Origin of the sequence: Cellulosimicrobium composti (genome assembly GCF_010287905.1) — a bacterium.
Lineage (GTDB): Bacteria > Actinomycetota > Actinomycetes > Actinomycetales > Cellulomonadaceae > Cellulosimicrobium > Cellulosimicrobium composti.
Window position 1 is genome coordinate 1 of the sequence record NZ_JAAFAN010000004.1, and the last position, 113471, is coordinate 113471.

The window sequence follows — 113471 nt, forward strand, 5'->3', positions numbered from 1 at the left end:
CCCCCGCGGCGCGGCCGGGCGGCCCGCCCTTGCCGGGGGGGGCGGGGGGGGGGCTCTCCAGCGCGGGGGCGGCGGCCGCGGCGACCACGGGCGCGACCGTGCCCGCCGCGCCGAGCGCCGCGGGGACGCCGAGCACGAGCGGCAGCAGGACGGCGCGCAGTCGCGAGGCGACGTCGTCGACCTCCTCGGCGAGGATCGAGCACGCGAGGCACCCGGTGAGGTGGTCCTCGACGCGGTCGCGCGCCGCGCGGGGCAGCGCGCCGCGCGCGTGGTCGCCGAGCCGCTCCGCCGTCCAACGACACTCGGGCGCGACCGACTCCGTCGTGACGTGCGCCTGGAGCCACTCGCGCCGCAGCCCCTCGCGCGCCCGGTACGCGAGCGCGGCGGTCGCCGACGCGGACAGGCCGAGCAGCGGCGCCGCCTCGCGCGGCTCCATCCCCTCGACCTCGGTGTACCAGAGGACGGTCTGCCAGCGCTCGGGCAGGCGCCGGAACGCGCGCGCCGTGACCGAGCGCTCGAGCACGAGCGCGGTCGCGTCGCGCTCGTCGACGACCTCCGGCACCTCGTCCACGGGGTACGGGTCGGGCGTGCGCGACCACGTCGCGGCGACCGCCCGCAGGGTCGTGTAGAGGTACGGGCGGAACGGGCCCGTCGGCCCGGCGCCGGACTGGAGCGCGTGCAGGACGCGCACGAACGCCTCCTGGAGGAGGTCGTCCGGGTCGTAGGTGGACGTGATCCGGCGCGCCGCCGCACGGCCCGCCCCGGCGTGCCGGTCCCACAGGGTGGCGAACGCCTGGACGTCCCCGCCGCGCACGGCGTCCGCGAGCTCCGCGTCGGACGGACCCGCGTCGGCCGGTGCGCCCTCGGAAATCACCACGCCGTCGGCGGTCGCCGGGTCGTCGGCGGTCGCCGGGTCGTCCGGCCGCGAGTCCGGGGACGGCTCGGTGCCCCCGGTCGGGTGCCCGGTCAGGTGGTGCGCGTGCATGCTCGCCTCTCGTCCGGGGGCGCGGGATCGCCGGCCCCTCGCAGGATGAGACGCGCACGGGACGCGGTCATGACGCGGCGGCGACCCCGGGTGACCGACATCACCCGGGCCGCGGTCCCCCAGCACGACGACGTCGCCCGCCGCACCCGCGAGGGCGCGACGGGCGACGTCGGGAACGTCAGGCCGTGCCCGCGTACGCGAGCGCGATCTCCTCGGTCACGGTCTCGCCGTCGCGCTCGGCGCTCGCCGTGACCGTCACCTCGCCACCGGGGACCTCGACGAGCCGGGTCGCGAACGCCGGGTAGGCGTTCGCGGCGGGCGCGACGCCCGCGAACGACTTCGAGCCGTACGGCGTCGTCACGGTGATGTCGACGGGCGTCTCGTCCTCGTTGAGCACGCGCACCGCGAGGTACTGCTTGCCGCCCATCGTCCGCAGCTCGGCCTCGGCCGCGAGGTCGAGCGACGGGCCGTCGTCGACGAGCCCGGTCTGCCAGTCGACGAGGTCGTCGATCTTCGTCGCGAGCAGCGCGCGGTCGCCCGCCGCCGCCGACAGGTGGTCGACGAGCGCGCGGGCAGCGCCCAGCACCTGGACGGCCGTGGCCGGGTCGCCGTCGTCGGCCGCGGAGCGCGCGCTGCCGAGCAGCGACGCGATCGCGCCGGCGATCACGCTGTCCCCGACCGCCGAGGTGTCGAGCCCGGCGACCATGCCCTCGACCTCGGGGAACGTGACGCAGTTGCCGCCGCCCTCGACCTTGCCCGCGGTCCACTCGATGCCCTTGAGCACGTGCTCGAGGAACAGCGGGTCGGTCCAGGACTCGTCGGTGTGGCCGGCGCCCTCGTACCACGAGCGACCGCCCTCGAAGTTGTGGCACCACGAGATCGGGTGGTCCTCACCCATCGCGCCGTTGCCCGGGGAGTAGGTCGACTCGTCCAGCGTGAGGAGCACGTGGACGTCGTCGCGCGGGTTGGTCGAGTAGTTGTACCACTCGTCGAACCGCTCCCAGACGGCCGGCAGGTGCGCGGTCGACGGGTGCGCGGGGCTCTCGACCCGCATCGTCGCCGTCTGCTGCGCCGGGTGGCTGATGAACCGCGCGCCGCCACCCGTGAGCTCGCTGTACCAGGGCACGGTGTGCATCGTGTCCGTCGCGGCGTGCAGACCGACGTACCCGCCCCCGCCACGGATGTAGCCCTGGAACGCGGCCAGCTCCGCGTCGTCGAGCAGGCGCGGCGTCGCCGGGTTGAGCGAGTTCGTGTTGTCGACCGGCGAGGCGAACACGATGGTCGCGTACTGCGACAGGTTCTCCGCGCTCGTGAACGGCGACGAGTCCATCGTCAGGTCGGGCTGACCGGGCGAGCCGGGTCCCCACCAGCCCGACGAGCTGTTCGGCGGGTCCCACACGTCGACGGTGAACCCGTTCTCCTCACCGAGGTCGATGAGGGCGAGCGTCGTGTCGTCGATGTGCGAGTGCCGGAAGCCGAGCGTCTCGCCGACGACGAGGATCTTGTACTCCTCGTCGTCCGCCGCCGCGGGGACGGCCGCCACGAGCGTCGCTCCCCCGGCGACCGGCAGCGCGACCGCCGCCGCCACCGCCCGTCTGATCGTCGTGCCGCTGAACAAATTCATGCGTGCTTCTCCCTCGTCGTCGAGAGCGCGAGCCGGGCATCCGCTCGCCATCACCGTGGGCAGCCCGGCGGCGCGCGCACTCCTGCGTGCGTGGACGTCGGCTGCTGCCGATGCAGCGAGTTTTGACGGCGGTCGATCAGAAGTCAAGGATTCAACGACACGTGGCGCGCTTCTCACCCGGTCGCCACCACCCGGCCGAGCATGCGGTTCGGGAGCGTCCGTGCACCCGGACACTCCCGAACCGCATGTTCGGTGCGACGAGAAGCGCTCAGCCCTTGACGCAGAGGAGCGTCGTGAGCCGCGCGACGACCTCGACGAGGTCGGACTGCGCGCTGATGACCTCGTCGAGGTCCTTGTACGCGCCCGGGATCTCGTCGAGCACCCCGGCGTCCTTGCGGCACTCGACGCCCGCGGTCTGGGCCGCGAGGTCGTCGAGCGTGAACGTCTTCTTCGCCTTGGTGCGGGACATCCGACGCCCCGCGCCGTGCGACGCCGACCAGTACGACTCCGGGTTCCCGAGCCCGCGCACGACGAACGAGCCGGTGCCCATGGACCCGGGGATCAGGCCGAGGTCGCCCTTTCCCGCCCGGATCGCGCCCTTGCGCGTCACGACGAGCTCCTGGTCGCCCACGCGCTCGACCGCGACGTAGTTGTGGTGGACGTTCACGGCCTCCTCGAACGCGATCTCGCGCCCGGGGAAGGACGCGCGCACCGCGTCCACGACGAGCGTCATCATGACCGCACGGGAGCGTGCCGCGTACTCCTGCGCCCACCACAGGTCGGCGAGGTAGGCGTCCATCTCCGGCGTGCCGCCGAGGAACACGGCGAGCTCACGGTCCACGAGCCCCTGGTTGTGCTCGAGGCGCTTCGCGACCGCCACGTGCTGCTCGGCGAGCGTCTTGCCGATGTTGCGCGACCCCGAGTGGAGCTGGAGCCAGACCTGCCCGTCGGTGTCGGTGCAGAGCTCGGCAAAGTGGTTGCCTCCGCCCAGCGTTCCCAGCTGTCGGCGCGCGCGGCCCTCGATGTCCGACACGCGTGCGTGGAGCCCGGAGAACCGCGACCAGAACGCGTCCGCGCCGCGTGCGACCTCCGCCGGCCCGCGCCCGGAGATCGAGCGCAGGCGGCGCGGGTCCACGGGCTCGTCGTGCGCGTGGAAGCCGACGGGGATCGCCGCCTCGATGCGTGCTCGCACCGGCCCGAGGTCGTCGGGCAGGTCCTCCGCCGTGAGCGACGTGCGGACGCCGATCATGCCGCACCCGATGTCGACGCCGACGGCGTTGGGCGACACCGCGTCACGCATCGCGATGACCGAGCCGACGGTCGCGCCCTTGCCGAGGTGGACGTCCGGCATGACGCGCACCCCCTCGACCCACGGCAGCGCGGCGATGTTGCGCAGCTGCTGCAGCGCGGCGGGCTCGACGGCGTGCTCGTGCGCCCACATGAGGGTGGGCGCCTTCGCCCCCGACAGCGGGACGGGGAACGCGTGGGCCTCGGTGCTCACGGTGCTGACCTCCTCGGGTCGTCCTGACGATCATGACGCCGCCCCGGCGGGGCGACGAGGGTGCGCGCGGGAGGAGTCGAACCTCCGGCGTCCGGCTGCAAGAACCGGTGCTCCGGCCGTGGAGCGACGCGCGCTGGTGCTCCTTAACGTCGAGCAGACGGGACGCGAGGCGTCCAGGTGCCTCCGGAGGGAGTCGAACCCCCGTCTCCGCTTCCGCAGAGCGGCGTCGTGTCCGTCGGACCACGAAGGCAGTGCTTTTCTCCGTAGGCGCACGACAAATGCGCACCGACGGCGAAGAGAACAGAAAGGCAGCACGAGAAATGCACCCCGACCGGGTGCATTCCCGCACAAGAAAAAGGCCGCCCCGGCGATGTCCGGGACGGCCTGTCGTACGACGCTGTGGTCAGACGACAGGACCGCCGGAGTCGCCGGCGAGGAACGAGGACACGCCGAGATACGCCACGGGCAGCACGACGTGCCGCTGCTCGCGGGGCAGCACGGGACGTCGCCGGTCCTGCTGGACGGGTTCGCGCACGGCACTGCTCCTCTCGGTCATGTCGGGGTGGCCCACGCACCGGAATGTCGTCGACCGAGGAAGACCGTACGCGCCTTCGCGCGTCCGCACAACCCCATTTCCAGAATTCATCGGAATTCCCCGGCAACCAGGCCGGTCGCGCTCCGAGGAACGTCGCACGCCTTTCCTCCACGCGTCGAGCAGCCATCTCCGGCGAGGCGCCACCTCGCCCCCGGTCGAGCCACGACGCGACCACCCCCTGCCCCTGCTCGCCAGCGCAGGTGCCGCCGGCCGGGCGCCTCAGCACTGCTTGGCACACTTTTCTCCACGGAGCACGTCGTCGGCGCCCCGGTCGACCCGTCGGCGCTGTCGGCGCTCTCGGCGCTGTCGGCGGCGACCGGTAGGGTTCCGGACGTTCCGGACACACCTCCCGACGCCGACGAACCGCGCGTCACCGACGACAGGAGAACGCCGCCATGATGGGCGCCCACCACGCCGCGACCGGCGCCGCCGCCTGGGTCGCGGTGACGTCCACCGCCCCGTTCGCCCTCGGGTGGCACCCCGTGTCGTCGGTCGGGGTCATGACGGGCGCGGTCGTGTGCGCCGGGGCCGCGCTGCTCCCGGACGCGGACCACCACAACGGGACCTTCGCCCACTCCCTGCCGCCCGTGAGCGAGTGGGTCTCCGACGCGGTCGAGACGGTCTCGGGCGGGCACCGGCAGGGCACGCACTCGTTCCTGGGCATCGCGGTCTTCACCGCGCTCGCCTGGCTCGCCGGGCTCGTCACGGTGGAGACGGAGAGCTTCGGCACGGTCTACGTGGGCGGTGGCCTGCTCGCGGTGCTCCTCGTCGCGCTCGCCCTCAAGGCGCTCAAGCTCACGCGGCGCGGCAAGCTCGTGCCGTGGGCCACGTCGCTGACGATCGCCGTGCTCGTCGCCCTCTTCTCCCCCGAGGAGTGGAACTGGCTGCCCGTCGCCGTCGGGATCGGCGTGACCGTGCACGTCCTCGGCGACGTCCTCACGACGAACGGCGCTCCCCTCCTGTGGCCCGTGAAGATCCGCTCGCCCCGCTGGGTGCGCAGGTCCCTCGTCGTCGACGACGTCTGGCGCCCGAGCGGGAGCTTCGCCGTGCCGCTGCTCGGCTCCACGGGGTCGGTGCGCGAGTGGGTCCTCGCGACGGCCGTCGGGCTCTACGCGACCGTCGGGTTCGTCTGGGCCGCGCTCGACCAGATGGGCTTCGACACCTACGGGACGTACGAGCGCGTGGCGTCCGCGATCCAGGCGCTCGCGACGGGCTCCTGACGCCGCGGGCGCGCCCGCCGTTATTCGCTTGCCGGGCCGCGCGCCCGGGTGGGACGGTCTCAGGACGTCGCCCGCGCCGTCGGGCACCGGAGGAAGGGAGGAACGCCATGAGCTGGACGAGCCACGCTCGCGTGTCCACCACCCCCGGGAGCCCCGACCGCCGCTAGCGGTCCGGACCGTCCGCGACGGTCCGCGCCCCGCCCGCCCGCGAGGCGGCGCGGCGGCGCCGTGCGCTCCCCGCCCGAAGGAGCCCACCCGTGCCCGAGCACGACCCGCCGTACCCCGACCCGTACCTCCCGCCGACGTTCGCGGGAGACCCCCGCACTCCCCCTCCGCGCCGCCTGCGGCGCCACGACGACACGGACGACGCCGGCCCGGTGACCGGTGTGCTCGACGCCGCGCTCGCCGAGGACCAGCGGTGGTCCACGTGGTCCGCCGTCGAGAAGGGCCAGCGCGGGCCCGAGCCGCGACCCGAGTGGGTCGTCACGGCCGACGCGGCCGTCGACACCGAGCTCGGCGTCCTCAAGACCGGCAAGGAGGCGGACGTCTTCCTCGTCGAGCGCGCCGTCCCCGGCGACGACGCGCGGCGCTCGCTGCTCGCCGCGAAGCGCTACCGCGACCTCGACCACCGCGCGTTCCGGCGCGACACCGTCTACACCGAGGACCGGCGCGTGCGCCGCACGCGCGACCGCCGCGCCCTCGACCGCAAGTCCCGCTACGGCCGCCAGGTCGCGGCCGGGCAGTGGGCGGCGGCCGAGTTCGCCGCGCTCGGCGAGCTGTGGTCGGCCGGGGTGCCCGTGCCGTACCCGGTCCAGATCGACGGGAACGAGATCCTCATGGAGTTCGTCGGCACCTCGGACGGCACCGTGCACGAGGCCGCGCCGCGCCTCGCGCGCACGCGTCCCGACGCCGACCTGCTCGCCTCGTGGTGGGACCAGGTCCGCGACGCGATGGCGGTGCTCGCGCGCCTCGGCTACACGCACGGCGACCTGTCGCCGTACAACGTGCTCGCGGACGGGGACCGGCTCGTCGTCATCGACCTGCCGCAGGTCGTCGACCTCGTGGCGAACCCGTTCGGGACCGAGCTGCTCCTGCGCGACTGCCGCACGATGGCCGCCTGGTTCGCCTCGCGCGGTCTCGACGCCGACGCCGACGAGCTCTTCGCGGCGCTGCTCGCGCAGGCGTGGTGAGGGTGCGCGTGCCCCGCGCGCGCCGACGGCGGGCGCGGTAGAACGGGACCATGGAGCCCTCCACCGAGTCCTTCGACGCCGACGACGTCCAGACGTTCCTCACGACCTACGGGGTCGCGCTCTCCACGGGAGACCTCGACACGATCGGCGAGAGCTACGCGTTCCCGGCGCTCGTCGTCGGCACGACGGACTCGGTGCTCCTCACCGACCCCGAGGCGGTCCGGGAGTCGACGGCCGAGCTCGCGCGCGGGTTCCGCGAGCGCGGGCTCGTGGGCGTCGTCGCGCACCTCGTGGGCGTCGAGGAGGTGGGCGACGCGCTCGTGTGGGTGCACGCGCGGTGGAGCTTCCGCGACGAGTACGCGAACGAGCAGGAGGCCCAGGAGGTGCGCTACCTGCTGCGCCGCGCGCGCGACACGTTCGAGGTGTGCGTCGTCGCGCCGGTCGCGTCGTAGGTGCGCGGCTCAGGAGAGCCGGTTGTCCCGGTCCTCCCACGGGGAGCGTGCGGCGGACCGCCGGGTCGCGTCGTCGTCGGGCTGGAGCGCCCGCACCACGAACGACCCTCCGGCGAGCACGATCCCGCCCGTGAACCCGATCTGGAGCACGGTGAGGAGCAGGCCGACGAACCAGGTCCCCGAGAAGGCGTAGGTGAGGTGCGCGAGTCCGACGTTCTGGACGAGCGCCGTCCCCACGGCGAGCCCGATGCCGCTCCAGAACATCGTGCGGGCGTCGAGGCGCGGTGGCATGTCGGTCCTCTCGTCGGTGAGCGGCGTGCGGCGTCCCGACCCGCTGCCGCGCGGGTGCGGGCCCGTCCGGATCGTTCTACCACGCCGGCGCGCCGCGTCAGTGGAAGTCGCGCGACGTCGTCGCGACCTGGAGCGAGAGCGGGGCGAGGTGCTCCGCGACGAGGTTCGTGGCGCCGTCGGCCCGCTCGAGCCGCCCGCGCACGACGAGCGCCGCGGACCCGCGCGCGACCTTCCGGAACCGCTGCCACAGCCCGGGCGAGCACACGACGTTGAGGATGCCCGTCTCGTCCTCGAGCGACAGGAACGTCACGCCCCCGGCGGTCCCGGGGCGCTGGCGGTGCGTGACGACGCCGCCCACGGCGACGCGCGACGACGGGTGGGGTCGCGTGCCGGGCGTCTCGCCCGCGGCGCGCTCCGCCTCGTCGACCTGCTCGATCTCGCGCGACACCGCCACGGCGCCGACGACGGTGAGCACCCCGGCCGCGGTGAGGCCGTCGCGGACGTACTGCGTCGGGTAGGAGTCGGTGGACACGCCCGTGGCCCACACGTCGGCGACGGCGGTCTCGACCTCGGTCATGCCGGGCAGCGCCGGGGCCTCGACGCCGACGCTCACGCCCGGCAGCGTGCCCGGGCCCTCCTGCGCGAGCGCGCCGCCCGCCCACAGCGCCTCGCGCCGCGTCACGCCGAGGCCGTCCGTCGCGCCGGCGGTCGCGAGCCCCTCGAGCTGGGCGGTCGTGAGGTCGACGCGTCGCACGAGGTCGCGCAGGTCGCTGAACGGCCGCCCCTCCCCCGGCGTCCCGCGCGCCGCGACGACGCGCTCGGCCGCGTCCTTGCCGAGCCCGCGCACGCTCGCGAGCCCGAGCCGCACCGCGAGCGTGAGGTCCGGCTCGGGCCCGAACGCGGTGTCGATCCGCACCTCCCCGCCGAACATGCGGTTGTCGCCCGTCCGGCCGCCGGGACGATCGCTGTCCGCATGGTCGGAGGGCGCAGCCGCATGGTCGGCGGGCAGCCGCTCGACCGTCGCCTCGACGTCGGACGCGTTGACGTCGGGGCGCAGCACGGTGACGCCGTGGCGGCGCGCGTCGGCGACGAGCGACTGCGGCGAGTAGAACCCCATGGGCTGCGCCGCGAGCAGCCCCGCGTAGAACGCGGCGGGGTGGTGCACCTTGAGCCACGAGCTCGCGTAGACGAGGAACGCGAACGAGTACGCGTGCGACTCGGGGAACCCGAAGTCGGCGAACGCCTTGAGCTTGTCGTAGATCTGCTCGCGCACGGCCGGGTCGCTCACGCCCCGCTCGCGCATCCCGTCCATGAGGCGCCCGCGCAGCTCCTCCATGCGCTCGACCGACCGCTTGGACCCCATCGCGCGCCGGAGCTGGTCGGACTCCTTCGGGGAGAAGCCCGCGACGTCGATCGCCATCTGCATGAGCTGCTCCTGGAACAGCGGCACGCCGAGCGTCTTGCCGAGCGACTTCTCCAGCAGCGGGTGCAGGAACGTCACCTCCTCCCGGCCCCGCGCCCGGTTGATGTACGGGTGCACGGACCCGCCCTGGATGGGACCCGGGCGGATGAGCGCGACCTCGATGACGATGTCGTAGAACGTCCGGGGTCGCAGGCGCGGGAGCGTCGCCATCTGCGCGCGCGACTCGACCTGGAACACGCCGACGGTGTCGGCCGCGCACAGCAGGTCGTACACCGCCGGGTCGTCCTCGGGCAGCGTGTGCAGCGCGAGGCGCGGCCCGCCCTCGTGCCGCTCCACGAGGTCGAACCCGATGCGCAGCGCCGTGAGCATCCCGAGGCCGAGGAGGTCGAACTTCACGAGCCCCGCGTCCGCGCAGTCCTCCTTGTCCCACTGCAGGACGGTACGGCCCTCCATGCGCGCCCACTCGACGGGGCACACCTCGATGACGGGGCGGTCGCACATGACCATGCCGCCCGAGTGGATGCCCAGGTGCCGCGGGAGGCGCAGCATGCGGTCGGCGAGGTCGAGCACCTCGTCGGGGATCTCGCCCTCCTGCGCGGCCGACGGCGGCCGGTGCGCGGGCACGACGTCGTGCGTGTCGTCCGCGCGCAGGACGTCGCCCTCGTCCACGGCGAGCGGGTCGACGACGCGCGCGCCTCGGCCGGTGAGGTCGGGCGACCAGTCCCGGCTCCCCCACAGCCGCGCCGTCGCGGCGTCCTTGCGGGCGGTGCGCGTCGTGGTCCACGGCACGGCCGGGTCCGGCGACCCGGACGACTTCGCCGCGAGCGCGCGCTCCTTCGCCGCTCGGTCCGCCGCGGGCGACGACGGGTCCGGGCCGCGCAGCGACCCCCAGCGCTCGATGGACTTGCTCCACGCGTCGGCCTGCCCGACGTCGTACCCGAGCGCCCGGGCCGCGTCGCGCACGGCGGACTTGGGCCGGTAGGAGATGACGTTCGCGACCTGCGCGGCGTGCGTGCGCCCGAACGTCCGGTAGACGTGCTGGATGACCTCCTCGCGCCGCGCGGACTCGATGTCGATGTCGATGTCCGGCGGGCCGTCGCGCTCGGGCGCGAGGAAGCGCTCGAACAGCAGGCCGTGCCGCACCGCGTCGACGGCGGTGATGCCGAGCGCGTAGCAGACCGCGGAGTTCGCGGCCGAGCCGCGGCCCTGCGCGAGGATCCCGTTCACCCGGCAGAACTCCACGAGGTCGTAGACGACGAGGAAGTACCCGGGGAAGTGCAGGTCCTCGATGACGCGCAGCTCGTGGTCGATCTGCGCCCACGCGCCCGGAACCGTCTCCCGGTCGCGCGGGCCGTAGCGGTCCTCGGCGCCGCGCCGCACGAGCTCGCGCAGCCACGTGGCCTCCGTGTGCCCGTCCGGCACGGGGTACGGCGGGAGGTCGGGCGCGACGAGCTGCAGGTCGAACGCGCACTCGTCGCCGAGCGCGGCGGCCGTCGCGACGGCCTGCGGGTGCCGGTGGTGGCGCGCGAGCATCTCCGCCGCGGAGCGCAGGTGGGTCGTCGGGGCGCCGGGCAGCCAGCCGTCGAGGTCGTCGAGCGACGAGCGCGCGCGCACGGCCGCGAGCGCCCCGGCGAGGTCGGCGTCGCGCGGGTGGGCGTAGTGCGCGGCGGTCGTCGCGACGAGCGGCAGCCGGGCGTCGGCGGCGAGGTCGGCGAGCGCGGCGTGCAGGTCGGCGTCGCGCGGCTCGTCGGTCGCGGTGATCTCGACGGCCACGTTGTCCGCGCCGAAGAGCGCGACGAGCCGGTCGAGCTCGCGGCGCGCGGCGGCGCGGCCGGACGTGACGAGCGCGCGTCGCACCGCGCCCTTGCGGCACCCGGTGAGCACGAGCCACTGCCCGGCGGCCTCCTCCGCGAGCTGCTCGAGGCGGTAGTCGGCGGCGCCCTTGGTCCCGGTCGCGAGGTGCGCGGTCGCGATCGCGCGCGAGAGGTTGCGGTACCCCTGGGGGCCGCGCGCGAGCGCGAGCAGGTGGGTCGAGCGCGGGTCGGGGACGCCGGTGGGCGGGTCGAGCACGGGGGCGCCGGTCGCGGTGGGCGCGGGCAGGTGGAGCTCGGACCCGAAGATCGTGGGCAGGTGGACCTTGCGCGCGGCCTCCGCGAAGCGCACGACGCCGTACAGGCCGTCGTGGTCGGTGACCGCGAGCGCGGAGAGCCCGAGCCGCGCGCCCTCGGCGGCGAGCTCCTCGGGGTGGGACGCGCCGTCGAGGAAGCTGAACGCGGAGTGCGCGTGGAGCTCGGCGTACCGGGGTTCAGTCATAGAGCCCCTCCACGCTCCAGCGCCCGCGGGCGCTCGCGAGGAGCAGGCCGCGGCCGTCGTCGAGCAGGACCTGGACGTGCACGCGGCGCCGGGGCGCGGGCGTCCACCAGCGCTCGGCGAGCGGCCACGGCCCGGCCCAGTCCACGACGGCGCGCGTGCTGCCCGGTCCCGGCGCCACCGTCCCGTGCGGGGCCGCCGCCGCGCGAGCCCGGGGCGCGTCCTCCTCGGGCGGGGCCGGCCACCGCACGGTCGCGGGCTCACCGCTCATCGCGAGGCGCGCGTCGACGACGACGGGCCGCCCCGCGGCGTCGAGCACGACGACGTCCTGCGGCTCGACGGGCACGAGCGCGGGAGCAGGGCTCGGCAGCGCGCCGGGCCACGGCAGGGCCGGGTCGCGCGGGCGCGCGACGTCCTCCCCGAACGGCACGAGGTGCACGCGGTCGGTCACGTCGCGGCCGCCCTGGACCTGCACGCGCAGGACGGCGTCGCCGCCGAGGATGCCCTGCACGCGCCCGAGCGCGCGGTGGGCGCGCGCGTCCTCGCCGCTCGACGCGCCCCACAGGCGCGGCTGCTCGGCCCCGGCGGGCACGACCTCCTCCGCCGTGAGGGACAGGCTGGCCAGCGGCGCGACGCCCGGGACGACGTCGGCCCCGCCGGGCGAGCCGTGCTCGCCGCCCCGGCGTGCGGCCCGGGCGGCGCGCCCGGCGCGGACGGACGTGGTGGTGAGCCAGCCCTCGAGCTGCCACCGCACCTTGTCCGTGAGGCGCGCCGGGCTCATCGCGCCCGGTCCGTCGAGCCGCCACGTGCGCTCGAGGTCGTCGCCCTCGACGGTCCGCGCCGTGATGCGCAGGCGCCCGGCGACGAGCGAGCGCGCGACGAGCTGGTCGTGCAGGTCCTCGGAGAGCCGGCGCGCGGCGAAGGTCGCGACGTCGACGCGCTCGGCGGGCGGGTCGAGCTCGGCGCTCACCGCGACGTCGGGCTCGACGCGGCGGCGCGCGGGCGGGCGCAGGTCCTCGCCGCGCGCGAGCCGGTGCGCCCACGCGCCGAGGTCGCCGAAGCGTCCCTCGACCGTCGCGGGCGGCAGGGCCGCGAGCGCGCCGAGGGTGCGCACGCCGAGCCGGCCGAGGAGGTCCACGAGCTCGTCGACCGCGACGGCGGCGTCCGGCCGGGCGGTGACGTGCACGAGGTCGCGCGCCGGCCGCGGCGCGAGGAACGCGGCGGAGCGGCCGGGCGGGACGACGGCGGCCTCCCGCGCGGCGAGCACGGCCGCGAGGATGCCGTCGGCGACGCCCACCTGGCTCTCGTGACCGGTGCGCTCGGCGACGCGCGCGACGAGCGCCTCCGCGAGCGCGGCGTCGGACCCGTGGTACCGGCTCGCCCCGGCGGCGGGCAGGAGCAGCAGGCCGGGCCGGGTGATCTCCAGCCCCGCGACGACGGTCTCGGCCGCGAGCGCGACGGGCTCGAACTCGCGGGCGTCACGCGCGTCGTCGACGTCGAGCAGCTCGAGCTCGGGGCAGCACTCACGGGCCCGACGGCGGCGCATGCCGCGGCGCACGCCCTGGGCCCGGGCGGTCGCGGAGACGGCGACGACGCGGCGGCCGTCGTGCGTCGCGGCGGGGACGTGCGCGGGGACGTCGCGCACCGCCATCGCCGCGAGCACCGGCCAGTCCGGCACCCACAGGGCCGCCGTGCGGGTCGGGTGCGGGCTCATCCGACGAGCCGGAGCCGGGAGGGCCGGTCGGGGTCGTCGGCCCGGGCGGGCACGGGACCGCCGGGCACGGCGCGGGGCGCGTCGTCGGCCGCGGGGGGTGCGGCGTCCCGGGCGTCCTGCGCGAGGAACGCGGGCCAGTCGTCGTGGACGAGCGGGAGCTCGACCTCGACCCGCACCGGGCGCGCGGCTCCCCCGCGGCCCGCGCGCTCGACGACGAGGGTGCGGCGCCGCAGCCAGCCCGCCCCGTGGTCCGCGCCGGACCAGGCGCCGCCCGTGACCGTGAGCGCGACGTGCGCGCCCGGCCACGCCGTGGCGGCGACGAGCAGCGCCCCGCGCTCGCGCGCCCGGGCGGCGAGCCGACGACGGTCGGTGTCGGTGAGGGCGGCGTCGGGCCCGACGACCACGACGTCCAGGCCGTCGACGAGCGCCGCGATCGCGAGCGCCGCGTCGGGGCCGGGGCGCGGGACGAGCACGACGCGGTCGAGGTCCGCGCCGGCGTCGGCGGCCGCGAGCAGGCCGACCGCCGGGAAGCCGACCGCGGCGGTCCACGCCCCGGCCCGCGACGGGCGCGCGACGAGCGCGAGCAGGAGGCTCGTCGAGCCGCGCACGGCGAGCACGGTGCCGCGCTGCAGGCCGCCGAGGGGCAGGAGCGGGGCGAGCGCGTCGTGCACCGGCCACACCCGCTCGTCCGGGATCGCGTCCGGGACCGCGCCGTGGCGGCCGCGCGCCCGCGCCGGACGCCCGGCCGGCGCGACAGGGGCGGGCCGGGCTGGCGCCGGCGAGGAGACCTCGGCGAGCGGCACGGCCTCCGCGCGCGGGACGGCGTCGACGAACGGGACGGCGTCGTGGACGGACTCGGCGCACGGGGCGGCGGCCGGCGGGGTGGCGGCCTGCGGGGTGGCGGGCGCGACCGGGCGGTGTCGGCGCACCCCGGTACGTTCTTCGGCGCGGCGCAGGACGGCGCGAGCGCGTGCGGCCTTGTCGGCGGCCGCGACCGTGGTGGCGCCGGTCGCGCCCGCCCGTTCCGCGGGGTCGGCGAGAAGGGTCATCTCGCCTCCCGGTGCTGCTCGGACGGGACGCGCTGCCGCGCGTCGACTGCTGGGGGCGACGCTCTGCACCCACCGCTGTTCGAACAGATGTTCGAACACTTCCAGTGAACGTCCGCCGTCGCGGGGTGTCAACTCCGCAGGTGAGGGCCGTCGGCTTCGTCCGAGATGCCCGGCACAACCCTCGACCACCGCTCGAAGGTTGCCCCCCAACCCTCGACCTCTACCTGAACCTCTCCCCCGCCGAACATGCGGATACCGCCCGTCCGGCGGTCCGTACGGGCCACGACCGCATGTTCGACAGGGAGCAGACGCATGTTCGGCGCACAGGGCCGCGACGGGATGGCAGGCTGTCGCCATGGACGACCGCACGACCCTCCCCACGCTCGGCTCGCTCGTCTGGGAGCCGGCGCTCGACCACCTCGACCTCGTCGCCCCCGTCACCGCCGACGCGCTGCGCCGGTGGGCCGACGCCGACCCGGACGTCGCCGCGCTCGTGGCCGTGACGGAGATCGACCCCGACCTCGCGGACACCGCGACGCTCAACGCCGCGTTCGACCTGCCCGTCGAGGCGTCGGCGAACTGCGTCGTCGTGGGCGGCGCGCGGGCGGGCGACGAGCGCGTCGCCGCCGCCGTGGTCCGCGCGCACACGCGCGCCGACGTCAACACGCGCATCCGCAAGCTGCTCGACGTGCGCAAGGCGTCCTTCCTGCCGACCGACCGCGCGACGGCGGAGTCCGGCATGGAATACGGCGGCATCACGCCCGTGGGGCTGCCCGCGGGGTGGCGCGTGCTCGTCGACGCGCGCGTCGTGACCGACGGTGCCCTCGCGCTCGTCGGCAGCGGCGTGCGACGCTCCAAGCTCCTGCTCCCCGGCGACCTGCTCGGGCGTCTGCCGGGCGTCGAGGTCGTCGAGGACCTCGCGGTCCCCGTCGCCTGACCGGGTCCCGGCACCGACAGGCCCGGGGGCCGCGGTGCCGCGCGACCCCCGGGCCGGTCGTCAGCCCGTGATGCGGGTCGTCAGCCGTCGAGGACGACGAGCTGCTGCGTCGCGCGCGTCATCGCGACGTAGCGGTCCACGGCGCCCTCGACGCCGTCGCCGAACCGTTGCGGCTCCACGAGCACGACGAGGTCGAACTCGAGGCCCTTGGCCGTCTCGGGCGTGAGCACCCGTACGCGCGACGACCCGGACGCGTCCGCGCCGAGCGTCGCGGAGACCGTCTCGGCCGCGGCGGACTCCGCGACCCCGATCACGCACGCCGTGCCGTCCGCGTGCTCGGCGAGCCACGCGTCGAGCACCGCGCCGAGGTCCGCGACCGCCCCGTGCGCGACGGGCACGCCCGTGCTGCGCACGGACGTCGGCACGTTGGCGTCCGGGACCGCGGCCCGGATGACGGGCTCGGCGGCCGCCATGATCTCGCACGGCGTGCGGTAGCTGACGCTCAGCGAGGACTCCGCGACCCGCTCGAACCCGACGCGCTCCAGCCGCTCGCGCCACCCTTCCGCGAACCCGTGGCGCGCCTGCGCGCGGTCCCCGACGACGGTGACGCTGCGCGACGGGCAGCGACCGAGCACCATCTGCCACTCGGCGTCGGTGAGCTCCTGCGCCTCGTCGACGACGACGTGCGCGAACGGCCCCGCGAGGCGGTCCGGCGTCGCGACGACGAGCGCGCCGTCGTCCACCAGCGCGTCGCGCAGGTCCTGGCCGCGCAGCATCTGCATGATCCCGAGCTCGCTGTCGTCGGTCGCGACGAGGTGGTCCACGACGTCGTCCATGCGCGCGCGCTCCGCCGCCGCCGCGGCCTCGTTGCGGCGCCGCCGCCGTGACGCCTCCGGGTCGCCGAGGCGACGGCGCGCGGCGTCGAGCAGCGGCAGGTCCGCCGTCGTCCACGCAGTCGCGTCCTCGCGCTGGAGCGCGCGCACCTGCTCGGGCGTGAGCGACGGCGCGCACAGGCGCAGGTAGGCGGGCACGGACCACAGGTCGGCCACGAGGTCGGTCGGCTCGACGACCGGCCACGCGCGGTCGAACGCGGCGCCGAGCCCGCGGTGGCTCCGCAGGGCGCGGCGGACGTCGTCCGGCGCCACGTCCACACCGTCCTCCGTGGCTCCCCCGCAGGCCTTGTCCACGAGGATCTCCACGAGCGCGCCCCACACGTCGTCGCGCGCCTCGTTGTGCGGGGTGCCCGGGTCGACCGACCCGAAGGCCTCCGCCCAGTCGGCCGTCGAGAGCCAGACGTCGGCCCACGGCGTCTCGACCTCCATCCCCTCCGTCGGCGGGCGCTCCGAGAAGCGCACCGCGGGCTCGATCGCGGCCACGAGGTCTGCCGACGCCTTGAGCCGGGCCACCTCGGAGTCGGTCTCCTCGCGCGCCGTCGCGCCCTCGGGGACGAGGTCGCGCAGCGTGCACGTCCGCACGCCCTCCTCGCCGAGGCCCGGCAGCACGTCGGCCACGTACGCGAGGTACGGGCGGCTCGGACCCACGACGAGCACGCCCCCGTGCCCGCCGCCCACGTGCGGGTCGGCGTACAGCAGGTAGGCGGCACGGTGCAGCGCCACGACCGTCTTGCCCGTGCCGGGGCCGCCGTCGACGACGAGGGCGCCGCGGGAGCCCGCGCGCACGATCGCGTCCTGGTCGGCCTGGATCGTGCCGAGCACGTCGCGCATCCGCGGCGACCGGCTCGCGCCGAGGCTCGCGACGAACGCCGACTGGTCGTCGAGCGCCGCGCTCGACCCGGCACCGCCCGGCACGAGCTCCTCGTCCCAGTAGTCGGTCACGCGCCCGCGCGTCCAGCGGTAGCGACGCCGCGCCACGAGCCCGAGCGGCTGCGCGGGCGTCGCGGCGAAGTACGGCTCGGCGGCGGGCGAGCGCCAGTCCACGAGCAGCCGCTCGCCGTCCGGGTCGGTGAGGCCCACGCGGCCCACGTAGACGACCGAGCCGTCGGCGAACGTCATGCGGCCCAGGCACAGGTCCACGCCGTAGCGCTGCAGGAGGCGCAGCCGCCCGCTGAGCCGGTGGACCTCCTGGTCGCGCTCGAGCGCCTCCGTCCCGCTGCCGCCCGGTGCGCGGCGCGTCGCGGCGAGGCGCTGCTCGAGGTCGGCGACGGAGTGCTCGAGGCTCGCGGCGATCGCCGCGAAGTGGCGCTCGTCGACGGCGACGAGCGCAGGGTCGGCCTTCGCGGCGAGGCGGGCCGGGAGGTCGAACACCGGGGAGCCGGTGGTCGTGGTGGCGGCGGTGGTGCGGTCGGCGGTCACGGGGGCGTCGGGCAACGTCATCAGCTCCGGTCCGGTCCTGCGGGGACGCGCAGGCCGGGACGGCCCGCGCTGGAGCGGTGATTCTGCGCCCCGGAGGGGGCCTTGCCGCAAGACCCCCCGTGCGCTATACGTTGAAGAGGGAGGTCGGGAGACCTCCCTCTCTCGTGCGCCGGGACCGCGGCCGGTGCCGCGTCGGCGTCCCGGGGCGCGTCAGCTCTCGGCGCGGCCCTCGCGCCAGTAGCCCATGAACGCGACGGCCCGGCGGTCGACGCCGAGGTCGGCGACGAGGTGGCGTCGCAGGGTCTTGATGACGCTCGCCTCGCCCGCGAGCCACGCGTACAGGACGGTCTCCTCGTCGAGCAGGCCCGGGACCTCCCAGAGGACCGCCGCGTCGACGTCGACGTCCTCGAGGTCCTCCGCGGTGCGGCACTGGGTGGGCGGGTCGGTGCCGAGGACGCCGGCGCCGAGGATGCGCTCGGCGGCTTCCTTGACGGCCGGGACGAGGCGCGAGCCGTGCGCGGCCCGGGGGCCGCCGGGGACGTCGTCGCGCGCGAGGAACGTCACGCGGACGCCGGGGGGCGCCACGAGGTCGCGTGCGTCGCCGACGTGCGGCACCTCGACGTAGACCTCGCCCCACGCGTCGGCGGGCAGGTCCTCGCAGATCGCGGCGATCGCGGGCAGCGCGGTCTCGTCGCCCGCGAGCAGGAGCGCGTGCGGGCGCGTGGGCGGGCGGAACTCGATGCCGCCGACGGGGCCGTCGAACGACGCGTCGGGGCCGAGCAGGACGAGCGGCGTGCCGACCTCGGCGGCGAGCGCCCAGCGCGACGCGGGGCCGGCGTCGCCGTGCAGCACGACGTCCACGTCGACCTCGCGCGCCTCGGGGCGCACTGCGACGGTCGTGTAGGTGCGCAGCGGGTTGCGCCGCTCCTCCGGCTGGTCGCGCCACGCGGCGTACCAGGCGTCGGCGTCGCGCACGAGGTGCTCGTAGCCGCCGTCGGGCGCGGGGAGCACGAACTTGATCCGCACGTCGAGACCCGGGTCGCCGAAGAGGTCGAGCTCCGGTCCGGTGAAGGTGAACCGGCGGACGCTGGGCGAGATCTGCTCGACCCGCGCGACCTCGACGTCGAAGAAGCGCCAGGGCGCGGTCGCCCGGGCGGGACGACGGGCGCGGGTGCGGGGTGCGACGACGGTCAGGCTCACACAGGTGAGGCTAACCTACGCGACCCGAGGCGGGTCAACCCGTCCCGGCCCCTGGACGGCCACCGGTCCGGTGATCCGCGTCACGCTCCGCGGCCGCGGCTGCGCCACAGCAGGTACACGAAGTACGGCGCGCCGAGCAGGGCGGTCCCGAGGCCCGCGGGGATCTGCCCCGGCGCGATGACGACCCGCCCGAGCGTGTCCGCCACGGAGACGAGGAGCGCGCCGAGCAGCATCGCGACGGGCACGACGCGCGCGTGCCGGGCGCCCACGAGGGCGCGCGCGGCGTGCGGCGCGACGAGCCCCACGAACGCGAGCGCACCGATCGCGCACACCGCAGCGGCGGTGAGGAGCGCCGCGACGCCGAGCAGGAGGAGTCGCGTGCGGTCGAGCGCGATGCCGAGGACGCGTGGCGTGTCGTCGTCGAGCGCCAGGACGTCGAGGTCGCGGCGGAGCACGGCCGTGAGCGGCGTGAGCACGACGAGCGCCGCGGCGACGGGGACGAGCTGCTCGAGCGTGCGCCCGTACGTGGAGCCCGAGAGCCACGTGAGCGCGAGGTTGACGTCCCAGGGCGCGACGACCACCACGAGGAGCGTGATGAGCGCCATGACCCCGGCCTGGGCGCCGATGCCGATGAGGACGAGCCGGTCCGAGCTCAGCCCGCCGCGGTACGACAGCCCGTAGACGAGCCCGAACACGGCGAACGCGCCGACCACCGCGGCGGCCGACATGGGCCAGATGCCGACCCCGGGGACGAGGAGGATCATCGTCACGGCGCCGAGCCCGGCACCCGAGGTCACGCCGAGCAGGCTGGGCTCCGCGAGCGGGTTGCGGCACACGGCCTGCACGATCGTGCCCGCGAGCGCGAGCGCGGCCCCGGCGAGCAGCGCGGCGAGGACGCGCGGGAAGCGCTGGTCGAGGACGAACGTCAGGTGGCGGCCCGCCGCACCCGTCCACCAGTTCGCGACGTCGCCGAGCAGCACGACCCGGTCGCCGAGCAGGAGCCCCGCGACGGCGGCGGCCGCGACCGCGGCGGACAGCACGACGACGACCACGAGCACGGCACGCCGCGAGCGCGGACGGCTCAGCGCGCCGTGGCCACCACGCGAGGACGCGGGACCGGAGTCGCGCAGGCGGCGGGCGAGCCAGATGAGGAGGGTCGCACCGAGGACGGTCGTCACGATGCCGGTCGGGACGGCGATCGAGAGCGTGCCCGGGAGCAGGAGCCGCAGCAGCACGTCGGCCCCGAGGACGACGACCACGCCGGTCACGGCGGCGAACGGCAGGAGCAGCACGTGCCGCCCGAGCCCGGGCACGCGCCGCGCGACGAGGCGCGCGACGACGGGCGCCGCGAGCCCGACGAACCCGACCGGTCCGGCCACGGTCACGGCGATGGCCGCGAGCAGCACGGCGACGAGCACCGCCACCACGCGCGTGCGGCGCACGTCGACGCCGAGCACGGTCGCGGCGTCGTCGCCGAGCCCGAGCAGGTCGAGACGGCGCGCGAGGACGAGGGCGGCGAGCACGCCGACCACGACGACCGGCGTCGCGAGCGTCACCGTGCGCGTGCCGGACTGGACGATCGAGCCGCTCCCCCACGCGAACAGGCCGATGGTCTCCTGCTCGAACAGCACGAGCAGGACCGTCGTCAGGGAGTGCAGGGCGAGCATGATGGCCGAGCCCGCGAGCACGAGCCGCGTGGGCCCGTCCGCGCCGCCGCGCGCGAGGACGAGCACGAGGCCGGCGGCGACGAGCCCGCCGGCGAACGCGATCCCGCCCTGGAGGTAGAACGGGACGGAGACGCCGAACGCCGCGACGACGACGACCGAGAGGTACGCGCCCGCGTTGACCGCGAGCGTGTCCGGCGACGCGAGCGGGTTGCGCGCCACGGACTGGAGCACGGCGCCCGCGACGCCGAGCGCGACGCCCAGCAGGAGCCCCGCGAGGAGCCGCGGCACGCGCGAGGCGACGAGGACGGCGACCGTCTGGTCGACGCCCTCGCCGCCCGTGACGAGGCGCAGCAGGTCGAGCGCGCCGACGTCCGCGGTGCCCTGCGTGAGGTGCACCGCGGCGAGCACGGCCGCGACGACGACGGCCACGACGAACGCCCCCACGATCCCGAGGCGCGACGAACGCCGCGGCGGGGACGTCGTCGGGCCCTCCGGGGTGCCCGCGGCCGCGCCGCCCGTGGGGACGACGGCCGGGGCCGGGTCCTCCAGGAGGAGGGTGTCCGGCTCCGCCGTCGTGCGCTCTCGCCTCGTCACCGTGCTCGTCAGCCTTCTCGTCGTCGTGCCCCGGGCGGGTGCGTCAGGCCGCGGAGAGCGCGTCGGCGACCGCGTCGGCGTACGCGGCGGCGGACAGCGGGCCGCCGAACATCCAGATGCCGTCGGGCAGGCGGTGCACGTCACCGGCCGCGACGAACGGCAGCTGCTCCCACACGGCGTTGCCCGCGAGGCCGTCGGCGAACGGGTCCGCCTCGGAGTCGCTCGCGGCGTAGAGGAACTGCACGTCGCCGAGCCGGGTCAGGCCCTCGACGTCGGTCTGGGCGAGCCCGTAGTCCGGGTCGCCGCCCTCGGTCCAGGCGTTGACGAGCCCGAGCTCCTCGCCGATCGCGCCGAAGAACGAGCCCGGCGTGTACATGCGGATCGAGACGGCGCCGTTCGCGATCCAGCCGTCCGCCATGGTGAACTCCGCGCCGGCGAGACCGGCCTCGTCGAGCGCCGCGGCGGCCTCGGCGATCTTCGTGTCGTACGTCTCGAGCGCCGCGGCGGCCTCGTCCTCGCGACCGGTGACCGTGCCGAGCGTCTCGACCGTGGAGCGCATGTAGCCGATCGGGTCCTCGGCGTCGGAGCCGCGGAGCGCGAGCACGGGCGCGACCTCCTCGATCTGCGCGATGACGTTCTCCGGCACGTCCGTCGTCGTGACGACGAGGTCCGGCTCGAGCGCGGAGATCGCGTCGAGGCTCGGCTCGCCGCGCATGCCGACGTCGGGAGTGCTCTCGTCGATCGGCGCGACCGTGTTCCACGTGTTGTAGCCCGCGACGTCGGCCTGGCCTGCGGGCTCGACGCCCAGCGCGACGAGGTTCTCCGTGAGGCCCCACTCGAGCGAGACGACGTCGGTCGCCGGGGCGTCGAGGGTGTGCTCGCCGCGCTCGTCGGTGTAGGTGACGGGCCCCGACGCCGCGTCGGACGTCGCACCGTCCGCCGTGTCGTCGGCGGCCGGGTCCTCCGTCGTGCCGCACGCGGTGAGCGCGAGCGCCGTGGCGAGCGCGAGGGCGCCGGCGGCGAGGGAGCGGGTGGTCGAGCGCATGGGTGTCCTTCGGTTCGGTCGGTGCCCGGGCGCGTCGGGGCGGCCGTGGGCCGCGCGTCCGCGCCGGGCGGTGGGTGGTGCGAGAGGTGCGTCGGTGGTCGTGCGGCGTCAGACGAGGACGGCGGCGTCGAGGCGCGCCGCGTGCCGCCCGAGCGGCTCGCAGCACGTGCGACCCGTGAGCGGGTGCGTGTAGACGTCCACGTGGATGCCGTACACCTCGGTGAGGAGCTCGGACGTGAGGACCTCGTCCGCGGGCCCGGTGGCGCGTACGACGCCGCGGTGCAGCAGGACGACGTGGTCGGCGACGGCGGCCGCCTGGTTGAGGTCGTGCAGGACGACGCCCACGGCCACGCCGTGCTGCGTCGCGAGGTCGCGCACGAGGTCGAGCAGCTCGACCTGGTAGCGCAGGTCGAGGTACGTCGTGGGCTCGTCGAGCAGGAGGACCCGGGTGTCCTGCGCGAGGCACGTCGCGAGCCACACGCGCTGCAGCTCGCCGCCCGAGAGCTCGTCGACACCGCGGTCGGCCATCGCCGTGATGCCCGTGACGTCCATGGCGTGCGCGATCGCGCGGGGGCCGTCGGGGTCGTTCGAGCGGAAGCGCCCGCGGTACGGGTGGCGACCGTAGGCGACGACGTCGCGCACGCTCACGCCCGACGGCGTGGGGCGGCTCTGCGACAGGAGCGTCACGCGCCGCGCGAAGTCCTTGGCGTGCAGCGCGAGCGCGTCCGGCGCGTCGTCGAGGGCGACGGTCCCGGCGTCGGGCCGGTGCAGGCGGGCGAGCGAGCGTAGGAGCGTCGACTTGCCCGAGCCGTTGGGCCCGATGAGCGCGGTGACGGCCCCGGGCGCGAGGTCCAGCGCCGCGCCGTGCACCACGGTGCGCGCGTCGTAGGACAGCCGCAGGTCGTGCCCGGCGAGCGCCGGGGCGACGGGCGCCCCTGCCGTCCGCGGGGCAACTGAGGTTCGACTCACATAGGTGAGGCTAATCTATGCCGCGGGGTCGGAACCAGCCCCTCCCGCACACCTGTGACGCGGTTCACGCGGGCTCGGCGGCCTCAGCCCTCGGTCGCGCGCGACGCCCGACGGCGCGGCTCGGCCGTCCCGGCCGTGGCGGGCGGGCGGTCCTCGTCGGCCGCGTGCGCGCGGGTCGGGGACGCGTGGTGCTCGCCGCCGAGCGCGACCGGGACGACGAGCGCGCGGTGGTCCGACAGGCCCGTGTCGACCGCGACGGCGGGCGCGGTCGCGCGCACGGGTCCGTGGGCGAGCACGTGGTCGAGCTGGCGCGACGGCTCCCCCACCGGGAACGTCGGCGCGGACGCGAGCGGGCGCCAGCCGCTCGTGCGGGCCGCCTGCGGGGACTCGACGTTGAGGTCCCCCAGGAGCACCACGGGCTCGCCCTCGGGCACCTCCTCGACGAGCGAGCGCGTGAGCCGCACGAGCTGCGTGAGGTTGCGCCCCGGCACGAACGTCAGGTGCGTGCACGCGAGCGTCAGCCGCCCGCCGGGCGCGTCGACCTGGGCGACGAGCGCCGCGCGCGGCTCGTCGCGCACGAGCGTCGGCAGCCGTCGTCCCGGGAAGCGGACCGGCACGCGCGTGCGCGGCGCCGGGAGCAGCACGGTGCGCCACGCGGTCACCGGGAACCGGCTCACGACGGCGATCCCGTACGCCGCGCGGCCCGGCTGGTGCTCGCCCGTGGGCGCGGTCCACACGCCCGGCTCGCCCACGAGCGTCGCGACGAACCGGTGGTCCACCGCGCCCGCCGCCTCCGCCGCCACGGCCGTGAGGTCGGCGCGGTGCGAGCGCGGCTGGTCGCGGTCGACCTCCTGGAGCGCGAGCACGTCGGCGTCGAGGTCGCGCACGGCGCGGGCGAACCGGTCGACGTCGACGCGGTCGTCGGCGAGCGACCGTCCGTGGAGGATGTTGAACGTCGCGAGGCGCACCCTCACGATTCTGGGCACGCCGGCTCGCCGTCGCACGCCGCGGCGTGCCAGCGCACCGCGGCTGGTGTAGACCCGGTGCATGGTGGACGACCGGGACGCCCTGCACGACGGGCTGCGCATGACCGCCGCGGCGCTCGCCGAGGCCGAGATCCCGCACGCGCTCGTCGGCGGGTACGCCGCGTGGGCGCGCGGTGCGCCGGAGCCGAGCCACGACGCCGACTTCGCGATCCGCGAGGTCGACGTGGACCGCGCGCGCGAGGTCCTGCGCGCCGCCGGGCTCGAGATCACGGAGCCGACGGAGAACTGGCTGTTCAAGGCGTACCACGGGGGCGAGCTCATCGACGTCCTGTACCGGATGGTCGGCGAGCCGATCGACGACGAGCTCCTGGCCCGCACCGACGAGATCGAGGTGCTCGCGGTGCGCATGCCCGTGCTGTCCGCGACGGAGATCATGACGTCGAAGCTCCGGGTCGTGGGCGAGCACTACTGCGACTTCTCGCGCCTGCTGCCCGTCGCGCGTGCGATGCGCGAGCAGATCGACTGGGTCGAGGTGCGCGAGCGGGTGGACGACAACCCGTACGCGCGCGCCTTCCTCTTCCTCCTCGACGAGCTGGGGGTCGTCGGGGCGGAGGCGATGCAGGACGACTCGCTCGGGTCCGGGGGCAGGGCCGCGGGTCCGGCGTCCGGGGACCCGTCGAGCCCGCTCGAGTGACCGCAACCCGGATCGGCGAGGCGACCGATCCGCGCGGCGCGACCGTTCGGCGCGCGAGCGAGCGCGACCCCGCCCAGGGTGGACGGGTACCGCCCGCAACCACAGGAGGTCGCACCGTGAGCACCGTCACCCAGTCGATCGACGTCGACGTCCCCGTCCGCACCGCCTACGACCAGTGGACGCAGTTCGAGGAGTTCCCCCGCTTCATGGAGGGCGTGGAGGAGATCCGCCAGCTCGACCCGACGCACACGCACTGGAGGACGAAGATCGGGGGCGTCGAGCGCGAGTTCGACGCGGAGATCACCGAGCAGCACCCCGACGAGCGCGTCGCGTGGAACAGCACGTCCGGCCCGGACCACGCGGGCGTCGTGACGTTCCACCGCCTGAACGACGCCCAGACCCGCGTGACCGTCCAGCTCGACTGGTCGCCCGAGGGCGTCGTGGAGAAGGTGGGCGACGCCCTCCAGCTCGACGACCGCCGCGTGAAGGGCGACCTCGCCCGGTTCAAGGAGTTCATCGAGTCCCGCGGCGCCGAGACCGGCGCGTGGCGCGGGGACGTGAGCTGACTCCCCTCGACCAGCCGCGCCGGACGCGACGTCCGGCGCCGTCACGGAGCGGGCCCGGGTCTCCCGGGACCGCTCCGTCGTCCCCGGGCGGCGTCCGCGCGCACGACGGCGCCCGGGCGCGCCATCCTGGTGCGATGACCGCGCGCTCGTCGACCCCGGGGACGACCGGGACCGTGGGCGTGCGCTGCGCGGTCGGCGACCTGGTGGCCGTCGGTCACGTGTCCGGTGCCGCCGCGCCGCGGCTCGCCGTCGTGCTCGTGCACGGGGTCGGCTCGTCGGCGCGCGCGTTCGACCCGGTGCGCCGCGCGCTGCTGCGCCCCGGCCCGACGCCGACCGCCGTGCACGCGGTCGACCTGCCCGGGTTCGGCGCGGCGCCCCGGGCCCCGCGCGACGTGACGATCGCCGAGCACGCGGACGTCGTCGCGGCGTACGTGCGCCGGCACGTCCTGGATGCGCCGGGCCCGGCCCCGGTCGTCGTGCTCGTCGGCCACTCGATGGGCGCCCAGGTCGTGGTCCAGGCGATGGCGGACCACCCGCGCGAGGCGCCCGCGGGCGTGCTCGTCGGCCCGACCGCGGACCGACGGGCGCGCTCCGCGCCGCGCCAGGCCCTGCGGCTCGCGCGCGACGCGGTCGGCGAGCGGCCGCGCGCGCTCGCGACGCTCGCCGTCGACTACGTGCTGCGCTGCTCGCTGCCGCACTACGCGCGCCAGGTCCGGCAGATGCTCCGGCACCGGGTCGAGGACGTCCTGCCGCGCGTGCCGGGCCGCGTCGTCGTGCTGCGGGGCGCGCACGACCCGATCGCACCGCGCGCGTGGGTCCGCGAGCTCGCGGCCGCGGCACCGCGCGGCACGTGGCGCGAGACGCGCGGGCGCCACCACGCGATGGACGCCGACCCGGACGGGATCGTCGCGGCCGTGCTCGACGCCGGGGGCGTGGTGTGAGGGCGCCGCGGACCCGCGGCGCGCTGCGGCTCCGGGAGCGCGCGGCCGACTACGCGTACGTCGCGGCGCGCCAGGTCGTGGGCGTGCTCGCGGCGCGCCGCCCCGTGCCGACCGGCCCGGGCGGCGGCGCTCCCGTCGTCCTGCTGCCCGGCGTCTACGAGACGTGGCGCCTGCTCGGCCCGGTGGCCACGGGGCTCGCGCGGGCCGGCCACCCGGTGCACGCGGTGCCCGGCCTCGGGTACAACCGGCGTCCCGTCGCCGACGCCGCGGACCGCACGGCGGCCTTCCTCGACGCGGCCGACCTCCAGGGCGTCGTGCTCGTCGCCCACAGCAAGGGCGGGCTCGTGGGCAAGCGCGTCATGCTGTCCCCCGCCGGCTCGCGCGTGGTCGGGATGGTGGCGGTCGCGACGCCGTTCCGCGGGTCCCGGTACGCGCGCTACCTGCTCGGTCGCACGCTGCGCGCGTTCTCGCCGCGCGACGCCGCGCTGCTCGCCCTCGCCGCGGAGCGCAGCGTGGACGCGCGCATCACCGCGGTCTTCCCGCGGTTCGACCCCCACATCCCCGAGACGGGCCGCCTCGAGGGCGGACGGAACGTCGAGCTGCCGCTCGCGGGTCACTTCCTGCCGCTCGGGGACCCGACCCTCGTCGACGTCGTCGTGCGGGAGGTCGACCGGATCGCCCGGCCGACCCCCCATGGCTGACGACCGCCTCAGCCCGCGGCGGGCGCCGCGTCCACAACCACGCGCACGAGCTCCTGCGTGCACCGCGTCATCGCGACGTACAGCCCGTTCCAGCCGCGCGGCTCGGCCGCGATCCCGTCGGGGTCCACGACGACCACCGCGTCCCACTCGAGACCCTTCGCCTCCGTCGCGCCGAGGACCGGCACGTCCCCGGCGACGGCGCGCAGGGCCGCGAGCCGCCGGGCCGGGGCGACGACCCCGACGGTGCCGCCCTCGTACCGCGCCGCGAGCCGCGCGACCTCGGCGGCGACCGCCGTGCCGAGACGCCCGGCCAGGTCCGGCGCGGACCCCGGCACGACGACGTCCCGCGGCTCGACCCCCGCGTCCCGTGCCGCGCGCGGCGGCTCGTTCCGGCTGCCCGCCGCGCGCAGCACGGGCCCGACGAGCGCCATGACCTCGCGCGGCGTGCGGTAGCAGATCGTCAGGTCCGCGCGGTGCCAGCGCTCGCCGAGGACCGGCCCGACGGCGTCGGCCCAGTCGGTGTGGCGGTGCGGCGCCTCGGTCTGGTCGACGTCCCCCACGGCCGTCACCGACCGCGTCGGGCAGCGGCGCAGCACCATGTGCCACTGCATGGGCGAGAGCTCCTGCGCCTCGTCGACCACGACGTGCCCGTACACCCAGTCGCGGCGCGAGGCCGCACGGTCCGCGAGGAACTCGCCCTGCTCCGCCGGCGCGTCGGGTGTGCCGAGCGCGTCCGCGAGCGCGTCGAGCAGCGGGACGTCGCTCGGCGCGAGCGCGGCCGGCTCGGCCACGACCCGGCGGGCCTCGGCGGGCGACAGGCCGGGCGCGTGGCGCGCGAGCAGCGCCGCGTCGCGCAGGAGGTCGGCGAGCGCGGTCCGGGCGTCGACGACGGGCCACCACGCGTCGAGCACGGCCGCGACCGCCGGGTCGTGCGCGAGGTCGTCGCGCATCCGGTCGAGGTCGTCGTCGGTGAGCTCGCCGTCGACGTCGCCGCCCCGCGCGCCCGTGGTCGGCGCCCGGTCGTCCGCGGCGGCGAGCCGGGCGTCGACCGTCCCGAGCACGTCCTCGAAACCCTCCTCGACGCGGTCGAGCATCTCCGCGTGCCGCGCGGCGGCCTCGTCGACGAGCGCGTCGAGCACGAGGTCCACGGCCCGGCGCCGCGCGGCGAGCACGCTGCGCCCGCCCGCGCGCGCCGCGCGCAGCACCTGGGCCACCCGGGCCGCGCGGAGCGTCAGGGGCTCGCCGTCGAGCCGGACGGTGAGCGCCCGCGCGTCCGGCACGAGGGAGTCCGCGTACCGGGTGACCGCGTCCTGCCACAGCGCGCGGCCCTTGATCTCGGCGACGTCCCGCGCCTCGCCCCGCTCGGGCGCGACGCCGGGCACGAGCGTGTCGCACGTCGCGGAGACGACCGCGGTCTCCCCGAGCGCGGACAGCACCTGGGCGACGTACTCGAGGAAGCGCGGCGACGGCCCGAGCAGGAGCACGCCCCGTTCCGCGAGGTGCGGGTGCGTGAACAGCAGGTACGCGACGCGGTGCAGGGCGACGACCGTCTTGCCCGTGCCCGGGCCGCCCTGCACGACGAGCGTCCGGTCCGCCGGGGCGCGCACGATCGCGTCCTGCTCCGCCTGGAGCGTCGCGACCGCCGTGCCCATGCGGCCCGTGCGCCGCTCGGACAGGGCCGCGAGCAACGCGCCCTCGCCGACGAGCCCGTCCTCGCCCTGCGCCCGGGCCGCGGCGTCGTCGAGCGGCTCGTCGTCGACGCCGGTCACCCGGTCGCCGGCAATCCGCACGTGCCGGCGCCGCGCGAGCCCCTGCGGCTCGCGCGCGGTGGCGGTGTAGAAGGCGCGCGCGCCCTCGGCGCGCCAGTCGAGCACGAGCGGGTCGGCGTCGTCGTCGGCCGCGGGGATCCCCACGCGTCCGACGTGGCGCGTCTCGCCGCCCACGGTGTCGAGCCGCCCGAAGACGAGCCCGCTCGCCGCGCGATCGAGGTCGGTGCGCCGAGGCGAGCAGCTCGGCGCGGCGCGCGAGGGCGGCGTCGAGGTGGTGCTGCTCCTCGGCGACGGCGTGCGCCGCGGCGCCTGCGGGAGACGGGGAGGGAGTCAGGGACGGGGAGACCTGGACCGGCACGCGACCTCTTCTCGTACGAAGTACCGACACAAGGCCGGCGTTCCGACTCACCCAATTGTTGCCGCTGCCCGTTTAGGGAAACCCGTGCGATACCTATGGGAACGACCGCAGTGTCAGGAAATGCGCGTCTAGCGTGGTCTCCCCGACGTCCACGCCGCAAACTCCTCCAACCATTTGACTAGAGCGTCATCAGTAAAGTCCAACTGCATCACTGAACGGCCTGAGACCGGCAGCTCGAGAACGTATGAGTGACCCTGCTCGACGAGGTGTCGTCGTTCCTGGAGAAACTCGAACGCTTCCCTTGGGGCCCTGCCCTTACGTAGCACTGAGTCCATCGCATCAACGGGGTAGTTCAAGCCACCAGGACCACGCGATTGCCTAGCGAACCAGCTCAGAAGTCGCCGCATCGTCAAACCGGCATGAATAACGCGACCCTCACCTGGCAGATTCGCGAACGAAACGGCGAACTGCTGCCACGGAAAGGGCGCTGGCGAAACGGCAACGGAAAGCACATCCTTCGAAGGAGGAACGATCCGCTGTAGAATCCCTTGCACGCGACCCGTTTCTATGATGACGGGGACTCCCTGCCTAGAACGCACCCGCAACTCCGCCACCTGGACGTCCAATACGGACGACGCGATCCGGACGTCGGGCCCAACGACAAAGTCCTGGAAACCGAGGCCGAAGACAATCGTCGAACTTGGCAGATCCAGAGTTGCATTGGACAACCCGCGACCGATCTCCAGGCGCGCCTCCGCCTCCGCGCGAAGCAAGCCACCTATCCTGGAACCAGAATCAAACAACTCTATTTCAAATCCGGTGAAGTCGCTAGCTTCCCTAATCTCTAGAAAAGCCAATGGTGCGATTTCCGACCCGCTAGCGTGAGACTCTAGGAGGGCAGACAGGCAGATTGAGGGAATATGTCGCGCGTCTGCACCCGCCGTTACAGCGGCGAACCGGCTAAACATCACTGATGGCGTAACCTCCGGTGCCGCCCAATAGTTCATCGCCGAACCAAGCGACTCATCCTCAATTTGGAGCGCAAACGCCAGAGCGAAATCGCGGAACGCCACGTTAGAATACCCAGACAGTGGATTGCGATACTCGTCAGCAGCACCAGGGCGCAGGAAGGGGTGCTCCCTGAACTGATCAAGAAGCTGGCCTTCGAGACTATCCAGCCACTCGGCCTTCGCATCCACTGGGAATTCGAATGGTACGTTCCCCGGCGAATCGCTCAGCAAGAACTGCACCTGAAGCGTTGAACTGTATACAACCTTTCCAAACTCGGCCTTCGCAGGATCGTCGGCGCCGAATGAACGCGAAAATTTGAGCGACTCGCGATCACAGATTTGCTCAATCACGTCATACAAGAAGCGCCAAACACGTTCTACCCTGTCCTGGCCCTCAAAAGAACGCAAGGCACGGAGCGGGTTATCTTCGCTGGCGTAGAACAACGCCAACGCGTCCAACACGGGAGCATAGCCCGTAAAGGACCTCGACTCATCCTCATCGTGACCCAAAGCAGCACGAACTTGCTCGAAGAAGCTGCCGAGAAACTCGTCAAGTTCCGGAAGTGGCTTCTTGCCATACGCGAGCGCTTTTTGCTTGACGAACTCCTTCGCGTGGTCTTCATCGAAGAAATCTACGCGCCATCTGCTAACTGCCGCGCCGAGATCGACGAGGGTCGCCCTAGTCTCCTGAATCGTGTCTTCACGGCCGAGGATCACGACCGCGGGGCGATCCCGCTCATGCTTCCCGATCACTCGCACTAGGTTGCTAAGGGCATCCCTATAGCCGCTGGCGCCGCTACGGACAAGCGCCTCGTCCGCCGCATCGAGAACGAGGCAAATCTCGCCCATGCTCAGCGCGTGAGATACTGAGGCGTAATTCTCAGCGCCAAAGACTTCAGTAATCTGACCTACGAAGAAACTTGAGCCGAGGGTAAACTGCCCCAAGTCCCATCTCGGGTTACGAGTTTTCCTGTTAAGCTCCTTTGAGAGCATGGTCTTTCCGACCGCAGCGGCCGCGGAGACCAGAAGGATCGCAGGCTTCTCTGACCCGCCCTCATCGACCACGCGATGCAGTAGTGGAGGCACGAATACGCTGGAGGCCTGAACTACTGGTTCGGGTAAGAGCCCAACGCTCTGTTGGAGCTCCGCATTCGGAAGGGGCAGCAGGGCCACGAACTCCTCAAAGGCAACGGCGCCATTTAGCATCATTGGCTCCTCTCAGGTCGGTCGAGTAGCGCCACGAGCCCGTATCCCGCAGCGGCCAGTACAAATAGCATGACCAAGGCCGCCACCGCTGGATGCAGACCTAGCAGTTTGTAGGAGTTCAGCCAGGCGGGCAGGATGTTCATGCCTAGGAAGCCCACGAAGAGGGCGGGAAACGCCAGCGCCGCGACAAGACGTGCTAGCCTCCGGTCGCGCTTGGCCTCTTGTGACGCGTCGCTTGCGATCTGCTTATTCTGCGCTTCTATTGCTCGCTGCAGCGCAAGCAAACTTTCACCCTGGTTCGCAAGTTGGCGCTGCAGGCGGACGACATTGTCATTGGCGATACCTTGGGCTACGGTTTCGATATCTGCGAGAGCGCTCGCCATCGAAGATTCTGAATCCGCGTCGAGTTCATACGAGTGAGCCAATACCACTATGTGCGACAAGTACTCGCGTGTGCTTTGAACCGAGGCCGAAAGACCGACGAGTTCTCCAGAATTCGAACTCCCTCGCCTAAGCTCTGCGTACAAAAGGCGACGTTGCTCCGATATAGCGCGTCGGGTTAGTTGTGAGATTTCGTCACCGATGGCGCGTGACCAACGGTTCTGCGAATCTTGTTGGTCGTGCGCTCGTATGGTCTTAATTGCCAAGTTGCGCAGCGACTCGTGATCATAGCGAGGCAGGGTTTCTGGCCACGCGAGGTCGATTGGATGCGTGGTCACGCGCACAATCAAGAGCCGCGGAGCCTCGGCTATTTGCACAATCGCCGCGTCGTGCGGATCCTCAACGATCAGACCGAGCGCAATGTGGGTGCCCACCGTGGGAGCCGCCCTGGGTAGCCCGGAGATGTTCTGGATGTTCTCAGTCGTCGCCTCGAGCGTGTATGGAGGTGTTGGATGCACCGTTGAAGCTGTGCTCGTCTGAACCACGAGTAGGGCGTTGCGCTGCGCTACATCAGAGGGCCGCTCAAACTCTCTCAGGTTCTCCAGTCGACGGACCATACTTGAAGAGACGGCGAAGGCGACCTCGTCATGGCTCATGGCTGCCCATTAAAGCACTTGCGCGTCGCCCAGAACGCGACGGCCGACGCCGCGGCGACGTTGAGCGAGTCCACTCCCCCGGCCATCGGGATCGTCACGACCTCGTCCGCGGCCTCGATCGCGCCGCGCGACAGCCCGTCGCCCTCCGTGCCGAGGACGAGCGCGAGCCGCCGCGGCGGGTCCGCGACGACGTCGTCGAGGCTCACCGCGTCGTCGGCGAGCGCGAGCGCCGCGACCGTGAAGCCCTCCTCGCGCAGCACGTCGAGACCGCCGGGCCACGTCTCGAACCGCGTCCACGGCACCTGGAACACGGTGCCCATGCTCACCCGCACCGAGCGCCGGTACAGCGGGTCGGCGCAGCGCGGCGAGACGAGCACCGCGTCGACGCCCAGCGCCGCGGCCGAGCGGAAGATCGCCCCGACGTTCGTGTGGTCGACGATGTCCTCCAGCACGGCGACGCGGCGCGCGCCCGTGCCGCCGCGGGCCGCGGCGAGCAGGTCGTGCACGGGCGCGAGCGGCGGGCGGTGCATCGCCGCGAGCGCCCCGCGGTGCAGGTGGAACCCGGTGATCGCCTGGAGCACGTCGGGTGCGCCGACGTACACGGGGACGGGCTCGCCCGTGCCGCCGGGCGCGTCGTCGACGGGGAGCGCGGCGATCTCGTCGGCGAGGTCGTCGAGCCAGCGCTCGGCCATGAGGAATGACCGGGGCCGGTGCCCCGCGGCGAGCGCGCGGCGGATGACGGTCGAGCTCTCCGCGATGTAGAGCCCCTTGGCCGGCTCGTGCTTGGCGCGCAGCGCGACGTCGGTCAGACGGGTGTAGTCCGCGAGGCGCTCGTCGGCGGGGTCGGTGACGTGGACGACGCGCAGGCTCTCGGGGATCACGGCGCCCATTGTCCCCGATCAGCCGACGGGGACGGCCCCCTGCGGCGGAGAGGGGGGTGGCGCGGAGGTCGGGGCGGGCGCGACGTGGGGAACCGGGACGCCCAGCCGGTCGAGGACGGTGTCGAGCGCCTCGTGGTAGGCCCACGCGCGGACGTACGCGCTGTGGGTCGCGACGGTGAACAGGTAGGCGCCGCGGTCGACCTCGTCGGCGCCGCGGTCGACGGGGTTCGCGGTGTACGACACGACGGGGAACCCGAGGTAGTCGGTCCGGCGCCAGAGGTTGACCCAGGACGGCTCCGTGCCGGGGGCGCGCAGGAGGCGGACGAGCGTGGGCGATGCCGGGTCGACGGCCGCGCTGCCCGGGCCGCGCACCGCGTCGACCCACGCGGCGTCGGCCGCCCGGCGCCACCGCGTCGCGGTCCGCGGGGCGATGCCGCGCTCGACCTGGTAGGTGGCCTCGGCGGAGCAGGCCGCCTCGTGGCCGGGCGGGGGCGGTCGTGGGCTCGCCGATCGCGCTCTCGAACCCGGCGAGGACCCGGCGCTCGTCGTCCAGCGCCTCGCGCGCGGCGGCGGTCTCGTCACGCCGCACCGCGAGGTGCGCGTCGTCGCCGGTCACGGCCTCCTCGGCCGCCACGGCGACCCGCCACGCGGCGCGCGCGTCGCGGACCCGTGCCCGCTGCGCCTCGTGCGCGGCGACCTCGCGCTCGGCGGCGCTCCCCCGGCGCTCCGCGGGCGCCACGTCGAGCAGCGCGGCCCGCAGGAGCGAGCGCGCGTTCGTCGTCTGCCGCACCCACGGGTCCCCGCGCCACCGGGGGGCGTCGCACGGCGGCGTGCCGAGCACGTGCGGCCCGAGCAGCGAGGGGAAGAACCGCCCGAAGTACGCGCGCAGCTGGACGCCGTAGGTGACGAGACCGAGGTGCCCGTCGCCGTCGGCCCGGGGCGCGGGCTCGCGCGTGCCGTCGGGCAGGACAGGGTTGCCGGAGCGCCCGAGCACGACGGCCGTCGCGATGACGGCACCGAGCGAGTGCGCCGAGAGCACGACGCGGCGGTCCTTCGCGGCCGCGGCGCGCTCGGGAGCCGGGAGGTCGGCGGCGCAGAGCCACGACTCGACGCGCGCCGCGACCTCGGGGACGGTCCGCTCGGCGTAGCAGGGCGGGCCGAAGGGGTGCGCGCTGCGCGGGAGGAAGCACATGAGGTCCCACAGCAGGCCCCAGGGCCGGGCGAAGCCGTCGGACCCGGCCGCGACGAAGCTCGCGACGACCGCCGCTGCGAGCGCCCCGACGAGCGGGACGGACAGGTCGGTGAGCCACGTCCCGCTCAGCACCCACACGCCGGCGACCGACTCCCCCGGGCGCCCCAGCAGCACCGTCACGACGAGCGTCGCCCAGGACGCGAGCGCGAGCACGCCCACGGCGATCTCGGCGCGGTGCGTCACGGCCGCGAGCTGGCGGGTCCGCACGGCGCGGCGCGCGGCTAGCGGCATGTCCGCGACGGCCTGCTCGGTCCCGGCGGTCCGCGAGCGCTCCTCCTCCGCGAGCACCGCCGCGGCCCACGCGGTGGCGCCCTGGGTGTCCGACGTCGTGCCGACCGCGCGCGGCAGCCACTGCGTCGAGGACCGCACGAGGTCGTGCAGCGCGGGGGCCGCGAGGACGGCGAGCCCGACGAGGGCCGTCAGGCCGAGCACGACGGCACCGACGCCGAACTCCGTGTACGCCGAGGGGACGGGCAGGTCCTCGTACCCGGGGACGGTCCGGACGATGTCCACGAGGAGGGCGCCCTCGGCGTCGGGCCGCGTGTCGCGACCGCCGGTGAGGTACACCTGGACGCCGAGCACGAGCAGGCTCGTCAGCACGGCCGCGGCCGCGGTCGCCACGAGCAGCAGGACGCCCGGCCCCGTGCCGTGCCACCCGACCCAGCGGTCCGCGCCCTGCGAGCGCACCGGTCGGCCTGCCCGCGCGAGCGCGCCGACCAGGGGCGCCGCGAGCACCGCGACGGACACGAGGACCAGGGTCCGGGTCGTCGCCTCCCCGTAGCTGGCGACGGCGCCGTCGGGCGTCGCGCGGCGCGCGACGGCCACGACGCCGAGGCACCCCGTGACGACCACGGGCACGGCCGACCACAGGACGACGCGCAGCCGTGCGCGGCGCGGGCCCACGGGGGTGCGCGGGCGCCACAGGAGGCCCGCCGCGGCGATCCCGGTGAGGAGCGCGCCGAGGACGGTCGGCGCCACGTCGACGCCCACGTACGCCCCGGGGTCCGTGCCGTCGCGCCGCGTGCCGGCCCACGCCGCGATCCCCCAGACGACGGCGGCGAGGGCGAGCGTCGCGACGGCGAGCGCACCCTTCCAGCGCGGCGGCGTCACCTGGATGCCGTCGTCGTCGTTGCGCGTCGCGACGACGACGCCGGCGAGCCCGAGCACGACGAGCCCGGCCGCGACGACAGCCGTCCCGACGGCGCTGCGGTCGCTCGTCCAGGCGAGGAGGACGGCGACGAGCGCGACCGCGCCCGCGAGGTGGGCGAGGAGCGCCGACGGCCCGGCGACCCGCCGGCTCCAGAACCCCGCGCGGTACAGCAGCGGCCCGGTGGCGGACCCTCCGCTGCGCTGGCCCGCGCGGGCGACGGACACGCGCTCGTCGAACCGGACCTGCCCGGCGCGTGCGAGGAGGACGAGACCGACGACGACGGCGACCGGGACGAGCGAGAGCACGACGGCGCGGGCCCCCGGGGCCGTGCGCGCGAGCCCGTCGAGCGCGGACGGCACGCGTGCGCAGACCTGGACGGTCTCCGTCCCCTCGGCGCCGGGGCGCATGCACCGCGCGCCGACCATGACGACGGCCACCGTCGTGACGGCCGCGGTGAGCAGGAGGGTGAGCGCGAGACCGAAGACCCGCACCGCGGCGGCCGTGGGCTCCGGGCGGGCGTGCGGCACGCTCTCCCCCGTCGTTCGGACGGGTGCCGCGTGCACGGCGCCGTCCTCGGCGCCGGGGACGCGGCGCGACCAGTACGCGACGTTCGCGAGCCCGAACGGGACGTTGAGCGCCCACAGCGCGCGCGTCAGCCCGCGCAGGACGGCGCCGACGACGCCCGCGAGCGGGAGAGCGCCGTAGCGCGCCATCGCGCCCCACGAGTACGCCTCGCGCCGCACGTCGGCGCGGACCGCGTGGAGGTCGCCGGGCGCGACCGGCGCCCCGGGCGTGCCCGGGACTCGGTCCCGCGCGTCGGCGTCCGCCGTCGCCACCCAGAAGCTGCCCAGCCCGTCGCCGTCGCACTGCTCGACCTCGCCGGGCGGGAGGTCGAGCATGCCGTACGGCGGCGTGTTCGCCACGCCGTGGATCCGCAGCTCGAGAACGGTCCGGCCCGCCGCGCCCGCGTGAGTCATCGCTCCACCTCCGACGTCGGCGTCGCACGGCACGCCGCGCGGCGCTGCTACCGATAGGGAGGCGTGCGGCGGCGGTCACGGACGCGACGGACGTTCGGCCCTCGCGCGATCGGGGGAACGGGAGTCGAATGGTGCCATGGAACCCGCGCCGACCTCCGACCCGGCCGTCGTCGACGCCGCGGTCGGGGCTCCCTGGTCCGTTCCGCCCGACGACGTCCTGGCCGCGCTCGGCTCGGAAGCGGGCGGGCTCTCGGGCGCCGACGCCGCGACGCGGCTCGCGGAGGTGGGACCCAACCGGCTGCCGCCGCCGCAGCGCGACCCCCTGTGGAAGCGGGTCCTCGTCCACTTCGACGACGTCCTCATCTACATCCTGCTCGTCTCGGCGGTGCTCAAGGCGATCCTCGGCGACTGGGTCGACTTCACCGTCATCCTCGCGGTCGCCGTGATCAACGCGGCGATCGGGTTCGTCCAGGAGGGGCGCGCGGAGAGCGCGCTGGAGGGCATCCGGAACATGCTCTCGGTCCACGCGGAGGTGCGGCGCGACGGCGCGTGGGCGCGCGTGGACGCGGACGACGTCGTGCCGGGCGACGTGGTGCGGGTGCGGTCGGGCGACCGCGTCCCCGCGGACGTGCGGCTGCTCCAGGCGACGAACCTGCGCGTCGAGGAGTCGGCGCTCACGGGCGAGTCCGTCGCGGCCGCGAAGTCGGTCGACGCGGTGGGGGCCGACGCGGGCGTGGGCGACCGGTCGAGCATGCTCTTCTCGAGCACGCTCGTCGCCGCGGGGCAGGGCGTCGGCGTCGTCACCGCGACGGGGACCGCGACCGAGATCGGGCGCATCCAGACGATGATCTCCGAGGTCCGCAGCCTCGCGACGCCGCTCACGCGTCAGCTCGACCGGTTCGGCAAGCTGCTCGCGGTGCTCATCCTCGCGATGGCCGTCGTCATGGTCGTCATCGGGCGCGTCGTCCACGACTTCTCCGTGCCGGACCTCGTGTCGGCGTCGATCGGGTTCGCGGTCGCGGCCGTCCCGGAGGGCCTGCCCGCGCTCGTCACCATCACGCTCGCACTCGGCGTGCAGCAGATGGCGCGCCGTCGCGCGATCACGCGCAAGCTGCCCGCGGTCGAGACGCTCGGGTCGGTCACGACGATCTGCTCGGACAAGACCGGCACGCTCACCAAGAACGAGATGACGGCGCGCACGGTCCGCACGGCCGCGCGCGCGTTCGCCGTCGCCGGCGCGGGGTACGCGCCCGTCGGCGACGTCACGCTCGCCGACGGCGGGCGGCACGCCGACCTCCCCGACCACCGCGACCTCGCGGCCCTCGCCACGGTCATGATGCTGTGCAACGACGCGCGCATCGTCCCCGACGCGTCGGACGCCGACGGCTGGCGGCTCGTCGGCGAGCCGACCGAGGGCGCGCTGCGCACGCTCGGCATGAAGGCCAGCGTCGACCCCACGGGGTGGCGCCGCGTCGCCGTCGTGCCGTTCGAGTCGGAGAACAAGTTCATGGCGACGCTCGACGCGGACCCCGACGGCGGCCTGCACGTGCACGTCAAGGGCGCGCCCGACCGCGTGCTCGACCGCTGCACGACCCAGCTCGGCCCGGACGGCGGCAGCGAGCCGCTCGACCGCGGGTCCTGGGACGCGCAGATCGACGCGCTCGGCGGGCAGGGCCTGCGCGTGCTCGCCGCCGCGCGACGCCCGGCCGCGGACGGCACGACGAGCCTCGACGTCGCCGACGTCGCGGACGGCCTGGAGCTGTGCGGGCTCGTGGGCATCGTGGACCCGCCACGGCCCGAGGCGGTCGAGGCCATCGCCGAGTGCCGCGACGCGGGCATCCGCGTGAAGATGATCACCGGCGACCACGCGGGCACCGCGCTCGCGATCGGCCGCGAGATGGGCATCGTCGACGCCCCCGACGGCTCGTCCGCGCCGGCCGTGCTCACCGGACCCGAGCTCGAGGAGATGAGCACCGAGCGGCTGCGCCAGGTCGTGCGCGACGTCGACGTGTACGCGCGCACGAGCCCCGAGCACAAGATCCGGATCGTCTCCGCGCTGCAGTCGCACGGCGAGGTCGTCGCGATGACGGGCGACGGCGTCAACGACGCCCCCGCGCTCACCCAGGCGGACGTCGGCGTCGCGATGGGCATCAAGGGCACCGAGGCGACCAAGGAGGCCGCCGAGGTCGTGCTCGCGGACGACAACTTCGCGACCATCGAGCGGGCCGTGAAGGAGGGGCGGCGGATCTACGACAACATCCGCAAGTCCGTCCTCTTCCTGCTCCCGACCAACGGCGCGCAGTCGCTCGTCATCCTCGTCGCGGTCCTGTTCGGCCTCACCCTGCCGCTCCAGCCGGTCCAGGTCCTGTGGATCAACATGATCACGGCGGTCACGCTGTCGCTCGCGCTCGCGTACGAGAAGGCGGAGCCCGACGTCATGCGCCGGGCCCCGCGCGACCCGAAGGCGTCGATCCTCGACGGCGCGTACGTGCGGCGCATCCTGCTCGTCTCGCTCCTCATCGGCGGCGCGACGATCCTGCTGTTCTACGTCGAGCGCGCCCAGGGCGTCCCGCTCGCCGAGGCGCAGACCACGGCGGTGACGATGCTCGCGCTCGGCCAGCTCGCGTACCTCTTCAACTGCCGGTTCCTCGACCGGCCGAGCCTCACGCTCGACGTGCTGCGCGGCAACCGGGTGGTCTGGGTCTCGGCGGCGACGCTGCTCGCGCTGCAGGCCGTCTTCGTCTACGCACCGTTCATGCACTCGTGGTTCGACTCGGCGCCCATCGCGCTCGCGGAGTGGGGCAAGACGCTCGGGCTCGCGCTCGTCGTCTTCCTGCTCGTCGAGGTGATCAAGTGGGTCGGCCGGCGCTGGACGGCGCGCGACCACGTGCCCGCCCTCGTCGAGCGGCACGACGGTCAGCACTGAGAGGCGCGAACACCACGCGCCGCTGCGCCTCGTAGCTCGTCGCGACGAGCACGACGTCGGTGCCGACCTTGGCCGCCAGGAGCGGCAGGCCGATCCCGGTCAGCAGCGCGAGCAGCCCGTAGCCCGCCGCGAGCAGCACGGCCGCGAGCGCCACGTACCGGGCCGCCGCGACGCGCAGCGGGAGATCGCGCCCGCCCGGGAAGACCAGGCGGCGGTTCACGGCGAAGTTCACGCCCGCGCTGAGCAGACGCGCGCCCACCACGGCCGCGAGGAGCGACCCGGTGAGCGCGTGCAGCGCGAGCAGCGCGACGACGTCGACCGCGGCCGAACCGAGCGACGACGCCGCGAACCGCAGCAGCGGCGCCCACACGCGCAACGAGTCGGCGACGGGCCGGAAGTGCGAGGACGCGTTGTCGTCGAGGTACACCGTCGCGACGTCCACCTCGACGATCCGGCGGCCCGCGCGGGTCGCCTCGAGGAGCGCGCGCAGCTCGTACTCGTACCGGTCCCCGCGCACGGCGAGGAGATCGCCGAGCAGGCCCGGCCCGTAGGCGCGCAGCCCGGTCTGGGTGTCCCGGACACGCGTGCCGGTCGTCGCCGCGAACGCCCAGCGGGTCGCGGCGTTGCCCACGCGGCTGCGCACCGGCACGTCGCCCGCGAAGCGCCGCGCGCCGAGCACGACGGCCTCGGGCTCGGCCTGCGAGCGCGCGGCGACCCGCAGCACGTCGACCACGGTGTGCTGCCCGTCCGCGTCGGCGCACACCACGCCGTGGCCGGGCAGCCGGTCGTGCACCCACCGGATCCCGGTCCGCAGCGCGTGGCCCTTCCCACGGTTCACCGGAACGGTGAGCACCACGGCGCCCAGCGCCCGCACCGCGCGGAACACTCCCCCGCACCGCCGGTCGCTGCCGTCGTCGACCACCACGACCGGGGACTCGGGGACGGCCGCCCGCAGCGCGTCGACGAGCGCGACGAGCCGCGCGTCGGGCTGGTACGCGGGCACCACGACGGCGGTCCGCGCGACGCTCGTCGCCGGGTCCGCGGGCTGCTCGCGCGTGGTCGCGCCGGTCATCAGGCACCGTCCGCGACGTAGAGGACGTCGGACGTGCCACGCTCACGGCCCTGTGACGGGCTGTTGACGACCTCGCCGTCGAACCAGAGGGTCGAGGACCCGCCGCCGTCGATGTTGTAGGCGGTCGTCGCGCCGAGGTCCTGCAGGATCTCGGCGAGCTCGGTCGTCGTCGCGCCGCGCGAGTAGCCCTCCTGACGGCCGTCCACGACGACGAGGAGGAGGTGGTTCTCGTCGACGACCCCGATCGCCGTGCGCGGCTGCTCGCCCTGGATCGAGTGGTTCCCGACGTTCGTGTCGACCTCGACGTCGTCGATCCCGGCCACGATCTCGCCGTCCTCGACGAGCGCGGGCCCGAACGACAGCGTGCTCCACACCCCGGCGTCGACGAGGCTCTGCGCGTCCGTCCTCGTCTCGTCGTAGACCTCGACGTGGCCGTCGCGGTAGAGCGCGAGGCCCTCGCGCGCACCCTCGTCCCGGTACACGACGCCGTTGCGGATGCCGATGCCGGTGTCACGGAACCCGTAGTAGTCGCCGTTGACCGCGAGGACGGCGCCGTTGTCGGCGGCGATGTCCGACGTCGTCTCCGTGATGTTCGTGCCGAACGCGTCCTACGCGAACGCGGAGCGCAGGTCCGTCATGTCGGAGAGCACGACGTCCGCCACGTAGTACGTCAGGGTGTCGCCCCCCCGACCCGGTGGTCACCCGGGAGACCGTGATGCTCGTGGCGTCGGACGTGTACGTGTCGCCGTCGACCGTCCCGGTGCCCGCGGAGGTGGCCGCCGAGGTGCCGGTCGAGGCGCCCGCGCCGTCGTCCGCGGTCGCCCCCTGGCCCGATGCCCCGCCCGCGTCGAGGCCCTGCGAGGCTTCGTACGCCGACACGTCGTCGCTCTCGACGTGCTCGACGACGAACCGGTCCAGCGCCCACGCCGTGGCGCCACCCAGCGGGAGCAGCACCGCGAGGGCGGTGACGAGCGCGGCACGCCACCGTCGTCGGCGTCGGGACGCGGGCGGCGCGGACGAGGCTGACGAGGCGAGGTGCGAGGTGGGGGTGCTCATGGGCCGTGTCTACGGAGCAGGCGTGTGCTGTGGGGATGCCACGGCTGTCCGTCGGCTGTGAGCGGCGCGCGCCACTGCCCGGCGCGTCCGGTGACCGACCTCTCAGCCCGTCCATTTGCCGTGAGGGATACCCCCCGGGGTATCGTCGGAGCATGATCCCCTCGACCCCCGGCTCGACGACCCACCCGTCCGACCCCGACGGCGCCCGCCGCATCGTCGTCGTCGGCGGCGTCGCGGGCGGCATGAGCGCCGCCGCGCGCGCCCGCCGCCTCGACGAGCGCGCGTCGATCATCGTGCTCGAGCAGTCCGACCACGTCTCGTTCGCGGGCTGCGGCCTGCCGTACCAGGTGGCGGGCGAGATCGCGGAGCGCGACGCCCTGCTGCTGCACACGCCCGCCTCGCTCCGCGCGAGCCTCGACCTCGACGTGCGGACGCGTCACCGCGTCACCGCGATCGACCGCGCGGCGCGCACGGTCACCGTCGCCGCCGAGGACGGCGCGTACGAGCTCGGCTACGACGCGCTCCTCCTCGCGCCCGGCGCGACCACCGTCCTCCCGCCCGTCGCGGGCCTCGACCACCCGGCCGTGCACACGCTGCGGACCATGTCGGACCTCGACGCCCTGTCGGCCCGGCTCGCGCAGCTCGAGGCGGAGGTCGCCGCGGGTCGCACGGCCCCGCTGCGGGCCGTCGTCGTCGGCGCAGGCTTCATCGGGCTCGAGGCCGTGGAGGCGCTCGTCGGCCGTGGACTCACGGTCGACGTCGTCGAGCGCGCCGACCAGGTGCTGCCGCCGCTGGAGCCCGACCTCGCGCCGCTGCTCGCGGACGAGCTCCGCGACCACGGCGTCGGGCTCCACCTCGGGACCTCCGCGAGCGCCGTCGTGCCGCAGCCCGAGGGCGCGGACCACGCCGTCGCGCTCGAGCTCACGGACGGCACCGCCCTCGACGCCGACGTGGTGCTCGTGAGCGTCGGGGTGCGGCCCGCGAGCGACCTCGCGGCGGCGGCCGGGCTCGCGCTCGGCGAGCGGGGCGCGATCCGCGTCGACGCCGACCAGCGCACGTCCGACCCGCACGTGTGGGCCGTCGGCGACGCCGTCGAGGTCGTGCACGCGGTCACCGGCGCGACGGGCCCCGTCCCGCTCGCCGGCCCGGCCAACCGCCAGGGCCGGCGCGCCGCGGACTCGATGCTGGGCCACCGGAGGACACCGCAGGCGCCCGTGCTCGGGACGGCGATCGTGCGCGTGTTCGGCCTCACCGCCGCCGTGACCGGGCCGAGCCACGCGACCCTGGCGGCGGCCGACGTCGTGCACGAGCAGGTGCGCGTCCACGCGGCCCACCACGCCGGCTGGTTCCCCGGCGCCGAGCCGGTCCACGTGACGGCGAGCTTCGGGCCCGACGGCCGCCTGCTCGGCGCGCAGGCCGTGGGCCGTGCGGGGGTGGACAAGCGCATCGACGTGCTCGCGACCGCGCTGCGCGCCGGGCTCACGGCCGACGACCTCGCGGAGCTCGAGCTCGCGTACGCCCCGCCCTACGGTGCCCCCAAGGACGTCGTCAACATGCTGGGGTTCGTCGCGCAGAACGTGCTCGACGGCACCATGCCGCAGTGGCACGCGGCCGACCTCGACGAGGTCGTCGCGACGTCGCTCGTGCTCGACGTCCGGTCGCGCGCCGAGCACGCCGGCGGCTACCTCGACGGCGCCCTCAACGTGCCGCACACCGAGCTGCGCGAGCGGCTCGACGAGGTGCGCGCCGCCGCGGCGGGGCGCCCCGTCGCCGTGCACTGCGCGAGCGGCGTGCGGTCCTACCTCGCCACCCGTGTCCTGCTCACCGCCGGCCTCGACGCGCGCAATCTCTCCGGCGGCTGGCTCACCCTGACCACCACGCCGCGCGCCGCGCGCACCCTCGAAGGAGTTCCCGCATGATCGACCGTCTCCGCCGTCTGTTCTCCCGCGCGTCCGACGACGGCGGCGTGCGCCCGACCGTCGACGCCGCCACCGCCGTGCAGCTCGTCCGCGACGGCGCGACGCTCCTCGACGTGCGCGAGCGCGACGAGTGGCGCGCCGGGCACGCGCCCCAGGCCGTGCACGTGCCGCTCGCCGACGTCCCGTCGACCGCGCCGCGGCGCCTGCAGGACGGCGCGACCGTCGTCGTCGTGTGCGCGTCGGGGATGCGCTCGCGCACCGCGGCGCGCCAGCTCCGCTCGCTCGGCTACGCCGCGACGAGCCTGTCCGGCGGGCTCGGCGCGTGGCAGGCCGCGGGCGGAGCCGTGCGACGCTGATCCTGCGCCACCACGCACGGGCCGCCCCCGGCCCCGCCGAACCCCGACCCTCGCACCCCCGATCGACCCCCACACCCGAGGAGACCCACCATGTGCAGTCCCGCCCTGTGCCGCACCTGCGGCAAGACCACCTGGACCGGCTGCGGCATGCACGCCGACGAGGTCATGGCCGAGGTGCCGCCCGAGCAGCGCTGCACCTGCGCCTGACCAGGCGCGCCGCGACGAGCACCGACAAGAACACCGACGAACGCAGGAGGACGACCGTGGAGCTCGACCCCACCGACATGAGCAAGGTCGCCAACCGGCTCAAGCGCGCCCAGGGCCAGCTCGCGGCCGTCGTGCGCATGCTCGACGAAGGGCGGGACTGCGAGGACGTCGTCACGCAGCTCTCCGCCGTCTCGCGCGCCCTGGACCGGGCCGGGTTCGCGATCATCGCGTCCGGCATGCGCCAGTGCCTCACCGAGCCGACCGAGGACGGCGAGGACCCGACGCTCGACGTGGCCAAGCTCGAGAAGCTCTTCCTCTCGCTCGCCTGAAGCGCGACGGCCGGAACGCACGCGGCCCGCACCTCGCCGCACCCCTCGGGGTGGGCGCGGTGCGGGCCGCGGCGTGTCAGCGTCCCGCGGGACCGCCCGCGGGAGCGCCCACGCCCTCCGGGTCCTCCGCCTCGGCGTCGAGCGGCGCCGCGAACTGGCTCTCGTACAGTCGGGCGTACGCGCCGCCGGCCGCGAGCAGCTCGTCGTGCGACCCCTGCTCGACGATCGAGCCGTGCTCCATGACGAGGATCGTGTCCGCGTCGCGGATCGTCGACAGGCGGTGCGCGATGACGAACGACGTCCGGCCCTCGCGCAGCGCGTTCATCGCCTGCTGCACGAGCACCTCGGTGCGGGTGTCCACCGAGCTCGTCGCCTCGTCGAGCACGAGGATCGCCGGGTCCGCGAGGAACGCGCGCGCGATCGTCAGGAGCTGCTTCTCCCCCGCGCTCACGCTCGACCCCTCGTCGTCGATCACGGTCGCGTACCCGTCCGGCAGGGTGCGCACGAACGGGTCGACGTACGTCGCGCGCGTCGCGGCGAGGAAGTCCTCCTCGCCCACCTCGCGCCCGTCGCGGACCCCGTAGCGCAGGTTCTCCTCGATCGTGCCCTTGAAGAGCCACGTGTCCTGGAGCACCATCCCGATGTCGGAGCGCAGGTCGTCACGCGTCATGTCGCGCGTGTCCACGCCGTCGAGCGTGATGCGGCCCGAGTCCACGTCGTAGAACCGCATGAGCAGGTTGACGAGCGTCGTCTTGCCCGCCCCCGTCGGCCCGACGATCGCGATCGTCTGCCCGGGCTCCACGACGAGGTCGAGGTGCTCGATGAGCGGCGTGTCCGGGCTGTAGGAGAACGAGACGTCCTCGAACGCGACCCGGCCGCGCACCGGGTCCACCGTCGCGCCGGGCGACGGGTCCGGCGTCTGCTCCTGCGCGTCGAGCAGGTCGTAGACCCGCTCGGCCGACGCGACACCCGACTGGAGGAGGTTCATCATCGACGCGATCTGCGTGATGGGCTGCGTGAACTGGCGCGAGTACTGGATGAACGCCTGCACGTCGCCGAGCGTCATGGTGCCCGAGGCGACCCGCAGACCGCCCACCACCGCGACGATCACGTAGTTGAGGTTCGCGATGAACCCCATCGCCGGCTGGATGGTGCCGGAGATGAACTGCGCCCGGAAGCTCGCGTCGTACAGCGCCGCGTTCTCCTGCTCGAACTCGTCGATCGCGGTCTGCTGGTGGCCGTACACCTTGACCAGGGTGTGGCCGGTGTACATCTCCTCGATGTGGGCGTTGAGGCGGCCCGTCGCGGCCCACTGCTTGATGAACTGCGGCTGGGACCGCTTCGCGATCTGCGCCGTGACGAGCACCGAGAGCGGCACCGTGACGAGCGCCACCACCGCGAGAAGCGGCGAGATCCAGAACATCACCCCGAGCACGCCGACGACGGTGAGCACCGACGTCACGAGCTGCGAGAGCGTCTGCGTGAGGGTCTGGGAGATGTTGTCGATGTCGTTCGTCACGCGCGAGAGGATCTCGCCGCGCGGGTTGCGGTCGAAGTACGACAACGGGAGGCGCCCGAGCTTCGCCTGCACCTCGCCGCGCAGCCGGTAGACGGTGCGCTGCACGACGATCGCCGTGATGCGCCCCTGGAGCCAGCCGAACAGGAACGACCCGACGTACACCGCGAGCACCCAGGCGAGCACCGTCGCGAGCGCGGAGAAGTCGATGCCCTCGCCCGGCACGAGCCCGGGAACCCCGGAGACGAGGTCCGCGATCTGGTCCTGGCCCTGCGCGCGCAGCGCGTCGACGGCCTGGGCCTGCGTCACCCCCGCAGGGAGCTGGGACCCGACGACGCCCGCGAAGATGATGTTCGTCGCGTTGCCGAGGAGCTTGGGACCCGCGACGGCGAGCGCGACGGACAGCACCCCGAGGACCACGACGGCGACGATCGGCACGCGCTCCGGGCGCAGCGACGCCGCGAACCGGCGCAGCGAGCCCTTGAAGTCGAGCGCCTTCTCCCCCGGCACGCCCATGCCGCCCATCGGACCGTGGCCCCCGCCCCCGCGGGGTCGGCCCGCGAGGCGCGTCGACGCGACGTCCCGACCCCCGCCCGACGCACCCGCAGGCGCGCCCGCGGCGGGTGCCCCGGCGTCGGGCGTCGTGCCGTCCGGCGTCGTGCCGTCCGGGCCCGACGGCGCGGGCGTGCGCGAGGCGTCCTGCTCGCCGGTCATGCTGCCTCCTCGATCGAGAGCTGCGAGTAGACGATCTCCTGGTACGTCTCGTCGGACTCGAGGAGCTCGGTGTGCGTCCCGCGGCCGACGATGCGGCCGTGGTCGAGCACGAGGATCTGGTCGGCGCCGCGGATCGTCGCGACGCGCTGCGCGACGACGATCACGGTCGAGTGCCGCGTGCGGGGTGCGAGCGCCGCGCGCAGCCGCGCGTCCGTCGCGTAGTCGAGCGCGGAGAACGAGTCGTCGAACAGGTAGACCGCGGGGTCGCGGACGATCGCGCGGGCGATCGCGAGCCGCTGGCGCTGCCCGCCCGAGAAGTTGGTCCCGCCCTGCGCGACCGGGGCGTCGAGCCCGCCGTCGAGCGCCTCGACGAAGTCGCGCGCCTGGGCGACCTCCAGCGCGTCCCACATCTGCTCCTCCGTGGCGTCGGGCCGGCCGTAGCGCAGGTTGTCGGCGATCGTCCCGCTGAACAGGTACGCCTTCTGCGGCACGAGGCCCAGCAGCGAGCCGAGGTCCGCGCCCGTGAGGTCGCGCACGTCCGTCCCGTCGACGCGCACCGACCCGGCGGTGACGTCGAACAGGCGCGGCACGAGGTTGAGCAGCGTCGTCTTGCCGGAGCCCGTCGAGCCGATGATCGCGGTCGTCTGCCCGAGCTCCGCGACGAACGACACGTCGTGCAGCACCGGCTCCTCGGCGCCGGGGTAGCGGAACTCGACCCCGTCGAGCTCGACGCGCCCCGTGCGGGTCGTGAGCGCCACGGGGCGCTCGGGCTCCACGACGGTGGCCTGCGTGCGCAGGACGTCCGTGATGCGCTCCGCGGAGACCGCCGCGCGCGGCACCATCATGAACATCATCGTCGACATCATCACGGCCATGAGGATGTACATGAGGTAGGACAGGAACGCGGTGAGCGCGCCGACCTCCATCGCGCCCGCGTCGATCTGGCGGCCGCCGAACCACAGCACCGCGACGCTCGACGCGTTCATGACGAGCATGACGGTCGGGAACATGAGCGCCATGAGCTTGCCCGCGCGGAGCGAGACGTCGAACAGCGCGTCGTTCGCGCCGTCGAACCGCTCGGCCTCGCGCCGCTCGCGCACGAACGCCCGGATCACGCGGATGCCGGTGATCTGCTCGCGCAGCACGGCGTTGATGCCGTCGATCTTCTTCTGCATCTGCCGGAAGTACGGGACCATCCGCGAGATGATGAGCCCGACGCTCACGCCGAGCACGGGCACGATGACGAGCAGCAGCCCGGAGAGCTCGACGTTCTCCTGGAGCGCCATGACCACGCCGCCCACGAGCATGATCGGCGCCATGACCATGATCGTCAGGGACAGCAGCACGAGCATCTGCACCTGCTGCACGTCGTTCGTGGTGCGCGTGATGAGGGACGGGGCGCCGAACTGGCCCATCTCCTGCGCGGAGAAGCGCTGCACGTTCGTGAACAGGCCGGCGCGCACGTCGCGGCCGAACGACATCGCGACGCGCGCGCCGAAGTAGACGGCCGCGACCGCGCACACGACCTGGCCCAGGCTGACGAGGAGCATGAGGCCGCCCGTGCGCATGATGTAGGCCGTGTCGCCCTGCGTGACGCCCTGGTCGATGATGTCGGCGTTGAGGCTCGGCAGGTACAGCGACGCGAGGGTCGCGAGCAGCTGGAGCACGAGGAGGAGGACGATCGGCGTCCGGTAGGGACGCAGTCGCGTCCGCAAGAGGCTGACGAGCATGGGGTTCCTGTCCGGGAGGGGCTGCGGGACGGGCGGGGACGAGCCCCGGGAGCGCCGAGGCGCGCGGTGGTGCGGCGAGCGGGGCACCGGGCGAGGGCGCCGCGCACGGGCGGTGCGGCGGGTCAGGGCGACGGGTCGGTCGCGACGTCCGCGCCGATGCCGCCGAGCACGAGGTCCGCGACCTGCGCGGCGTCGAGCCTGTCACCGCCCGCGACGTGCGGCAAGGCGTTTCCGAACACGAGCGCGAAGACCGCGCGCGCCGCGACTTCCGGGTCCACGCGCAGCGCGGACCGGTGCGCCGCGAGCTTGTCCTCGATCGCCCCGACGATCGCGCGCGCGGAGCGCTCGCGGGCGTCCACGCCGAGCCGGTGCGCGTCGGCACGGTGGTCGAGCCGCGCGCCGCGGTGCGGGTCGAGCACCTGGTGGGCGGCGGCGAAGACCCGCATGCCGATGCGCTGCGCCTCGAGGAGGTGCTCGACGAGTCGCAGCACGAGCGGCCCCAGCCCGTCGTCGTCCGGCAGCGCGGCGATCGCCGCGACCGCGGGCGCCGGGTCGAGCGAGCGCACGACGGCGGCGCGCAGGAGCTCGTCCTTGTCCGCGAAGGCGCGGAACAGCGTGCCCTCGGCGACGCCCGCGGCGTCGGCGATCTGCCGGGTCGTCACGGCGGCGCCGTGCTCGACGAGCAGCGGGACCGTCGCCGCCGCGATCGCGTCCCGGCGCTCGGTGCGCGAGAGCGGCCGCGCGCGCGTGCGCTCGCGGGACGTCGCGTCCGCCTCGGGCGCGACCGGAAGGGGTGTCGTCACCCGCTCGACGCTAACTGAGTGAGCACTCACTCTCAAGTGCGTCTGCTCACGGCAGAACCGGCCCGCGCGCGCCGGACGCGGCGGAGCCCCGCACCCGGGTCGGGTGCGGGGCTCCGTGGCTGCTCAACACCGGCCTCGGTGCCGACGTCAGTGCCGCGGCGGGAACGACGGCGGCGTGCCCGCGGGCGGCTCGTCCGTCGGGGGCTCCTCCGTGACCGGCGCGTCCTCGACGGGCGGCGGGGGCGGGGCGTACTGCGACGGGCCGCCCAGCGGGCGCGGCGTCGCGGCGCCCGGCTCCGGAGGCACGGCACGGTGCTCGCCCACCCCGCCCGGGTGCTGACCGGTCTCGGTCTGCGGGTCGAACGGCAGGCCCGAGCGCGTACCGGCGCTCGTCGCGTCCGCGGTCGCCGCCTCGGCCTGCCGCCGCGCCTCGGCCAGGGCCTCGGACGGGTCGGTCAGCGACGGGACGCCGAACTTCACGCGGTCGCGCTCGCGCTCGCGGCGCGCCTCGGCGCTCGCCTCGGCCGCCTCCGCGTCCTGCGCGGGCGTGACGCCGGGCACTCCCCCGCCGTCGATGCCCGGCACGCCGCCGAACCCCTTGGCGATCGACCCGAGCGCCGCGGTGAACTCCGTCGGCACGACCCACAGCTTGCTGGCGTTGCCGTTCGCGATCTGCGGGAGCATCTGCAGGTACTGGTAGGCGAGCAGCTTCGGGTCCGCGTCGCCCTCGTGGATGGCGTCGAACACCTGGAGGATCGCGCGCGCCTCGCCCTCGGCCTGGAGGATCTTCGACTGCGCGTCACCCTCGGCCCGGAGGATCGCGGCCTGCTTCTCACCCTCGGCCGTGAGGATCTGCGACTGCTTGACGCCCTCCGCGGTGAGGATCGCGGCGCGGCGGTCACGCTCGGCCCGCATCTGCTGCTCCATCGAGCCCTGCACGCTGGGCGGCGGGTCGATCGACTTGAGCTCGACGCGGTTGACGCGGATGCCCCAGCGCCCGGTGGCCTCGTCGAGGACGCCACGGAGCTGGCCGTTGATCTGGTCGCGGCTCGTGAGCGTCTGCTCGAGGTCCATGGACCCGATGACGTTGCGCAGCGTCGTGACGGTGAGCTGCTCGATCGCGGTGATGTAGTTCGCGATCTCGTAGACCGCCGACTTGGGCTCGGTGACCTGGAAGTAGATCACCGTGTCGATGCTCACCACGAGGTTGTCCGACGTGATGACGGGCTGCGGCGGGAACGACACGACCTGCTCGCGCAGGTCCACCGACGCGCGGACGCGGTCGATGAACGGCACCAGCAGGTGCAGCCCCGGTTCGAGCGTGCGCGAGTACCGACCCAGGCGCTCGACGATGATCGCGACCGCCTGCGGCACGATGCGCACCGCCTTGACGAGCGCGACGATGACGAAGATCAGGATCAGCGCGAGGACGACGTACGCGAGGATCGTTCCGGGACTGGGGTCGTTCATCGACTGCCTCCTGGTCGTCGTGCGCTGGACCGGTCACCCGGCGGCGCGGTGTGGTGCTGGTCGTGCCGGGCCGTCACGACCCGGTCGGGTGCTGCGCGGGCAGCGGCGCGACGACGGCGGTCGCGCCGTCGATCCGGACGACGCGCACCTCCGCCCCGGCGGGGATCTGCGGGGCGTCCGGCTCGGTCCGCGCGGTCCAGACCTCCCCGACGAGCTTCACGCGCCCGCCGAACTCGCTCACGCGGTCCACGGCGAGGGCCGTCCGCCCGACGTGCGCGGCGACGTTCGTCTCGGTGAGCGGCACGCGCGAGCGCAGGTGGCGCAGGAGCCACGGGCGCAGCGTGACGAGCAGGATGACGCTGACGACCGCGAACGCGACGATCTGGAGCCAGAGCGGCCCGCCGGCCGCGTTCACGCCGGCCGCGGCGAGCGATCCCCCGGCGAGCATGATGAGCACGAGGTCGAGCGAGATGATCTCCACGAGACCGAGGAGCAGCGCTGCTCCGACCCACCACAGCCAGTCCATCTCGACCCCCGTTCCCACGTGCGCGCTTTACGTGTACTTTACCGAATTTCCGCTCGTGGTGCACGCGGTCGGCGTGCTCGGCGACCCTGTCAGGGACGGGCGGCGCGCGCCATCCAGCGCCCGCCGCCGTGCGCGACGAGCAACGGCAGCCCGAACGCGTCGCTGAGGTTGTCCGACGTGAGGACCTCGCGGATCGGCCCGGCGCTGTGCACCGCGCCGTCCTTGAGGAGCAGGAGGTGGGTGAACCCCGGCGGGATCTCCTCCACGTGGTGCGTGACGAGCACGAGCACGGGCGACGCCGGGTCGCCCGCGAGCTCCGCGAGGGCGCCGACGAGCTCCTCGCGACCGCCGAGGTCGAGCCCCGCGGCCGGCTCGTCGAGGAGCAGGAGCTCCGGGTCCGTCATGAGCGCGCGTGCGATCTGCGTGCGCTTGCGCTCGCCCTCGGAGAGCGTGCCGAAGGTGCGGTCCGCGAGGTGATCGACGCCGAACGCGGCGAGCAGGTCGCCCGCACGCTCGGTGTCGAAGTCCTCGTACGCCTCGCGCCACCGGCCCGTCACGCCGTAGGCCGCGGTGAGCACGACGTCGCGCACCGTCTCGTCCGCGGGGATGCGGTCCGCGAGCGCCGCGGACGCGAGCCCGACGCGCGGGCGAAGCTCGAAGACGTCGACCCGCCCCAGGCGCTCGCCGAGGACGTCGGCCGTGCCGGCCGTGGGGTGCATGCGCCCGGACGCGATCTGCAGGAGCGTCGTCTTCCCGGCGCCGTTGCGCCCGAGCACGACCCACCGCTCGCCCTCGTTCACCTGCCAGTCCACCGCGTCGAGGATGGTCTTGGGGTGACGTCGGACGGTGACGCCCTTCAGGTCGAGAACCGCGCTCATGGTCCCCGACCCTATAGGTTGGCCGACGTGGTCTCACACTCGTCCGAGGGTCCGCACGGCGCGTCCGGGCCCGGCTCCGCGTCGAGCGCCGGAGCCCTCCCCCGCAGCGCTCTCCTCGCCCTCTGGCTGCGCGCCTCGCGCCTCGGCGACGACGAGGGCCTGGCCCGCCTGCTGCGCGCCGTGCAGCGCGACGACGAGCCGCACGTCGTCTCCGGCGCGCTCGGCGACGTGCGCCTCGAGGACCTCGCGGGCGCGTGGGCCGGCGACGCGCGCGAGGTCGTCGCGCTCGCCCCGGTCCCGGGCGACGTGTCCGGCGTCCCGCCCGAGGCGGCGGCGCGCGCGACCGACGCGGGCGAGTGCGCGGTCGTCACGACGTCGGCCGGCGCGTGGGCCCTCGTGCCCGAGGTCACGGAGTTCGGCAGCGACCTCGAGCCGGGCCACCTGGTGACGTGGCACGTGACGCCGGTCGGGCCGTGGAGCATGCGCGTGCACGGCGCGGTCGGCACGCTCGGCGAGGCCGAGCGCGACCTGCGGACCGCGCTGCTGCTCGCGACGCGCGCGCTCGACGACCTCGACGTCGCGCGCTGGCGCGACGACGCGGCGGGAGCGATCGCGGACCTGCGCGCGGGCGGCGCCCCGACGTGGCAGCTCCCGGCGTCGGTGCCGCCCCGCGCCGTCCAGGTCCTCACGCAGGCCGTGCGGCTGCGCGCGATCGTCGACCTCGCGACCGCGGACGACGGCGGCGCGGTGAACCTCTGGCAGGCGGACCAGCGCTCCACGGCCCTGCGCGAGGTCGACCGCGCCTCGCGCCACGCCGTCGGCGCCGCGACGTTCTGGGCCGCCTCCTGACCGTCGAGCGACGGCGCCCGGTGAGGACGGCGCGGGGTCAGGACCCCGCGAGCACGCTGCGGTAGACCTCGAGCGTGCGCTCCCCGATCGCGTCCCACGCGAAGTGGTCCTCGACGCGCCGCCGCGCGGCGCGGCCCATCTCCGCGGCCCGCTCGGGGTCGCCGACGACCTGCGTGAGCGCGGCGGCGAGGTCGGCGACGAAGCGGTCGGGGTCGAGCGGCGTGCCCGTGCCGTCGTCGGCCTGCTCGATCGGCACGAGCAGGCCGGTCACGCCGTCGTCGACGACCTCGGGGATCCCGCCGGTCGCGGTGCCGACGACGGGCAGGCCGACCGCCATGGCCTCGAGGTTGACGATGCCGAGCGGCTCGTAGACGGAGGGGCACACGAACACGGTCGACGCGGCGAGCACCGCGACGAGCTCGGCGCGCGGGAGCATCTGCTCGATCCACACGACGCCGCCGCGCTCGGCCTGGAGCTCGGCGACGGCGCCGCTCACCTCGGCGGCGATCTCCGGGGTGTCGGGCGCGCCCGCGCACAGCACGAGCTGGACGTCGGCGGGCAGGGAGCGCGCGGCGCGCAGCAGGTAGGGCAGGCCCTTCTGCCGCGTGATGCGTCCGACGAACACGACGGCCGGGCGCTCGGGGTCGATCCCGAGGCCGCGCACGACCCGGTCCGCGACGTCGGACTGGGTGCCCGGCTCGGGGCGACGCCAGCCGTCGAGGTCGATCCCGTTGTGCACGACGTGCACCTTCTCCGGGTCGACCTGGGGATAGACGCGCAGGATGTCGTCACGCATGCCGGAGGACACGGCGATGATCCCGGCGGCGCCCTCGTACGCGGTGCGCTCGGCCCACGACGACAGCGCGTACCCGCCGCCGAGCTGCTCGGCCTTCCACGGCCGCAGCGGCTCGAGCGAGTGCGCCGAGAGCACGTGGGGCACGCCGTGCAGGAGCCCGGCGAGGTGGCCGCCGAGGTTCGCGTACCACGTGTGGGAGTGCACGAGGTCGGCGCCCGCGACGTCGTCCGCCATCTGCAGGTCGACGCCGAACGTGCCGAGCGCGGCGTTCGCGCCGGACAGGACGCCGGGCACGGAGTACCCGGTGACGCCCTCCTCGCCGCGGGGGCCGTCGAAGCAGCGCACGCGCACGTCGACGTGGCGCCGCAGCACCGCGGACAGCTCGGCCACGTGCACGCCGGCGCCGCCGTAGACGTGCGGCGGGTACTCACGGGTCAGGAGGTCGACTCTCACGCGCCACACGCTAGCCGAGCCGCCCGCGCGCCGTCGGCCGGGACGCCCCGGCGGACGCCGGGACGGGCGCCGAACGACGCGCCGGGACCAGGATGCGGGTCCCTGCTGCGTGGTCCCGCCGCGAGGGGCTACGGTCTGGGCATGGCCGCCGCACCCCGAGTCCTCGCCATCGTCCTCGCCGGGGGCGAGGGCAAGCGCCTCATGCCGCTCACCGCCTCGCGAGCCAAGCCCGCGGTGCCGTTCGGGGGCATCTACCGACTGGTGGACTTCGCGCTCTCCAACCTCGTGAACTCGCACTACCTGCACATCATCGTGCTCACGCAGTACAAGTCGCACAGCCTCGACCGGCACATCACGAAGACGTGGCGCATGTCGTCGCTCCTGGGCAACTACGTGGCGCCCGTGCCCGCGCAGCAGCGCGTCGGCAAGCACTGGTACCTCGGCAGCGCGGACGCGATCTACCAGTGCCTCAACATCATCGACGACGAGCGCCCGGACATCGTGGTCGTCGTGGGCGCGGACCACGTCTACCGCATGGACTTCTCCCAGATGGTCGACGCGCACGTCGAGTCGGGCGCGCAGCTCACCGTCGCGGGCATCCGCCAGCCGATCTCGATGGCGGACCAGTTCGGCGTCATCGAGACGGACCCCAAGGAACCGACGAAGATCGCGGCGTTCCGCGAGAAGCCGAAGGACCCCGTGGGCCTCGCGGACTCGCCCGACGAGGTGCTCGCGTCGATGGGCAACTACGTCATCGACACCGACGCCCTGGTGGAGGCCGTGACGTCGGACGCCGCGAACGCGGACTCGCGCCACGACATGGGCGGCGACATCGTGCCCGCGTTCGTGGAGAAGGGCACCGCGGCGGTCTACGACTTCATCCGCAACGACGTCCCCGGCTCGACCGACCGCGACCGCGACTACTGGCGCGACGTCGGCACGATCGACTCGTACTACGACGCGAACAAGGACCTCATCGCCGTCACGCCGGTGTTCAACCTCTACAACGAGGAGTGGCCGCTGCACACGGGCTACACCGGGCTGCCGCCCGCGAAGTTCGTGCACGCGGGGCGCGGGCGCCTCGGGCACGCCGCGGACTCGATCGTCTCCCCCGGCGTCATCATCTCCGGCGCGACGGCCGTCGGCTCCGTGCTCTCGCCCGGGACGTACCTGCACTCGTGGTCGTCGGTCTCGGACTCGGTGCTCATGGACGGCGTCCAGGTGCACCGCCACGCGCAGATCCACCGCGCGATCATCGACAAGAACGTCGTCGTGGGCGAGCAGGCGCGCATCGGGCTCGACCCGGAGCAGGACCGCGCGCGCGGGTTCACCGTGACCGAGTCCGGCATCACCGTCGTCCCCAAGGGCACGGTCGTCGCGTGAGCCCTTCCGCGACCGGCGTCGTGCGCGACGCCGCGGCGAGCCCTGCCCTGCCCGAGACCACCGCCACCCCGAGGAGCACCCCGGTGACCCCCGCCCCCACGAGCAGCCCCGACCGCCCGGTCCGGCTCCTCGTCATGGACGTCGACTCGACCCTCATCGAGCAGGAGGTCATCGAGCTCCTCGCCGACCACGCGGGCACGCGCGCCCAGGTCACCGAGGTCACCGAGCGGGCGATGCGCGGCGAGATCGACTTCGCCGAGTCGCTGCGCGAGCGCGTCGCGACCCTCGCGGGCGTCCCGGTCGAGGCGTTCGCGGACGTCCGCGCTCGGGCGACGTTCACGCCGGGCGTGCGCGAGCTCGTCGCGCAGGCGCACGACCGCGGCTGGGAGGTCGCGCTCGTCTCCGGCGGGTTCGCCGAGATCGTGGCCGGCCTCGCGGCGGAGCTGGGGATCACGCGGTTCCGCGCGAACCGGCTCGAGGTCTCCGGCGGCCGCCTCACGGGCCGCACGACGGGCCCCGTCGTCGACCGGGCCGCGAAGGAGGCCGCGCTGCGCGAGTTCGCGGCAGAGCTCGGCCTGCCGATGAGCGCGACGATCGCCGTGGGCGACGGCGCGAACGACCTCGACATGATCGGCGCCGCCGGGATCGGGGTCGCGTTCGCGGCCAAGCCGGTCGTGCGCGCGCAGGCGCCCTACAGCGTCGACGGACCCCGCATCGACGAGGTGCTCGACGTGGTCGACCGGGTCGACGCCGCCCGCTGACGCCCCCGCGCGAGAGAGCCCTGGTGCCGTCCGGCACCAGGGCTCTCGTCGTCGGGCGGCCGTCGGGTCAGGACGGGCGACCCACGTAGGTCAGCAGCGCGCCCTGCGGCGCCCACGCGTCCCAGGCCGCCGGGCACTCGAGCACGGAGTACGTCGCCGTCGGGACGCCGACGCGCACCTGGGCGAGCGCGCCGCCGTCGGACGCCGGGTCCGCGAGGTACGACGCGGTGGCCGCCATCGTCGGCTCGTGCCCGACCACGAGGAGCGTGCGCACGCGCGAGTCCGTCGTGCGCACGAGGTCGAGCACGTCGGACACGTCCGCGGCGTACAGGGCGTCGCTCACGGTGACGTCGGGCTCGACGTCACCGAGGTGCGCCGACAACAGCTCCCACGTCTGGCGCGTGCGCAGCGCCGACGAGCACAGCACGCGCTCGGGGACGAGCCCCGTCTCGCGCAGCGCGCCGCCGACGCGCACCGCCTGGCGTCGCCCGTTGAGGGCGAGCGGACGCAGCACGTCGTCGACGCTCCCGCCGCCGGGCTCCGCCTTCGCGTGGCGCAGGAGGACCAGCCGGCGCGTCGTGCCGCCGTCGCTCGTCTCCGCGCTCATGCTCTCCTCCTGGGTCACTGCCCCATGGCGTGCACGCCACCGTCGACGTGCACGATCTCACCCGTCGTCGCGGGGAACCAGTCGGACAGCAGCGCGACGACCGCGCGCGCGGCCGGCTCGGCCGTCGTCTGGTCCCAGCCGAGGGGCGCGCGCTTCGGCCAGCCGTCCTCCATCTGCTCGAAGCCGGGGATCGACTTGGCCGCGGTGGTGCGGATCGGGCCCGCCGAGACGAGGTTGGCGCGGATGCCGTCGGGGCCGAGGTCGCGCGCGAGGTAGCGGTTCGCGGACTCCAGGCCCGCCTTCGCGACGCCCATCCAGTCGTAGACGGGCCACGCGAACTGCGCGTCGAACGTCAGGCCGACGAGCGCGCCGCCCCCGGTCATGAGCGGCTTCGCGGCCACGGCGAGGGACTTGTAGGAGAAGGTCGAGACCTGGAGCGCGGTCGCCACGTCCTCCCACGTCGCGGAGAGGAAGTTCCCGCCCATGACGCTCTGCGGCGCGAAGCCGATGGAGTGCACGACGCCGTCGAGGCGGTCGGTGTGCTCGCGCACCGCGTCGGCCAGGCCGGCGAGGTCCTCGTCGTTCGTCACGTCGAGCTGCACCACGGGCGCCTCGACCGGCAGGCGCTTCGAGAACGCCTGCGTGAGCTTCATCTGGCGGCCGAACGACGAGAGCACGACCTCGGCACCCTCCTCCTGCGCGAGCCGCGCCGCGTGGAACGCGATCGAGGAGTCGGTGAGCACTCCCGTGACCAGGAGCTTCTTGCCGTCGAGCAGACCCATCGGTTTCCTTCCGTCGTGCACCCGTCGTGCGGGCGCGCTGAGGCGAGCGTACTGAAGTAGAGGGGCCGCGGGCGCTCGGGTGACCGGCGACCGCGACCGGGTCGGGGACGACCGGGGGTCAGTGCCCCATGCCGAGCCCGCCGTCCACGGGGATCACGGCCCCGGAGACGTACGCGGCGTCGTCGGACGCGAGGAACTGCACGACGCCCGCGACCTCGTCCGCGTGCGCGAACCGTCCGGCGGGGATCGCGGCCTTGTACGTCTTCTGCCGCTCCTCGGGCAGCTCGGCCGTCATCGCGGTGTCGATGAACCCCGGGGCGACGACGTTCGCCGTGATGTTGCGCGACCCGAGCTCGCGCGTGATCGAGCGCGCCATGCCGACGAGAGCCGCCTTGGAGGACGCGTAGTTGACCTGGCCCGCGCCGCCGTAGAGACCGATGACGGACGACACGAGCACGATGCGTCCGCGGCGCAGGCGGATCATGCCCTTGCTCACGCGGCGCACGCAGCGGAACGTGCCGGTGAGGTTGACGTCGATCACGGACTCGAAGTCCTCGTCGGTCATGCGCAGCAGGAGCTGGTCGTGCGTCACGCCCGCGTTCGCGACGAGCACCTCGACCGGGCCGAGCTCGTTCTCGATCTCGGTGAACGCGGCGTCGACGGCGGCGGTGTCGGTGATGTCCGCCACGGCACCGAAGACGCCCTCGGGCAGGTCGCCGCCGCGGTAGACGGTCGCGACGCGGTCGCCGTTCGCCACGAAGCGCTCGGCGATGGCGCGGCCGATCCCGCGGTTCGCGCCGGTGACGACGACGGTGCGCGGGGCGGGTGCGGTGGCTTCGGACACGGTGCGGCTCCTCGGGACGGTCGGGTCGGGTCGGCGGCCGGGGACTGGTCCCGCACGGCTGTGCCGGGTGGGCCTGAGGCGGGCTCGTGACCGGTCCGCGCACACGCGCCGCACCGACCGTACCGTGCGCGGCGCCCGCCGTGCGCGGTGCGCGCAAGTCACACCGCTCCCCCTCGCTTTGTGGGGTCCCGACAAACGTAGACTGGCCGGGTGAGCACACGACGCGCGGCCCGACGCTCGGCCGAGGCGGTCCCGAGCATCACGTCGGCCCCGGAGCCTCTCGCCGCGGACCAGTCGCGCCGGGAGCGCAAGTACCTCATCCAGATGGGCATCCGCATCGTGTGCATCTTCGGCGCGATCCTGGCCCAGGGCAGCTGGCTGACCTGGGTGCTGGCCGTCGGGGCGATCGTCCTGCCGTACAGCGCGGTGCTCATCGCCAACGCGGGCCGCGACCAGGCCACTTACGACACGTCGCCGATGGAGCACCGCGCGCTGCCGTCGGCGGGCGTGCCCGGGTCGCACGGGATCGCGGGCGGCCGACCGGACGCCCCGCACGACCACGAGGAGGACCACCGGTGACCGACGTCCTGGGCGTCGCCGACCCCGTCGGCGAGGAGGAGCTCGTGTGCAGCGCCAAGGGCTGCCGCGAGCCGGCCGTGTGGGGCCTGCTGTGGAACAACCCCAGGATCCACACGCCGGAGCGCCGCAAGGTGTGGCTCGCGTGCGACGCGCACCGCGAGCACCTCGAGACGTTCCTGGGCGCCCGCTCGTTCTGGCGCTCGACCGTGCCCGTCGACGAGCTCGAGCGCCGGGCGGCCCCGTGACGCAGCGGTCCCCGCACCCGGACGCGCCGTCGGCCGGGCCGGTCCCCGCGCGCCCGGAGCCGACGCCGGAGCGCGCCACCGCGGACGCCCACCAGCCCCGCACCCCCCGGCAGTGGGCGACGCTCGCCGTCGGGGTCGTCGTGCTCGTGGCCCTGTGCCTGCTCGCGGGGTGGTGGCAGTGGAACCGGTACGTCGCGCGCGAGGCGCAGATCGACCGGATCGAGGCCAACTACACGACCGAGCCGGTCCCGGTCGGCGACGTGCTCGCCGCCCCCGGCGCCGTGCTCGACGAGGACGACGTGTGGCGCCCCGTGACCCTGGAGGGCCGTTACGCACCCGAGGCGACCGTCCTCCTGCGCAACCGGCCCGTGGGCGGGAGCCCCGGCTTCCACGTCCTCGTGCCGTTCGTGACCGACCCGACGCCCGGCGCGCCCGACGGCCTCGTCGTCGTGGTCGACCGCGGCTTCGTGCCGCTCGGCACGGACGCCGTCACGCCCGGCGACGTGCCCGCCCCGCCCGACGGTGACGTCGAGGCGACCGTCACGCTCCGGGCCGACGAGCCGGCGTCGGGCAGGGACGCGCCCGCCGGCCAGGTGCAGGCGATCTCGACCGAGCAGGTGCTCGCCGCCGGTCCCGACGGCGCCGCGTGGGCCGACGGCCGGACGGTGGGGGCCTACGGGCAGCTCCGCAGCGAGGAGCCCGCGGCCGCGGAGCGCCTCGAGGCGCTGCCGAAGCCCGACACCGACCCCGGGTCGCACCTGTCCTACGCGCTGCAGTGGTGCGTGTTCGCGATCGGCGCGGTCGCGGGGTTCTGGGTCCTCGTCCGCCGCGAGCGCCGCGACGCGCGCGGCGAGGGGGCCGTGCTCACCGCGGGCGACCTGCTCGCGGCGCAGGACCCGGGCGCGGTGCGCGCCCGCCGCGAGCCGCGCGCGCGGCGCCCGAGCGCCGAGGACGAGGAGGACGCCCTCATCGACGCCCAGCTCGAGGAGAGGCGCGGGCGCCCGACGCCGCGGTAGAGGCGCCCTCGCCGGTCAGGCGAGCGACACGAGCTCCGCGTAGTCGTCGCTCCAGAGGTCCTCGTCGCCGTCGGGCAGGAGCAGGACGCGCTCCGGCTCGAGCGCCTCGACCGCGCCGTCGTCGTGCGTGACCATGACGACCGCGCCCTCGTACGTCTTGAGCGCCCCGAGGATCTCGGCGCGCGACGCGGGGTCGAGGTTGTTCGTCGGCTCGTCGAGCAGCAGCACGTTCGCGGACGACACGACGAGCGTCGCGAGCGCGAGGCGCGTCTTCTCCCCGCCGGACAGCACGTGCGTCGGCTTGTCCGCGTCGTCGCCGGAGAACAGGAACGACCCGAGCACGGAGCGCACCTGGGTGTCCGTGAGGTCGGGCGCGGCGTGGCGCAGGTTCTCGACGACCGTCGCGTCCATGTCGAGCGTGTCGTGCTCCTGGGCGTAGTAGCCGATCTTCAGGCCGTGCCCCGCGTGGACCTCCCCCGTGTCCGGCTTCTCGACGCCGCCGAGGATCCGCAGGAGCGTCGTCTTGCCGGCGCCGTTGAGGCCGAGCACGACGACGCGGCTGCCGCGGTCGATCGCGAGGTCGACGCCCGCGAACACCTCCTGCGACCCGTACGCCTTGGACAGCCCGCTCGCCGTGAGCGGCGTGCGCCCGCACGGCGCGGGCTTGGGGAACCGGAGCCTGGCGACCTTGTCGGTCTGCCGCTCGCCCTCGATCCCGGCGAGCATCTTCTCGGCGCGGCGCATCATGTTCTGCGCGGCGACGGCCTTGGTCGCCTTGGCGCGCATCTTCTCGCCCTGGGCGAGCAGCGCGCTCGCCTTCTTCTCCGCGTTCTGCCGCTCGCGGCGACGGCGGCGCTCGTCCGACTCGCGCTGCGCCAGGTACGCGTCCCAGCCGAGGTTGTACTGGTCGAGCTCGCCGCGGTTCGCGTCGAGGTGGAACACCTTGTTCACGGTCGCGCGCAGCAGCTCGACGTCGTGCGAGATCACGACGAACCCGCCGCTGTAGGACTTGAGGTAGTCGCGCAGCCAGATGATCGAGTCGGCGTCGAGGTGGTTCGTCGGCTCGTCAAGGAGGAGCGTCTCCACGCCGGAGAAGAGGATGCGCGCGAGCTCGATGCGGCGGCGCTGCCCGCCGGACAGCGTGCTGAGGGGCTGGCCGAGCACGCGGTCGTCGAGGCCGAGGTTGCTCGTGATGCGGTGGGCCTCGCTCTCGGCCGCGTACCCGCCCGCGGCGAGGAACCGCGCCTCGAGCCTGGGGTAACGCTCCATCGCGGCCTCGTGCGTCTCCGGGTCGGCGCTCGCCATGGCGCCCTCGGTCTCGCGCATCTGCCGCACGATCTTGTCGAGGCTGCGGGCGGACAGCACGCGGTCCATCGCGATGACGTCGAGGTCGCCCGTGCGCGGGTCCTGCGGCAGGTAGCCGATCTCGTTGCCACGCGTGATCCTCCCCGCCGTGGGCTGGGTCTCCCCCGCGAGCGTCTTGGTCAGGGTCGTCTTGCCGGCGCCGTTGCGCCCGACGAGACCGATCCGGTCGCCCGAGGCGATCTGGAAGGTCGCCTCGTGCAGCAGGACGCGGGCGCCGACGCGCAGCTCGACGCCGTGAGCGGTGATCACGGGAGGGTCCTCTCGGGTGGTGCGGGTGCCCGACGACGTCGCTCGCCCGGCCGGTCGGCCGGCGCTCGTCGTGGGGCCGGGGTCGTACGCCCCGGCGTCCGGGCCTCGTCGATTCTACGGGCGCGGCGGCGCGCGCCCCACCCCATTGCGCGGGCGACGCGCGCGTGACGAGCCGCCCAGGACGCCCGGGGGTCGACCCGGCGGTAGCGTTTGACCTGTGACGTTCCAGGAAGGTGGCTCGTTCGAGGGCGGACGGGTCCGTAAGGGTGGAGGCCGCGGTCGCGGCACGATGATCGCGGGCGGCGGGATCGGCGCCGTGCTCGTCGCGCTGCTCATCGCGTTCGTCGGCAACCAGACGGGGGTCGACCTCAGCGCGCTCACCGGCGGCGGCAGCGCGTCGGACGCGCTCGGCGAGGGCCAGGCGCAGTTCGTCGAGGACTGCACCGCGGAGCAGGCCAACACCGACCTCGAGTGCGAGCTGAGCGCGACCGCCCAGGCGCTCGACGCCTACTGGTCCGAGGCGCTCCCCGAGCAGGCGGGCGTGGAGTACGTCGTGCCGCCCGTGTCGAGCTTCGAGCAGCAGGTCTCCACCGGCTGCGGAGCCGCGACGAGCGCCGTCGGGCCGTTCTACTGCCCGCCGGACCAGACCGTGTACATCGACGTCAGCTTCTACGACGACCTCACGAGCCGGTTCGGCGCGAACGACGGCGGCCTCGCGCGCATGTACGTCGTCGCGCACGAGTTCGGCCACCACATCGAGCAGCTCGTCGGCGCGATGGACGCGGCGAACCGGCAGGGCACCGGCCCCGAGTCCGACTCCGTGCGGATCGAGCTCATGGCCGACTGCCTCGCGGGCATGTGGGCCGGCCACGCCGCGAGCACCGTCGACCCGGACACGGGCGTGACGTTCCTCGACCCGATCACGGAGCAGCAGCTCGCCGACGCCCTCTCCGCCGCGTCCGCCGTCGGCGACGACCGCATCCAGGAGGCCGCGACCGGCCAGGTCAACCCCGAGGGCTGGACGCACGGGTCGAGCGAGCAGCGCCAGCGCTGGTTCACGATCGGCTACAACGGGGGCACGATCCAGGACTGCGACGCGCTGTCCGCGTCGAGCCTCTGACCGCGCCCCCGTCGCGGCTCACACCGTCGCCGCCACCGCCCGTGCCGCGACGTCGCTCGGGTGCGGCGCGTCGCCGAGCTCGGCCTGGAGCGCGTGCAGCCGCTGCGTGAGCTCCGCGCGCACCTGCGCGTACGCGGGGTCCAGGTAGACGTTGCGGAGCTCCTGCGGGTCCTCCTGCAGGTCGTAGAGCTCCCACTCGGGCGGGTACGTGACGCCCGACGTCCCGGGCAGGCCCATGCCGTCGTTGTAGAAGTAGATGAGCTTGTACCGCTCCGTGCGGATGCCGTAGTGCGCGAGCGTGTGGTGCCAGTAGTCGTCGTTCTCGTAGTAGCGGTAGTACACGGCGTCCTGCGTGGGCGCGTCCGGGTCGGTGGTGAGCTGGGGCCAGAAGCTCACGCCCTGCATCCCCTCGACGGGCGGGACCCCGGCCGCGTCGAGGATCGTGCGCGCGAAGTCGACGTTCGTCACGAGCTGCGGCACGACCCGGCCCGCCGGGATCGCGCGCGGGTAGGAGACGAGCAGGGGCATGCGGATCGACTCGTCGTACATGAACCGCTTGTCGAACCAGCCGTGCTCGCCGAGGAAGAAGCCCTGGTCCGACGTGTAGAGCAGGACCGTGTCGTCGAGCTCGCCGCGCTCGGCCAGCCAGTCGCGCAGGCGGCCCACGTTGTCGTCGACGGACGCGACGCACCGCAGGTAGTCCTCCATGTAGCGCTGGTACTTCCACAGCGCCGTCTCCTCGTACGTCAGCCCGGGGGGCGGGTCCTGCTTGAGGTCGGTCTGCGTGAGGTAGTCCGCGATCCGCATCGTCGCGTGCCGCGCCGCCATGGACCGGGTCGCGTAGTCGTCGTCGAACGTGCTCGGGACGGGGATCGGGTCGGTGTACAGGTCCTGGTGCGCGGCGTCGGGCTCCCACGAGCGGTGCGGCGCCTTGTGGTGCACGAGCAGGCACCAGGGCTCGTCGCCGTCGAGCCCCTCGACCCACTCCGTCGCCAGGTCGGTGATGAGGTTCGTGACGTAGCCCTCGCGCACGTGCACGCCGTCGGCCGTGCGGAAGCGCGGGTCGTGGTACTCGCCCTGGTCCACGAGCACCTCCCAGTGGTCGAACCCGGCGGGGGCGTGCGCGTCGTCGTCGCCGAGGTGCCACTTGCCGATGATCGCCGTGCGGTACCCGTGCTCGCGCAGGCGGCTCACGAACGTGGGCAGGGACGGGTCCATGGGCGTCTCGAGGGTCGTGACGCCGTTGACGTGGCTGTGCGTGCCGGTGAGGATCGCCGCGCGGCTGGGCGTGCACAGCGAGTTGGTGCAGTAGCACGCGTCCAGGCGCGCGCCCGTCTCGGCGATCTCGTCGATGCGGGGCGTCGTGTTGACGACCGACCCGTACGCGCCGACGGCGTGCGCGGCGTGGTCGTCCGTGACGACGAGCAGGATGTTGGGGCGACGGGCTGGTGCGACGGTCATGACGTCCTTCGGGGTCGGGAGGTGCGGGTCGGGTCGGTGGCGGCGCCGGGCCGCGGCGAGGTCTCTGCGGCGGGCCACGAGCGGGGCGGCGGCCCGTAGAGCGACGCGTCGAGCGCGGTCCACGCCGCGCCGAGCACGCCCGCGAGGTCGCCCGCGGCCGCGTGCGCGACCGTCGGGGGCGCGGCGGCGTGCCGCGCGAGGGCCGCGGCGAGCGGCTCCCCGAGCACGTCGTGGAGCGTCGCGAGCGCGCCGCCGAGGACGACGACGTCGGGCGCGAGGAGCGCGACCACGGGGTCGAACCCCGCGGCGAGGTGGCCCAGGAGGTCGTCGCGCGCCGCGCGGGCGCGCGCGTCGCCCGCGCGCACCGCGTCGCGCAGCGCCGCGACCGGGTCCCCCTCGACCGCGCCGAGCGCGGCGGTCGCGAGCCGTTCGACCGCGGGGCGGCTCGCGAACGTCTCGAGGCACCCGCGGCGGCCGCACCGGCACGCGGGGCCCGCCGGGTCGACGACGACGTGCCCCAGCTCGGACGCGCCGTGGGCCCCGCCCCGGTAGGCGACGCCGTCGACGACGAGCCCGCCGCCGAGGCCGCCCGAGGAGTGCGCGTACGCGACCGTGCTCGCCCCGACGCCGACCCCGCGGCGCGCCTCGGCGAGCGCCATCGCGGACACGTTGTGGGCGACGGTGCACGGCAGGCCCAGCGCGCGCTCCACGTGGTCGGCGACCGGCACGCGCGACCACCCGAGGTTCGGCGCCTCGAGCACCGTGCGGCCCGAGGCGTCGAGCACGCCCGCGACGGCGACCCCCGCCGCGACGACGCGTCCGCGCCCTGCGGTCGCGAGGAGCCGGCCGAGCGCGTCGAGCGCCACGTCGAGCGTGCGCTCGGGCACGCTCGCGGGCCGGTGCCCGAGCGTCTCACGGCCGACCACTCCCCCGGCGACGTCGCACAGCGCGACCTCGACCGTGCCCGCGGCGAGGTGCAGCGCCGCGACGAGCGGCGCGTCCGGCACGCGGTCGGGGGTCGCGAGCGCGAGCCACGTCGGCGGGCGCCCCGCGCCGCGACCGGTCGTCGCGTCGTGGCCGAGCTCGACGACGAGGCCGTCGCGGACGAGACCCGCGACGGCGCGCGTCACCGCCGGCGCGCTGAGCGAGGTCGCGGCGGCGAGGTCCGCGCGCGTGGCGCGGCCGGCGTCGCGCACGACCTGCAGGAGCAGGCGCGCGCTCGAGCCGCGGGACCCGCCGGGCTCGCCGGGCGCCGCCGAACCCGCTAATTCTTTGCGCACCGCATCAAACTAGGTACGGGGCCCGCGCGCCGTCAAGGAGCGCTCAAATACGCCGTGAAACGTTCCTCCGAACTCCTGACAGAATTGATATACGTCAGGTGATGACGAAAGAATTCCGGGCCCCTACGGTGTCCGCATGAGCCAGCCCGTCGCCGTGCAGACGCTCGTGCGCCGCACGCACGAGGACCGCGTCCTCGCCGCGCTCCGCGCGCACGGCCCGCTCAGCCGGAGCGAGCTGAGCGAGGCCGTCTCCCTGTCGCGCGCGACGCTCCACGACATCGTGGGGGACCTCCTGCGGCGGGGCGCCCTGACCACCGTCGCCCCCGCGGGTGCCGGCCCGCGGGGGCGCGGCCGCCCGGCGACGCGGCTCGCGCTCGACCCGTCCGCGGGCCAGGCCCTCGGCGTGGACTTCGGGCACTCCCGCGTGTGCGTGGCCGCGGCGAACGCCGCGCACGAGATCGTCTTCTCGCGCGAGGTCGCCTACGCGCCCTCCACGCCGTGGGCCCGGCGCGTCGAGATCGCGCTCGACCTCGTCGACCGCACGACCGCGGAGACCGGGACGACGTTCGGCGCGCTCCAGGGCGTCGGCGTCGGGCTCCCGGGACCCGTCTCGAGCGGGGTGCCCGACGTGGGGTGGCAGGTGCGCGAGGGCCTGACCCTCACGGCCGGCGGGGGCGCCCGCACGACCCTCGTCGAGCGCACGCTCGCCGACCGGTTCGGCACGCCCGTGCACGTCGACAACAACACGCGCATGGCCGCGCTCGCGGAGGCGATCTGGGGCGCGGGGGCGGACCACGACGGCCTGCTCTACGCGCGCGTGTCCGAGGGCATCGGCGGCGGGCTCGTGCTCCAGGGCCGCCTCCTCACCGGGTCCTCCGGGCTCGCGGGCGAGGTCGGGCACGTGACCGTGGCGCGCGAGGGCCTGGAGTGCCGGTGCGGCAAGCGGGGGTGCCTCGAGACGCTCGCGTCCGTCCCCGCGGTCGTGCGCGCCGTCGCGGGGCTGCGGCCGCAGGTGCGCTCGTTCGACGACGTCGTGGCGCTCCTCGACGCGGGCGACGCCGAGACGCTCGAGGTCGTGTCCCGCGCGGGTACGTACGTCGGGCGCGTCCTCGCCGCGGCCTGCACGACCGCCGACCCGGCGGTCGTCGTCGTCGCGGGCGAGATCACGCGCGCGGGTGACCACGTGCTCCGACCGCTCGCGCGCGCGTTCCGCGACGAGGTGCTCGAGCGCCACGAACGACGGCCCGACCCGCGACCGACCGCGCTGGGGTCCGACGCCGGCGCGCTCGGCGCGATCGCCGCCGTCTTCAACCGTTCTCCCCTCCTCACGGGCTACCCCCTCCTCGCCGGCGGGACGACCTCGTGACCGACCGCCCGACCTCACGCGAGAGCACCGGTGATGCCATGACGACCCCCGCGACCACCCGCACGACGCCCCCGCCCGACGCGCCCGCCCCGGGCGCCACGGGGGGCGTGACGGACGCACCGGCCCCGTCCCGGGCCGCCTCCCCCGCCACCCGGCGGGCCCGGCGCGACGGGCGCGCGCGGCTCCTCGTGAGCCTCGCCTCCCTCGTCGGGGGCATCGGGGTGTGGTGGGTCCTGTGCCTGCTCGGCTTCCAGCTGCCGACGCCCGCGGCGGTGCTGTCGCGCGGCGTCGAGCTCGCGCTGAGCGGCGCGCTGTGGACCGACACCTGGGCCAGCCTGCGCCGCGTGCTCGCCGGGTTCCTCCTCGGCGTCGTCGCCGCGGTGCCCGTCGGCTTCCTCATGGGCTGGTACGCGCCCGTGCGCGCCGTCCTCGACCCGTGGATCCAGTTCTTCCGCATGATCCCGCCGCTCGCGATCATCCCGCTCGCGATCGTCCTGCTCGGGATCGACGAGGGGCCGCGCATCTTCGTCATCTTCCTCGCGTCGTTCCTCGCGAACGTCGTCTCGACGTACCAGGGCGTCGTGAGCGTCGACCGCACGCTCATCAACGCGGCCCGCGTGCTCGGCGCGAAGGACGGCACGATCTTCCTGCGGGTCGTCGTGCCGGCCTCGACGCCGTTCATCCTCGTCGGGATGCGCATCGGCCTCGGCGCCGCGTGGGCCACCGTCGTCGCGGCCGAGCTCATCGCGGCCCAGGACGGCCTCGGGCGCAGCATGCAGAAGCCCCAGCTCTACTACCAGATCGACACGATCTTCGTCGGCCTCGTCATGATCGGCCTCCTGGGCCTCGCCATGGACCGGCTGCTGCTGCTGGCGGAGAAGAAGCTCACCGGATGGCAGGAGCGCCGATGACCACGCACACCCCGCACGACGGCACCGGCGCCCCCTGGGGAGCGCCCGACGCCGAACCCAAGATCCGGTTCCGCGGCGTGACGCGCACGTTCGACCTCGGCCGCGAGGAGTTCGTCGCGCTCGGCGGCGTCGACCTCGACGTGGCCGACCAGGAGTTCGTGACGATCGTCGGGCCGTCCGGGTGCGGCAAGTCGACGATGCTCAACATCCTCGCGGGCCTCGACGCGCCCACGACGGGCGAGGTGACGGTCGACGGCGTCCCGGTCGACGGCCCGAGCCCGGACCGCGGCGTGATCTTCCAGCAGTACGCGCTCTTCCCGTGGCTCACGGTGCGCAAGAACGTCGAGTTCGGCCTCAAGGTCGCGGGCGTCGGCGCGGCCGAGCGCCGCGCGCGCGCCGAGCACTTCATCGACCTCGTGGGGCTCACGGCGTTCGCCGACGCCTACCCGAAGACCCTCTCGGGCGGCATGAAGCAGCGGTGCGCGATCGCGCGCGCCTATGCCGTCGACCCGCAGGTGCTGCTCATGGACGAGCCCTTCGGCGCGCTCGACGCGCTCACGCGCGTCACGCTCCAGGAGCAGCTCCTGCAGACCTGGAGCCAGGAGCGGCGCACCGTCGCGTTCATCACGCACGACGTCGACGAGGCCGTCTTCCTCGCGAACCGCGTGATCGTCATGGCGGCGCGCCCGGGACGCATCCACGAGATCGTGCCGGTCGACCTGCCGTACCCGCGCACCGAGGACGTGCGCCTCTCCCCCGAGTTCGCCGAGATCCGCAACCGCGTCCGGCACGCCGTCTACCACCAGCAGGCAGCACCCGCGGCCTGACGCGCTCCGACCCGCCGGGACGCCGTCGTCCCGTGCCCGACCTCCTCCTCAGCCCGACCCTCCCTCCCTTCCTCAGCACCCCGGTCCGCAGCACCGCCCACCTCAGGAGTCTCCCCATGTCCCGTGCCACCCGGACGACCGCGCTCGCGGGCGTCGCCGTCCTCGCCCTGTCCCTCGCCGCGTGCTCGTCCGACTCCGGGAGCGGGGGCGACGCTCCGGCGCCCGACGAGCTCACCCCGGTCTCGGTCGGCTACATCGCCGACTTCAACGGCGCGAGCCTCGTCGCGATCGCCGACGAGCAGGGCCTGTTCGCCGAGCACGGCCTCGACGTCGAGCTCGCCGAGTTCACCAACGGCCCGCTCCAGGTCCAGGCGCTCGGCACCGCGGACCTCGACTTCGGCTACCTCGGCCCGGGCGCGCTGTGGCTGCCCGCGACCGGCCAGGCCCAGGTCGTCGCGATCAACGCGACGGGCAACGCCGACCGGGTCCTCGCCCACCCGGACAGCGGCGTCACGTCGCTCGAGGACCTCGCCGGGAAGAAGATCGCGATCGCCGAGGGGACGTCGGGCGACATGATCGTCTCGATGGCCCTCAAGTCCGTCGGGCTCACGACCGACGACGTCGAGCTCGTGCCGATGGACCCGTCCACGATCGTGTCCGCGTTCGCGAGCGGCCAGGTCGACGCCGCGGGCCTGTGGTACCCGCTCGTCGACACCGTCGTCGCGCAGGTGCCCGACACGCTCGTGCTCGCCGAGAACGCGGACTTCGTCGACGAGGTGTCGTTTCCCTCGGCCGTCGTCGCGCGCAACGAGGTCGTGGCCGAGCAGCCCGAGACGGTCGAGGCGTTCGTCGCGGCCCTGCGCGAGGCGAACGACTTCCGCCACGAGAACCTCGACGAGGCGGTGCGGATCACGGCCGACCGCCTCGGCGTCGACTCCGGCGCCGCGACGTCGGACGCGCAGAACGCCACCTACTACACGTCGGCCGAGCTCGACGCGCTCACGGAGGACGGCACCGTCGTCACCTGGCTCACGAGCCTCAACGAGTACTTCGTGGACGCGGGCAAGGCGGAGTCGACGACCGACCCGGCCGAGTACTACCAGGGCGACCTCTACGTCGCCGCCGGCAGCGGCGACTGACCGTACGCCCCACCCTCGCCCCGCGCCTCGTGCCTCGGACCCTTCACGGTCCGGGGCACGAGCCGTGCGGAGAACGGAGCAGCATGACCGCGACGACGTCCCGGCACCGGCCCGCCCGCCCGACCGTCGGGATCGACATGGGCGGGACCACGATCCGCGGCGGGCTCGTGGACCCCGACGGGACCGTCCGCCGGTTCGTGCGGCGCCCCGTCCCTCTTGACGCCGCGGGCCGCCGGGCCGCGCCCGCGGACCTCGCGCGCGAGCTCGCCGGTGCGACGGTCAGCGGTGCCGGCGCGGTCGGGCTCGCCGTCTCGGGGGTCGTCGAGGGCGGTCGCCTCGTGCGCAGCGCCAACGTCGGGATCGCGGGCGTCGACCTGCGGGCCGACCTCGTCGCGGCGACCGGCCTGCCCGTCGAGGTCGTCAACGACGCCCAGGCCGCCGCGCTCGCGGAGGTCCGGACCGGAGGCGCCGGCACGCGCGGCGTCGTGCTCGTCGTCACGGTCGGCACGGGGATCGGCGGCGCGCTCGTCGTCGACGGCGCGCTCGTGCGCGGGCGGGGGTTCGCGGGCGAGGTCGGGCACACGGTCGTGGACCGCGGCGGGCGCCCGTGCGGCTGCGGCGCCGCCGGGTGCTGGGAGGGCCTGGCGTCCGGCGAGGCCCTGCGGCGCGAGGCCGAGCGCCTCCTGCCGGGGCCGCGACGCACCGTCGACGAGCTCGTCGAGCGCGCCGGCGCGGGCGACGTCGCGGCGTTCGCGGCCGTGACCGCGTGCGCCGAGGCGTTCGCCGAGGGCCTGGACAGCCTGTGCGCGGTGCTCGCGCCCGACCGCGTGGTGCTCGGCTGCGGCGTCCTCGCGCGCGGCGGCCTCGTGGCCGACCTCTACCGCTCGACCGCGCTGCGTCGGCGCTGGGTGCGCGGTGCGCACGTGACGACCGCGACGTGGGGCGACTGCGGGGGGCTCGTCGGGGCAGGGCTGGTCGCGCACGACGCGGTGCGCGACGCCGTCCCGGCCCGCGGCTGACCGCGCCCGCCGCCCGCCGCCGCGCACGTTCCCCCGGGGCGTCGCGGGCGGGGTCACGCCCGCGGCCGCCGCCCCGGGAGGGAGCGACGGCCGCGGGTCGGGCCTCAGGAGCAGTGCGCGGCGTCGTGCGCCACGACCCGGTCGACCCCGTCGACCGTGACCGTCGCGGATCCCGCCGCGACCTCGCCCGTGCGCGTCGAGAACGACGCGTACGCGCTGCGCCCGGGGGCGACGCCGGCGAAGTCCCGGCGGCCGTGCGCCGTCGCGAGGGTCACGTCGACGGCGTCCGCGCCGCCGTTCGTGGCACGCACCGCGACGTACGCCGTCCCGGCGAGGCACCGTGCCGACGCCTCGACGGCCACCGCGTCGGCCGCCGCGACCGTCACCGTCACGGCGGCGGTGACGTCGGCACGCCCGGGCCGGGCGACCCGCAGCGTCGCGGTCCGCTCGCCCGCCGCGTCGAACGTGCGCCCGGACGCCCCGCGCAGCGGGTCGTTGATGGTCAGCGCGGCGATGTCGGTCGCGCGGGTCGAGGTCAGCGAGACGGGCTCGGTCACGCCGTCGTCCCACTCGACCGTCGCCTCGACGTCCGCCGGGCTCAGGCCGGGCGCCGTCACCGTCCAGGCGACGGTCGCCGGCTCGCCCACGACCGCGTCGGCGCCACGCCCGGCGGCCTCGACGCGCCACGGCACGTCCGCCGTCGGGAAGTGCGCGTGGTCCGCGAGCGCGAGACGGCCGCCGAACGCGCCGACCTTCTCGGTGAACGTCGCGTAGTCCGTCTTCGCGGACTGCGGCGACCACGCGACCTCGGCCGTCGCGAGCAGGCGTGGGAAGACGAGGTACTCGGCCTCGTCGACGCGCCGCACCCACTCGCTCCACAGCGGGGCCTCCACACCCGCGACGTCGGCCTCGGTCACGCCCGCGAGGAGCGTCGCCGGGTCCCAGTCGTAGAACTGCTGGAGCCCGCACGGGCCGCCGCACGCCCACGTCGCGCCGATCGGCATGCGCGAGTCCTGCTTCTGGGGCAGGTACGTCTTGTTCGCGGGCGACAGCACGACCGTCGCGTCCTTCGTCGCGACCGCGTCCGCGACCGCCCCGGCGCCGCCGTTCCAGTACTGGACCACCGAGCCCCGCGGGAGGTCGCTCGAGGCGTACTCGTTCCACCCGACGACGGTCTTGCCGAGGCCGGAGACGTAGTCGGTCGCCCAGTCCACGACGCGCAGGTAGTCGGCGTGCGACGTGCTGAACGCCTCGTCGCCGCCGACGTGCAGGTACGGGCCGGGCGTGAGCTCGGCGACCTGCGTGAGCACCGTGGCGAGGAACTCGTACGTCGCCGGGTTGTCCGCGTCGAGGGTCGACTCGCCCACCGACGTGGTCCGGTTGACCGGGGACGTCGTCTGGCCGGGCAGCGGCTTCGGTGCCGACCCGGCCGAGTTGAGCTGCGGGATCGCGTGCAGCGCGGAGTTGATGTGGCCCGGGAGGTCGATCTCGGGCACGACCGTCATGCCACGCGCCGCCGCGTGCTCGACGATCGCGGTGTAGTCGTCCTGCGTGTAGTAGCCCATGAGGCCCGGCTCCGAGCCGAGCACGGTCGTGCCGTCGTTGGAGTACACCGCGGTGGCGCCGCTCACCTCGGTGAGCAGGCCGTAGTCGATGCCGGACGGGTTCTCCTCCGGCTGCTCGATCGCGATGCGCCAGCCCTGGTCGTCCGTGAGGTGCAGGTGCAGCACGTTGAGCTTGAGCTGCGCGGCGCCGTCGATGACCTGCAGCACCTCCTCGACCTCGAGGAACGAGCGCGCCGGGTCGAGCATGATCCCGCGGTACGCGAACCGCGGGTGGTCCGTGATCTCGACGGCGGGCGCGGTCCACGCGACGTCCACGCGCTCGGGCGACTCGACCCACGACGGCAGGAGCTGGCGCAGCGTCTGCACGCCGAGCCGGGCGCCCTGCGCCGTGTCCGCGCCGATGCGGACGCCGTCGGCCGACGCGCTGAGCACGTACCCCTCGGCCGCGTGCTCGGCCGCGACGTTCCCCGGCGAGACGTCGATGACGACGTCGTTCGCGGCGTCGGCCGGCTCCCCCTCGACGACGGGCACCGCGTACCCGGTCGACGGGCGCAGCACCTCGGCGAGCTGCTCGGCGACGGGCTGCCCCGACGCCGTGTCACCCGTGACCGCGACGACGCTCGCCGCGTCGAGCGCGAACGGCTCGTCGTCCGTCGTGCTCAGCGCCGCCGGCTGCGGCACGAGGGCCGGGCCGTCGGGCTCCGCCTGCGGTGCGGCGTAGATCCCGAGCTCGTAGATCGAGTAGCCCCACTGGCTCGCGCGGTCGATCCCCTGCATGCGCACGAACCGCACCGGCTCCGTCACGCCGAGCTGCACGACGTCCGTGCGCCAGCACGTCGCGATCGTCACGCGCTCGCGGTCCGTCCACGTCGTGCCGTCGGTCGACGTCTGCACCACGTAGTCCGCGGCGCACGCGCCGGGCCACGAGATCGTCACGTGGTCCACGGGCGACGGCTCGGCGAGCTCGACCTGGACCCAGTTCGCGTCGTCGTACGACGACGACCAGCGCGTGGAGGCGTCGCCGTCGTTGACGAACCGGGGCGCGAGCCAGTCGAGGTTCTGCTCGGTGCTCGACGCGCTCGCGGTGCCCGCGAGCGCGAGGTTCTCGGGCACGGCCGTCGCGGCGCCGCTCGGCGCGGTGACGGCGAGCGAGCCCGCGAGCGCGAGCCCGGCGGCGGTGAGGACGGCCGCCCCGCGCGTCGTACGACGACGCGCGGGCGGGGGGACGTGGTCTCGCATGTCAGCTCCTTCGGGACGCGAGCGGCGCCGTCGGACACCGGCCGCTCCCGAGGAGGCCCGGCCGGGGGCGCCTGCCTCCGAGTCTCGCGAGGGCGAAATCTGTCGATGATCCAGCCGAATTCATCGTTATCGCTTCGAAATATGCCGGGGCCCGCTGACGTCTTACGCCCCGGCCCGGCCGTCAGATCTCGATCGAGTACATGCGCGAGCCGGACACCTTCTCGTAGCCGAGGCTCGCGTAGAGGCCGTGCGCGCCGGACGGGTTCTCGGTGTCCACGTCGAGCGACGCGTACTGCATCCCGTCCGCGGCGAACGCGCGCATCCCGGCCGCGAGCGCCGCGACGGCGACGCGCCGGCCGCGGTACGCGCGGCGCACCCCGAGGATGTCGGTGTACCCGAACGAGTACCCGCGCACGGGGAAGTCCTCGTCGTAGCGGCTCGCCATCTGGTAGCCGACGACGAGCGGCTCGCCCGCGCGCAGGGCGGCGGCGGTCTCCTCGTCGACGAGGTCCTCGGTCTCGGCCCCGGCGAGGAGCGCGTCGACGTCGGGCGCGTCGTCCACGACGAGGAACGACCACTGCGGCGCGTGGTGGCTGCGGCCGTGCGTCCAGGCCTCCGCGGTGCGCGGCTCGCTCCCCCAGTGGTCGCGGAACGCGTCGTTGTGCGCGAGGCGCGTCGCCTCGTCGAGCTCGGGCGACCACGGAACGAGCCGCAGCGACCCGTCGAGCGGGACCTCGGGGACGGGTGCGGCGAGGTCGCGCCGCAGGTCGGCGTAGAAGCGGCGCGGCGCGAACCCGAACCGCGCGTAGAGGCGCACCTTGGCGGGCGGGTCGCTGTCCTCGCCGTACAGCGCGAGGCGCGCGGGCAGCTCCTTGCCGCTCGCGGCGAGCACCTGGCGCGCGCGGGCCACCTGCCACGCGAGCACCTCGCGGCCGATGCCGCGCGCGCGGTGCGTCGGGTGCACCCCGCCCGCGAGGAAGACCCGCACGGTGCGCGCGTCGCCGGGGTTCGTGTCGACCATCGCGTAGGCGCGCAGCGCGCCGTCGGCGTCGGCCCCGACGAGCGTGTCGGCCGCGACGTCGCGCCACGGCGCGGTGAACAGCTCCTCGATCTCGTCGAGCGTCTCGCGGTACGGCTCCTGGTCCGCCTCGGCGATGTCGTTGCGCAGCGTGAGGAGCGCGGGCGCGTCGGCGGACGTGGCGGGGCGCCACGTGAGGTCTCCCGCGGTGACCGCCGGGAGGGTCGACGGCGCGGCGGCGCGCTCGGCGATCGGGGCGAGCGGCGGGGCGGGCGGGTGCACGACCTGGTCGGTCGTCGAGGCGGAGGACATGCGGACCACGGTAGGGCGGCCCGCGGCGTCGGGCACGCGGATTTCCCGCGCGCGGCGGGGGTGGCCCGGGCGCAGCGGGGGTCCTGGGTCGGCGCACGGCTCCTGAGACGGCGCCCCACGACCGGGTGCGCGCGATCTACGCTGCGAGCATGCCGACCGTCGTTCCCCAGGACCTCGCCGACGCCCGCTCCCGGGCCCTCGCCGACGCGCTGCGCACGCGCGTCGTCGTGGCGGACGGCGCGATGGGCACGATGATCCAGGCGCAGGACCCGACCCTGGAGGACTACCAGGGGCTCGAGGGCTGCAACGAGATCCTCAACGTGTCGCGGCCGGACGTCATCGCCGCGGTGCACGACGCGTACCTCGAGGTCGGGGTGGACGCGATCGAGACGAACACGTTCGGCGCCAACTGGTCCAACCTGTCGGACTACGGGATCGACGACCGCATCCGCGAGCTCGCCGCCGCCGGGGCGCGCATCGCGCGCGAGCGCGCCGACGCGTTCGCGACCGCGGACCACCCGCGCTGGGTGCTCGGGTCGATGGGACCGGGCACGAAGCTGCCGAGCCTCGGCCACACCACGTACGCGCACCTGCGCGACACGTTCGCCGAGCAGGCCGCGGGCCTCCTGGAGGGCGGGGCCGACGCGATCCTCGTCGAGACGAGCCAGGACCTGCTCCAGGCGAAGGCCGCGGTGAGCGGGTCGCGGAACGCGATGCGCGCCGTCGGGCGCGAGGTGCCGGTGATCGTCCAGGTGACGGTCGAGACCACGGGGACCATGCTCATGGGCTCCGAGATCGGCGCCGCGCTGACGACGCTCCAGGCGCTCGACGTCGACGCGATCGGCCTCAACTGCGCGACCGGGCCGGCGGAGATGAGCGAGCACCTGCGGCACCTCTCGCGGCACGCCGAGGTCCCGGTGACGTGCATGCCCAACGCGGGGCTGCCCGTGCTCGGCCCGGACGGCGCGACGTACCCGCTGACGCCCGACGAGCTCGCGGCCGCGCACACCCAGTTCGTCACGGAGTTCGGGCTCGGTCTCGTGGGCGGCTGCTGCGGCACGACGCCCGAGCACCTGCGGCGCGTCGTCGAGGCGGTGCGCGCGCGCCCGGTCGTCGAGCGCCGGCCGCAGCGCGAGAACGGCGTCGCGAGCCTGTACTCGCACACCGACCTGCACCAGGACGCCTCGTTCCTCGCGATCGGCGAGCGGACGAACGCGAACGGCTCCAAGGCGTTCCGCGAGGCGATGCTTGCCGAGAACTGGGACGAGTGCGTGGAGATCGCGCGCGCCCAGACGCGCGACGGCGCGCACCTGCTCGACGTGTGCGTCGACTACGTGGGGCGCGACGGCGTCGCGGACGTGAAGCAGGTCGTCTCGCGGCTCGCGAGCGCCTCCACGCTGCCGCTCGTCATCGACTCCACCGAGCCCGAGGTCATCGCAGCCGGTCTCGAGCTCGTCGGCGGGCGCGCCGTCGTGAACTCCGTGAACTTCGAGGACGGCGACGGGCCGACGTCGCGGTTCGCCCGGATCATGCCGCACGTCGTCGAGCACGGGGCGGCCGTCGTCGCGCTGACGATCGACGAGGAGGGTCAGGCGCGCACCGCGTCGGGCAAGGTGGAGATCGCCACGCGGCTCGTCGAGACGCTCACGCGCGACTGGGGCATGCGGGTCGACGACATCATCGTGGACGCGCTGACTTTCCCGATCGCCACAGGCCAGGAGGAGACGCGGCGCGACGCCATCGAGACGATCGAGGCGATCCGCGAGATCACGCGCCGCTACCCCGGCATCCACACGACGCTCGGGGTGTCGAACGTGTCGTTCGGGCTCAACCCCGCGGCGCGCACCGTCCTCAACTCGGTGTTCCTCCACGAGGCGGTGCAGGCCGGCCTGGACTCCGCGATCGTGCACGCGGCGAAGATCCTGCCGCTCGCGCAGATCCCCGCCGAGCAGCGCGAGGCCGCGCTCGACCTCGTGTGGGACCGGCGCCGGTACGACGACGCGGGGACCCTCGTGCACGACCCGCTCGCCCGGCTGCTCGAGCTCTTCGAGGGCGTGGACTCCGCGGCCCTCAAGGACCAGCGCGCGGCGGAGCTCGCCGCGCTCCCCGTGGGCGAGCGGCTCGAACGACGGATCGTCGACGGCGCGCGCAAGGGACTGGAGGACGACCTCGACACGGCGATGGCGTCCGGCCTCACGGCGCTCGACATCGTCAACGAGCACCTGCTCGAGGGCATGAAGGTCGTGGGCGACCTGTTCGGGCGCGGCGAGATGCAGCTCCCGTTCGTGCTCCAGTCCGCCGAGGTCATGAAGACCGCGGTCGCCTACCTCGAGCCGCACATGGAGAAGGTCGAGGGCGAGTCCGGGTCCAAGGGCACGATCGTCCTCGCGACCGTGCGCGGCGACGTGCACGACATCGGCAAGAACCTCGTCGACATCATCCTCACGAACAACGGCTACACGGTCGTCAACATCGGCATCAAGCAGCCGATCTCCGCGATGATCGAGGCCGCCGAGGAGCACGACGCCGACGTCATCGGCATGTCCGGGCTCCTCGTGAAGTCCACCGTGGTGATGAAGGAGAACCTCGAGGAGCTCACGTCGCGCGGGCTCGCCGGGCGCTGGCCCGTGCTGCTCGGGGGCGCGGCGCTCACGCGCACGTACGTCGAGGACGACCTCGCGGGCCAGTTCCCCGGCGTCGTCCGGTACGCGCGCGACGCGTTCGAGGGCCTGCGCCTCATGGAGCCGCTCGTGCGCGTCGCGCGCGGCGAGTCGCCCGACGCCGTCGGGCTGCCCGCGCTCAAGAAGCGCCGGCACGCGGTGGTCACCGTGACCGAGACGCCCGTCGAGGACCTGCCCGCACGGTCCGACGTCGCGACCGACAACCCCGTGCCCGCTCCCCCGTTCTGGGGCACGCGCCTCGTCAAGGGCGTCCAGCTCGCCGAGTACGCGGCGTTCCTCGACGAGCGCGCGACGTTCATGGGCCAGTGGGGCCTCAAGCCGGGCCGCGGCGACGACGGGGCGTCGTACGAGGAGCTCGTCGAGACCGAGGGCCGCCCGCGGCTCAACGCCTGGTACGAGCGCATCCGCACCGAGGGCGTCGTGGACCCGTCGGTCGTCTACGGGTACTTCCCCGTGTGGTCCGAGGGCGACGACGTCGTCGTCGCGCACCACGGCCCCGGGCTGGCCGGCATCGGCGCGCCCGACGGCGGGTCGGGCGGCAAGCCCGGAACCGAGCGGCTGCGCTTCACGTTCCCGCGTCAGCGCCGCGACCGGCACCTGTGCCTCGCCGACTTCGTCAAGCCGCGGTCCTGGGTCGAGGAGACGGGCCGGTACGACGTGCTGCCCGTCCAGCTCGTCACCATGGGCGCCTCGGTCGATGAGCACACCGCGAAGCTGTTCGCCGGGAACCACTACCGCGAGTACATGGAGCTCCACGGGCTGTCCGTGCAGCTCACCGAGGCGCTCGCCGAGATGTGGCACTCGCGCGTGCGCGCCGAGCTCGGGTTCGCCGACGAGGACCCGACCGAGGTCGAGGGCATGTTCAAGCTCGAGTACCGCGGCGCCCGGTTCTCGCTCGGCTACCCCGCCTGCCCGGACATGGAGGACCGCACCAAGGTCGTCGAGCTCCTGCGCCCCGAGCGCGTGGGCGTCGAGCTGTCCGCGGAGCTCCAGCTCCACCCGGAGCAGTCGACCGACGCGTTCGTGTTCCACCACCCCGAGGCGAAGTACTTCAGCGTCTGACGGTCGCCTCCCGGGTGACGGCGTACGGCACCCGGGTAGCAGCGCGTCAGGACCAGGTCCACGTGCGCGTGACCTGGTCGACGAGCTCGTCGCCGTTGTCGTACGGGCTGACGATCGCGATCACGAAGAACTGGACCTCATCGGTGCCCGTCGCGAACCGCTCGGGCGCGAAGGCGGTGATGAAGGCCTTCGTCCGCGTCTTCTCGGAGGTCCCGTCGACCCGGGTGATGTTCGCCGGGACACCGTCGAGGGTCGTCGCCTCGTGCAGGCTGAGGATGCTGCCGTTCTCCACGAAGTACGAGTCCGCGAGGACGTCGACCGCACCCTGGAGGTCGGTCCCGACCCCCCACGCGTCGGACGTCGAGACCCGCACCGGCTCGACCTTCACCCGGCCGTAGACCGCCCCGGCACCCGTCGGCATCACCGTCCCGTCGACGACCTCGCCCCAGAGCTCAAGGGCGCCGTGACAGCGTTCCTCCTGGTCCGGGGAGACGTTGTTCACGAACGTCGCCGGGCCCTCGTAGGACCAGCACGGCGTCCGCACCAGCTGCCCCGACACGATCGTGTGCACCGCTTCCGAGGTCGGTCCGGAGCCCGCCGACTCGCCCGCGCTTCGGGACGAGCCTGGCGCCGCAGGGGTCCTGCCGTCGTCGGTCTCGACGAGGGGCGAACACCCCGGGACGACCAGGAGGACGACGGCCACAAGCCCCGAGAGCACGCGACCGACCGCAGTCCTCCGCCGGATGACGAGGGGCACACGGGGTCGACGCCCTCTGAGAGGCGTCGCGGTCGTTCGCTCGTGCTGGTCGATCATGGTGCTCCTCCTGGCCGGCGGGTGTTCCTGCCCGGGACGCTAGACGTCACGAGGACACGCGCGCGGTTTTCCACAGGTAGGGATCCGCACGCTCTGCGGAGGACACACCGTGACCCGGGCCGGCGTGCCAGGTCCGTGCGCTTCTCAGCGCTCACCATCCGCCGCGTCCTCGAGTGCCAGCCGGGCGAAGGGCTCCGCCGGGTCCCCGACGAGCAGCGCGGGGACGCCGATCCACCTGCACCCTCGGCGTGGCGTGCCGACCCGATGAGTTCGAGGAGCAGCGGCCGTCCTACGTATGACGACGACCACGACTCCACGGGAGCGGGACATGGGACGCATCGAGATCGAGCTCTTCACGACCCTCGACCTCGTCGGTCAGGCGCCCGGCGGGCCGGAGGAGGACCCGGAGGGCGGGTTCGCGTTCGGCGGGTGGCAGGCGCCGCTGCTCGACGAGGTCGCGGGCGGGCAGATCGCCGCGGCGTACGAGGGCACGGACGCGTTGCTCCTCGGGCGGCGCACGTACGACATCTTCGCGTCGTACTGGCCGTTCCAGGAGGGCGGGCAGGACGACGAGTTCGCCACGCTGTTCAACCGGATCCCCAAGTACGTCGCGTCGCGCGGCACGCCGGAGCTGTCGTGGGCCGGGTCGACGGTGCTCGGGCCGGACCTGCCGACCGCGGTGCGGGAGGTCCGCGACCAGCACGAGCACGTCAAGGTCGTCGGCAGCCTCGACCTCGTGCAGACGCTGCTGCACGAGAGGCTGTTCGACCGCCTCGACCTGTGGGTGCACCCCGTCGTGCTCGGCTCCGGCAAGACCGTGTTCGCCGGCGGTGCGGTGCCCACGAACCTCACGCTCCTGGAGCCCCCTGCGCCCAGCCCGACCGGCACGGTGCTCCTGCGGTACGGCCTTGCCGAGGGCACGCCCGGGACGGGCGACATGAGCGAGCCGGGGCGCGGCGTCGACCAGGACGCGTGACGGGCACCCGGACGACCACGACCCCGACGCAGGAGGCCCCCATGACGATCCACCGGCTCGACAACGTGGCGATCGTGGTCGACGACCTCGACGCGGCGATCGCCTTCTTCACCGAGCTCGGCATGGAGCTCGAGGCACGGATGGCGATCGAGGGACGCTGGGCCGAGCTCGTCGTCGGGCTCGACGGCCTGCGCTCCGAGATCGCGATGATGCGCGTCCCGGGCGGTGACGGTCGCCTCGAGCTCACCCGGTACCACACGCCGGAATCGCTCGACCTCGGCCTGGGCACCGCCCCGCCCAACGTGCTCGGCCTCCACCGGGTCATGTTCGCGGTCGACGACATCGACGACACGGTCGCGCGTCTCGGCACCCACGGCGGCGAGGTGCTCCGGGAGATCGTGCGGTTCGAGGACGCGTACCGGCTCTGCTACCTGCGCGGACCGGGCGGGATCATCGTCGGCCTCGCCGAACCGCTCGGATGACCGACGGTGGTCACGGGGCGGGTACCGGCTCCCCGCGCAGGATCGACGACATCTTCTTCCCGCGGGCGAGCTCGTCGACGAGCTTGTCGAGGTAGCGGATCTTCTGCATGAGCGGGTCCTCGATGTCCTCGACCCGGTAGCCGCAGATCACCCCGGTGATGAGCGACGCGTTCGGGTTGAGCGCGGGCGCGCGGTCGAAGAACTCCTCGAGAGTCGTCCCGTCCGCGATCACGCGCCGGAGCCCGGCGTCGTCGTAGCCCGTGAGCCACCGGATCACCTGGTCCAGCTCGTCCGTGGTCCGGCCCTTGCGCTCGACCTTCGTCACGTACAGCGGGTAGACGCTCGCGAAGCTCATCCCGAAGATCCGGTGCCGCGTCATGCGTCCTCCTCGTGCCCGTCGCCCTCGCGCCCCGTTCGGGCGCGGCACACCACGCTACCGCGCGTCAGGCGGGGCGTGCTGCGACGGTGCCGTGCGCCGACTCCAGGCGGTCGGCCAGGAGCGTGCCCGCGGCGACGAGCGGCACGAGCACGAGGTTGCCGAGCAGCATCGTGCGCAGGAACGGCAGACCCGCGGCATAGCTCGCGAGCAGCCCGTCGACGCCCGCCGGGTACCAGACGCCGCGGCCCTGGAGCCAGACCCCGAGGTTGGTCCACGCGAAGAACCACAGCGACCCGACGACGCCGAACGCCGCACCCGCCCCGACGCGGCGCCACCCCGTCGTCCGGCGCGCGAGCAGCGAGCCCAGGCCGACGACGAGCCACGCGCTCCACGTGAACAGCGCGATCGTCGTGTTGCCGAGCACGACGTCGGACGCGACCGTCACCGCGAGCGGCACGACGAACGCCCAGCGCGAGCGCAGCAGGGCCGTCGCCGCGAACGTCGCGGCCGTGACGAGCTCGAGGTTCGCCGGGGCGCCGACGTCGGCGCGCACGAGACGCCACACCACGGCCAGCAGCGCGAGCGCGACGACGAGCGCGACGCGCCACCAGCGCGTCGTCGGTCCGAGCGGCGCGCGCGTCACGAGGTGAACGTCTCGAGCTTCCACGTCAGCTCGTCCCCGTCCTTCGTCTCGAGGGAGCCTGCTCCCACCGTAGCCATCTCACCGTTGACGTAGAGCGCCCAGAACTCCGAGTCCGGGTCCGCCGAGACGCCGCCGACCGCCGTGACGAACGCGTTCTCGCCCTCGCCGGTGACCTGGGCGGTCGGGTCGGCCTCGAGCAGCAGCTCGAGCGCCGTCGCGCCCGCGCGGCCCTCGTACGTCAGGCCCGGCGCGTCCTCGGAGCCGGCCGACGCGTCGTCCGTCGTGCCGTCGGCGGGGGCGCTCGACTCGTCGCCCGCCGTCGCCTCCGTCGCCGACGGCGTGGGCTCGGCGGCGGAGTCGTCGGGCGACGAGCACCCGGCCAGCAGGCCCGCGGTGAGCAGGACGGCGGTCAGAGCGGTGAGCGGGCGCGCCGAGGAGACGCGAAGCGTTCGGAGGGTCACGGCGCCAGCGTACGGAACGCCCGGGCCCGCGCGCCGGGCCGCCCGCCTGGCGGACGGCACCCGCGCGGACGGCCGTCCACGGGCGGACCGCACCCGGCGGCTCCGTCAGACGTCGATGCGCGCGAGGTCCAGCTCGGCGGCCCCGGCGACGATGAACTCCTTGCGCGGCGCGACGTCGCTGCCCATGAGCAGCTCGAACACGCGCTCCGCGGCCTCCGCGTGCTCGGCCGTGACGCGGCGCAGCGTGCGGTGCCGCGGGTCCATCGTGGTCTCCGCGAGCTGGTCGGCGTCCATCTCGCCGAGGCCCTTGTACCGCTGGATGTCGTCCTTGTAGCGGCGCCCGGCCTTGTCGAGCTTCTTCAGCGTCGCCGCGAGCTCCGCCTCGGAGTACGTGTAGATGTACTCGTTCTTGCGGCGCCCCGAGCCGATGACCTCGATCCGGTGCAGCGGCGGGACGGCGGCGAACACGCGGCCCGCCTCCACGAGGGGCTTCATGTACCGGTAGAAGAGCGTGAGCAGGAGCGTGCGGATGTGGGCGCCGTCGACGTCGGCGTCCGTCATGAGCACGACCTTGCCGTACCGCGCGGCCTCGAGGTCGAACGACCGCCCGGAGCCGGCGCCGAGCACCTGGATGATCGCGGTGCACTCGGCGTTGCGGAGCATGTCGCTCACCGACGCCTTCTGCACGTTGAGGATCTTGCCGCGGATGGGCAGGAGCGCCTGGAAGTCCGAGCTGCGCGCGAGGCGCGCGGTGCCGAGCGCGCTGTCGCCCTCGACGATGAACAGCTCGCTGCGGTCGACGTCGTCGCTGCGGCAGTCCACGAGCTTGGCCGGCAGGGACGACGTCTCGAGCGCGTTCTTGCGCCGCGAGATCTCCTTCTGCTTGCGCGCGGTGATGCGCGCGCGCATCTCCGCGACGACCTTGTCGAGCAGGAGCGCGGCCTGCGTCTTGTCGTCGCGCTTGGTCGACGTGAGGAGCGCGTTGAGCTCCTTCTCCACGACCCGCGCCACGATGCCGCGCACGGGAGCGGTGCCGAGGACCTCCTTCGTCTGGCCCTCGAACTGCGGCTCGGCGAGCCGGACGGTGACGACGGCGGTCAGGCCCGCGAGCACGTCGTCCTTCTCGATGCGCTCGGACGAGTCCTTGGTCGACACCTTGAGGCGGCGCGCGTTCGTCTCGACCGCCTTGCGCAGCACCTTGAGCAGGCCCTGCTCGAACCCGCCCAGGTGGGTCCCGCCCTTGGGCGTCGCGATGATGTTGACGAAGCTGCGGACCTCGGTCTCGTAGCCCGTGCCCCACCGCAGCGCCACGTCGACCTCGCAGTCGCGCTGCACGGCCTGCGGCGTCATGTGCCCGCGGTCGTCGAGCACCGGGACGGTCTCCGTGAACGAGCCCGAGCCCGTGAGGTGCCACGTCGCGGTGACGGGCGTGTCCGGTGCGAGGAACTCGACGAAGTCGACCGACCCGCCCGTGTGGACGAACGTCTCCTCGTGCGGCCCCGACTCCCCCGGCGTCCCGGGCACGCCGCGCTCGTCGCGCACCGTGATCTCGAGCCCGGGGACGAGGAACGTCGTCTGACGCACGCGAGTGACGAGCTCGTCGTAGGAGAAGACGGCCGTCTTGAGGAAGATCTGGCGGTCGGCCCAGTAGCGCACGCGCGTGCCGGTGACGCCGCGCTTCGTCTTCCCCACGACCGCGAGCTCCGAGCCGGACACGAACGGCTCGAACGGGGCGTCGGGCGTCGGGCCGCTCGCCGGGTCGGTGAAGACGCCGGGCTCGCCCCGGTGGAACGTCATGCGGTGCGTCTTGCCACCGCGGTCGACCTCGACGTCGAGGCGCGACGACAGCGCGTTGACGACGGACGCGCCGACGCCGTGCAGGCCGCCGGACGCGGTGTACGAGCCGCCGCCGAACTTGCCGCCCGCGTGGAGCTTGGTGAAGACGACCTCGACGCCGGACAGCCCGGTCTTGGGCTCGATGTCCACGGGGATGCCGCGGCCGTCGTCCTCGACGGACACCGACGAGTCGGCGTGCAGCACGACGCGGATCTTCGAGCAGTTCCCCGCGAGCGCCTCGTCGACCGAGTTGTCGATGATCTCCCACAGGCAGTGCATCAGTCCGCGCGAGTCGGTCGTCCCGATGTACATGCCCGGGCGCTTGCGCACGGCCTCGAGGCCCTCGAGCACGGACAGGTGCCGAGCGGTGTAGCTGGACTCAGCGGAGGTGGTCGTCACGGCGGCAAGCCTAGACGAGCGCGCTGACAGCGCCGCGCTCCCCCGCCGTGCGTGGCTCGCATCCCGCGCGAGCAGCGCTTCGCGGGTAGCGAACCAGGGGCTCCCGGAGGACGGATACGCGGGCGTAGATGGTTTGATGTTCACGTGACTGCTACGACGACCACCACCGAACCGCTGACCGCGGCCGACCGCTGCGACCGCTGCGGGGCCCAGGCGTACGTCCGTGTGGTCCTGCCGAGCGGCGAGCTGCTGTTCTGCGGCCACCACGCGCGGGCGCACGCGGACGCCTACACCGACCTCGCGACGTCCATCCAGGACGAGACCGACAAGCTGCTCGCGGAGCACGGCGCGCGCTGACCCGCCGCGCGCGGCGCGGAGGCCGGCTCCACCGCCCGGCCCGCACCGAGAGCCTCAGACGACGAAGGCCCCGAGGAGAGATCTCCTCGGGGCCTTCGTGCGTCCCGGGCCGCCGTGCGCGGCGCCCGCCGGGACCGGCGGCGCCCACGACGACCGGCGCCGGCCGCGGCGACCGGCACGCGGGCCGGTCGCCGGGCGGCGTCTCAGTCCAGGTAGTCCCGCAGCACCTGCGAGCGGCTCGGGTGCCGCAGCTTCGACATGGTCTTGGACTCGATCTGGCGGATGCGCTCGCGCGTCACGCCGTAGACCTTGCCGATCTCGTCGAGCGTCTTGGGCTGGCCGTCCGAGAGGCCGAACCGCATCGACACGACGCCCGCCTCGCGCTCGCTCAGCGTGTCCAGCACCTGGTGGAGCTGCTCCTGCAGGAGCGTGAAGCTCACCGCGTCGGCAGGGACGATCGCCTCGGAGTCCTCGATGAGGTCACCGAACTCGGAGTCGCCGTCCTCGCCCAGCGGCGTGTGCAGCGAGATGGGCTCGCGGCCGTACTTCTGGACCTCGACGACCTTCTCCGGGGTCATGTCGAGCTCCTTGGCGAGCTCCTCGGGCGTGGGCTCGCGGCCCAGGTCCTGCAGCATCTGCCGCTGGACGCGAGCGAGCTTGTTGATGACCTCGACCATGTGCACCGGGATGCGGATGGTGCGCGCCTGGTCCGCCATGGCACGCGTGATCGCCTGCCGGATCCACCACGTCGCGTACGTCGAGAACTTGTAGCCCTTGGTGTAGTCGAACTTCTCGACCGCACGGATCAGACCGAGGTTGCCCTCCTGGATCAGGTCCAGGAACAGCATGCCGCGACCCGTGTACCGCTTGGCCAGCGACACCACCAGACGCAGGTTCGCCTCGAGCAGGTGGTTCTTCGCGCGCTTGCCGTCGTGCGCGATCCACTGCAGCTCGCGCTTGAGCTTGCGGTCCAGGTCGTCGCCCTCGGCCGCGAGCTTCTCCTCCGCGAACAGGCCGGCCTCGATCCGCTTCGCGAGCTCGACCTCCTGCTCGGCGTTCAGCAGCGCGACCTTGCCGATCTGCTTGAGGTAGTCCTTGACCGGGTCCGCGGTCGCACCCGCGGTCACGACCTGCTGGACCGGGGCGTCGTCCTCGTCCGCGTCGGACACGACGAAGCCCGTCTCCTCGGGCTCGTCGCTCGCGGCGCCGGCGGAGGCCTTCTTCGCGCCCGACTCGGCGGCCGCGTCCTCCTCCGTCTCGTCCTCGACGACCTCGATCTCGAGGTCCTCGATCTCGACCTCGGCGTCGTCCTCGTCGTCGCCCTTCTTCTTGGCGCGCGCGGGCGTCGCCTTGGACTTCGCCGGGGCCTTGGCCTTGGTCTTGGCCGCGGTCTTGCGCGCGGGCTTCGCGGGGCTCGACGGCGTCGCCTCGGCCTCGTCCGTCTCGGCGGCGGCCGTCGACGCGGCCGTCGAGCGCTTGGTCGTGGACGCCGACTTCGCCGCGGCCGGCTTGGCGGCCGACTTGGTGCGCGCGGTCGTGGTGCTGCGCGGCGACGCGGCGGCGGCGACCTTCGTCGTGGTCGGGATGTCGACCTCGACGCCGGCGCCCGCGAGCGCGCGGAAGACCGCCTTCAGCCGCTTGGCGTCGTTGACGGCGGCCTGCTCGCACGCGGTGCGGAAGCTCTCGGCGTCCACGCGACCGTTCGCGCTGCCGCGCCGCAGCAGCTCCTGCAGGGCGGGGTGCTCGAACTCTCGCGGGAGTGCGGAAATCGGGGTTGAGGGCGCCACAAACCGACCTTTCGGCAATCAGGGGGGCGGTAGGGCCGCCGGAGCGGGGACGTGAACCGTGAAGTTCGGGGCTCGCAGGGACTCTCACGGTGAGTCGTCGGGCTCTGGCGGATACCTATATTGTACCGGCGATCCGTGCAGCGGACGCCGCGACACGGGGTGATGTGGGACCTGGCCGCCACGCGGCGGCCCGTGAACCGCCTCGGTGCGCGACGTCCGACGCTCGGGTCCTGGCCTGTACAACGGGCGGGACCCCGCGAAGATTCCCGCTCCGGCGGCTCCGCCGCGGCCCGGGCACGCGTCGCCGGGCGCCGCGTCGTCGTCGACGATCCCACCCGGCCCGCGACGAGGGTGCCGCGGCGTCAGGCGCCCGCGGCGCGCTCCGGCTTGACCGCCAGCACCGGGCACGGCGCGTCGAGCAGGATCCGCTGCGCGTTCGAGCCGAGGATGAGCTTGCCCACGGGAGAGCGTCGGCGCAGCCCGATGACGATGAGCTCCGCGGCCGCGCGCTCGGCCGCGCTGACGAGGTCGTCGGCGAGGTCGGACGTGCCCTGCTCGCGCCGCAGCGTCGCACCGGTGCCCGCGAGCCGCTCCTCGACGCGGCGCAGGTCGTCCTCGTGCGCGGCGACGAGCTCCGGCGTGGCCGACGACGCCTCGGTCACGACGACCACGAGCTCGGTGCCCCGGCGGACGGCCTCGGTGGCCGCGCTGTCGAGGGCCTCGCGACCCTCGGGCGTGCTCAGGTGCGCGACGACGACGCTCATGTGTCCTCCGGGTACGGCTCGTGGGTGCGGCCGGCCGCGGGGGCGACCGCAGGTCGTGTTGCGGTCGAACCTACCCGAACCCGCGCGCCGCGGCTCACACGTCGGCGCGCACCCAGCCGGGCGGGACCCCGGCGTCGAGCGCGCTCGCGAGGAGCCGGGCGAGGCGGTGCGCCGGGTCCTCCGCGAGCGCCTCCTCGACCCGGCGCACGGCGCGACCGCCGTCGCCGTGCCACCAGGCGAGCAGCGCGAGCAGCGCGAGCGCGGGTGCGGCGCTCCCCCGCGGCGCGTGCGCCACGACGGCCTCCAGGACCGCCCGGGCGGGGCCCGTGACGGACGGGTCGGGTGCGCGTCCGGCGGCCGGGTCGACGATCGCCGCGATCGCGCGGCCCGTCCCGCTGTCGACGTCGGCGCCGCGCACCGTGCGGTCGGCGAGGTCGCCGGTGCCGGGCACGAGGGACACGAGCACGGCGTCGCGGACCGGGACCGACCCGAGCGCGGCGGCGAGCCGTCCGAGCACGGGCGCGGCTGGGACCTCCGGGGCGAGCGCCTCGCGGGGGGCGCGCCCGGGACGACCCGGACCCTCGGCGGGCGGCGCCTCCTCGGCGCCTCGACGGCCGGGACCCGCCGCGAGCGCGACGGCGGCGCGCCACAGGGCGAGGGCCCGCACGCGGTCGTCCACGGGGTCCTCGCCCGCCTGCGCCGCCCGTGCGGCGCGTTCGTGCGCGCGCCGCGCCGCACGGGCAGCGCGCCGCCGCGCCTCGGCTCCCGCGCGCGGGATGCGCAGCGCGTCCTCGCGCGAGTCTGCGAGCGCCGTGCCGGCGAGCACCATGTGCGCGCCCACCTCGCTGGACTCGAGGTCGCGCAGCGGGCGCCCCGCGGGCGGGCAGCAGTCGTCCTCGGCGCAGTCGAGCGCGTACCACCCGGTCGACGACACGACCCACGCCTCGACCGGCCCGACGTGCGGCTCGACGGCCTCGCGGCAGTGCTCGACGGCGGCCCGGGCGCGCGCGACGCCGTCGCCGCCGGTGCGCAGCGGGGCGTCGGTGTAGCCGGTGCGCAGCGGGGCGTCGGTGTAGGCGACGAGGACGACCCGTTGCGCGCCGTCGGCCGCGAGGTGCCCCACGACGGATCGCGCGACCTGCGGCCCGTGCTCGAGGTCCGCGAGGTCGGCCACGTCGACGCGCACGACGAGGCCCACGCGGCCGCGCGGGGGCCGCAGCCCCACGAGGACGACGCTGTCCCGGGGCCGGTAGCCGAGGCGGTAGGGGACGTAGGCGAGCAGCTCGCGCGGGCCCTGGGCCCGGATCACGGTGGTCATGGCACCCATCCCAGCCGGGCGCGGAGTCGCACGGGGCTGCCGGGCGCGGCTGTGGACGGGGCGCGAGCCTGTGGTCGACCGTCGGGGCCGGTGGTGGCTCGCGGGCGCGCGGGTGGCTACCGTGTGCGCGTGCTCCCCCGAACCCGAGCGCGCTCGCGCGGCGCCGTCCTGCCCGCCGGCCGTGCCGCCGTCGTCCTCGCCGTGGGGGTCCTGGGCGCGGCGCTCGCCGGCTGCCAGGCGGACCTCGACGACGTCCAGGGCGCCGCCGCGGCTCGCGACGCGCACGCGGAGCGAACCGCGGACGCCCCGGACGCCGGCGGCTCCGCCGGCACGCCGCTGCCCGACTACGACGCCGCGTCGGCGGTCGGCGACCTCGTCGACGGGTTCCCGAGCGACCTCGTGGCGATCCCGCCGGGGGCGCAGGTGCTCGCCAGCTCCGCGCGGCCGTCCGCGGACGGCGCGCTCGTCGACGTCACGCTCAACCTGCGGTCCGCGGACCCGGTCGAGACGCTCACGGCCTTCTACACCGACGCGCTCGGCGCCGCGGGGTTCGAGGTCTCGCCGTCGACCGTCCCGAGCGCCCTGACGTCGCTCACGACGTTCGTGCGCGCGTCCCGTTCCGAAGGTCCGACGGAGTCGCTCGCGGTGGGCGTCTTCGACGACGAGACCGAGCGTCTCGTGACGATCAGCGGGCAGGTCGCCGCGGGCTGACGCGCGGTCCCGGTGCCCGCGAGGCGGGCCGACCGCATAGGCTGCCCCCGTGCCGAACCCGTCGCTGCCGGCCATGCCGCCCGCCCCGTCCGTGCCCGATCCCGCCGCGGGTGCCGCCGGCGCGAGCCCGACCGCCCTCGTGGACCGCGAGGGCGTCCGCGCGGGCGTCGACGAGGCGCTGCGCGCCGCGTCCGCGGGGCTGCGCGACGAGCTCGTCGCCACGCACCCGGACGCGGACGAGCTCGCGGACGCGACGGACGAGCTGCTCACGGGCGGCAAGCGGCTGCGCGCCGCGTTCTGCTACTGGGCCTGGCGCGCGCACGGCGGCGACCCGCACGGCCCGCACCGCGGCGTGGTGCTGCGCGGCGGCGCCGCGCTCGAGCTCTTCCAGGCCGCGGCGCTCTTCCACGACGACGTCATGGACGCGTCCGACACGCGTCGCGGGCACCCGACGGCGCACCGCGCGTTCGGCGCGCGGCACCGCGGCCTCGGGTGGTCGGGCGACGCGGACCGCTACGGCGAGAACGCCGCGATCCTGCTCGGCGACCTCGCGCTCATCGCGAGCCACCGCGAGATGGGCGACGCGCTCGACGGCGTGCCCGCGCCCGTCGCGTCGAGCGCGCGCGGCGTCTTCGGCCGCATGCAGACCGAGGTCATCGTGGGCCAGTACCTCGACGTGCAGGCCCAGGTCCTGCCCTGGGGCGACGACCCCGCGGCGGACGAGGAGCGCGCCCGGGCCGTGATCCGCTCGAAGTCGGCCCGCTACAGCGTGGAGCACCCCATCGCGCTCGGCGCCGCGCTCGCGGGCGCGGACGACGCCGCGGTCGCCGCGACGAGCGCGTTCGGCCTCCCCGTGGGCGAGGCGTTCCAACTGCGCGACGACGTGCTCGGCGTGTTCGGCGACGCGCGCGTCACGGGCAAGCCCGCGGGCGACGACCTGCGCGAGGGCAAGCGCACGGTGCTCGTCATCCGTGCGCTCGCCGCCGCGACGCCGGCGCAGCGCGCGCTCCTGCTCACGCACCTGGGCGACCCGGAGCTCGACGCGGGCACGGTCGAGGACCTGCGCGCCGTGCTCGTCGAGACGGGCGCGCGCGACGCCGTGGAGGCGCTCATCGCCGAGCTCACCGAGCAGGCCGCGGACGCGCTCGACCGCGCCGGCCTCGCCGAGCCCGGGGCCACGATGCTCGGCCTGCTCGCACGGGCGGCCGTCGAGCGCACGGCCTGACGCGACCGGGCCGTTGGGCGGAGGGCCCCTCCGCCCGACGGAGGCGGGGCGCCTCCGTCCGGCCGAGGTAGGGACCTCGGGTCAGAGCTCGGACTGCGCGACGCGCCGCACGCGCGCCTTGTGGCCGCTGAGGAGCGTGTCGAGCGGGGCCTCACCGAGCTCGTCGTGCGGCGTGAAGAGCCACTCGATGATCTCCGCGTCCTCGAACCCGGCGTCGGAGAGCACGACGATCGTGCCCTGCAGGCTCGACAGGACGCCGACGCGCCCGCTGTCATCAGGACGGCCCGCGTTGGCCGGGTCGACGAGGTGCAGCGGAACGAGGAACCGCGCGGGGACCTGGAAGGTCGTGCGCTCGCCGCGCTTCACGCCGACGACGCGGCGCTCCTGCACGAGGCGGCGCACCTTGCCGACGTCGGTGCCCAGCGCCTCCGCGACGTCCGGGAGGGTCAGCCACTCGCCGACCAGGTCGTCGAGGGCGGGGCGGGGGCTCGGGTCGTGGTCGGTCACCGGGCAAGCCTACGGCGTGCCTCCACACGACACCCACGCCGTGCGCGCCGCGCTCACCGGATCGTGACACCCGTCCACCTAGACTCTCCTCGTGGCCACCGTGACGACCGATCCCCTCGTCGGCCGCCTGGTCGACGGGCGGTACGAGGTCGTCTCGCGCATCGCGCGAGGCGGCATGGCGACGGTGTACCTGGCGGTGGACCGGCGGCTCGAGCGCGAGGTCGCCCTCAAGGTCATGCACGCCCACCTCGCCGAGGGCGCGTCGGGGGCCGACTTCGTCTCCCGCTTCCGCCGCGAGGCGCGCGCCGCCGCGCGGCTCACGCACCCCGGCCTCGTCGCCGTCTACGACCAGGGTCTCGACGGCGACACGAGCTACCTGACGATGGAGTACGTCGCGGGCACCAACCTGCGGCGCACGATGCTCACGGAACGCACCCTGCCGCTGGGTCGCACGCTCGACGTGCTGGAGGACGTGCTCGACGCGCTGGCCGCCGCGCACCGCGCGGGCCTCGTGCACCGCGACATCAAGCCGGAGAACGTGCTCCTCGACACCGACGGGCGGCTCAAGGTCACCGACTTCGGCCTGGCCCGCGCGGTCAACGAGGTCACCGCCACGACGACGGGCACCATCCTCGGCACGGTCGCGTACCTGTCCCCCGAGCTCATCGCGACCGGCGCGTGCGACGCGCGCACGGACGTCTACGCCGTCGGCATCCTCGCGTACGAGATGCTGCTCGGCACCGTCCCGCACACCGGCACCACCCCGATCCAGGTCGCGTTCCAGCACGTCAACAACGACGTGCCCCCGCCGTCGGACGTGGCGCCGTGGATCCCGCCGGAGGTCGACGACCTCCTGTGCGCGCTCGCGGCGCGCGACCCGGACGACCGTCCCGCGGACGCCGGCGCGGCCCTCGCGCTCGTGCGCTCGGTGCGTGCCGCGCTCGACCCCGCCGACCTCGAGCGGCGCGTCGACCCGCCCGCGGGCGGCGCGCCGGAGGCCGCCGCCGTCGCCCAGGGTGCCGGGCCGGCCGACGACGAGCACCGCTCGACCGCCGCGACGGCGTCGCTCGCGACCCTCAGCCTCCAGGACCGCGAGGCCGCAGGCCTCACGGAGCCGCTCGCGGTCGGGCACGTCGTCGCGCCGACGACCCGCCCCGGTCCCCCGCCGCCCCCCGCTCCCCCGCCGTCGTCCCGGCGCCGGGCGCGCGGCCGCGTCGTCGCGTGGTCGCTCGTCGTGCTGCTCCTCCTCGCCGGCGCCGGCGGCGGCGCCGCGTGGTGGTTCTCGTCCGGGCCCGGCGCGTACACCGAGGTCCCGGGCGGCCTCGTCGAGGCGTCCCGGACCGAGGCGACCACGGTCCTCGACGACGCCGGGCTGCGGCACACGATCGAGGAGCGCTACGACGACGCCGTCCCCGAGGGCGCGGTCGTCGTGACGGACCCCGCGTCCGGCGAGCCCGTGCGCAAGGACGGGAGCGTGCTCCTCGTCGTCTCGAAGGGCGTGCGGATGCTCACCGTGCCGACGGGCCTCGTCGGCGCGACGGAGGACGAGGCCACGGCCGCGCTCGAGGGCGCGGACCTCACGGTCGGCGACCCTGTCCCGCAGTCCCACGACGAGATCCCGTCCGGCCAGGTCATGGCCGTGACCGACGCCGAGGGCAACGCGGTCGAGGAGGGCGCCACCGTCCGCCACGACCTGCCGATCGTGCTCACGGTGTCGTCCGGCCCCGCACCCGTCGTCGTCCCTCAGGTCACGGGGTCGGAGAAGGCCGCCGCCGTGCAGGCGCTCGAGGACCAGGGGCTCGTCGCCGCGGTGACCGAGGAGTACTCCGAGTCCGTCGGCACGGGCCTGGTGATCCGCCAGGACCCGGAGCAGGGGTCGGACGCACACCGCACGGACACCGTGAACGTCGTCGTCTCGCTCGGCCCCCCGCTCGTCGAGGTGCCCAACACCTACTCGATGAACGTCAAGGCGGCCGAGAAGGCGCTCACGGACGCGGGGTTCCGGGTCGAGGTCCGCCACCCGCAGGGCATCAGCCCGCTGAACATCGTCTACTCCCAGGACCCGGCGGGCGGCGACGGCCGGACCGCGCCCAAGGGCTCGACCGTCGTCATCAACGTCTTCTGACGCACGCGCGGCGGGGTCGCCCACGGTGCGTGGGCGACCCCGCCGGCCCGGGCTCACACGACCTCGGCGGCCTGGACGTCGGTCGTGACGGCCAGGGCGCGGGACGCCTCGAGGTCGTCGGCGAGGCTGCGGATCTTGCCCTCCGCGAGCGCGAGCGAGTCCGAGCCGAGCAGCTGGTGCAGCGGGGCCTCGCCCGTCGTCGCGACGGCGATGATCGCGGCGGCGGCCTTCGCGGGGTCGCCGAGCTGGGTGCCGGGGATCTCGTCGAGGTGCTGGGCGACCAACGTGCGCACGGCCGGGTACGCGTCGGTCGTGGCCGCCGGGAGCCCGACGGACACCGGGCGCAGGAAGTCCGTGCGCATGTACCCGGGCTCGACGCTCGTCACGGAGATGCCGTGCTCCGCGACCTCGCCCGCGAGCGCCTCCGTGATCGCCTCCACGGCGAACTTGCCCGCCGTGTACAGGCTCCAGCCCGGGAACGAGTGCAGGCCCAGCACGGAAGAGACGTTGATGACGTGGCCGCTGCGGCGGGCCCGCAGGCCGGGCAGGACGGCGCGCAGCACGTTCCAGACGCCGAACACCTGGACGTCGAACATGGCGCGCGCCTCCGCGTCGGACACCTCCTCGACGGCGGCGAGGAAGCCGTACCCGGCGTTGTTCACGACGACGTCGATCCCGCCGAAGCGGTCGGTGGCGGCGGCGACGGCCTGCGTCACCTGCGCCTCGTCGGCGAGGTCGACGGGCAGGGCGAGCAGGCGTGACGTGTCGGTGCCCGCGAGGGCGCCGACGAGACGCTCGGTCGAGCGGGTGGTCGCCGCGACGTTCTCGCCGCGGTCGAGGAGCTGGCGGACGAGCTCGAGGCCGAGGCCGCGCGAGGTGCCGGTGACGAACCAGGTGGCGGGACGGTCGGCGGGGTAGGTCATGAGGACTCCTTCGGTGGGTCGGGGCCGGCACGGCGTGCCGACGTGTCCAGACTCCTGTCCGAGGAACCCCCGTTGGGGGGCCGCACCATGCCCTGCCGGTCCTGGGTCGGCGCGACCGAGGACTGCGCGTCCTCCCCTCGACGGCGCGCTCGGCGGGGCGGGCGTCCAGAATGGGGGGATGCCGCAGAGGAACACGGAGCTGGCGGACTTCCTGCGCCGCGCACGGAGCGAGTGCGACCCGACCCGTGCGGGCCTGCCCGCCGACGGCCGGGCGCGCCGCGTGCCGGGGCTGCGCCGCGAGGAGGTCGCGTTCCTCGCCGGGGTGTCGACCGACTACTACGCGCGGCTCGAGCAGGGTCGTCGCATCACGCCGTCGCCGGCGGTCGTCGACGCGATCGGCCGGGCGCTCGCGCTCGACGCCGCGGGCCGGGCCCACCTCGCCGACCTCGTCGGGCTGGGCACGGCGACGCCGCAGCGACGGGCACGGCCCGTGCAGCGGCTGCGGCCCGGGCTGTACCAGCTGCTCGACGCCCTCGCCGACGTCCCGGTCCTCGTGCTCGGCCGCCGCGCCGACGTGCTCGCGCAGAACCGCCTGGGCAGGGCCCTCTTCACCGACTTCGAGCGGTTCCCCGCGCCCCGGCGCAACTACGCGCGCTGGATGCTGCTCGACGACGAGGCGCGGTCGCTGTTCGTCGACTGGGAGGAGCAGGCGCGCGTCGCCGTGGAGAGCCTTCGCCTCGAGGCGGGCAACGACCCCGCCGACCGGGCGACGGCCGATCTCGTCGCCGAGCTGCGCGAGACCAGCGACGACTTCGCGCGCTGGTGGGACGAGCACCGCGTGAACCAGCGCACGTACGGGTCGAAGCGGCTGCGCCACCCCGTGGTCGGCGACCTCACCGTGGAGTACGAGACGCTCACGCTCCCGGGGGACCCGAGCACGACGCTCTACGTGTACTCGGCCGAGCCCGGCTCGCCGTCGGCGCGGTCGCTGAGCCTGCTCGCGAGCTGGTCGCTCACCGGCGACGGCGCGCCGTCCCCCGCCTGACGCGCCGCGCCGCCCCGCCGCCGCGCCGACGGACCGACGGGCCGCGACGGTCAGCGCCGCAGCATCTCCGCGACCTGGAACGCCATCTCGAGCGACTGCTGGTGGTTGAGCCGCGGGTCCACGAGGGTCTCGTAGCGCAGGGCGAGGCCCGCGTCGTCGATCTCCTCGCTGCCCCCGAGGACCTCGGTGACGTCGTCGCCGGTGAGCTCCACGTGGAGGCCGCCGGGGACCGTGCCCGCGGCGCGGTGCACCTCGAAGAAGCCGCGCACCTCGTCGAGCACGTCGTCGAAGCGGCGCGTCTTGTAGCCGCTCGCGGACGTGATCGTGTTCCCGTGCATCGGGTCCGTGACCCACGTGACGGGCACCCCGGCGCGCGCCACGGCCTCGACGAGCGGCGGGAGCGCGTCGCGGACGTTGCCCGCACCCATGCGCGTGATGAAGGTCAGACGCCCCTCGACTCCGTCCGGGTTCAGCCGGCGGGCGAGCTCCAGCGCGACGTCGGGCGTCGTCGTGGGGCCGAGCTTGACGCCGATCGGGTTGGCGACGCGCGAGAGGAAGTCGACGTGCGCGCCGTCGAGCTGGCGCGTGCGCTCGCCGATCCACAGGAAGTGGGCCGACGTGTCGTACGCGTCGCCCGTGCGCGTGTCACGGCGCGTGAGCGCGCGCTCGTAGTCGAGCACGAGCGCCTCGTGGCTGACGAAGAACTCCACCGTGCGCAGCGCGTCGAAGTCGGCGCCGCACGCGTCCATGAAGCGGATCGCCCGGTCGATCTCGGACGCGGTGCGCTCGTAGCGCGCGTACGCGGGGTTCCGCATGAAGCCGCGGTTCCACTCGTGGACCTGGCGCAGGTCGGCGAACCCGCCCGTCGTGAACGCGCGCACGACGTTCCAGGTGGCCGCCGAGATCTGGTACGCCTGGACGAGGCGCTCCGGGTCCGGGACGCGCGCCTCGGGCGTGAACGCGTGCCCGTTGATCATGTCGCCCCGGTACGCGGGCAGGGTGACGCCGTCGCGCGTCTCCGTGTCGGAGCTGCGCGGCTTGGCGTACTGCCCGGCCATGCGCCCCATCTTCACGACGGGCATGCTCGCGCCGTGCGTGAGGATGACCGCCATCTGCAGGATGGTGCGGATCTTGTTGCGGATGCGGTCGGCGTTCGCCTCGGCGAACGTCTCGGCGCAGTCCCCTCCCTGCAGGAGGAACGCCTCGCCCCGCCCGGCCGCGGCCAGGCGGGAGCGCAGCGTGTCGGCCGCGGCGGGCACCACGAGCGGCGCGGAGGCCGCGAGCCGGTCCCGGACGGCGCCGAGCGCCGCCTCGTCCGGCCACGTCGGCTGCTGGAGCGCGACGAGCGTGCGGAAGTGGTCGAGCCCGGCGTCGGTCCCCGGCTCGCTCGTGGTGGTCATCCCGCGCCCCGGATCAGTGCGCGGCGGGCGCCGCGGGCACCAGCGGCTGGCCGATTCCCTCGAGCAGCTCGCCGAACCACTGCTGCGTCACGTCGAACGCCTTGCCGCCGGCGATGCGCGGGAACTCGATCGCGCGCAGGCGGTCGCCGTTCTCCTCGTCGTGGCCGATGACGCCGGACTCCCCGCGCAGCGCGCACTCGACCGCAAGGTCGGTCATCGACTTGATGAGGCGCAGGTCCTCGGCGTTCGCGGCCGCGGCGCGCGAGAAGTAGCCGGACTTCTGGACCATGACCTTCTCGGCGCCGAGCTTCTCGGCGAACTGCTTCGCGAACCACTGGCCGGGGTTGACCGTGTCGAGCTTGACGTGGCCGAAGGGGTCGCGCTGGACCTCCTCGCCCGCCGCCTCGAGCTGCGCGACGATCTCGTGCATGCCCGCGCCCTCGGACAGGAAGATGTTGACGTTGCCCTGGGTGTCCATGACCGCCTTGAGGCGCTCGGCCTCGGCGTCGATGTCGATCGCGAGCTCCGGCAGGAACACGGCGTGCACGTCCCAGCGCTCGCGCGTCAGGCCGAGGGCCGGGGCCCACTCCTGCGCGTCGAGCCACTTGCGGTACTCGGCCGCGGCCGCCGCGGTGAGCCAGCCGCAGTGGCGGCCCATGACCTCGTGCACGATGAGCATGCGCGGGCCCGAGCGGTGCTCGCCGATGATGTTCGCCGCGAAGCCGGCGGCCTCCTCGGCGGCGGTCCACGCGCCGAGCGACTGGCGGATCGGGATCACGTCGTTGTCGATCGTCTTGGGCAGACCCACGACCGTGAGCTCGTAGCCGTTGTCGTGCAGGTACGCGGCGAGGTCGGCCGCCGTCGTGTTCGTGTCGTCGCCGCCGATCGTGTGCAGCACGTCAACGCCGTCGGCCTTGAGCTGCTCCGCCGCGACGTGCAGCGGGTCCTGGCCCTCCTGGACCAGGCCGCGCTTGACGCAGTCGGCCGCGTTGGTGAGCTTGACGCGCGAGTTGCCGATCGGCGAGCCGCCGAACCGGTGCAGGACGCCCGCCTGCTTGCGGCCCTCGTCGTCCACCACGATCTTCGTGCCCGTCAGCAGGCCGTGGTAGCCGTACTGATAGGCGATGATCTCGATCTGAGGGTCGAGCTCCGTGTACCGCTCGATGAGACCCCCGACGGCGGAGGACAGGCACGGGGCGAAACCGCCCGCGGTGAGGAGGGCGACGCGACGAACCGACATGTGAACTCAGAACCTCTCGTAGGACGGATCCTGGCCGGACGGACGCGGTCCGGCGGGGGTGGCGGCGACGGCGACGGGCGCGTGCCCGCGAGGGGCACCGTGCGCACCGCGCGAGCGGCCGTCGCTCAGTCTACTGACGCCGCACCGGGTCCCGACGGCGGTTCCGGGACCTGGACGTCGGGAGCCGGACGCCCGCCGGGGGCGCCGCCGGCCTGCTCGGACTCGGTGTGGCCGGCGGCGAGGCGGGCCTTGGCCGTCGCGGCGTAGATGTCGACGTACTCCTGGCCCGACAGCCGCATGATCGCGTACTGGATCTCGTCCGCCACGGCGCGCAGGATGAAGCGGTCGTTCTCCATGCCGCGGTAGCGCGAGAAGTCGAGCGGCTCGCCGATGACGACGCCGATCGGCATCGGGGTGGGGATCACCTTGCCGATGGGCTGCGCGATGTTGGTCCCCACCATGGCGACGGGGATCACCGGCGCCCCCGACTCGAGCGCGAGGCGCGCGACGCCCGTCTTGGCGCGGTACAGGCGGCCGTCGGGGCTGCGCGTGCCCTCGGGGTAGATGCCGAAGAGGTCGCCGTCGCGCAGCACGCGCAGGCCGGTCTCGAGCGCCGCCTCGCTGGCCTTGCCGCCCGAGCGGTCGACGGGGATGGTGCCGACGCCGCGCATGAACCCGGCCGTCAGGCGCCCCTTGACCCCGGTGCCCGTGAAGTAGTCGGACTTGCCGAGGAACTGGACCTTGCGGTCCAGCACGAGCGGCAGGATGAAGGAGTCGATGACCGCGAGGTGGTTGCTCGCGAGGATCGCGCCGCCCTCGTCCGGCACGTGCTCGACGCCCCGCGTCCAGGGACGGTACAGCAGCCGCAGGATCGGGCCGACCATCACCTGCTTCATGAACCAGTAGAACAACGTTCCTCCTCGCGGGGTCCCGGCACGGGACGTGCACACGACTCTAGAGTGATTCCCATGGCCGCACCGAACGCCCAGCCGGACTCCCCGCAGCCCGACGACGCACCCGACCCCACGCCCGACGACGGGCAGGAGGCTCCCGAGGGCCCCGCGACGCCCGAGGACGCGACGCCGGGCGAGGCCCCGCGCGAGCCGGCGCTGGACGTCGACGCGCAGTGGGCCGGGATCGTGGCCGAGCTCGCCGACCTGTCCGACCTCGACGACGACGCCCCGCGCCCCGGCGGGACCGGTGACGACGCGCGACGCGGGCCGGTGCCCGGGGACACCGCGAGCCCGGGCGCCGGCCGGGGGCCGGCGGACGTGCTCGGCTCCGTGCCCGTCGCGCCGTGGGTGCGCGCGAGCGGTCCCCGCGACTGGCCGACGACGCCGGAGGTCGAGGACCTCGAGGAGGCCGAGAGCCACTTCGTGCCGCCGGACCCGCCGCTCGTGCTCGGGCGCGACCCGCTCCTGACGATGGCGTGGGCGCTCGTCGTGGCCGTGCCGATCCTGCTGCTCGTCGTGCTCGTCGTCGCGCGCCCGTACCCCGTGGTCGTCGCGCAGGTGGGCGGCGGGGCGTTCCTCGTCGGGCTCGCGATCCTGCTCTGGCGCATGCCGCACCGGCGCGAGGACGACGACGACGGCCCGGGCGCCGTCGTCTGACGGCCCACCCGCGCGTGCACGTGGCGCGCCCCGTCAGCGGCGGGCGAGGTCCGCCGCGCCGACGATGCCCGCCTCGTTGCCGTGCTCGGCGAGCTCGATGCGCGCCTCGGGGCGGTGCCCGCGCGCGGAGAGCTGGTCGGCGAACGCGCGGCGCACGGGCTGGAGCAGCAGGTCGCCCGCCGCGCCCACGCCGCCGCCGATGACGATGAGCTCGGGGTCGAGCAGCGCGGTCACCGACGCCGCGCCCTCGCCGATCCAGCGGCCGAGCGTCGCGAAGAGCTCGACCGCGAGGGCGTCGCCCTCCTGCGCGGCCTGCGTGATCTGGGGCCCGGTGAGCTTCTCGGGGTCGCCGCCGCAGATCTCGAGCAGGCGCGCCGCGCGGTCGGGCTGCGCGATGAGCGCGTTCTGACCGTCGCGTACGAGCGCGCGCCCGGAGGCGTACTGCTCCCAGCAGCCCTCGTGGCCGCAGCCGCAGTAGTGCCCGCCGGGGACCACGCGCATGTGACCCACCTCGGCGGCGACGCCCCACTTGCCGCGCACGAGCTCGCGGTCGACGACGATCGCGCCGCCGAGGCCGGTCCCGACCGTGAGCATGAGCATGTCCGTCGCGTCGCGCCCCACGCCGAACTGGAACTCGGCCCAGCCGGCGGCGTTCGCGTCGTTCTCGACGACGATCGGCACGGACGTGTCGCCGATGAGGGCGCGCACGTTGCGCGCCAGGGGGTACTCGCGCCACGCGATGTTCGGGGCGAAGAGGACGGAGGTGCGGTCCGGGCTGACGAAGCCCGCCGCGGCGAGGCCCATGGCGCCGACCTCGTGCTCGGCGGTGAGCTCGGCGTACACGTCGGCGATGGCGCGGTCGATGCTCGCGACGTCGTCGGGCTCGGTGTCACGGCGCGTCTGGGCCAGGATCTCGCCCTTCTCGTCCACGACCCCGGCCGCGATCTTCGTCCCGCCGATGTCCACACCGATGGCGTGCATGTCCCGTCCTCACTCGCTCGGTACCGCTGACTGGAAGCCTGGCTGCGGGTGCCGCCCGCCCCGGGGCGACGCACGACGACGGGCCGGTGACCCCGCGCCCCGGGTCGGCCCGCCGGAACTCCGCGCCCCCGCAAATCGTTGCGCAAGCAGCGCACAGCCCCTGAAGCCTACCGACATCGACAGGTCCCCGGCACACGCCGCCACTGGGTAGGGTTCTCCCACCGTCGACTACTGCCACTGGAGCCAGAATGGACGAGATCAGCGCCCCACGGATCGTCGAAGTCGATCCCTCGAAGAACCTCAACGACCTCCTCGCGAGCCGGGTCGCGGCCGACCCGTCGGCGCCTCTCGTCGAGCGCCGCACCGGCGCCGACGGGGCGTGGCAGGCCCTCAGCGCGCGCGAGTTCGACGCCGAGGTCGTCGCCGTCGCCAAGGGCCTCGTGGCGCGCGGGATCCAGCCGGGCGACCACGTCGGCATCATGTCGCGCACGCGGTACGAGTGGACGCTCCTCGACTGGGCGACGTGGGCCGCGGGCGCCGTGCCCGTGCCGCTCTACGAGACGTCGAGCCCGGAGCAGGTGCAGTGGATCCTGTCGGACGCGGACGTCCGGCTGCTCGTGGTCGAGACCGAGGCGCACGCGGCGACCGTCGGCGAGGTGCGCGACCAGGTGCCGGCCCTCGGCGACGTGCTCGTCGTCGACTCGGGCGCGATCGCGACCCTCACCGCCGAGGGCGCGGGCGTCGAGGACGCGGAGATCGAGCGCCGCCGCGGGCTCGCGGACCTGGCCGACGTCGCGACGATCATCTACACGTCGGGCACGACGGGGCGCCCCAAGGGCGCCGAGCTCACGCACGAGAACTTCTACTCGCTCACCGTCAACGCGGTCGAGGCCGTGCCCGAGGTCTTCGGCGAGCCCGGCGGGCGCACGCTGCTGTTCATGCCGCTCGCGCACGTGTTCGCGCGCTTCATCGGCGTGCTCGTCGTGGCGGGCGGCACGGTGCTCGGGCACACGCCCGACACCAAGACGCTGCTCGAGGACCTCGGGACGTTCAAGCCCACGTACATCCTCTCGGTCCCCCGCGTGTTCGAGAAGGTCTACAACTCCTCCGAGCAGAAGGCCGCAGCGGGCGGCAAGCTGAAGATCTTCCACTGGGCGGCCGCGACGGCGATCGCCTACTCGCGCGCGCTCGACGAGCCGTCGGGCCCCGGCTTCGGCCTGCGCCTGCAGCACAAGGTCGCCGACGCGCTCGTGTTCAAGAAGCTGCGCCACGCGCTCGGCGGCCGCGCCAAGTTCGCCGTGTCCGGCGGCGCGCCGCTCGGCGAGCGCCTCGGGCACTTCTACCGCGGCATCGGCATCCGCATCCTCGAGGGCTACGGCCTCACCGAGACCACGGCGCCCACGTGCGTCAACCGGCCCGCGACCACCAGGATCGGGACCGTCGGGACGCAGCTGCCCGGCTGCGCGGTCCGCATCGCCGAGGACGGCGAGATCCTGCTCCAGGGCCACCACGTGTTCCGCGGGTACCACAACAACGAGCAGGCCACGGCGGAGGCGTTCGTCGACGGCTGGTTCCGCACGGGCGACCTCGGCTCGCTCGACGACGACGGCTTCCTGCGCATCACCGGGCGCAAGAAGGAGATCATCGTCACCGCGGGCGGCAAGAACGTCGCCCCCGCCGTCCTCGAGGACCGCATCCGCGCCCACGCGCTCGTCTCGCAGTGCGTCGTGGTGGGCGACCAGAAGCCGTTCATCGGGGCCCTGATCACGCTCGACCCGGAGGGCATCCCCGGCTGGGCGGCCATGCACGGCAAGGAGCCGATGACGGTCGAGGAGGCCGCCAAGGACCCCGACGTGCTCGCGGCCCTCGACGCAGCCGTGACGCGCGCCAACGAGGCCGTGTCGCGTGCCGAGTCGATCCGCAAGTTCACCGTGCTCACCACGGACTTCACGGTCGAGAACGGGTACCTCACGCCGTCGCTCAAGGTGAAGCGCAGCGAGGTGCTCAAGGACTTCGCCACCGACGTGGAGGCCATCTACGTGGACGGGCCCGCGCCCGTCCGCTGACCCCCGCGCGGCCCGCGCGACGACGGCCCTCCCCGGTACCGCGGGGGAGGGCCGTCCCGCGTCCCTCGTCCGCACGCCCGTGACCAGGGCGTCGGACGGTCGGGCCGTCGAGGGCGGACCGCCCGACGAGCGTCAGCGTCGCGCCAGGCGCGCGAGGAGCGCCTGCGCCGGGACGCACGCCGCGCCCAGGCTCTGCACGTCGTCGGACACCGCCCGGTCGCTCGTCACGACGACGACGGGCCGCCCCGGCGGCTCGGCGGCGACGAGGCGCCGGATGAGGTCGTCGGCGATCTCGCCCGAGGAGAACAGCACGCGCACGCCGCGCGGCGCGCGCACGGCCTGCACGGCCGCGTCCGCGCCGTCGAAGCACACCGTGACCTCCGTCCCTCCGGCCGCGACGCGCAGGAGCCCGGCGAGGAGCCGGTCGCGCTGCTCCGCGAGCGTGAGGTCGCCGAAACCCGTCTTCGTGACGTTGTACCCGTCGACGACGAGGTGCGTCCGCGGGACCGACAACAGGTCGTCGAGCAGCGCCGGGTCGTCCCCCGCGCGCCCGCGAGAGCCGGGGCGCGCCCTGCCCGCCGCGTCCGGCAGGGCCGCCGCGACCTCGTCGGCCGGGGTCGTCGTCGACGGCCCGAGCGCGAGCTCGCGGCGCAGGCCCGCCGCGGCGTCGACGACGGTGTCGAGCAGGAGCCGGGCGCGCGCCGTCGCGAGGTCGGCCGTCGACGTCCGGGAGCGGCGCGCCTCGTCGCGCTCGGCGCGCGCCCGCGCGAGCTCCGCCCCCGCGGTCCGGCGCTCCTCGCGCGCGTCCCGCAGCGCCGCCTCGGCCGCGGCCCGCTCGGCGGCCGCCTCCTCGCGCGCGGTGCGGGCCTCGGCCCGGGCGCGGTCGGCGTCGGCCCGCAGGCGCCGCTCGGTGCGGCGCGCGGCGGCCACCTCCGCGGTCGCGGCGTCGGCGCGTGCTGCGGCCTCGCGCAGCGCGGTGCGCAGCTCGTCGACCCGGGCCGCGAGCTGGTCCCGCTCGCGGCGCAGCCGCGTGGTCTCGGCGCGCGCGGAGCGCTCGGAGGACAGCTCCTCGTCGAGGGCCCGCGCGCGCTCGACGGCGGTTTCCCAGCCGTCGGGGCGCAGCAGGAACGCCCCGGCCGCCGCCTCGCGGACCGCCGCGGGCGTCCCGGGCGCGCCCGCTGTCTCGCCCGCGGACCCCGTCACGTCCGGGGCGGGCGTGGTCTCGTCGTCGGTCCGGCAGGGTGCGGCGTCCGGCGGCTCCACGGCGTCGCCCGCTCCGGACGGCTGCGGCGCGCCGGGAGCCGGGTCGTGCTCTCGGGACCAGGCGACGGCGACGGCGTGCCGGAACCCGGCGTCGTCGAGGAGCGCGCGCCACAGGGGCGCCGCGCCGGCCGTCGCGCGCCGCCGCGGCGCGAACGCGCGGACGCGCTGGAGCCCCGCGGGGACGAGCGCGGCGTCGAGGTCGCCCAGCGTCCGGGCCGCCGCGTCGACGAGCAGGTGGCGCACCGACGGCGGGACGTCGCCGCCGTCGGGCGCGGCACCCGGCGTCCTCCCCGCAGCCATCTGGTCCCCCGTCCGCGCGCGGCCCGCGGCGCGCCGCGGGTGCATTCGTCCCTGATCGTCCCGAATCCCCGGCTCCACCCTATGCCGTCACGGCTCGGGGCGGTGACCCGCTCGCGGACGGTGTCGGTGCCCCTGGCTAGCCTCACCGCCATGTCGTCCGGCCCCCTCCTCGCCTCGTCCCGCACGGAGGCCGCACCGCGAGGGGTCCCGGTCCAGCCGACGCTCGACGACCTCGGCACACCGCTGCGCGAGGTCACCTTCGTGGTCGTCGACCTCGAGACGACGGGCGGGTCCCCGGCGGGGGCCGGAATCACGGAGATCGGGGCGGTCAAGGTCCGCGGCGGCGAGGTGCTCGGCGAGTTCCAGACCCTCGTGGACCCCGGCGTCCCCGTCCCCGCGTTCGTGGCCCGGCTGACGGGCATCACGTCGTCGATGGTCGCGAGCGCGCCGCGCATCGAGTCCGTGCTCCCGAGCTTCCTGGAGTTCGCGCGCGGCGCCGTGCTCGTCGCGCACAACGCGCCGTTCGACATCTCGTTCCTCAAGGCCGCGTGCCGCGCCGCCGGCTACGAGTGGCCCGGCAACCAGGTCCTCGACACCGTGCCGCTCGCGCGCCGCGTCGTCACGCGCGACGAGGCTCCCAACCACAAGCTCGCGACGCTCGCCGCGCTCTTCCGGGCCACCGTGACCCCCGAGCACCGGGCCCTCGCGGACGCGCGCGCCACCGTCGACGTGCTGCACGCGCTCCTCGCCCGCCTCGGACCGCTCGGCGTCACCCACCTCGAGGACCTCGCGGGCGCGACCGACCCCGTCCCGCAGGACGTGCGCCGCAAGCGTCACCTCGCCGACGGCCTGCCCGACGCACCCGGCGTCTACCTGTTCCGCGGACCCGGTGAGGAGGTCCTGTACGTCGGCACGTCGACGTCGATCCGGCGGCGCGTCCGGTCGTACTTCACGCGCTCGGAGAAGCGCGGCCGGATCACGGAGATGGTCCGCATCGCGCACGCCGTGACCCCGGTCGTGTGCGCGACGCCGCTCGAGGCCCAGGTCCGCGAGCTGCGGCTCATCGCCGAGCACGAGCCGCGGTACAACCGGCGCTCGCGCCACCCCGAGCGCATGACGTGGGTCCGCCTCACGGACGAGGCGTACCCGCGCCTGTCCCTCGTGCGCGACGTGCGCGCACCCGCCGCGCACGTCGGCCCGTTCGCGTCGCGGCGCCAGGCCCAGGCCGCGGTCGACGCGCTGCACGACGCGTTCCCGCTGCGCCAGTGCGCGCGACGCCTGCCGGTCGTCGCGTCGCCCGGCGCGACGGCGTGCGTGCTCGCCGAGATGGGCCGCTGCTCGGCGCCGTGCACCACGACCGCGCGCGACGACGGCTACGCGGTCGTCGCCGACGACGTGCGCACCGCGTTCGAGGGCGACCCGTCGCGCGTCGTCGCCGAGCTCGGCCGTCGCATCGTCGCCCTGTCGCGCGACGAGCGCTACGAGCAGGCGGGCGAGCTCACGCACCGGCTGCGCGCGTTCCTCGCCGGCGCCGCCCGCGCCCAGCGCCTCGCGCCGCTCGCGGCGTGCCCCGAGCTCGTCGCCGCACGGCCGACGGACGCGGGCGGGTGGGAGGTCGTCGTGGTCCGCCACGCGCGGCTCGCCGCGACCGGCGTCAGCGAGCCCGGCGCCGACCCGTGGCCGCTCGTGCACGCGCTCGTCGCGACGGCCGAGACGGTCGCGCCCCCGGTGCCGCCCGCGCCCGCGAGCCACCCGCACGAGGCCGAGATCCTCCTGTCGTGGCTCGAGCAGCCAGGCGTGCGGATCGTCGATGCGGCCGGCCCGTGGGCGTGCCCCGTGCGCTCGGCGGCGTCGCACGTCGACCTCGCGACGACGGCGCGCGACGTGGCCCGGCACGGCGCGTCCAGGGCCCCGGACGACGACGGCCACGGCGCGTACCGGAGCGCCCTCGGGCTCGGGCCGGGGACGCGCGCCGACCTGCACCCGGGCGGCGCCGTGACCGTAGAGTGGTCGCCTGTCGACGACCCGTCCCCGGAGGAACCATGCTCACCGCCATCGTCCTGATCGACACCGACCCCGCGCGCATCCCCGAGGTCGCGTCCGAGGTCGCCGACCTCAAGGGCGTCAGCGAGGTCTACTCGGTCACGGGCAAGGCGGACCTTGTCGCGATGGTGCGCGTCCAGGAGCACGACCAGCTCGCGGACGTCATCGCCGACCGCATCAGCAAGGTGCAAGGCGTCCTGCGCACGGAGACGTTCATCGCCTTCCGCGCGTACTCGAACGTCGACCTCGAGCAGGCGTTCGCGCTCGGCCTCGACGACTGACGCAGGAGCGTCAGTCGCGCTCCGCGGCCCGGGCCCAGCGCGTGAGCGTCTCGCGCGCGGCGCCCGAGTCGACGCTGCGCGCCGCGAGGTCGTAGGCGGCGCGCAGGCGCTCGACGAGCGTCCCCTCGGCCGTGCCGGGCAGCGTGCCGTCGGCGACGAGGCCCGCGGCGGCGTTGAGCAGCACCGTCTCGCGCACCGGCCCCGCCTCGCCTTCGAGGAAGCGCCGCGCGACCTGCGCGTTGTGCGTCGCGTCCCCGCCCCGCAGGTCCGCGACGGTGACCGGCGCCAGCCCCAGGTCGACCGCGGGGTCGAGCCGCTGCTCGGTCACGACGCCGTCGCGCACCTCCCACACGGTAGCGCCGCCCGTCGCCGCGAGCTCGTCCAGCCCGTCGTCGCCCCGGAACACGAGCGCCGACGTCCCCCGGCCCGCGAGCACGCCCGCGATGAGCGGCGCCATGCGCGCGTCCGCGACGCCGATGGCCGCGGCCCGCGGCTGTGCGGGGTTGGTCAGCGGGCCGAGCACGTTGAACGCCGTCGGGATGCCGAGCTCCTTGCGCGCGACGCCAGCGTGGCGCATCGACGGGTGGAAGACCATCGCGAAGCAGAACGTGATGCCGGCCTCCTGCACGATCTGCGCGACGCGCTCGGGCCCGTGGTCGAGCCGGATCCCGAGCTGCTCGAGCACGTCCGCCGCTCCGGACGACGACGTCGCGGCGCGGTTGCCGTGCTTGACGACGCGCACGCCCGCGCCCGCGATGACGAGCGAGGCCATGGTCGAGATGTTGACCGTGTGGGCGCGGTCGCCGCCCGTGCCGACGATGTCGACCGCCGGGCCGTCGACGGCGAACCGGCTCGCGTGCGCGAGCATCGCGTCCGCGAGGCCCGTGAGCTCGGCGACCGTCTCGCCCTTGGCGCGCAGCGCGACGAGGAAGCTCGCGAGGCGGACGGGCGACACCTCGCCCGACATGACCTGGTCCATCGCCCACGCGGTGCTGTCGGCGTCGAGGTCGTGGCCCGCGACGAGCTCGGTGAGCAGGCCGGGCCACGTGAGCCCCGCGCCCGTCGAGTCGCTCGTGGTCGAGGCGGCGGGGTGCGGGGTCGCGGTCACGGGTGGCCCTTCGGCTGGAGTTCTCCTGGTCGGCTACTGCGTGCGCGCGGCACCCAGCAGGTCGGCGACGGCGCGCTGGAGCACGACCGCGTCGAACGGCCGGGGCACCGCGTCGTCGGCGAGCGACCACGATGCTAGCCAACCGTCCTGCGGCCTGCCGGTGAGGACCAGGACCGGCGGGCACCGGTAGACCTCGTTCTTCAGCTGGCGGCACAACCCCATGCCCCCGGCCTTGTCCGCCTCGCCGTCGAGCACGAGCAGGTCCCAGCCGCCCGCGTCCGCGGACGCCACGACGGCCGCCGGCGTCGCCACCTCGAGCCACTCGATGTCCGGCTGACCCGCACCCAGGCGACGCCCGACGGCGAGGCGCACCTGCTCGCGCACCGTCACGTCGTCGCTGTACAGGAGGATGCGCGGCGCGCGCGGGGAAACGCTCGTGTCCCCGTGCGTCGTCGTCACGGTCGTCGTCATCGTCGTCACCGTCGCCTTCGTCGTTCCCGCTGGTGGGTCCGGGAGTGGCGCGCGCCAGCACCTGACGCGCGCGTCCCGACTGGCATCTTGGCACGTCGGACCCGGTTCCATCACCCCTGCGCGCGCACCTCCCGCCGACCGGCGCGCGGGCCGGGACCAAGGGCCCTGGCCCGCGTACCGGCGCCGTCGGTTTCATGGCACTTCGAAGCGATCCGTCACCAAGTGCAGGTCTGCGTGGGAAGATCTGGAGACATTGTGAGATTCACCGCCTCCGGGCGGCCGTCTGCGTGCCGCAGAGGGGCCGTTCGTCGGCCATAATGGCTCCTGTGTCGACCGCAACGGCTGCCCCCCACGCCCATCAGCACGTGAGCGTCAACCGACCGAACCCCGTCTCGGTCGGGACGATCGTGTGGCTGGCCAGCGAGCTCATGTTCTTCGCCGGCCTGTTCGCCATGTACTTCACGGTCCGCGCCGTGATGCCCGCCGAGGAGTGGGCGTTGCAGGCGGACAAGCTCAACCTGACCTTCGCGGCGATCAACACGACCGTCCTGGTGCTGTCGTCGGTGACGTGCCAGATGGGCGTGTGGGCCGCCGAGCGCTTCCAGCCCGTGCGCACCGGCTCGATCCTCCAGGTGAACCGCTGGGGGATGAACGAGTGGATGACCCTGACGTTCCTCATGGGCGCGTTCTTCATCGGCGGTCAGATCTTCGAGTACGCCGAGCTCGTCGAGCACGGCGTCTCGATCTCCTCGACCCCCTACGGCTCGGTCTTCTACATCACCACCGGGTTCCACGGCCTGCACGTCGTCGGTGGTCTGATCGCCTTCCTGTTCCTTCTCGGCCGCTCGTTCTCGGCCAAGAACTTCGGGCACCACGAGGCCACGACGGCCATCGTGACGTCCTACTACTGGCACTTCGTCGACGTCGTGTGGATCGCGCTGTTCTTCGTGATCTACATCCTGCGCTGACGACGCTGCCGGGGTCCGCCCCGGACCGCCCACCCGCCCCCTGCTCCCCCACCTGCGAGACGAGGATCATTTCGTGAAGGCACTCGCCGCCCGCAGACACCACCGCCTCGCGCCGGTCGTGCTGCTGCTGCTGGCGCTGCTGGTCACCGGTGGCGTCTACGCCGCCTTTGCACCGACCCCGGCCAACGCCGAGACCGCCAGCACCGAGGACATCGAGACCGGCAAGAAGCTCTTCCAGGCCAACTGCGCCACGTGCCACGGGCCGAACGCGGAGGGCTCCGACACCGCGCCGTCCCTCGTCGGTGTCGGCGCGGCCTCGGTCGACTTCCAGGTGTCCACCGGCCGCATGCCGATGCAGATGGACGGTCCGCAGGCGCTCCAGAAGCCGCGCCAGTTCGACGAGGAGCAGACGGCGCAGCTCGCCGCCTACGTCGCGTCGCTCGGCGCGGGCCCGGCGGTCCCCACGGACGAGCAGGTCGACGCCTCGCTCGGCGACGTCGCCAACGGTGCCGCGATCTTCCGCACCAACTGCGCGATGTGCCACAACGCCGTCGGAGCGGGCGGCGCCCTCTCCGAGGGCAAGTTCGCCCCGCCGCTGTGGGACACGTCGGAGCGCAACATCTACCAGGCGATGCTCACCGGGCCCCAGTCGATGCCGGTCTTCAACGACGCGACCATCACGCCCGAGGAGAAGCGGGACGTCATCGCGTTCCTCGTCGACCAGCGCGAGGGCTCGGCGGGCGGCCTCTCGCTCGGCTCGCTCGGCCCCGTCAGCGAGGGTCTGTGGGCCTGGATCGTCGGAATGGGCCTCCTCGTCGGGGCCGCAGTGTGGATCGGAGCGAAGTCCTCGTGAGCGACTACCAGAACCCCCGGTCGCCCGAGTCCTCGCACCGCGAGGTCGGGCACCGCGAGCAGCACGGCTCCCTGGACACGTTCCCGGACCCGGGCCTGCCCGAGCACAAGAGCCGCCAGGCGGACCGCGACCCGCGGGCCGCGAAGCGCGCCGAGCGGCAGGTGGCGACGCTCTTCGGCATCTCGGCGATCGGCACGATCGTCGCGCTCGTCGTGTACTTCGTCATCCCGCCGGACGGGACGACCGCGGGCGTGCGCCTGTCGACGCTCGCGCTCGGCCTCGCCATCGCCTTCGCGCTGCTGGGGATCGGCTTCGGTGCCGTGCACTGGGCGAAGGTCCTCATGTCCGACCACGAGAAGGTCGACGAGCGCCACCCGATCGAGAGCGACCCGGAGACCCGCACCGCCGCGATCGCGGAGCTCGAGGCCGGCGTCAAGGACTCCGGCATCGCGCGCCGCGGCGTGCTCAAGGGCGCCGTCATCTCGGCCCTCGCGCTCTTCCCGCTCACCATCGCCGTCCCCCTCGTCGGGAGCGTCGGCGGCGACTGGAACGTCTCGAAGTTCAAGCACACCCTCTGGAAGCGCGGGACGCGCCTGGCGATCGACCCGTCCGGGCGGCCCATCAAGGCGGCGGACGTCACGATCGGCTCGGTCGTGCACGTCATCCCCGAGGCCTCCCAGGAGGAGATGCAGTCCCACGAGTGGATCACGGAGAAGGCGAAGGCCGTCGTCCTCCTGGTCCGTCTCGACCCGCGCGACCTCAAGTCGGACCAGTCCCCCGAGGGCGAGACCTGGTCGTACGACGGCATCGTCGCGTTCTCCAAGATCTGCACGCACGTCGGCTGCCCCGTGGCGCTCTACGAGCAGCAGACGCACCACCTGCTGTGCCCGTGCCACCAGTCGACGTTCGACGTGGCCGACAGCGCCAAGGTGGTCTTCGGCCCCGCGAAGCGGCCCCTGCCGCAGCTGCCGATCACCGTTGATGACGAGGGCTACCTGGTTGCGCAGAGCGACTTCCACGAGCCCATCGGCCCGAGCTTCTGGGAGCGTCTGAAGTGACCACCAGCACCGGAACCGCCGCACCCCAGGCGGGAGCACGCAAGGGGGCCGCGCCGACGACGCCCGCCGGCAAGGCCGCCGACTACCTGGACCAGCGCACGAGCATCGGCGTCGCCGTCAAGGAGTTCGCGCGCAAGGTCTTCCCCGACCACTGGTCGTTCCTCCTCGGCGAGATCGCCCTGTACTCCTTCATCGTCCTGATCCTCACGGGGATCTTCCTGACGATGTTCTTCGTGCCGAGCATGTCGCTCGTCACGTACCACGGCGAGCCCGCGTCGATGAACGGCGTGCTCATGTCCGACGCGTTCGCGTCGACGCTGAACATGTCGTTCGAGGTCCGCGGCGGTCTGCTCATGCGGCAGATCCACCACTGGGCCGCGCTGATCTTCCTCGCCGCGATCGTCACGCACATGATGCGCGTGTTCTTCACGGGCGCGTTCCGCAAGCCGCGTGAGGTCAACTGGCTCGTCGGCATGCTGCTCATGATCATGGGCCTCGCCGCCGGCTTCTCGGGCTACTCCCTCCCGGACGACGTCCTCTCCGGCAACGGCCTGCGCATCACCGACGGCGTCGTGAAGTCGATCCCGCTCATCGGCTCGTACATGTCGTACTTCATCTTCGGCGGCGAGTTCCCCGGCGAGCACATCATCCCGAGGCTCTTCACCGTGCACATCCTCCTCGTGCCGGGCCTGATCCTCGCGCTCGTCGCGCTCCACCTGTTCTTCGTCGTGCTGCACAAGCACACGCAGTACCCGGGTGGCGGCCGCACCGACACGAACGTCGTCGGCTTCCCGCTGTTCCCGGTGTACGTGGCCAAGGCCGGCGGCTTCTTCTTCGTCGTGTTCGGCATCCTCGCCCTCATGGGCGGCACGATGGCGATCAACAACGTCTGGAACTACGGCCCGTACGACCCGTCACCGGTGTCCGCCGGAGCCCAGCCCGACTGGTACATGCTGTTCCTCGAAGGATCGCTGCGCCTCATGCCGGGCCAGACGGAGTTCGTCATCGGCGGCTACACGCTCTCGCTGAACGTGCTCATCCCCGCCGTCGTGATCCCGGGCCTGCTGTTCACGTTCCTCTTCGCCTACCCGTTCCTCGAGGCGGCGGTGACGAAGGACAAGCGCGAGCACCACGTGCTCGATCGCCCGCGGAACGTCCCGGTCCGCACGGGTCTGGGCGTCGCGTTCCTCACGGCGTTCATCATCCTGGCGCTCGCCGGGTCGAACGACCTCATCGCGACGCACTTCTCGCTGTCGATCAACACGATCACGTGGGTCTTCCGGATCCTGCTCTTCGTCGGTCCCTGGTTCGCGTTCTGGGTCACCAAGCGCATCTGCCTGGGCCTGCAGCGCAAGGACCGTGAGCTCGTGCTCCACGGCCACGAGACCGGCCGGATCGTACGCTTCGCCCACGGCGAGTACATCGAGGTCCACCGTCCGCTCGACGAGCAGGAGCGCTGGCTCCGGGTCAACTACCAGGCCCACGCCCCGCTCGAGATCGAGCCGGCGACGGACTCGCGCGGCGTGCGCCGCAAGGGCTACAAGAAGGACAAGCGCCTCCAGCGTCTGTCCCGGTTCTTCTACGAGGACCGCATCGAGCCCGTGACGCCCGCCGAGCTCGCCGCCGCGCACTCGCACGGCGAGCACGACGCGCTCGAGAGCACGAGCCACGAGCAGATCGAGGCCGGGACCGCCGCCGTCGGCGGTGGGCGCGATCTCGTCGAGCCGGAGAAGGGCGCCGACGAGCGCTGACCCGGAGGTTCCTGCACAGTAGGACGATGACCCGCGGCCAGCCCCCCTCACCGAGGTGGGCAGGTCGCGGGTCATCGTCGTCTTCGTGCCCGGACGCGCCCGGTCGCGTCGCTCTGAAGCCGAAGGCACCGCCAGATCGTCGCCCAGGAGCCGCGGGACCACCCCGGCGGCCCCGTACCCAGGAGGTACTGAGGATGCCCGTCTACACCCTGCCCGAGCTGTCCTACGACTACGGTGCGCTCGAGCCGCACATCTCCGGGCGGATCATGGAGCTGCACCACTCCAAGCA

General features: G+C 74.4%; 94 protein-coding genes, 2 tRNA genes and 3 pseudogenes. 43 read left to right on the plus strand and 56 right to left on the minus strand.

Annotated features, from left to right (window positions below):
* The 6 genes from GYH36_RS01630 to GYH36_RS19980 form a co-directional block, all read right to left on the minus strand.
* Nucleotides 1-985: sigma-70 family RNA polymerase sigma factor (locus GYH36_RS01630; RefSeq protein ID WP_162288917.1), on the minus strand; the 985-nt coding region annotated here is incomplete at its 3' end.
* Nucleotides 986-1163: 178 nt separating this feature from the next.
* A complete protein-coding gene (locus tag GYH36_RS01635) occupies nucleotides 1164-2609 on the minus strand; it encodes a ThuA domain-containing protein (RefSeq protein ID WP_162288918.1) in 1446 nt (481 codons plus the stop codon).
* A 268-nt stretch (nucleotides 2610-2877) separates the two neighbouring features.
* Nucleotides 2878-4050: an RtcB family protein gene (locus tag GYH36_RS01640; protein ID WP_115943685.1), complete on the minus strand. Its 1173-nt coding sequence runs from the start codon at nucleotides 4048-4050 to the stop codon at nucleotides 2878-2880.
* A 121-nt stretch (nucleotides 4051-4171) separates the two neighbouring features.
* Nucleotides 4172-4244 (minus strand) — tRNA-Gln (locus GYH36_RS01645).
* Between the two features lie 44 nt (nucleotides 4245-4288).
* Nucleotides 4289-4360, minus strand: a tRNA-Arg gene (locus tag GYH36_RS01650).
* Nucleotides 4361-4513: 153 nt separating this feature from the next.
* The gene (locus GYH36_RS19980) at nucleotides 4514-4645 is read right to left on the minus strand and encodes a hypothetical protein (RefSeq protein WP_256891150.1); all 132 of its coding nucleotides are present in this window, start codon (nucleotides 4643-4645) and stop codon (nucleotides 4514-4516) included.
* A 455-nt stretch (nucleotides 4646-5100) separates the two neighbouring features.
* Here GYH36_RS19980 and GYH36_RS01655 point away from each other — a divergent pair, with 455 nt between their 5' ends.
* The 3 genes from GYH36_RS01655 to GYH36_RS01665 all read left to right on the plus strand — a co-directional run bounded on the left by GYH36_RS01655 (nucleotide 5101) and on the right by GYH36_RS01665 (nucleotide 7567).
* The gene (locus tag GYH36_RS01655) at nucleotides 5101-5925 is read left to right on the plus strand and encodes a metal-dependent hydrolase (protein WP_024840109.1); all 825 of its coding nucleotides are present in this window, start codon (nucleotides 5101-5103) and stop codon (nucleotides 5923-5925) included.
* Nucleotides 5926-6182: 257 nt separating this feature from the next.
* A complete protein-coding gene (locus GYH36_RS01660) occupies nucleotides 6183-7115 on the plus strand; it encodes a serine protein kinase RIO (RefSeq protein ID WP_312028458.1) in 933 nt (310 codons plus the stop codon).
* Nucleotides 7116-7165: 50 nt separating this feature from the next.
* Nucleotides 7166-7567, plus strand: a complete 402-nt coding sequence (locus GYH36_RS01665; protein WP_162288919.1) for a DUF6841 family protein — start codon at nucleotides 7166-7168, stop codon at nucleotides 7565-7567.
* A 9-nt stretch (nucleotides 7568-7576) separates the two neighbouring features.
* Here the strand turns inward: GYH36_RS01665 and GYH36_RS01670 are convergent, their stop codons facing one another.
* The 4 genes from GYH36_RS01670 to imuA' form a co-directional block, all read right to left on the minus strand.
* Nucleotides 7577-7858: a hypothetical protein gene (locus GYH36_RS01670; RefSeq protein WP_162288920.1), complete on the minus strand. Its 282-nt coding sequence runs from the start codon at nucleotides 7856-7858 to the stop codon at nucleotides 7577-7579.
* Nucleotides 7859-7955: 97 nt separating this feature from the next.
* A complete protein-coding gene (locus tag GYH36_RS01675; protein WP_162288921.1) occupies nucleotides 7956-11594 on the minus strand; it encodes an error-prone DNA polymerase in 3639 nt (1212 codons plus the stop codon).
* Nucleotides 11587-13305 carry a DNA polymerase Y family protein gene (locus tag GYH36_RS01680; RefSeq protein ID WP_162288922.1) on the minus strand — a complete coding sequence of 573 codons (1719 nt, stop codon included), beginning with the start codon at nucleotides 13303-13305 and terminating at the stop codon, nucleotides 11587-11589. The genes GYH36_RS01675 and GYH36_RS01680 overlap by 8 nt, the downstream gene beginning before the upstream one ends.
* Nucleotides 13302-14354: a DnaE2-dependent mutagenesis accessory factor ImuA' gene (gene imuA', locus GYH36_RS19185; RefSeq protein ID WP_203231481.1), complete on the minus strand. Its 1053-nt coding sequence runs from the start codon at nucleotides 14352-14354 to the stop codon at nucleotides 13302-13304. The genes GYH36_RS01680 and imuA' overlap by 4 nt, the downstream gene beginning before the upstream one ends.
* 355 nt (nucleotides 14355-14709) lie before the next feature.
* On the opposite strand from imuA', the gene GYH36_RS01690 reads away from it, so the two are divergent.
* The gene (locus GYH36_RS01690) at nucleotides 14710-15291 is read left to right on the plus strand and encodes a YbaK/EbsC family protein (protein WP_024840102.1); all 582 of its coding nucleotides are present in this window, start codon (nucleotides 14710-14712) and stop codon (nucleotides 15289-15291) included.
* An 80-nt stretch (nucleotides 15292-15371) separates the two neighbouring features.
* On the opposite strand, the gene helR is transcribed toward GYH36_RS01690, so the two are convergent.
* The 6 genes from helR to GYH36_RS01720 all read right to left on the minus strand — a co-directional run bounded on the left by helR (nucleotide 15372) and on the right by GYH36_RS01720 (nucleotide 24064).
* A complete protein-coding gene (gene helR, locus GYH36_RS01695) occupies nucleotides 15372-17624 on the minus strand; it encodes an RNA polymerase recycling motor ATPase HelR (protein WP_246209117.1) in 2253 nt (750 codons plus the stop codon).
* A 189-nt stretch (nucleotides 17625-17813) separates the two neighbouring features.
* Nucleotides 17814-18803 carry a siderophore-interacting protein gene (locus GYH36_RS01700; RefSeq protein ID WP_312028459.1) on the minus strand — a complete coding sequence of 330 codons (990 nt, stop codon included), beginning with the start codon at nucleotides 18801-18803 and terminating at the stop codon, nucleotides 17814-17816.
* A gap of 80 nt (nucleotides 18804-18883) precedes the next feature.
* Nucleotides 18884-21064, minus strand: a complete 2181-nt coding sequence (locus GYH36_RS01705) for an iron ABC transporter permease (protein WP_312028460.1) — start codon at nucleotides 21062-21064, stop codon at nucleotides 18884-18886.
* 43 nt (nucleotides 21065-21107) lie between these two features.
* Nucleotides 21108-22109, minus strand: a complete 1002-nt coding sequence (locus tag GYH36_RS01710; RefSeq protein ID WP_162288923.1) for an ABC transporter substrate-binding protein — start codon at nucleotides 22107-22109, stop codon at nucleotides 21108-21110.
* 108 nt (nucleotides 22110-22217) lie between these two features.
* Nucleotides 22218-23078: an ABC transporter ATP-binding protein gene (locus GYH36_RS01715; RefSeq protein ID WP_162288924.1), complete on the minus strand. Its 861-nt coding sequence runs from the start codon at nucleotides 23076-23078 to the stop codon at nucleotides 22218-22220.
* 83 nt (nucleotides 23079-23161) lie between these two features.
* Nucleotides 23162-24064, minus strand: a complete 903-nt coding sequence (locus GYH36_RS01720; RefSeq protein ID WP_312028461.1) for an endonuclease/exonuclease/phosphatase family protein — start codon at nucleotides 24062-24064, stop codon at nucleotides 23162-23164.
* Nucleotides 24065-24125: 61 nt separating this feature from the next.
* On the opposite strand from GYH36_RS01720, the gene GYH36_RS01725 reads away from it, so the two are divergent.
* The 4 genes from GYH36_RS01725 to GYH36_RS01740 all read left to right on the plus strand — a co-directional run bounded on the left by GYH36_RS01725 (nucleotide 24126) and on the right by GYH36_RS01740 (nucleotide 26966).
* Nucleotides 24126-24758, plus strand: coding sequence for a nucleotidyltransferase family protein (locus GYH36_RS01725; protein WP_162288925.1), 633 nt, complete (start codon nucleotides 24126-24128; stop codon nucleotides 24756-24758).
* A gap of 116 nt (nucleotides 24759-24874) precedes the next feature.
* Nucleotides 24875-25324 (plus strand): SRPBCC family protein, encoded by a 450-nt coding sequence (locus GYH36_RS01730; protein WP_024840094.1) that lies wholly within the window; start codon nucleotides 24875-24877, stop codon nucleotides 25322-25324.
* Nucleotides 25325-25458: 134 nt separating this feature from the next.
* Nucleotides 25459-26265 carry an alpha/beta fold hydrolase gene (locus GYH36_RS01735; RefSeq protein ID WP_162288926.1) on the plus strand — a complete coding sequence of 269 codons (807 nt, stop codon included), beginning with the start codon at nucleotides 25459-25461 and terminating at the stop codon, nucleotides 26263-26265.
* The gene (locus tag GYH36_RS01740) at nucleotides 26262-26966 is read left to right on the plus strand and encodes an esterase/lipase family protein (RefSeq protein WP_162288927.1); all 705 of its coding nucleotides are present in this window, start codon (nucleotides 26262-26264) and stop codon (nucleotides 26964-26966) included. Before GYH36_RS01735 ends, GYH36_RS01740 begins: the two co-directional genes overlap by 4 nt.
* Nucleotides 26967-26974: 8 nt before the next feature.
* Here the strand turns inward: GYH36_RS01740 and GYH36_RS01745 are convergent, their stop codons facing one another.
* The 6 genes and pseudogenes from GYH36_RS01745 to GYH36_RS01765 all read right to left on the minus strand — a co-directional run bounded on the left by GYH36_RS01745 (nucleotide 26975) and on the right by GYH36_RS01765 (nucleotide 33809).
* Nucleotides 26975-28618, minus strand: a complete 1644-nt coding sequence (locus GYH36_RS01745) for an AAA family ATPase (protein WP_246209119.1) — start codon at nucleotides 28616-28618, stop codon at nucleotides 26975-26977.
* Between the two features lie 93 nt (nucleotides 28619-28711).
* Nucleotides 28712-28966, minus strand: a pseudogene (locus GYH36_RS20500) (HelD family protein); the annotation flags it as partial.
* Nucleotides 28967-29221: 255 nt separating this feature from the next.
* Nucleotides 29222-31276, minus strand: a complete 2055-nt coding sequence (locus GYH36_RS01750; protein ID WP_162288929.1) for a hypothetical protein — start codon at nucleotides 31274-31276, stop codon at nucleotides 29222-29224.
* A gap of 32 nt (nucleotides 31277-31308) precedes the next feature.
* Entirely contained in the window at nucleotides 31309-32346 is a 1038-nt protein-coding gene (locus GYH36_RS01755; protein WP_162288930.1) for a hypothetical protein, read from the minus strand.
* Nucleotides 32343-33227 (minus strand): TrmH family RNA methyltransferase, encoded by an 885-nt coding sequence (locus GYH36_RS01760; RefSeq protein WP_376739798.1) that lies wholly within the window; start codon nucleotides 33225-33227, stop codon nucleotides 32343-32345. The genes GYH36_RS01755 and GYH36_RS01760 overlap by 4 nt, the downstream gene beginning before the upstream one ends.
* An 18-nt stretch (nucleotides 33228-33245) precedes the next feature.
* Complete coding sequence (locus GYH36_RS01765; protein WP_162288932.1) at nucleotides 33246-33809, minus strand: hypothetical protein; 564 nt, start codon at nucleotides 33807-33809, stop codon at nucleotides 33246-33248.
* Between the two features lie 1616 nt (nucleotides 33810-35425).
* Between GYH36_RS01765 and GYH36_RS01770 the strand changes: the two genes are divergently transcribed.
* Both GYH36_RS01770 and GYH36_RS01775 read left to right on the plus strand, forming a co-directional pair.
* Nucleotides 35426-36334, plus strand: a complete 909-nt coding sequence (locus GYH36_RS01770; RefSeq protein ID WP_162288933.1) for a hypothetical protein — start codon at nucleotides 35426-35428, stop codon at nucleotides 36332-36334.
* 408 nt (nucleotides 36335-36742) lie between these two features.
* Nucleotides 36743-39532, plus strand: a complete 2790-nt coding sequence (locus tag GYH36_RS01775; protein ID WP_162288934.1) for an HAD-IC family P-type ATPase — start codon at nucleotides 36743-36745, stop codon at nucleotides 39530-39532.
* On the opposite strand, the gene GYH36_RS01780 is transcribed toward GYH36_RS01775, so the two are convergent.
* A complete protein-coding gene (locus tag GYH36_RS01780) occupies nucleotides 39456-40604 on the minus strand; it encodes a glycosyltransferase (RefSeq protein WP_162288935.1) in 1149 nt (382 codons plus the stop codon). The genes GYH36_RS01775 and GYH36_RS01780 overlap by 77 nt on opposite strands.
* Nucleotides 40604-41660: pseudogene (locus GYH36_RS01785) on the minus strand (phosphodiester glycosidase family protein). Before GYH36_RS01785 ends, GYH36_RS01780 begins: the two are co-directional and overlap by 1 nt.
* 152 nt (nucleotides 41661-41812) lie before the next feature.
* Here GYH36_RS01785 and GYH36_RS01790 point away from each other — a divergent pair.
* The 4 genes from GYH36_RS01790 to GYH36_RS01800 all read left to right on the plus strand — a co-directional run bounded on the left by GYH36_RS01790 (nucleotide 41813) and on the right by GYH36_RS01800 (nucleotide 44471).
* Nucleotides 41813-43579, plus strand: coding sequence for an FAD-dependent oxidoreductase (locus GYH36_RS01790; protein ID WP_162288936.1), 1767 nt, complete (start codon nucleotides 41813-41815; stop codon nucleotides 43577-43579).
* Nucleotides 43576-43935 carry a rhodanese-like domain-containing protein gene (locus GYH36_RS01795; RefSeq protein ID WP_024840085.1) on the plus strand — a complete coding sequence of 120 codons (360 nt, stop codon included), beginning with the start codon at nucleotides 43576-43578 and terminating at the stop codon, nucleotides 43933-43935. Before GYH36_RS01790 ends, GYH36_RS01795 begins: the two co-directional genes overlap by 4 nt.
* Nucleotides 43936-44025: 90 nt before the next feature.
* Nucleotides 44026-44142, plus strand: a complete 117-nt coding sequence (locus GYH36_RS20505; RefSeq protein WP_488179681.1) for a DUF8730 family Cys-rich protein — start codon at nucleotides 44026-44028, stop codon at nucleotides 44140-44142.
* A 56-nt stretch (nucleotides 44143-44198) separates the two neighbouring features.
* Complete coding sequence (locus tag GYH36_RS01800) at nucleotides 44199-44471, plus strand: metal-sensitive transcriptional regulator (protein WP_021482683.1); 273 nt, start codon at nucleotides 44199-44201, stop codon at nucleotides 44469-44471.
* A gap of 76 nt (nucleotides 44472-44547) precedes the next feature.
* Here GYH36_RS01800 and GYH36_RS01805 read toward each other — a convergent pair whose 3' ends face one another.
* The 6 genes from GYH36_RS01805 to GYH36_RS01830 all read right to left on the minus strand — a co-directional run bounded on the left by GYH36_RS01805 (nucleotide 44548) and on the right by GYH36_RS01830 (nucleotide 52108).
* Entirely contained in the window at nucleotides 44548-46512 is a 1965-nt protein-coding gene (locus tag GYH36_RS01805; protein WP_246209120.1) for an ABC transporter ATP-binding protein, read from the minus strand.
* Nucleotides 46513-46697: 185 nt separating this feature from the next.
* Entirely contained in the window at nucleotides 46698-48431 is a 1734-nt protein-coding gene (locus tag GYH36_RS01810) for an ABC transporter ATP-binding protein (RefSeq protein ID WP_162288938.1), read from the minus strand.
* A gap of 122 nt (nucleotides 48432-48553) precedes the next feature.
* On the minus strand, nucleotides 48554-49234 hold the full coding sequence (locus tag GYH36_RS01815) for a TetR/AcrR family transcriptional regulator (RefSeq protein WP_162288939.1): 681 nt from the start codon (nucleotides 49232-49234) through the stop codon (nucleotides 48554-48556).
* A gap of 147 nt (nucleotides 49235-49381) precedes the next feature.
* Complete coding sequence (locus GYH36_RS01820) at nucleotides 49382-50704, minus strand: SPFH domain-containing protein (RefSeq protein WP_024840080.1); 1323 nt, start codon at nucleotides 50702-50704, stop codon at nucleotides 49382-49384.
* Nucleotides 50705-50777: 73 nt separating this feature from the next.
* Nucleotides 50778-51248 (minus strand): NfeD family protein, encoded by a 471-nt coding sequence (locus tag GYH36_RS01825; protein WP_312028463.1) that lies wholly within the window; start codon nucleotides 51246-51248, stop codon nucleotides 50778-50780.
* A 71-nt stretch (nucleotides 51249-51319) separates the two neighbouring features.
* Entirely contained in the window at nucleotides 51320-52108 is a 789-nt protein-coding gene (locus GYH36_RS01830) for an ABC transporter ATP-binding protein (RefSeq protein ID WP_024840078.1), read from the minus strand.
* A 27-nt stretch (nucleotides 52109-52135) separates the two neighbouring features.
* Here GYH36_RS01830 and GYH36_RS01835 point away from each other — a divergent pair, with 27 nt between their 5' ends.
* On the plus strand, nucleotides 52136-52957 hold the full coding sequence (locus GYH36_RS01835; RefSeq protein ID WP_312028464.1) for an Rv1486c family protein: 822 nt from the start codon (nucleotides 52136-52138) through the stop codon (nucleotides 52955-52957).
* 37 nt (nucleotides 52958-52994) lie between these two features.
* On the opposite strand, the gene glgA is transcribed toward GYH36_RS01835, so the two are convergent.
* Nucleotides 52995-54206 carry a glycogen synthase gene (gene glgA, locus GYH36_RS01840; RefSeq protein WP_162288940.1) on the minus strand — a complete coding sequence of 404 codons (1212 nt, stop codon included), beginning with the start codon at nucleotides 54204-54206 and terminating at the stop codon, nucleotides 52995-52997.
* A gap of 141 nt (nucleotides 54207-54347) precedes the next feature.
* On the opposite strand from glgA, the gene glgC reads away from it, so the two are divergent.
* Together glgC and serB are read left to right on the plus strand one after the other, a co-directional pair.
* Nucleotides 54348-55589 (plus strand): glucose-1-phosphate adenylyltransferase, encoded by a 1242-nt coding sequence (glgC, locus tag GYH36_RS01845; protein WP_115942693.1) that lies wholly within the window; start codon nucleotides 54348-54350, stop codon nucleotides 55587-55589.
* A gap of 83 nt (nucleotides 55590-55672) precedes the next feature.
* On the plus strand, nucleotides 55673-56350 hold the full coding sequence (gene serB, locus GYH36_RS01850; protein WP_312028465.1) for a phosphoserine phosphatase SerB: 678 nt from the start codon (nucleotides 55673-55675) through the stop codon (nucleotides 56348-56350).
* A 67-nt stretch (nucleotides 56351-56417) separates the two neighbouring features.
* On the opposite strand, the gene GYH36_RS01855 is transcribed toward serB, so the two are convergent.
* The 3 genes from GYH36_RS01855 to fabG all read right to left on the minus strand — a co-directional run bounded on the left by GYH36_RS01855 (nucleotide 56418) and on the right by fabG (nucleotide 58583).
* On the minus strand, nucleotides 56418-56957 hold the full coding sequence (locus tag GYH36_RS01855) for a SixA phosphatase family protein (RefSeq protein WP_024840073.1): 540 nt from the start codon (nucleotides 56955-56957) through the stop codon (nucleotides 56418-56420).
* Between the two features lie 14 nt (nucleotides 56958-56971).
* The gene (gene fabI, locus GYH36_RS01860; RefSeq protein WP_024840072.1) at nucleotides 56972-57739 is read right to left on the minus strand and encodes an enoyl-ACP reductase FabI; all 768 of its coding nucleotides are present in this window, start codon (nucleotides 57737-57739) and stop codon (nucleotides 56972-56974) included.
* 118 nt (nucleotides 57740-57857) lie between these two features.
* A complete protein-coding gene (fabG, locus tag GYH36_RS01865) occupies nucleotides 57858-58583 on the minus strand; it encodes a 3-oxoacyl-ACP reductase FabG (RefSeq protein WP_024840071.1) in 726 nt (241 codons plus the stop codon).
* A 210-nt stretch (nucleotides 58584-58793) separates the two neighbouring features.
* Here fabG and GYH36_RS01870 point away from each other — a divergent pair, with 210 nt between their 5' ends.
* From GYH36_RS01870 to GYH36_RS01880, 3 genes are read left to right on the plus strand one after another with little or no spacing between them, the layout of a single operon-like run.
* On the plus strand, nucleotides 58794-59162 hold the full coding sequence (locus GYH36_RS01870) for a DUF3099 domain-containing protein (protein ID WP_115942694.1): 369 nt from the start codon (nucleotides 58794-58796) through the stop codon (nucleotides 59160-59162).
* Nucleotides 59159-59407: a hypothetical protein gene (locus GYH36_RS01875; RefSeq protein WP_034603903.1), complete on the plus strand. Its 249-nt coding sequence runs from the start codon at nucleotides 59159-59161 to the stop codon at nucleotides 59405-59407. The genes GYH36_RS01870 and GYH36_RS01875 overlap by 4 nt, the downstream gene beginning before the upstream one ends.
* Nucleotides 59404-60423, plus strand: a complete 1020-nt coding sequence (locus GYH36_RS01880) for an SURF1 family cytochrome oxidase biogenesis protein (protein WP_081772259.1) — start codon at nucleotides 59404-59406, stop codon at nucleotides 60421-60423. Before GYH36_RS01875 ends, GYH36_RS01880 begins: the two co-directional genes overlap by 4 nt.
* Before the next feature lie 15 nt (nucleotides 60424-60438).
* Here GYH36_RS01880 and GYH36_RS01885 read toward each other — a convergent pair whose 3' ends face one another.
* Complete coding sequence (locus GYH36_RS01885) at nucleotides 60439-62037, minus strand: ABC-F family ATP-binding cassette domain-containing protein (protein ID WP_162288941.1); 1599 nt, start codon at nucleotides 62035-62037, stop codon at nucleotides 60439-60441.
* Between the two features lie 217 nt (nucleotides 62038-62254).
* Between GYH36_RS01885 and ypfJ the strand changes: the two genes are divergently transcribed.
* On the plus strand, nucleotides 62255-63157 hold the full coding sequence (ypfJ, locus tag GYH36_RS01890; RefSeq protein WP_162288942.1) for a KPN_02809 family neutral zinc metallopeptidase: 903 nt from the start codon (nucleotides 62255-62257) through the stop codon (nucleotides 63155-63157).
* 18 nt (nucleotides 63158-63175) lie between these two features.
* On the opposite strand, the gene GYH36_RS01895 is transcribed toward ypfJ, so the two are convergent.
* Nucleotides 63176-64618 (minus strand): sulfatase family protein, encoded by a 1443-nt coding sequence (locus GYH36_RS01895; RefSeq protein ID WP_034603938.1) that lies wholly within the window; start codon nucleotides 64616-64618, stop codon nucleotides 63176-63178.
* The gene (locus GYH36_RS01900; RefSeq protein ID WP_162288943.1) at nucleotides 64615-65898 is read right to left on the minus strand and encodes an ROK family transcriptional regulator; all 1284 of its coding nucleotides are present in this window, start codon (nucleotides 65896-65898) and stop codon (nucleotides 64615-64617) included. The genes GYH36_RS01895 and GYH36_RS01900 overlap by 4 nt, the downstream gene beginning before the upstream one ends.
* Nucleotides 65899-66034: 136 nt before the next feature.
* On the opposite strand from GYH36_RS01900, the gene GYH36_RS01905 reads away from it, so the two are divergent.
* The 5 genes from GYH36_RS01905 (at nucleotide 66035) to GYH36_RS01925 (ending at nucleotide 71160) form a co-directional block, all read left to right on the plus strand.
* The gene (locus GYH36_RS01905) at nucleotides 66035-67264 is read left to right on the plus strand and encodes an ROK family transcriptional regulator (protein WP_024840065.1); all 1230 of its coding nucleotides are present in this window, start codon (nucleotides 66035-66037) and stop codon (nucleotides 67262-67264) included.
* 38 nt (nucleotides 67265-67302) lie between these two features.
* Nucleotides 67303-68175 (plus strand): ABC transporter permease, encoded by an 873-nt coding sequence (locus tag GYH36_RS01910; RefSeq protein WP_162288944.1) that lies wholly within the window; start codon nucleotides 67303-67305, stop codon nucleotides 68173-68175.
* Nucleotides 68172-69002 carry an ABC transporter ATP-binding protein gene (locus GYH36_RS01915; protein ID WP_162288945.1) on the plus strand — a complete coding sequence of 277 codons (831 nt, stop codon included), beginning with the start codon at nucleotides 68172-68174 and terminating at the stop codon, nucleotides 69000-69002. Before GYH36_RS01910 ends, GYH36_RS01915 begins: the two co-directional genes overlap by 4 nt.
* A 116-nt stretch (nucleotides 69003-69118) precedes the next feature.
* Nucleotides 69119-70141 carry an aliphatic sulfonate ABC transporter substrate-binding protein gene (locus tag GYH36_RS01920; protein ID WP_034603901.1) on the plus strand — a complete coding sequence of 341 codons (1023 nt, stop codon included), beginning with the start codon at nucleotides 69119-69121 and terminating at the stop codon, nucleotides 70139-70141.
* Nucleotides 70142-70224: 83 nt separating this feature from the next.
* A complete protein-coding gene (locus GYH36_RS01925) occupies nucleotides 70225-71160 on the plus strand; it encodes an ROK family protein (protein ID WP_162288946.1) in 936 nt (311 codons plus the stop codon).
* 104 nt (nucleotides 71161-71264) lie between these two features.
* Here the strand turns inward: GYH36_RS01925 and GYH36_RS01930 are convergent, their stop codons facing one another.
* Both GYH36_RS01930 and GYH36_RS01935 read right to left on the minus strand, forming a co-directional pair.
* Entirely contained in the window at nucleotides 71265-73964 is a 2700-nt protein-coding gene (locus GYH36_RS01930; protein WP_162288947.1) for a family 20 glycosylhydrolase, read from the minus strand.
* 181 nt (nucleotides 73965-74145) lie between these two features.
* Nucleotides 74146-75294 carry a GNAT family N-acetyltransferase gene (locus GYH36_RS01935; protein WP_162288948.1) on the minus strand — a complete coding sequence of 383 codons (1149 nt, stop codon included), beginning with the start codon at nucleotides 75292-75294 and terminating at the stop codon, nucleotides 74146-74148.
* Nucleotides 75295-75443: 149 nt separating this feature from the next.
* On the opposite strand from GYH36_RS01935, the gene metH reads away from it, so the two are divergent.
* Nucleotides 75444-79037 carry a methionine synthase gene (metH, locus tag GYH36_RS01940; protein ID WP_162288949.1) on the plus strand — a complete coding sequence of 1198 codons (3594 nt, stop codon included), beginning with the start codon at nucleotides 75444-75446 and terminating at the stop codon, nucleotides 79035-79037.
* A 46-nt stretch (nucleotides 79038-79083) separates the two neighbouring features.
* Here metH and GYH36_RS01945 read toward each other — a convergent pair whose 3' ends face one another.
* On the minus strand, nucleotides 79084-79608 hold the full coding sequence (locus tag GYH36_RS01945; protein WP_024840057.1) for a hypothetical protein: 525 nt from the start codon (nucleotides 79606-79608) through the stop codon (nucleotides 79084-79086).
* A gap of 571 nt (nucleotides 79609-80179) precedes the next feature.
* Here GYH36_RS01945 and GYH36_RS01950 point away from each other — a divergent pair.
* Together GYH36_RS01950 and GYH36_RS01955 are read left to right on the plus strand one after the other, a co-directional pair.
* A complete protein-coding gene (locus GYH36_RS01950) occupies nucleotides 80180-80827 on the plus strand; it encodes a dihydrofolate reductase family protein (protein ID WP_162288950.1) in 648 nt (215 codons plus the stop codon).
* A 41-nt stretch (nucleotides 80828-80868) separates the two neighbouring features.
* Nucleotides 80869-81309, plus strand: coding sequence for a VOC family protein (locus GYH36_RS01955; RefSeq protein ID WP_162288951.1), 441 nt, complete (start codon nucleotides 80869-80871; stop codon nucleotides 81307-81309).
* Nucleotides 81310-81319: 10 nt separating this feature from the next.
* Here GYH36_RS01955 and GYH36_RS01960 read toward each other — a convergent pair whose 3' ends face one another.
* From GYH36_RS01960 to GYH36_RS01975, 4 genes are all read right to left on the minus strand, one after another.
* Nucleotides 81320-81688 (minus strand): DUF2200 domain-containing protein, encoded by a 369-nt coding sequence (locus GYH36_RS01960; RefSeq protein WP_024840054.1) that lies wholly within the window; start codon nucleotides 81686-81688, stop codon nucleotides 81320-81322.
* A 64-nt stretch (nucleotides 81689-81752) separates the two neighbouring features.
* The gene (locus GYH36_RS01965) at nucleotides 81753-82331 is read right to left on the minus strand and encodes a DUF6580 family putative transport protein (protein ID WP_024840053.1); all 579 of its coding nucleotides are present in this window, start codon (nucleotides 82329-82331) and stop codon (nucleotides 81753-81755) included.
* Nucleotides 82328-82792 (minus strand): DUF4430 domain-containing protein, encoded by a 465-nt coding sequence (locus GYH36_RS20200; protein WP_024840052.1) that lies wholly within the window; start codon nucleotides 82790-82792, stop codon nucleotides 82328-82330. Before GYH36_RS20200 ends, GYH36_RS01965 begins: the two co-directional genes overlap by 4 nt.
* A gap of 105 nt (nucleotides 82793-82897) precedes the next feature.
* Nucleotides 82898-85027 carry a DNA gyrase/topoisomerase IV subunit B gene (locus GYH36_RS01975; RefSeq protein ID WP_024840051.1) on the minus strand — a complete coding sequence of 710 codons (2130 nt, stop codon included), beginning with the start codon at nucleotides 85025-85027 and terminating at the stop codon, nucleotides 82898-82900.
* Between the two features lie 144 nt (nucleotides 85028-85171).
* On the opposite strand from GYH36_RS01975, the gene GYH36_RS01980 reads away from it, so the two are divergent.
* Nucleotides 85172-85384 carry a DUF7455 domain-containing protein gene (locus GYH36_RS01980; protein WP_021479923.1) on the plus strand — a complete coding sequence of 71 codons (213 nt, stop codon included), beginning with the start codon at nucleotides 85172-85174 and terminating at the stop codon, nucleotides 85382-85384.
* A 203-nt stretch (nucleotides 85385-85587) separates the two neighbouring features.
* Here GYH36_RS01980 and GYH36_RS01985 read toward each other — a convergent pair whose 3' ends face one another.
* The 3 genes from GYH36_RS01985 to GYH36_RS01995 all read right to left on the minus strand — a co-directional run bounded on the left by GYH36_RS01985 (nucleotide 85588) and on the right by GYH36_RS01995 (nucleotide 89253).
* Nucleotides 85588-87171 (minus strand): RNA polymerase sigma factor, encoded by a 1584-nt coding sequence (locus GYH36_RS01985; RefSeq protein ID WP_024840050.1) that lies wholly within the window; start codon nucleotides 87169-87171, stop codon nucleotides 85588-85590.
* Between the two features lie 362 nt (nucleotides 87172-87533).
* Nucleotides 87534-87935: a universal stress protein gene (locus GYH36_RS01990; protein ID WP_024840049.1), complete on the minus strand. Its 402-nt coding sequence runs from the start codon at nucleotides 87933-87935 to the stop codon at nucleotides 87534-87536.
* A gap of 94 nt (nucleotides 87936-88029) precedes the next feature.
* Nucleotides 88030-89253, minus strand: a complete 1224-nt coding sequence (locus GYH36_RS01995; protein ID WP_024840048.1) for a DUF4192 domain-containing protein — start codon at nucleotides 89251-89253, stop codon at nucleotides 88030-88032.
* Nucleotides 89254-89382: 129 nt separating this feature from the next.
* Here GYH36_RS01995 and GYH36_RS02000 point away from each other — a divergent pair, with 129 nt between their 5' ends.
* On the plus strand, nucleotides 89383-89964 hold the full coding sequence (locus tag GYH36_RS02000) for a hypothetical protein (protein WP_143314344.1): 582 nt from the start codon (nucleotides 89383-89385) through the stop codon (nucleotides 89962-89964).
* A 49-nt stretch (nucleotides 89965-90013) separates the two neighbouring features.
* On the plus strand, nucleotides 90014-91189 hold the full coding sequence (locus GYH36_RS02005; protein WP_024840046.1) for a polyprenyl synthetase family protein: 1176 nt from the start codon (nucleotides 90014-90016) through the stop codon (nucleotides 91187-91189).
* Between the two features lie 81 nt (nucleotides 91190-91270).
* Here the strand turns inward: GYH36_RS02005 and GYH36_RS02010 are convergent, their stop codons facing one another.
* A complete protein-coding gene (locus tag GYH36_RS02010) occupies nucleotides 91271-91696 on the minus strand; it encodes an Rv2175c family DNA-binding protein (RefSeq protein ID WP_024840045.1) in 426 nt (141 codons plus the stop codon).
* Nucleotides 91697-91787: 91 nt separating this feature from the next.
* On the opposite strand from GYH36_RS02010, the gene pknB reads away from it, so the two are divergent.
* Nucleotides 91788-93821 carry a Stk1 family PASTA domain-containing Ser/Thr kinase gene (pknB, locus tag GYH36_RS02015; protein WP_162288952.1) on the plus strand — a complete coding sequence of 678 codons (2034 nt, stop codon included), beginning with the start codon at nucleotides 91788-91790 and terminating at the stop codon, nucleotides 93819-93821.
* Between the two features lie 53 nt (nucleotides 93822-93874).
* Here pknB and GYH36_RS02020 read toward each other — a convergent pair whose 3' ends face one another.
* Nucleotides 93875-94744 carry an SDR family NAD(P)-dependent oxidoreductase gene (locus tag GYH36_RS02020; protein ID WP_162288953.1) on the minus strand — a complete coding sequence of 290 codons (870 nt, stop codon included), beginning with the start codon at nucleotides 94742-94744 and terminating at the stop codon, nucleotides 93875-93877.
* 178 nt (nucleotides 94745-94922) lie between these two features.
* Here GYH36_RS02020 and GYH36_RS02025 point away from each other — a divergent pair, with 178 nt between their 5' ends.
* On the plus strand, nucleotides 94923-95789 hold the full coding sequence (locus GYH36_RS02025) for a helix-turn-helix transcriptional regulator (protein WP_024840042.1): 867 nt from the start codon (nucleotides 94923-94925) through the stop codon (nucleotides 95787-95789).
* Nucleotides 95790-95839: 50 nt separating this feature from the next.
* On the opposite strand, the gene GYH36_RS02030 is transcribed toward GYH36_RS02025, so the two are convergent.
* The 3 genes from GYH36_RS02030 to GYH36_RS02040 all read right to left on the minus strand — a co-directional run bounded on the left by GYH36_RS02030 (nucleotide 95840) and on the right by GYH36_RS02040 (nucleotide 99340).
* Complete coding sequence (locus GYH36_RS02030; protein ID WP_024840041.1) at nucleotides 95840-97189, minus strand: class II 3-deoxy-7-phosphoheptulonate synthase; 1350 nt, start codon at nucleotides 97187-97189, stop codon at nucleotides 95840-95842.
* 13 nt (nucleotides 97190-97202) lie between these two features.
* Nucleotides 97203-98429 carry a pyrophosphate--fructose-6-phosphate 1-phosphotransferase gene (locus GYH36_RS02035; protein ID WP_024840040.1) on the minus strand — a complete coding sequence of 409 codons (1227 nt, stop codon included), beginning with the start codon at nucleotides 98427-98429 and terminating at the stop codon, nucleotides 97203-97205.
* Between the two features lie 125 nt (nucleotides 98430-98554).
* Nucleotides 98555-99340 (minus strand): lysophospholipid acyltransferase family protein, encoded by a 786-nt coding sequence (locus GYH36_RS02040; protein ID WP_024840039.1) that lies wholly within the window; start codon nucleotides 99338-99340, stop codon nucleotides 98555-98557.
* A 57-nt stretch (nucleotides 99341-99397) separates the two neighbouring features.
* Between GYH36_RS02040 and GYH36_RS02045 the strand changes: the two genes are divergently transcribed.
* Entirely contained in the window at nucleotides 99398-100039 is a 642-nt protein-coding gene (locus GYH36_RS02045) for a hypothetical protein (RefSeq protein ID WP_024840038.1), read from the plus strand.
* Nucleotides 100040-100072: 33 nt separating this feature from the next.
* Here GYH36_RS02045 and GYH36_RS02050 read toward each other — a convergent pair whose 3' ends face one another.
* Nucleotides 100073-101020, minus strand: coding sequence for an ROK family glucokinase (locus tag GYH36_RS02050; protein WP_024840037.1), 948 nt, complete (start codon nucleotides 101018-101020; stop codon nucleotides 100073-100075).
* Nucleotides 101021-101268: 248 nt separating this feature from the next.
* Here GYH36_RS02050 and GYH36_RS02055 point away from each other — a divergent pair, with 248 nt between their 5' ends.
* Nucleotides 101269-103086 carry an AMP-dependent synthetase/ligase gene (locus GYH36_RS02055; protein ID WP_162288954.1) on the plus strand — a complete coding sequence of 606 codons (1818 nt, stop codon included), beginning with the start codon at nucleotides 101269-101271 and terminating at the stop codon, nucleotides 103084-103086.
* A 132-nt stretch (nucleotides 103087-103218) separates the two neighbouring features.
* Here GYH36_RS02055 and GYH36_RS02060 read toward each other — a convergent pair whose 3' ends face one another.
* Nucleotides 103219-104649 (minus strand): NYN domain-containing protein, encoded by a 1431-nt coding sequence (locus GYH36_RS02060; RefSeq protein ID WP_162288955.1) that lies wholly within the window; start codon nucleotides 104647-104649, stop codon nucleotides 103219-103221.
* A gap of 150 nt (nucleotides 104650-104799) precedes the next feature.
* Between GYH36_RS02060 and GYH36_RS02065 the strand changes: the two genes are divergently transcribed.
* Entirely contained in the window at nucleotides 104800-106713 is a 1914-nt protein-coding gene (locus GYH36_RS02065; RefSeq protein ID WP_162288956.1) for a DEDD exonuclease domain-containing protein, read from the plus strand.
* Entirely contained in the window at nucleotides 106692-106973 is a 282-nt protein-coding gene (locus GYH36_RS02070) for an Lrp/AsnC family transcriptional regulator (protein ID WP_162288957.1), read from the plus strand. The genes GYH36_RS02065 and GYH36_RS02070 overlap by 22 nt, the downstream gene beginning before the upstream one ends.
* Before the next feature lie 10 nt (nucleotides 106974-106983).
* Here GYH36_RS02070 and trpD read toward each other — a convergent pair whose 3' ends face one another.
* Together trpD and GYH36_RS02080 are read right to left on the minus strand one after the other, a co-directional pair.
* A complete protein-coding gene (gene trpD, locus GYH36_RS02075) occupies nucleotides 106984-108081 on the minus strand; it encodes an anthranilate phosphoribosyltransferase (RefSeq protein ID WP_162288958.1) in 1098 nt (365 codons plus the stop codon).
* A gap of 33 nt (nucleotides 108082-108114) precedes the next feature.
* The gene (locus GYH36_RS02080; RefSeq protein ID WP_051471558.1) at nucleotides 108115-108552 is read right to left on the minus strand and encodes a response regulator; all 438 of its coding nucleotides are present in this window, start codon (nucleotides 108550-108552) and stop codon (nucleotides 108115-108117) included.
* 317 nt (nucleotides 108553-108869) lie between these two features.
* Between GYH36_RS02080 and ctaE the strand changes: the two genes are divergently transcribed.
* The 5 genes and pseudogenes from ctaE to GYH36_RS02105 form a co-directional block, all read left to right on the plus strand.
* Complete coding sequence (gene ctaE, locus GYH36_RS02085; RefSeq protein WP_081772256.1) at nucleotides 108870-109520, plus strand: aa3-type cytochrome oxidase subunit III; 651 nt, start codon at nucleotides 108870-108872, stop codon at nucleotides 109518-109520.
* A 73-nt stretch (nucleotides 109521-109593) separates the two neighbouring features.
* Complete coding sequence (gene qcrC, locus GYH36_RS02090; RefSeq protein ID WP_024840029.1) at nucleotides 109594-110373, plus strand: cytochrome bc1 complex diheme cytochrome c subunit; 780 nt, start codon at nucleotides 109594-109596, stop codon at nucleotides 110371-110373.
* Nucleotides 110370-111431, plus strand: a complete 1062-nt coding sequence (gene qcrA / locus GYH36_RS02095; protein ID WP_024840028.1) for a cytochrome bc1 complex Rieske iron-sulfur subunit — start codon at nucleotides 110370-110372, stop codon at nucleotides 111429-111431. The genes qcrC and qcrA overlap by 4 nt, the downstream gene beginning before the upstream one ends.
* Nucleotides 111428-113182 (plus strand): cytochrome bc1 complex cytochrome b subunit, encoded by a 1755-nt coding sequence (qcrB, locus tag GYH36_RS02100; protein ID WP_024840027.1) that lies wholly within the window; start codon nucleotides 111428-111430, stop codon nucleotides 113180-113182. Before qcrA ends, qcrB begins: the two co-directional genes overlap by 4 nt.
* Before the next feature lie 194 nt (nucleotides 113183-113376).
* A pseudogene (locus GYH36_RS02105) lies at nucleotides 113377-113471 on the plus strand (superoxide dismutase); the annotation flags it as partial.

Excerpts from the sequence above, each read along its gene's own strand:
- GYH36_RS01635 (WP_162288918.1), bottom strand. The coding sequence starts at position 2,609 with ATGAATTTGTTCAGCGGCACGACGATCAGACGGGCGGTGGCGGCGGCG.
- GYH36_RS01640 (WP_115943685.1), bottom strand. The coding sequence starts at position 4,050 with ATGTGGGCGCACGAGCACGCCGTCGAGCCCGCCGCGCTGCAGCAGCTG.
- GYH36_RS01655 (WP_024840109.1), top strand. The coding sequence starts at position 5,101 with ATGATGGGCGCCCACCACGCCGCGACCGGCGCCGCCGCCTGGGTCGCG.
- GYH36_RS01665 (WP_162288919.1), top strand. The coding sequence starts at position 7,166 with ATGGAGCCCTCCACCGAGTCCTTCGACGCCGACGACGTCCAGACGTTC.
- GYH36_RS01670 (WP_162288920.1), bottom strand. The coding sequence starts at position 7,858 with ATGCCACCGCGCCTCGACGCCCGCACGATGTTCTGGAGCGGCATCGGG.
- GYH36_RS01675 (WP_162288921.1), bottom strand. The coding sequence starts at position 11,594 with ATGACTGAACCCCGGTACGCCGAGCTCCACGCGCACTCCGCGTTCAGC.
- GYH36_RS01680 (WP_162288922.1), bottom strand. The coding sequence starts at position 13,305 with ATGAGCCCGCACCCGACCCGCACGGCGGCCCTGTGGGTGCCGGACTGG.
- imuA' (WP_203231481.1), bottom strand. The coding sequence starts at position 14,354 with ATGACCCTTCTCGCCGACCCCGCGGAACGGGCGGGCGCGACCGGCGCC.
- GYH36_RS01690 (WP_024840102.1), top strand. The coding sequence starts at position 14,710 with ATGGACGACCGCACGACCCTCCCCACGCTCGGCTCGCTCGTCTGGGAG.
- helR (WP_246209117.1), bottom strand. The coding sequence starts at position 17,624 with ATGACGTTGCCCGACGCCCCCGTGACCGCCGACCGCACCACCGCCGCC.
- GYH36_RS01710 (WP_162288923.1), bottom strand. The coding sequence starts at position 22,109 with ATGCGCTCGACCACCCGCTCCCTCGCCGCCGGCGCCCTCGCGCTCGCC.
- GYH36_RS01725 (WP_162288925.1), top strand. The coding sequence starts at position 24,126 with ATGGTGGACGACCGGGACGCCCTGCACGACGGGCTGCGCATGACCGCC.
- GYH36_RS01735 (WP_162288926.1), top strand. The coding sequence starts at position 25,459 with ATGACCGCGCGCTCGTCGACCCCGGGGACGACCGGGACCGTGGGCGTG.
- GYH36_RS01745 (WP_246209119.1), bottom strand. The coding sequence starts at position 28,618 with ATGGGCACGGCGGTCGCGACGCTCCAGGCGGAGCAGGACGCGATCGTG.
- GYH36_RS01755 (WP_162288930.1), bottom strand. The coding sequence starts at position 32,346 with ATGAGCCATGACGAGGTCGCCTTCGCCGTCTCTTCAAGTATGGTCCGT.
- GYH36_RS01775 (WP_162288934.1), top strand. The coding sequence starts at position 36,743 with ATGGAACCCGCGCCGACCTCCGACCCGGCCGTCGTCGACGCCGCGGTC.
- GYH36_RS01780 (WP_162288935.1), bottom strand. The coding sequence starts at position 40,604 with ATGACCGGCGCGACCACGCGCGAGCAGCCCGCGGACCCGGCGACGAGC.
- GYH36_RS01790 (WP_162288936.1), top strand. The coding sequence starts at position 41,813 with ATGATCCCCTCGACCCCCGGCTCGACGACCCACCCGTCCGACCCCGAC.
- GYH36_RS01795 (WP_024840085.1), top strand. The coding sequence starts at position 43,576 with ATGATCGACCGTCTCCGCCGTCTGTTCTCCCGCGCGTCCGACGACGGC.
- GYH36_RS20505 (WP_488179681.1), top strand. The coding sequence starts at position 44,026 with ATGTGCAGTCCCGCCCTGTGCCGCACCTGCGGCAAGACCACCTGGACC.
- GYH36_RS01805 (WP_246209120.1), bottom strand. The coding sequence starts at position 46,512 with ATGGGCGGCATGGGCGTGCCGGGGGAGAAGGCGCTCGACTTCAAGGGC.
- GYH36_RS01810 (WP_162288938.1), bottom strand. The coding sequence starts at position 48,431 with ATGCTCGTCAGCCTCTTGCGGACGCGACTGCGTCCCTACCGGACGCCG.
- GYH36_RS01820 (WP_024840080.1), bottom strand. The coding sequence starts at position 50,704 with ATGAACGACCCCAGTCCCGGAACGATCCTCGCGTACGTCGTCCTCGCG.
- GYH36_RS01830 (WP_024840078.1), bottom strand. The coding sequence starts at position 52,108 with ATGAGCGCGGTTCTCGACCTGAAGGGCGTCACCGTCCGACGTCACCCC.
- glgC (WP_115942693.1), top strand. The coding sequence starts at position 54,348 with ATGGCCGCCGCACCCCGAGTCCTCGCCATCGTCCTCGCCGGGGGCGAG.
- GYH36_RS01855 (WP_024840073.1), bottom strand. The coding sequence starts at position 56,957 with ATGAGCGCGGAGACGAGCGACGGCGGCACGACGCGCCGGCTGGTCCTC.
- fabI (WP_024840072.1), bottom strand. The coding sequence starts at position 57,739 with ATGGGTCTGCTCGACGGCAAGAAGCTCCTGGTCACGGGAGTGCTCACC.
- GYH36_RS01895 (WP_034603938.1), bottom strand. The coding sequence starts at position 64,618 with ATGACCGTCGCACCAGCCCGTCGCCCCAACATCCTGCTCGTCGTCACG.
- GYH36_RS01905 (WP_024840065.1), top strand. The coding sequence starts at position 66,035 with ATGAGCCAGCCCGTCGCCGTGCAGACGCTCGTGCGCCGCACGCACGAG.
- GYH36_RS01910 (WP_162288944.1), top strand. The coding sequence starts at position 67,303 with ATGACGACCCCCGCGACCACCCGCACGACGCCCCCGCCCGACGCGCCC.
- GYH36_RS01915 (WP_162288945.1), top strand. The coding sequence starts at position 68,172 with ATGACCACGCACACCCCGCACGACGGCACCGGCGCCCCCTGGGGAGCG.
- GYH36_RS01920 (WP_034603901.1), top strand. The coding sequence starts at position 69,119 with ATGTCCCGTGCCACCCGGACGACCGCGCTCGCGGGCGTCGCCGTCCTC.
- GYH36_RS01925 (WP_162288946.1), top strand. The coding sequence starts at position 70,225 with ATGACCGCGACGACGTCCCGGCACCGGCCCGCCCGCCCGACCGTCGGG.
- GYH36_RS01930 (WP_162288947.1), bottom strand. The coding sequence starts at position 73,964 with ATGCGAGACCACGTCCCCCCGCCCGCGCGTCGTCGTACGACGCGCGGG.
- GYH36_RS01935 (WP_162288948.1), bottom strand. The coding sequence starts at position 75,294 with ATGTCCTCCGCCTCGACGACCGACCAGGTCGTGCACCCGCCCGCCCCG.
- metH (WP_162288949.1), top strand. The coding sequence starts at position 75,444 with ATGCCGACCGTCGTTCCCCAGGACCTCGCCGACGCCCGCTCCCGGGCC.
- GYH36_RS01950 (WP_162288950.1), top strand. The coding sequence starts at position 80,180 with ATGGGACGCATCGAGATCGAGCTCTTCACGACCCTCGACCTCGTCGGT.
- GYH36_RS01955 (WP_162288951.1), top strand. The coding sequence starts at position 80,869 with ATGACGATCCACCGGCTCGACAACGTGGCGATCGTGGTCGACGACCTC.
- GYH36_RS01960 (WP_024840054.1), bottom strand. The coding sequence starts at position 81,688 with ATGACGCGGCACCGGATCTTCGGGATGAGCTTCGCGAGCGTCTACCCG.
- GYH36_RS01990 (WP_024840049.1), bottom strand. The coding sequence starts at position 87,935 with ATGAGCGTCGTCGTCGCGCACCTGAGCACGCCCGAGGGTCGCGAGGCC.
- GYH36_RS01995 (WP_024840048.1), bottom strand. The coding sequence starts at position 89,253 with ATGACCACCGTGATCCGGGCCCAGGGCCCGCGCGAGCTGCTCGCCTAC.
- GYH36_RS02020 (WP_162288953.1), bottom strand. The coding sequence starts at position 94,744 with ATGACCTACCCCGCCGACCGTCCCGCCACCTGGTTCGTCACCGGCACC.
- GYH36_RS02025 (WP_024840042.1), top strand. The coding sequence starts at position 94,923 with ATGCCGCAGAGGAACACGGAGCTGGCGGACTTCCTGCGCCGCGCACGG.
- GYH36_RS02030 (WP_024840041.1), bottom strand. The coding sequence starts at position 97,189 with ATGACCACCACGAGCGAGCCGGGGACCGACGCCGGGCTCGACCACTTC.
- GYH36_RS02035 (WP_024840040.1), bottom strand. The coding sequence starts at position 98,429 with ATGTCGGTTCGTCGCGTCGCCCTCCTCACCGCGGGCGGTTTCGCCCCG.
- GYH36_RS02045 (WP_024840038.1), top strand. The coding sequence starts at position 99,398 with ATGGCCGCACCGAACGCCCAGCCGGACTCCCCGCAGCCCGACGACGCA.
- GYH36_RS02050 (WP_024840037.1), bottom strand. The coding sequence starts at position 101,020 with ATGCACGCCATCGGTGTGGACATCGGCGGGACGAAGATCGCGGCCGGG.
- GYH36_RS02055 (WP_162288954.1), top strand. The coding sequence starts at position 101,269 with ATGGACGAGATCAGCGCCCCACGGATCGTCGAAGTCGATCCCTCGAAG.
- GYH36_RS02060 (WP_162288955.1), bottom strand. The coding sequence starts at position 104,649 with ATGGCTGCGGGGAGGACGCCGGGTGCCGCGCCCGACGGCGGCGACGTC.
- GYH36_RS02065 (WP_162288956.1), top strand. The coding sequence starts at position 104,800 with ATGTCGTCCGGCCCCCTCCTCGCCTCGTCCCGCACGGAGGCCGCACCG.
- GYH36_RS02070 (WP_162288957.1), top strand. The coding sequence starts at position 106,692 with ATGCTCACCGCCATCGTCCTGATCGACACCGACCCCGCGCGCATCCCC.
- GYH36_RS02080 (WP_051471558.1), bottom strand. The coding sequence starts at position 108,552 with ATGACGACGACCGTGACGACGACGCACGGGGACACGAGCGTTTCCCCG.
- ctaE (WP_081772256.1), top strand. The coding sequence starts at position 108,870 with ATGGCTCCTGTGTCGACCGCAACGGCTGCCCCCCACGCCCATCAGCAC.